The organism is Prochlorococcus sp. MIT 1303, assembly GCF_001631965.1.
Classification (GTDB): Bacteria; Cyanobacteriota; Cyanobacteriia; order PCC-6307; family Cyanobiaceae; genus Prochlorococcus; species Prochlorococcus marinus_D.
This window is the reverse complement of record NZ_LVHK01000041.1, coordinates 1-113,464: the sequence shown is the minus strand read 5'-3', so window position 1 is coordinate 113,464 and position 113,464 is coordinate 1. Positions and strand designations below refer to the sequence as shown.

The 113,464-nt window shown below is 52.1% G+C and carries 108 protein-coding genes, 2 tRNA genes and 1 pseudogene (1 of these 111 cut by a window edge); 52 read left to right on the top strand and 59 right to left on the bottom strand.

The genetic code is table 11. The features are described from left to right. On the top strand, positions 1–1,186 hold the 3' portion of the coding sequence (locus tag PMIT1303_RS06350) for an alpha/beta hydrolase (RefSeq protein WP_063398016.1). Its footprint begins 407 nt before the window's first position; the window shows 1,186 of its 1,593 coding nt (coding positions 408–1,593); its start codon lies beyond the left edge, outside the window; it ends in the stop codon at positions 1,184–1,186. Here PMIT1303_RS06350 and PMIT1303_RS06345 read toward each other — a convergent pair. The 15 genes from PMIT1303_RS06345 to PMIT1303_RS06275 form a co-directional block, all read right to left on the bottom strand. Then, positions 1,180–2,199 (bottom strand): ABC transporter permease, encoded by a 1,020-nt coding sequence (locus PMIT1303_RS06345; RefSeq protein ID WP_063397981.1) that lies wholly within the window; start codon positions 2,197–2,199, stop codon positions 1,180–1,182. The two genes, PMIT1303_RS06350 and PMIT1303_RS06345, sit on opposite strands and share 7 nt — an antisense overlap. Continuing rightward, the gene (locus PMIT1303_RS06340; protein WP_063397980.1) at positions 2,199–3,788 is read right to left on the bottom strand and encodes an ABC transporter substrate-binding protein; all 1,590 of its coding nucleotides are present in this window, start codon (positions 3,786–3,788) and stop codon (positions 2,199–2,201) included. The genes PMIT1303_RS06345 and PMIT1303_RS06340 overlap by 1 nt, the downstream gene beginning before the upstream one ends. 27 nt (positions 3,789–3,815) lie before the next feature. Next, positions 3,816–4,022, bottom strand: a complete 207-nt coding sequence (locus tag PMIT1303_RS06335; protein WP_369818711.1) for a hypothetical protein — start codon at positions 4,020–4,022, stop codon at positions 3,816–3,818. A gap of 163 nt (positions 4,023–4,185) precedes the next feature. Further along, positions 4,186–5,502: a homoserine dehydrogenase gene (locus tag PMIT1303_RS06330; RefSeq protein WP_063397978.1), complete on the bottom strand. Its 1,317-nt coding sequence runs from the start codon at positions 5,500–5,502 to the stop codon at positions 4,186–4,188. Between the two features lie 37 nt (positions 5,503–5,539). Beyond that, a complete protein-coding gene (locus PMIT1303_RS06325) occupies positions 5,540–6,001 on the bottom strand; it encodes a SufE family protein (RefSeq protein ID WP_011825547.1) in 462 nt (153 codons plus the stop codon). 9 nt (positions 6,002–6,010) lie between these two features. After that, positions 6,011–6,487 (bottom strand): hypothetical protein, encoded by a 477-nt coding sequence (locus PMIT1303_RS06320; RefSeq protein WP_063397977.1) that lies wholly within the window; start codon positions 6,485–6,487, stop codon positions 6,011–6,013. Positions 6,488–6,715: 228 nt separating this feature from the next. Next, positions 6,716–7,429, bottom strand: coding sequence for a hypothetical protein (locus PMIT1303_RS06315; protein WP_063397976.1), 714 nt, complete (start codon positions 7,427–7,429; stop codon positions 6,716–6,718). 448 nt (positions 7,430–7,877) lie between these two features. After that, on the bottom strand, positions 7,878–8,447 hold the full coding sequence (locus PMIT1303_RS06310; RefSeq protein ID WP_063397975.1) for a 5-formyltetrahydrofolate cyclo-ligase: 570 nt from the start codon (positions 8,445–8,447) through the stop codon (positions 7,878–7,880). Beyond that, positions 8,444–9,211 (bottom strand): methyltransferase domain-containing protein, encoded by a 768-nt coding sequence (locus PMIT1303_RS06305; protein ID WP_063398015.1) that lies wholly within the window; start codon positions 9,209–9,211, stop codon positions 8,444–8,446. The genes PMIT1303_RS06310 and PMIT1303_RS06305 overlap by 4 nt, the downstream gene beginning before the upstream one ends. An 8-nt stretch (positions 9,212–9,219) precedes the next feature. Next, a complete protein-coding gene (gene ruvC / locus PMIT1303_RS06300; protein WP_011825552.1) occupies positions 9,220–9,684 on the bottom strand; it encodes a crossover junction endodeoxyribonuclease RuvC in 465 nt (154 codons plus the stop codon). A gap of 4 nt (positions 9,685–9,688) precedes the next feature. Beyond that, complete coding sequence (bchI, locus tag PMIT1303_RS06295) at positions 9,689–10,780, bottom strand: magnesium chelatase ATPase subunit I (RefSeq protein ID WP_063397974.1); 1,092 nt, start codon at positions 10,778–10,780, stop codon at positions 9,689–9,691. Continuing rightward, a complete protein-coding gene (locus PMIT1303_RS06290; RefSeq protein WP_063397973.1) occupies positions 10,777–12,195 on the bottom strand; it encodes a DUF3370 domain-containing protein in 1,419 nt (472 codons plus the stop codon). Before PMIT1303_RS06290 ends, bchI begins: the two co-directional genes overlap by 4 nt. Continuing rightward, on the bottom strand, positions 12,192–13,352 hold the full coding sequence (locus PMIT1303_RS06285; RefSeq protein ID WP_063397972.1) for a serine hydrolase: 1,161 nt from the start codon (positions 13,350–13,352) through the stop codon (positions 12,192–12,194). The genes PMIT1303_RS06290 and PMIT1303_RS06285 overlap by 4 nt, the downstream gene beginning before the upstream one ends. Positions 13,353–13,382: 30 nt before the next feature. Beyond that, the gene (locus PMIT1303_RS06280; RefSeq protein WP_063397971.1) at positions 13,383–14,132 is read right to left on the bottom strand and encodes an RNA methyltransferase; all 750 of its coding nucleotides are present in this window, start codon (positions 14,130–14,132) and stop codon (positions 13,383–13,385) included. Beyond that, the gene (locus tag PMIT1303_RS06275) at positions 14,129–14,506 is read right to left on the bottom strand and encodes a c-type cytochrome (protein ID WP_063398014.1); all 378 of its coding nucleotides are present in this window, start codon (positions 14,504–14,506) and stop codon (positions 14,129–14,131) included. Before PMIT1303_RS06275 ends, PMIT1303_RS06280 begins: the two co-directional genes overlap by 4 nt. Before the next feature lie 56 nt (positions 14,507–14,562). On the opposite strand from PMIT1303_RS06275, the gene petG reads away from it, so the two are divergent. Continuing rightward, complete coding sequence (gene petG, locus PMIT1303_RS13985) at positions 14,563–14,679, top strand: cytochrome b6-f complex subunit V (RefSeq protein ID WP_011130502.1); 117 nt, start codon at positions 14,563–14,565, stop codon at positions 14,677–14,679. Positions 14,680–14,689: 10 nt separating this feature from the next. On the opposite strand, the pseudogene rsmD reads toward petG, so the two are convergent. From rsmD to PMIT1303_RS06250, 5 genes and pseudogenes are all read right to left on the bottom strand, one after another. Beyond that, positions 14,690–15,253 (bottom strand): annotated as a pseudogene (rsmD, locus tag PMIT1303_RS06270) (16S rRNA (guanine(966)-N(2))-methyltransferase RsmD); the annotation flags it as partial. Further along, on the bottom strand, positions 15,250–15,891 hold the full coding sequence (gene hisH / locus PMIT1303_RS06265; RefSeq protein WP_074159211.1) for an imidazole glycerol phosphate synthase subunit HisH: 642 nt from the start codon (positions 15,889–15,891) through the stop codon (positions 15,250–15,252). The gene hisH and the pseudogene rsmD, both read right to left, overlap by 4 nt. A 94-nt stretch (positions 15,892–15,985) precedes the next feature. Then, positions 15,986–16,309 carry a thioredoxin gene (gene trxA, locus PMIT1303_RS06260; protein WP_063397968.1) on the bottom strand — a complete coding sequence of 108 codons (324 nt, stop codon included), beginning with the start codon at positions 16,307–16,309 and terminating at the stop codon, positions 15,986–15,988. A gap of 224 nt (positions 16,310–16,533) precedes the next feature. Further along, positions 16,534–17,697 (bottom strand): GuaB3 family IMP dehydrogenase-related protein, encoded by a 1,164-nt coding sequence (locus tag PMIT1303_RS06255; protein WP_063398013.1) that lies wholly within the window; start codon positions 17,695–17,697, stop codon positions 16,534–16,536. A gap of 75 nt (positions 17,698–17,772) precedes the next feature. Beyond that, positions 17,773–18,570 carry a CAAD domain-containing protein gene (locus PMIT1303_RS06250; protein ID WP_063397967.1) on the bottom strand — a complete coding sequence of 266 codons (798 nt, stop codon included), beginning with the start codon at positions 18,568–18,570 and terminating at the stop codon, positions 17,773–17,775. 158 nt (positions 18,571–18,728) lie between these two features. Between PMIT1303_RS06250 and gyrA the strand changes: the two genes are divergently transcribed. Then, positions 18,729–21,356: a DNA gyrase subunit A gene (gene gyrA / locus PMIT1303_RS06245; RefSeq protein WP_063398012.1), complete on the top strand. Its 2,628-nt coding sequence runs from the start codon at positions 18,729–18,731 to the stop codon at positions 21,354–21,356. 2 nt (positions 21,357–21,358) lie between these two features. Further along, the gene (gene crtL / locus PMIT1303_RS06240; RefSeq protein ID WP_063397966.1) at positions 21,359–22,585 is read left to right on the top strand and encodes a lycopene beta cyclase; all 1,227 of its coding nucleotides are present in this window, start codon (positions 21,359–21,361) and stop codon (positions 22,583–22,585) included. Here crtL and PMIT1303_RS06235 read toward each other — a convergent pair. Then, complete coding sequence (locus PMIT1303_RS06235) at positions 22,582–24,150, bottom strand: glycoside hydrolase family 57 protein (RefSeq protein WP_063397965.1); 1,569 nt, start codon at positions 24,148–24,150, stop codon at positions 22,582–22,584. The genes crtL and PMIT1303_RS06235 overlap by 4 nt on opposite strands. Positions 24,151–24,297: 147 nt before the next feature. Between PMIT1303_RS06235 and PMIT1303_RS06230 the strand changes: the two genes are divergently transcribed. Both PMIT1303_RS06230 and PMIT1303_RS06225 read left to right on the top strand, forming a co-directional pair. Beyond that, complete coding sequence (locus tag PMIT1303_RS06230; protein ID WP_063397964.1) at positions 24,298–25,920, top strand: 2-isopropylmalate synthase; 1,623 nt, start codon at positions 24,298–24,300, stop codon at positions 25,918–25,920. A gap of 27 nt (positions 25,921–25,947) precedes the next feature. Further along, positions 25,948–26,787: a carbohydrate ABC transporter permease gene (locus PMIT1303_RS06225; protein ID WP_197459783.1), complete on the top strand. Its 840-nt coding sequence runs from the start codon at positions 25,948–25,950 to the stop codon at positions 26,785–26,787. A 67-nt stretch (positions 26,788–26,854) separates the two neighbouring features. On the opposite strand, the gene PMIT1303_RS06220 is transcribed toward PMIT1303_RS06225, so the two are convergent. After that, positions 26,855–27,211 carry a hypothetical protein gene (locus PMIT1303_RS06220; protein WP_063397962.1) on the bottom strand — a complete coding sequence of 119 codons (357 nt, stop codon included), beginning with the start codon at positions 27,209–27,211 and terminating at the stop codon, positions 26,855–26,857. A gap of 142 nt (positions 27,212–27,353) precedes the next feature. On the opposite strand from PMIT1303_RS06220, the gene PMIT1303_RS06215 reads away from it, so the two are divergent. Together PMIT1303_RS06215 and PMIT1303_RS06210 are read left to right on the top strand one after the other, a co-directional pair. Next, positions 27,354–27,599 (top strand): Nif11-like leader peptide family natural product precursor, encoded by a 246-nt coding sequence (locus tag PMIT1303_RS06215; protein WP_011825578.1) that lies wholly within the window; start codon positions 27,354–27,356, stop codon positions 27,597–27,599. Positions 27,600–28,120: 521 nt separating this feature from the next. Then, complete coding sequence (locus PMIT1303_RS06210) at positions 28,121–28,339, top strand: hypothetical protein (RefSeq protein ID WP_011825580.1); 219 nt, start codon at positions 28,121–28,123, stop codon at positions 28,337–28,339. Positions 28,340–28,594: 255 nt separating this feature from the next. Here PMIT1303_RS06210 and PMIT1303_RS06205 read toward each other — a convergent pair whose 3' ends face one another. Then, positions 28,595–28,900, bottom strand: coding sequence for a hypothetical protein (locus PMIT1303_RS06205; RefSeq protein ID WP_063397961.1), 306 nt, complete (start codon positions 28,898–28,900; stop codon positions 28,595–28,597). A gap of 835 nt (positions 28,901–29,735) precedes the next feature. On the opposite strand from PMIT1303_RS06205, the gene PMIT1303_RS06195 reads away from it, so the two are divergent. The 5 genes from PMIT1303_RS06195 to PMIT1303_RS06180 all read left to right on the top strand — a co-directional run bounded on the left by PMIT1303_RS06195 (position 29,736) and on the right by PMIT1303_RS06180 (position 31,832). Next, positions 29,736–30,233 carry a hypothetical protein gene (locus tag PMIT1303_RS06195; protein WP_063397959.1) on the top strand — a complete coding sequence of 166 codons (498 nt, stop codon included), beginning with the start codon at positions 29,736–29,738 and terminating at the stop codon, positions 30,231–30,233. Positions 30,234–30,268: 35 nt separating this feature from the next. Next, a complete protein-coding gene (locus tag PMIT1303_RS13785; RefSeq protein WP_197459779.1) occupies positions 30,269–30,430 on the top strand; it encodes a hypothetical protein in 162 nt (53 codons plus the stop codon). 57 nt (positions 30,431–30,487) lie between these two features. Next, positions 30,488–30,664 carry a hypothetical protein gene (locus tag PMIT1303_RS13780; RefSeq protein WP_197459778.1) on the top strand — a complete coding sequence of 59 codons (177 nt, stop codon included), beginning with the start codon at positions 30,488–30,490 and terminating at the stop codon, positions 30,662–30,664. Between the two features lie 68 nt (positions 30,665–30,732). Next, positions 30,733–31,140, top strand: coding sequence for a hypothetical protein (locus PMIT1303_RS06185; RefSeq protein ID WP_063397957.1), 408 nt, complete (start codon positions 30,733–30,735; stop codon positions 31,138–31,140). Positions 31,141–31,208: 68 nt separating this feature from the next. After that, a complete protein-coding gene (locus PMIT1303_RS06180; protein WP_063397956.1) occupies positions 31,209–31,832 on the top strand; it encodes an RluA family pseudouridine synthase in 624 nt (207 codons plus the stop codon). A gap of 230 nt (positions 31,833–32,062) precedes the next feature. Here PMIT1303_RS06180 and PMIT1303_RS06175 read toward each other — a convergent pair whose 3' ends face one another. After that, positions 32,063–34,165, bottom strand: a complete 2,103-nt coding sequence (locus PMIT1303_RS06175) for an HDIG domain-containing metalloprotein (protein ID WP_156486926.1) — start codon at positions 34,163–34,165, stop codon at positions 32,063–32,065. A gap of 58 nt (positions 34,166–34,223) precedes the next feature. On the opposite strand from PMIT1303_RS06175, the gene folD reads away from it, so the two are divergent. From folD to PMIT1303_RS06155, 4 genes are read left to right on the top strand one after another with little or no spacing between them, the layout of a single operon-like run. Continuing rightward, positions 34,224–35,132, top strand: coding sequence for a bifunctional methylenetetrahydrofolate dehydrogenase/methenyltetrahydrofolate cyclohydrolase FolD (gene folD, locus PMIT1303_RS06170; protein WP_063397955.1), 909 nt, complete (start codon positions 34,224–34,226; stop codon positions 35,130–35,132). A gap of 42 nt (positions 35,133–35,174) precedes the next feature. Beyond that, a complete protein-coding gene (crtE, locus tag PMIT1303_RS06165) occupies positions 35,175–36,077 on the top strand; it encodes a geranylgeranyl diphosphate synthase CrtE (RefSeq protein WP_197459782.1) in 903 nt (300 codons plus the stop codon). Continuing rightward, a complete protein-coding gene (locus PMIT1303_RS06160) occupies positions 36,074–36,586 on the top strand; it encodes a divergent PAP2 family protein (protein ID WP_063397953.1) in 513 nt (170 codons plus the stop codon). The genes crtE and PMIT1303_RS06160 overlap by 4 nt, the downstream gene beginning before the upstream one ends. Further along, positions 36,583–38,058, top strand: coding sequence for an ATP-dependent RecD-like DNA helicase (locus PMIT1303_RS06155; RefSeq protein ID WP_063397952.1), 1,476 nt, complete (start codon positions 36,583–36,585; stop codon positions 38,056–38,058). The genes PMIT1303_RS06160 and PMIT1303_RS06155 overlap by 4 nt, the downstream gene beginning before the upstream one ends. Here PMIT1303_RS06155 and PMIT1303_RS06150 read toward each other — a convergent pair. From PMIT1303_RS06150 to PMIT1303_RS06125, 6 genes are all read right to left on the bottom strand, one after another. After that, positions 38,033–38,722: a GAP family protein gene (locus PMIT1303_RS06150; RefSeq protein ID WP_011130478.1), complete on the bottom strand. Its 690-nt coding sequence runs from the start codon at positions 38,720–38,722 to the stop codon at positions 38,033–38,035. The two genes, PMIT1303_RS06155 and PMIT1303_RS06150, sit on opposite strands and share 26 nt — an antisense overlap. Positions 38,723–38,801: 79 nt before the next feature. Beyond that, positions 38,802–39,392, bottom strand: coding sequence for a histidine phosphatase family protein (locus PMIT1303_RS06145; RefSeq protein ID WP_063397951.1), 591 nt, complete (start codon positions 39,390–39,392; stop codon positions 38,802–38,804). Between the two features lie 69 nt (positions 39,393–39,461). Next, the gene (locus tag PMIT1303_RS06140) at positions 39,462–40,889 is read right to left on the bottom strand and encodes a cobyrinate a,c-diamide synthase (protein ID WP_063397950.1); all 1,428 of its coding nucleotides are present in this window, start codon (positions 40,887–40,889) and stop codon (positions 39,462–39,464) included. 41 nt (positions 40,890–40,930) lie between these two features. Continuing rightward, complete coding sequence (locus tag PMIT1303_RS06135; protein ID WP_063397949.1) at positions 40,931–42,220, bottom strand: glucose-6-phosphate dehydrogenase assembly protein OpcA; 1,290 nt, start codon at positions 42,218–42,220, stop codon at positions 40,931–40,933. A 41-nt stretch (positions 42,221–42,261) separates the two neighbouring features. Then, on the bottom strand, positions 42,262–43,785 hold the full coding sequence (gene zwf, locus PMIT1303_RS06130) for a glucose-6-phosphate dehydrogenase (RefSeq protein ID WP_011130474.1): 1,524 nt from the start codon (positions 43,783–43,785) through the stop codon (positions 42,262–42,264). A gap of 169 nt (positions 43,786–43,954) precedes the next feature. After that, positions 43,955–45,055 carry an FAD-binding oxidoreductase gene (locus PMIT1303_RS06125; RefSeq protein WP_063398010.1) on the bottom strand — a complete coding sequence of 367 codons (1,101 nt, stop codon included), beginning with the start codon at positions 45,053–45,055 and terminating at the stop codon, positions 43,955–43,957. 155 nt (positions 45,056–45,210) lie between these two features. Between PMIT1303_RS06125 and PMIT1303_RS06120 the strand changes: the two genes are divergently transcribed. Further along, positions 45,211–45,798 carry an SRPBCC family protein gene (locus PMIT1303_RS06120; protein WP_011825599.1) on the top strand — a complete coding sequence of 196 codons (588 nt, stop codon included), beginning with the start codon at positions 45,211–45,213 and terminating at the stop codon, positions 45,796–45,798. A 130-nt stretch (positions 45,799–45,928) separates the two neighbouring features. Here PMIT1303_RS06120 and PMIT1303_RS06115 read toward each other — a convergent pair. The 3 genes from PMIT1303_RS06115 to PMIT1303_RS13330 all read right to left on the bottom strand — a co-directional run bounded on the left by PMIT1303_RS06115 (position 45,929) and on the right by PMIT1303_RS13330 (position 47,525). Then, positions 45,929–46,001 (bottom strand) — tRNA-Glu (locus PMIT1303_RS06115). Positions 46,002–46,085: 84 nt separating this feature from the next. Continuing rightward, positions 46,086–47,198 (bottom strand): histidine kinase, encoded by a 1,113-nt coding sequence (locus tag PMIT1303_RS06110; RefSeq protein WP_063397948.1) that lies wholly within the window; start codon positions 47,196–47,198, stop codon positions 46,086–46,088. Between the two features lie 183 nt (positions 47,199–47,381). Next, positions 47,382–47,525 (bottom strand): hypothetical protein, encoded by a 144-nt coding sequence (locus PMIT1303_RS13330; protein WP_156486925.1) that lies wholly within the window; start codon positions 47,523–47,525, stop codon positions 47,382–47,384. A 132-nt stretch (positions 47,526–47,657) separates the two neighbouring features. Here PMIT1303_RS13330 and PMIT1303_RS06105 point away from each other — a divergent pair, with 132 nt between their 5' ends. Beyond that, positions 47,658–48,083, top strand: a complete 426-nt coding sequence (locus tag PMIT1303_RS06105; protein WP_063397947.1) for a hypothetical protein — start codon at positions 47,658–47,660, stop codon at positions 48,081–48,083. Positions 48,084–48,678: 595 nt separating this feature from the next. Here the strand turns inward: PMIT1303_RS06105 and PMIT1303_RS06100 are convergent. Beyond that, positions 48,679–49,383 (bottom strand): response regulator transcription factor, encoded by a 705-nt coding sequence (locus PMIT1303_RS06100; RefSeq protein ID WP_011825606.1) that lies wholly within the window; start codon positions 49,381–49,383, stop codon positions 48,679–48,681. A 146-nt stretch (positions 49,384–49,529) separates the two neighbouring features. On the opposite strand from PMIT1303_RS06100, the gene PMIT1303_RS06095 reads away from it, so the two are divergent. Together PMIT1303_RS06095 and PMIT1303_RS06090 are read left to right on the top strand one after the other, a co-directional pair. Further along, positions 49,530–49,802, top strand: a complete 273-nt coding sequence (locus PMIT1303_RS06095) for a DUF6761 family protein (RefSeq protein ID WP_011825607.1) — start codon at positions 49,530–49,532, stop codon at positions 49,800–49,802. A 359-nt stretch (positions 49,803–50,161) separates the two neighbouring features. Beyond that, positions 50,162–50,362, top strand: coding sequence for a Signal peptidase I (locus tag PMIT1303_RS06090; protein WP_231901358.1), 201 nt, complete (start codon positions 50,162–50,164; stop codon positions 50,360–50,362). 162 nt (positions 50,363–50,524) lie between these two features. Here PMIT1303_RS06090 and PMIT1303_RS13325 read toward each other — a convergent pair whose 3' ends face one another. The 5 genes from PMIT1303_RS13325 to PMIT1303_RS06070 are packed head-to-tail and all read right to left on the bottom strand — an operon-like array spanning position 50,525 to position 52,672. Next, positions 50,525–50,698: a hypothetical protein gene (locus PMIT1303_RS13325; RefSeq protein WP_011825608.1), complete on the bottom strand. Its 174-nt coding sequence runs from the start codon at positions 50,696–50,698 to the stop codon at positions 50,525–50,527. Positions 50,699–50,735: 37 nt separating this feature from the next. Then, complete coding sequence (gene grxD / locus PMIT1303_RS06085) at positions 50,736–51,059, bottom strand: Grx4 family monothiol glutaredoxin (RefSeq protein WP_011130467.1); 324 nt, start codon at positions 51,057–51,059, stop codon at positions 50,736–50,738. 22 nt (positions 51,060–51,081) lie between these two features. Beyond that, a complete protein-coding gene (locus tag PMIT1303_RS06080; protein WP_011130466.1) occupies positions 51,082–51,315 on the bottom strand; it encodes a BolA family protein in 234 nt (77 codons plus the stop codon). Positions 51,316–51,371: 56 nt separating this feature from the next. Beyond that, positions 51,372–51,908 carry a hypothetical protein gene (locus PMIT1303_RS06075; RefSeq protein WP_063397946.1) on the bottom strand — a complete coding sequence of 179 codons (537 nt, stop codon included), beginning with the start codon at positions 51,906–51,908 and terminating at the stop codon, positions 51,372–51,374. 26 nt (positions 51,909–51,934) lie between these two features. Continuing rightward, entirely contained in the window at positions 51,935–52,672 is a 738-nt protein-coding gene (locus PMIT1303_RS06070; protein WP_063397945.1) for a 1-acyl-sn-glycerol-3-phosphate acyltransferase, read from the bottom strand. Positions 52,673–52,782: 110 nt separating this feature from the next. Between PMIT1303_RS06070 and PMIT1303_RS06065 the strand changes: the two genes are divergently transcribed. Next, positions 52,783–53,520: a pyridoxine 5'-phosphate synthase gene (locus tag PMIT1303_RS06065; RefSeq protein WP_063397944.1), complete on the top strand. Its 738-nt coding sequence runs from the start codon at positions 52,783–52,785 to the stop codon at positions 53,518–53,520. A gap of 175 nt (positions 53,521–53,695) precedes the next feature. On the opposite strand, the gene PMIT1303_RS06060 is transcribed toward PMIT1303_RS06065, so the two are convergent. Then, positions 53,696–53,914, bottom strand: coding sequence for a hypothetical protein (locus PMIT1303_RS06060; RefSeq protein WP_231901357.1), 219 nt, complete (start codon positions 53,912–53,914; stop codon positions 53,696–53,698). On the opposite strand from PMIT1303_RS06060, the gene PMIT1303_RS06055 reads away from it, so the two are divergent. The 10 genes from PMIT1303_RS06055 (at position 53,913) to PMIT1303_RS06010 (ending at position 69,714) form a co-directional block, all read left to right on the top strand. Then, positions 53,913–54,818, top strand: a complete 906-nt coding sequence (locus tag PMIT1303_RS06055; RefSeq protein WP_074159209.1) for a metallophosphoesterase — start codon at positions 53,913–53,915, stop codon at positions 54,816–54,818. The genes PMIT1303_RS06060 and PMIT1303_RS06055 overlap by 2 nt on opposite strands. After that, positions 54,812–58,123, top strand: coding sequence for an exodeoxyribonuclease V subunit gamma (locus PMIT1303_RS06050; protein ID WP_063397942.1), 3,312 nt, complete (start codon positions 54,812–54,814; stop codon positions 58,121–58,123). Before PMIT1303_RS06055 ends, PMIT1303_RS06050 begins: the two co-directional genes overlap by 7 nt. A gap of 87 nt (positions 58,124–58,210) precedes the next feature. Further along, complete coding sequence (locus PMIT1303_RS06045; protein WP_063397941.1) at positions 58,211–58,783, top strand: isoprenylcysteine carboxylmethyltransferase family protein; 573 nt, start codon at positions 58,211–58,213, stop codon at positions 58,781–58,783. A 337-nt stretch (positions 58,784–59,120) separates the two neighbouring features. Next, a complete protein-coding gene (locus tag PMIT1303_RS06040; protein ID WP_231901356.1) occupies positions 59,121–60,299 on the top strand; it encodes a YbfB/YjiJ family MFS transporter in 1,179 nt (392 codons plus the stop codon). A 429-nt stretch (positions 60,300–60,728) separates the two neighbouring features. Continuing rightward, positions 60,729–64,553, top strand: a complete 3,825-nt coding sequence (locus PMIT1303_RS06035) for a UvrD-helicase domain-containing protein (protein WP_063397940.1) — start codon at positions 60,729–60,731, stop codon at positions 64,551–64,553. Continuing rightward, the gene (locus PMIT1303_RS06030; protein ID WP_063397939.1) at positions 64,550–66,280 is read left to right on the top strand and encodes an ATP-dependent RecD-like DNA helicase; all 1,731 of its coding nucleotides are present in this window, start codon (positions 64,550–64,552) and stop codon (positions 66,278–66,280) included. Before PMIT1303_RS06035 ends, PMIT1303_RS06030 begins: the two co-directional genes overlap by 4 nt. A gap of 13 nt (positions 66,281–66,293) precedes the next feature. Further along, a complete protein-coding gene (locus PMIT1303_RS06025; RefSeq protein WP_011825621.1) occupies positions 66,294–66,677 on the top strand; it encodes a phosphomannose isomerase type II C-terminal cupin domain in 384 nt (127 codons plus the stop codon). A 51-nt stretch (positions 66,678–66,728) separates the two neighbouring features. Then, on the top strand, positions 66,729–68,639 hold the full coding sequence (locus tag PMIT1303_RS06020; protein WP_082824450.1) for a DEAD/DEAH box helicase: 1,911 nt from the start codon (positions 66,729–66,731) through the stop codon (positions 68,637–68,639). A gap of 10 nt (positions 68,640–68,649) precedes the next feature. Next, complete coding sequence (locus PMIT1303_RS06015) at positions 68,650–68,934, top strand: hypothetical protein (RefSeq protein ID WP_063397938.1); 285 nt, start codon at positions 68,650–68,652, stop codon at positions 68,932–68,934. 447 nt (positions 68,935–69,381) lie between these two features. Further along, positions 69,382–69,714: an RNA-binding protein gene (locus PMIT1303_RS06010; protein WP_063398006.1), complete on the top strand. Its 333-nt coding sequence runs from the start codon at positions 69,382–69,384 to the stop codon at positions 69,712–69,714. A 54-nt stretch (positions 69,715–69,768) separates the two neighbouring features. Here PMIT1303_RS06010 and PMIT1303_RS06005 read toward each other — a convergent pair whose 3' ends face one another. Next, on the bottom strand, positions 69,769–69,969 hold the full coding sequence (locus PMIT1303_RS06005) for a hypothetical protein (RefSeq protein ID WP_063397937.1): 201 nt from the start codon (positions 69,967–69,969) through the stop codon (positions 69,769–69,771). Positions 69,970–70,108: 139 nt separating this feature from the next. Between PMIT1303_RS06005 and PMIT1303_RS06000 the strand changes: the two genes are divergently transcribed. Both PMIT1303_RS06000 and PMIT1303_RS05995 read left to right on the top strand, forming a co-directional pair. Further along, positions 70,109–71,911, top strand: a complete 1,803-nt coding sequence (locus PMIT1303_RS06000) for an ABC transporter ATP-binding protein (protein WP_063397936.1) — start codon at positions 70,109–70,111, stop codon at positions 71,909–71,911. Positions 71,912–72,279: 368 nt separating this feature from the next. Continuing rightward, a complete protein-coding gene (locus tag PMIT1303_RS05995) occupies positions 72,280–73,176 on the top strand; it encodes an LCP family protein (RefSeq protein WP_063397935.1) in 897 nt (298 codons plus the stop codon). A 201-nt stretch (positions 73,177–73,377) separates the two neighbouring features. Here PMIT1303_RS05995 and psbP read toward each other — a convergent pair whose 3' ends face one another. Further along, positions 73,378–73,932 (bottom strand): photosystem II reaction center PsbP, encoded by a 555-nt coding sequence (gene psbP, locus PMIT1303_RS05990; protein WP_063398005.1) that lies wholly within the window; start codon positions 73,930–73,932, stop codon positions 73,378–73,380. Positions 73,933–74,069: 137 nt separating this feature from the next. Between psbP and recR the strand changes: the two genes are divergently transcribed. Continuing rightward, complete coding sequence (gene recR / locus PMIT1303_RS05985) at positions 74,070–74,639, top strand: recombination mediator RecR (RefSeq protein WP_063397934.1); 570 nt, start codon at positions 74,070–74,072, stop codon at positions 74,637–74,639. 4 nt (positions 74,640–74,643) lie between these two features. Continuing rightward, positions 74,644–75,564 carry a lipoyl synthase gene (gene lipA, locus PMIT1303_RS05980; protein WP_063397933.1) on the top strand — a complete coding sequence of 307 codons (921 nt, stop codon included), beginning with the start codon at positions 74,644–74,646 and terminating at the stop codon, positions 75,562–75,564. Here lipA and PMIT1303_RS05975 read toward each other — a convergent pair. Both PMIT1303_RS05975 and PMIT1303_RS05970 read right to left on the bottom strand, forming a co-directional pair. Then, complete coding sequence (locus tag PMIT1303_RS05975) at positions 75,529–76,086, bottom strand: hypothetical protein (RefSeq protein WP_063397932.1); 558 nt, start codon at positions 76,084–76,086, stop codon at positions 75,529–75,531. The genes lipA and PMIT1303_RS05975 overlap by 36 nt on opposite strands. 861 nt (positions 76,087–76,947) lie before the next feature. Then, a complete protein-coding gene (locus PMIT1303_RS05970) occupies positions 76,948–77,946 on the bottom strand; it encodes a ribose-phosphate pyrophosphokinase (RefSeq protein ID WP_063398004.1) in 999 nt (332 codons plus the stop codon). An 86-nt stretch (positions 77,947–78,032) separates the two neighbouring features. On the opposite strand from PMIT1303_RS05970, the gene PMIT1303_RS05965 reads away from it, so the two are divergent. Next, positions 78,033–78,569 carry a hypothetical protein gene (locus tag PMIT1303_RS05965; protein WP_063397931.1) on the top strand — a complete coding sequence of 179 codons (537 nt, stop codon included), beginning with the start codon at positions 78,033–78,035 and terminating at the stop codon, positions 78,567–78,569. A gap of 10 nt (positions 78,570–78,579) precedes the next feature. On the opposite strand, the gene PMIT1303_RS05960 is transcribed toward PMIT1303_RS05965, so the two are convergent. Continuing rightward, positions 78,580–79,596: an LCP family protein gene (locus tag PMIT1303_RS05960; RefSeq protein ID WP_231901355.1), complete on the bottom strand. Its 1,017-nt coding sequence runs from the start codon at positions 79,594–79,596 to the stop codon at positions 78,580–78,582. A 182-nt stretch (positions 79,597–79,778) separates the two neighbouring features. Here PMIT1303_RS05960 and malQ point away from each other — a divergent pair, with 182 nt between their 5' ends. Next, positions 79,779–81,344, top strand: a complete 1,566-nt coding sequence (malQ, locus tag PMIT1303_RS05955; RefSeq protein WP_063397929.1) for a 4-alpha-glucanotransferase — start codon at positions 79,779–79,781, stop codon at positions 81,342–81,344. On the opposite strand, the gene PMIT1303_RS05950 is transcribed toward malQ, so the two are convergent. Further along, entirely contained in the window at positions 81,266–82,195 is a 930-nt protein-coding gene (locus PMIT1303_RS05950; RefSeq protein WP_063397928.1) for a RodZ family helix-turn-helix domain-containing protein, read from the bottom strand. The two genes, malQ and PMIT1303_RS05950, sit on opposite strands and share 79 nt — an antisense overlap. Before the next feature lie 33 nt (positions 82,196–82,228). Next, entirely contained in the window at positions 82,229–82,963 is a 735-nt protein-coding gene (locus PMIT1303_RS05945; protein WP_063397927.1) for a pseudouridine synthase, read from the bottom strand. Positions 82,964–83,278: 315 nt separating this feature from the next. Between PMIT1303_RS05945 and PMIT1303_RS05940 the strand changes: the two genes are divergently transcribed. Further along, the gene (locus PMIT1303_RS05940; RefSeq protein ID WP_063398003.1) at positions 83,279–84,241 is read left to right on the top strand and encodes an RpoD/SigA family RNA polymerase sigma factor; all 963 of its coding nucleotides are present in this window, start codon (positions 83,279–83,281) and stop codon (positions 84,239–84,241) included. Between the two features lie 283 nt (positions 84,242–84,524). Here PMIT1303_RS05940 and PMIT1303_RS05935 read toward each other — a convergent pair whose 3' ends face one another. Then, a complete protein-coding gene (locus tag PMIT1303_RS05935) occupies positions 84,525–86,171 on the bottom strand; it encodes an AarF/ABC1/UbiB kinase family protein (RefSeq protein ID WP_063397926.1) in 1,647 nt (548 codons plus the stop codon). Positions 86,172–86,272: 101 nt separating this feature from the next. Between PMIT1303_RS05935 and PMIT1303_RS05930 the strand changes: the two genes are divergently transcribed. After that, complete coding sequence (locus PMIT1303_RS05930) at positions 86,273–87,673, top strand: lysine decarboxylase (RefSeq protein WP_063397925.1); 1,401 nt, start codon at positions 86,273–86,275, stop codon at positions 87,671–87,673. Positions 87,674–87,692: 19 nt separating this feature from the next. Further along, positions 87,693–88,607: a phosphatidate cytidylyltransferase gene (locus PMIT1303_RS05925; RefSeq protein ID WP_063398002.1), complete on the top strand. Its 915-nt coding sequence runs from the start codon at positions 87,693–87,695 to the stop codon at positions 88,605–88,607. Positions 88,608–88,612: 5 nt separating this feature from the next. Here the strand turns inward: PMIT1303_RS05925 and PMIT1303_RS05920 are convergent, their stop codons facing one another. The 5 genes from PMIT1303_RS05920 to PMIT1303_RS05900 all read right to left on the bottom strand — a co-directional run bounded on the left by PMIT1303_RS05920 (position 88,613) and on the right by PMIT1303_RS05900 (position 94,588). Beyond that, entirely contained in the window at positions 88,613–89,254 is a 642-nt protein-coding gene (locus tag PMIT1303_RS05920; RefSeq protein ID WP_063397924.1) for a DUF2993 domain-containing protein, read from the bottom strand. Positions 89,255–89,256: 2 nt separating this feature from the next. Then, positions 89,257–90,156, bottom strand: a complete 900-nt coding sequence (locus tag PMIT1303_RS05915; protein ID WP_063398001.1) for an alpha/beta fold hydrolase — start codon at positions 90,154–90,156, stop codon at positions 89,257–89,259. A gap of 14 nt (positions 90,157–90,170) precedes the next feature. Continuing rightward, positions 90,171–91,331 carry an iron-containing alcohol dehydrogenase family protein gene (locus PMIT1303_RS05910; RefSeq protein WP_063397923.1) on the bottom strand — a complete coding sequence of 387 codons (1,161 nt, stop codon included), beginning with the start codon at positions 91,329–91,331 and terminating at the stop codon, positions 90,171–90,173. 16 nt (positions 91,332–91,347) lie between these two features. Continuing rightward, positions 91,348–93,927: an ATP-dependent Clp protease ATP-binding subunit gene (locus PMIT1303_RS05905; RefSeq protein ID WP_011825646.1), complete on the bottom strand. Its 2,580-nt coding sequence runs from the start codon at positions 93,925–93,927 to the stop codon at positions 91,348–91,350. A 175-nt stretch (positions 93,928–94,102) separates the two neighbouring features. Continuing rightward, positions 94,103–94,588, bottom strand: a complete 486-nt coding sequence (locus PMIT1303_RS05900; RefSeq protein ID WP_063397922.1) for a GNAT family N-acetyltransferase — start codon at positions 94,586–94,588, stop codon at positions 94,103–94,105. Between the two features lie 69 nt (positions 94,589–94,657). Between PMIT1303_RS05900 and lysA the strand changes: the two genes are divergently transcribed. Genes lysA through PMIT1303_RS05875 form a run of 5 tightly spaced genes read left to right on the top strand, consistent with a single transcriptional unit; the run spans position 94,658 to position 99,681 of the window. Next, positions 94,658–96,025 carry a diaminopimelate decarboxylase gene (lysA, locus tag PMIT1303_RS05895; protein WP_063397921.1) on the top strand — a complete coding sequence of 456 codons (1,368 nt, stop codon included), beginning with the start codon at positions 94,658–94,660 and terminating at the stop codon, positions 96,023–96,025. A 23-nt stretch (positions 96,026–96,048) separates the two neighbouring features. Next, on the top strand, positions 96,049–96,930 hold the full coding sequence (cdaA, locus tag PMIT1303_RS05890; RefSeq protein ID WP_011825649.1) for a diadenylate cyclase CdaA: 882 nt from the start codon (positions 96,049–96,051) through the stop codon (positions 96,928–96,930). Continuing rightward, entirely contained in the window at positions 96,927–97,724 is a 798-nt protein-coding gene (gene uppS, locus PMIT1303_RS05885) for a polyprenyl diphosphate synthase (RefSeq protein WP_063397920.1), read from the top strand. Before cdaA ends, uppS begins: the two co-directional genes overlap by 4 nt. 20 nt (positions 97,725–97,744) lie before the next feature. Further along, complete coding sequence (gene bioB / locus PMIT1303_RS05880; RefSeq protein ID WP_063398000.1) at positions 97,745–98,752, top strand: biotin synthase BioB; 1,008 nt, start codon at positions 97,745–97,747, stop codon at positions 98,750–98,752. Beyond that, the gene (locus tag PMIT1303_RS05875; RefSeq protein ID WP_063397919.1) at positions 98,749–99,681 is read left to right on the top strand and encodes a rhodanese-related sulfurtransferase; all 933 of its coding nucleotides are present in this window, start codon (positions 98,749–98,751) and stop codon (positions 99,679–99,681) included. The genes bioB and PMIT1303_RS05875 overlap by 4 nt, the downstream gene beginning before the upstream one ends. Before the next feature lie 394 nt (positions 99,682–100,075). Here the strand turns inward: PMIT1303_RS05875 and PMIT1303_RS05870 are convergent, their stop codons facing one another. After that, positions 100,076–100,513: a hypothetical protein gene (locus PMIT1303_RS05870; RefSeq protein ID WP_063397918.1), complete on the bottom strand. Its 438-nt coding sequence runs from the start codon at positions 100,511–100,513 to the stop codon at positions 100,076–100,078. Between the two features lie 362 nt (positions 100,514–100,875). On the opposite strand from PMIT1303_RS05870, the gene PMIT1303_RS05865 reads away from it, so the two are divergent. Then, positions 100,876–102,108: a glycoside hydrolase family 10 protein gene (locus tag PMIT1303_RS05865; RefSeq protein WP_063397999.1), complete on the top strand. Its 1,233-nt coding sequence runs from the start codon at positions 100,876–100,878 to the stop codon at positions 102,106–102,108. Positions 102,109–102,116: 8 nt separating this feature from the next. Here PMIT1303_RS05865 and pepN read toward each other — a convergent pair whose 3' ends face one another. The 4 genes from pepN to PMIT1303_RS05845 all read right to left on the bottom strand — a co-directional run bounded on the left by pepN (position 102,117) and on the right by PMIT1303_RS05845 (position 108,194). After that, the gene (gene pepN, locus PMIT1303_RS05860) at positions 102,117–104,735 is read right to left on the bottom strand and encodes an aminopeptidase N (RefSeq protein WP_063397917.1); all 2,619 of its coding nucleotides are present in this window, start codon (positions 104,733–104,735) and stop codon (positions 102,117–102,119) included. A 169-nt stretch (positions 104,736–104,904) separates the two neighbouring features. Then, positions 104,905–106,467 carry a carotenoid isomerase gene (gene crtH / locus PMIT1303_RS05855; protein WP_011130423.1) on the bottom strand — a complete coding sequence of 521 codons (1,563 nt, stop codon included), beginning with the start codon at positions 106,465–106,467 and terminating at the stop codon, positions 104,905–104,907. Positions 106,468–106,569: 102 nt separating this feature from the next. After that, complete coding sequence (gene trmFO, locus PMIT1303_RS05850; RefSeq protein ID WP_063397916.1) at positions 106,570–108,003, bottom strand: FADH(2)-oxidizing methylenetetrahydrofolate--tRNA-(uracil(54)-C(5))-methyltransferase TrmFO; 1,434 nt, start codon at positions 108,001–108,003, stop codon at positions 106,570–106,572. A 74-nt stretch (positions 108,004–108,077) separates the two neighbouring features. After that, positions 108,078–108,194 carry a photosystem II protein Y gene (locus tag PMIT1303_RS05845; RefSeq protein ID WP_011130420.1) on the bottom strand — a complete coding sequence of 39 codons (117 nt, stop codon included), beginning with the start codon at positions 108,192–108,194 and terminating at the stop codon, positions 108,078–108,080. 225 nt (positions 108,195–108,419) lie between these two features. On the opposite strand from PMIT1303_RS05845, the gene PMIT1303_RS05840 reads away from it, so the two are divergent. Beyond that, positions 108,420–108,491 (top strand) — tRNA-Lys (locus tag PMIT1303_RS05840). 192 nt (positions 108,492–108,683) lie between these two features. Further along, positions 108,684–108,881 carry a hypothetical protein gene (locus tag PMIT1303_RS05835; protein WP_063397915.1) on the top strand — a complete coding sequence of 66 codons (198 nt, stop codon included), beginning with the start codon at positions 108,684–108,686 and terminating at the stop codon, positions 108,879–108,881. Between the two features lie 671 nt (positions 108,882–109,552). Here the strand turns inward: PMIT1303_RS05835 and PMIT1303_RS05830 are convergent. Next, positions 109,553–109,813, bottom strand: coding sequence for a hypothetical protein (locus PMIT1303_RS05830; protein ID WP_011825659.1), 261 nt, complete (start codon positions 109,811–109,813; stop codon positions 109,553–109,555). Positions 109,814–109,927: 114 nt separating this feature from the next. On the opposite strand from PMIT1303_RS05830, the gene PMIT1303_RS05825 reads away from it, so the two are divergent. The 3 genes from PMIT1303_RS05825 to PMIT1303_RS05815 all read left to right on the top strand — a co-directional run bounded on the left by PMIT1303_RS05825 (position 109,928) and on the right by PMIT1303_RS05815 (position 113,417). After that, on the top strand, positions 109,928–110,140 hold the full coding sequence (locus tag PMIT1303_RS05825) for a hypothetical protein (protein ID WP_041374750.1): 213 nt from the start codon (positions 109,928–109,930) through the stop codon (positions 110,138–110,140). A gap of 986 nt (positions 110,141–111,126) precedes the next feature. Continuing rightward, on the top strand, positions 111,127–111,309 hold the full coding sequence (locus PMIT1303_RS13980) for a hypothetical protein (RefSeq protein ID WP_063397998.1): 183 nt from the start codon (positions 111,127–111,129) through the stop codon (positions 111,307–111,309). Positions 111,310–112,364: 1,055 nt separating this feature from the next. Continuing rightward, positions 112,365–113,417, top strand: coding sequence for a chlorophyll a/b binding light-harvesting protein (locus PMIT1303_RS05815; RefSeq protein WP_011130418.1), 1,053 nt, complete (start codon positions 112,365–112,367; stop codon positions 113,415–113,417). The last annotated feature ends 47 nt before the right edge of the window (positions 113,418–113,464 follow it).

Genomic DNA, 113,464 nt, shown 5'->3' with positions numbered 1-113,464 from the left:
TCAGTCAGAGGTGACCGCTCTGGACTTGCTTGAGGAGCTCCCTGCTGAAAATGTACGCCTCGATCTTGATGCTCTACTTCAGGTTGCAAGTCGCTGGCGGCGTCAGTTGCAACAGCAGCAGCAGTTGGTGTTAGCGCTCGGGAGGTTTCCCGCAACACAAGTTCCAGTTTTGCAAGAGCTGGCAGGTCAGGAAGTTTTTGCCGCAGGACCTGAGTTCAAACCTTTGCCAGTGGCTCATCGCACCAAGCCCCTTCAGTTAGAGGTGTGGCGCCCACCTGATGGCACTCCGTTGCGGTCGAGCTGGGTGGTGCTCATGCCAGGCTTGGGTGGAAGTCAGGATCATTTTCGTTGGTTGGCTCTCAGCCTTCAACGTAAGGGCTGGCCGGTTGTGGTGCTTGAGCATCCAGGTAGTGATGCCAGAGCGGTACATGCCCTGCTGAAGGGGCAACGACTTGCACCTGGAGCAGAGGTGTTGCCTGACCGCTTGGCGGATTTGCAGGCTGTCCTGCAGGCACGAGAGCACGGCACGTTGGAATTGCCTGGTCAGAAGTTGGTGCTGATGGGTCACTCCCTTGGGGCACTGACGGCTCTATTTGCTGCTGGTATTACCCCGGAGCCTGGTTTGTATACCCGCTGTCGTAAGGCTCTAGACGATCTTCCTCTCACCAATCTCTCGCGCTTATTGCAATGTCAGTTGGTTGATGTGCAAATGCCAAAACTGCAGTCAATCCCCCAGCTAGAGGCAATCGTTGCTCTCAACAGTTTTGGTAGCTTGCTGTGGCCTCGTCATGGGGCTGTGCCTTTGTCGGTTCCAGTGTTGCTGACTGGCGGCACCCTTGATTTGATTACTCCTCCGCTGAGTGAGCAGCTCGATTTGCTTTTAGCAATCTCAGCCCATCCCGCTAGTCGAGTCGTGCTTGTGGAGGGCGCCAGCCATTTTTCACCTGTGCGGGTTGAAGGTCAGATGGGTGAGGGTCGTGGCGATGATCTCTTTCAACTAGGCGAAGAGCTGGTAGGGCGTCAGCCGCTAGCTGTGCAGCGATTGTTGGCAGTTGAGATTCAAATCTTTTTGGAGCAGGTTGAGGCTGGCGAAGCCCTTGAGGGCTCCACACATCAGCAGGTCGGGGATTTGCGGCTTCATCGTTTGGATCGCAATGCAGCAGAGAGACTTCGCGAATCTCAGTAGCGGACGCGGGGATCAATCAGAGCAACGAGCAGATCCACGCTCACGCTTACCAGCACCATCAGGGCAGCCACGACAACCACAATTCCTTGAACCACTGGGTAGTCGCGTTGGTTGATTGCTTCTTGGAGCCGTAGGGCGATACCTGGCCAGGAGAAGGTTACTTCAATTAACAGTGCGCCGCCAATCAGCGATGCCACTGTGATCCCAGCAATGGTGAGTACTGGCAGAAGGGCATTAGGGAGGGCATGGTTTAGCACCACCTGTTGCTCATTCAGCCCCCGGCTACGGGCAGCTTCAACGTAATCGGATTGCAGTGTGCGGCCAAGATTGAGTCGCAGGGTACGGGTGAAAATCCCGCTGAGGAGAAGGCCTAGGGTCCCTGCCGGTAACACCAGGTGTCTCAATGCTCCTTGAAGAGATATCCAGTCGCTGCTCCGCAGACTGTCGAGGATCAGGAAGCCGCTCCCCTCTGGTGGGAGCAAGCTCGGGGGAAAACGTCCGCCAATTGGCAGCCAACCGAGAACGACTGCAAACAGCAGTTGAACGATCATCGCGGCCCAGAACGGTGGCAGGGCATAGGTGCCAATGCCGTAGAGGCGCCCTGCGAGATCTAGCTTGCCTTCCGGGCGGGCAATACCACTGAAACCAACGACCAGACCAACCACTGCAGCAATCAATAGTGCCGTCAGGCTTAGTTCCAAGCTGGCTGGTAGGGCTCTGGCAATGATCTTGCTCACTGGTTCCTGGTTGAGAAGAGCTTGGCCTAGATCGCCATGAATTAAGTCTTTGATGAAGTGCAGGTATTGATGCAAAAGCGGTTGATCCAGTCCAAGCCTGGTGCGCAGAGCAGCACGGGCTGCTGCTGGCGCACGATTGCCTAACACGGCATCGACTGGGTCTCCTGGTGCCACCCGTAGGAGTAGAAACACCATGCTGGCAATGAGCCAGAGCATCACCGGTGCCAGGGCCAAGCGGGTCGAGCTATAGCGCAGTAGTTCTCTCCCTCTGCCCATCAGTGCAGCTCCCGTAGACGGGGGAGCATTAACTGGCCGCTACCGTCAAATTCTGGCTTGGATAAGCGCAGCTGGGCCCAAGCTCGTGGTGCTACCAGCCAGATTGGTAGATAGGCCGCTCCGGCGGCGGCGCTGCGCTCGATCTCTCCGAGCTGGTGGAGACGATTGGGTCCGCGAAGTTCATCGCTGTGGCGAAGGCTCGCTTCCAGCCCATCTGCGGTCCAGAAGCTGCCGCTAATTGCCGCTTCCCCCTCTTCGCATACAGATCGATTGGTTTTGCTGCAGCTTAATAATGGAGCTAAATAGGCTTCCGGGTCGGGATAGGCGCCTCGCCACTCAAGGATGACGGCCTGGAATGCGCCTTCCCCCAGTTGGCGGTAAACGGTTGTCGATTCGACGCTATTGAGCTTCAGTGTCAGGCAATCCGAGAGGTCACGTTCCACCTGTGCCTGCCACGTCAGTGCCAATAGCTTGTCTGCTGGCACGTTGGAACGGAACGTGAAAGGGAGTGTCAGCTTTTGAGTTGTGCAATAACCTGCCTTTTGCAGCAGCTGCTTGGCTCGTTGAGGGTTGTAGCTGGGCCAAGGTGTGATTGGTTCAGCCTGCAAGTTTGGCGGCACTAAAGACCGCAGAGGGCGTCTGAGTCCATAGCTCACGCGCTCAACCATCAGCTGACGGTCGAGGCTGTAAGCGAGGGCCTGTCGCAGGAGTGGTTGATTGAGTGGAGCGGTATTACTGAGTAGAGTGATGTAACCAATTTCAAGTGCTGGCCCCGTTCCTTCGCGGAGCTTCCCTTGCTTGGCAAGGCGATGGAGGGCAAGGCGTTGGTCTTCATCCAGTGAATTGGAAAGCAGTACATCCACTTCACCGCTTCGCAGGGCACCGAATAGTGCCGTGGAGTTGCTCAGATTGATGAAATCGATTCCAGCATTACTGGCCTCGGTACTCCAGTACTGCTGAAAAGGCTCAAGGCGTTGTTGCTGGGTCTGGAAGCTAGTGAGTCGGTAAGGGCCGGTTCCAATGAATTGCTTGTTGAGGAACTGATTTCTGTGCTTGGCGTAGGCCGTTGGTGATACCGGCGTCAGATTGATTGAGGTGAGTAGTCCCTCTAGAGAAGTGGAGGGTCGTGTTAGTCGAAGGCGTAGCAGGTAGGGACCGGCTGCCTCCACGGCGGCAATCCGTCCCCCTACCACGTAGTTGAGGGTGCCGATACGCAGAAATCGCCGCAGGCTGAAGGCCATCGCGGCGGCGTTGAATTGGGTGCCGTCGTGAAACAGCACATCCTTGCGCAGAGGGATCGAGATGGTGAAGCCGCCATCACTGATCTGAGGTGGGGCGGATGCCAGTCGTGGCTCTAGGTCCCCTTTGTGATCAAGTCGGTAGAGGGGGTCCCCGAGGGCGCTCAGCAGTTGCAGAGCATCAAAAGTACTGGCCTGGGCAGGATCGAGAGAGGTGATCTTGCCGGCACTGGCCACGACAAGTCGCTCACTACGGCGAGCAGGCTGACAGGCAACCTGGCTCAGCGCTAGGGAGAAAGCCAATAGAGGTGCGGCCCAGCGCAGAGAATCACGACGGCCAGAGCTGGACACAACGCGGGCGGATCGGATGGCCTTGATTCAAAGACTTGCTAGTGAGTGTCGTTCTGTTCTATTGGAGGAGCAGGTGATTTGTTGCATCGACACTTCAAACACCGGTGATCCATTTGGAAGCAGTGGCCAACGTCTCACCCAACAACGGTTGTGGTCATCGTCGATTCCGATCACCTGGAATTGCTCCTTATTACCACTGAGGAGTTGAACACAGTCACCTTGATGGAGATCCATGATGGGTCGGAAGTCCGGCTTTGAAAAGATTTGGACTTTTGACAACATCGAAGCGTTAGACATGAACCTTTGGGGGCACAGGTCAGCGTCTGCAGACTTGTTTCTCAACTTGTTTTGCAACTCTTGCTTAAGCCGGGGTCTCTTCGTCAGGGGTGGCTGGCTGTTAAAGGCAGCTGAGATGGGCGGCAAGTCCTTTGACCTCAGCCATAGAGGTGATTGCAGTAAGGGCATCTTGCATCTGGCCTTGATTGATTTCATGGGTAATCACAACGATTTCTGCGCCGGCATCGGAGGCATCGAATTGAACGATTGATTGAATCGAAATTGCACGATCACCGAAGCAACTACCGATCCGGCCGATCACGCCTGGTGTGTCCTCTGCGTTGAAGCGCACATAGTTGCGCTGACGGATGGCACTTGGATCAACGAGGTGACAGGAACGCCAACTGCATGCGGCGAGAAGGGGATCGAGGCTGCCGTGGACTTCACCTAGTTGGCGTATGCCAGCGATGTTGAGGATGTCAGCTACCACAGCAGAGGCGGTGGGTCCAGAGCCTGCTCCTGGGCCATAAAACATCACGCGGCCGATCGGATCGCCCTCAACCAGGATGGCGTTGTTCACGCCATTTACTCCTGCAAGCGGGTGGTCTAGAGGCACCATTGTTGGTTGCACACTTACAGCTAAGGGCAAGGACTGACTGGTCTGAGCGTCTGAGTTGAGACGTTCGGCGACAGCCAATAGTTTCACCCTGTAGCCAAGCTGTTTGGCGTAGTCCACATCGCGGCTTTGAAGCTTGTTGATGCCTTGGGTGGGAATTGAGTCACGGTCGACAGGTCCACCGAAGGCCAGTCCAGTGAGGATGGCAATCTTGTCTGCTGCATCGAACCCCTCAACGTCGGCCGCTGGATCTGCCTCTGCATAGCCAAGATCCTGGGCGGTCTTGAGCACTTCGTCATAGGCCACCCCTTCCTGTGCCATGCGGCTGAGGATGTAGTTGGTGGTGCCGTTGATGATGCCGCTCACGCGTTCGATCCGGTTGCCACCTAGTGATTGCTTAAGTGGCTCGATGATCGGGATGCCCCCGCCGACGGCAGCTTCGATCAGTACGTATACCCCTGCAGCAGCTGCAGCAGCTGCAATCTCTTCGCCATGTCTTGCAATCACCGCTTTGTTAGCTGTAACAACTGCTTTGCCGGCGGCAATGGCTCGCATGATCAGGGTTCGGGCTGGTTCGATCCCTCCCATGACTTCAACAACCACTTGCACAGAGGGATCATCAACAACAGCCTGTGGGTTGTTGGTCAGTAAGGATGCGGGAAGTTCAATCGAGCGAGGTCGTTGCAGATCTCGAACCGCTACTCGCACCAGTTCAAGCTCTGCCACCAGAGGATGTCGCCCTTCGGGGGCTTGGAGGATGCCTGCAACACCCGCGCCTACCGTTCCAAGCCCCAGGAGACCAACTCCTATCTTCTTGCCCATGGCAGCTGTGTCCAGTCTTGTACTAGCTGGTAGGACTCTAGGAAGTTGTGGAAGACGAAACCCTGGCAAGCTGCTGGGCCTGGGCCTTCATATTGAGGAGGATATTTAGGAATCCGTTGGCTCTTGATGGGGTGAGGCTGCCTTGAAGGCCTGTGGCTTCAATGAAGCTTGGGTTCACTGCCATGACTTGCTCAGGTGTGAGATTGCTGAGGCCCTGAATCAGCATTGCCAGCAAGCCTCTTGTAATCAGTGCGTCGGAGTCTCCTTGCCAGTGAAGTCGTCCTTCCACGAGTTCACCAAGGACATGGACCTGAGAAACGCATCCCTTGACCTTGACGGCGTCGGTTTGTAAGTCAGGGGACATTGGTGGCAGCTTTTTGGCCAGCCATAGAACATATTCGTAGCGGCGGCGCGGGTCAGAGGTGCCGTTAAGTCTCTCGACCATGCTGTCTAGGGCTTGACTGCCAAAGCTTGAGGATGCGGCGGTGGGCTCAGCCATGGCGAAAGATCAGAATTTGAGGCGCTGCTGACGCACGCTAAACAAAACACCTGCAAGACCCAGCAGGAGAGGTGATTCAGTGCTGATCAGGAACGATGGTGTTTGTGGAGTCTTGGGTTGGCTGACCACCTCATCCAGCTGCACCTTGCCTGAGCGGATTGGCAGCATCAGATAGTCACGGTGACCTGGGCCAGCATCCACCTGCAGGTCGAGGGTGCCTTCCTGCATGACTGGCAGGGTCAAGCTCAGCTTTCCTTGTTGATCCATTCGACCCAGCTCTCGGCCTGGTGTTCCGTTGGCTTCTAAGACGCGTACCACTGCTCCCTCAACAGGTGTTCCTGTTGAGAATTGGCTGTGAAGTTCCAGGCTGCCATCGAGGTAGTTGAGAGTGCTTTCAATGGCATGGGCTTTCGCTGGCTGACCTTGCCCGAGACCAAGAGATGCTGTTGCGATCAATAGAAACAAAGGCTGGATCAGGGTCCGCATTGAATGATCTCTGAAAACTCTGATACTCATTTTGAGAGATTCTTGCAGTATTGACTAGTACCTGCGTGGCAGCCTTTGAGACGGTTGAGATTATTGTCGTACGAAATATTTACCAGAGGTGAATATCTGGCTGCTAAAAAATGGCAGTAATGGCGTGTTGAAAACTTTTTGAGACCAGTTCTTGGAATTAGATTTGATTCGGATTCAATTCATTTGGCTTTCAATTGATCAATGACCCATATGCAATGAATGACCAATGTCTTCGTAATCACTGCCTGAAATAGGAGTTGGATGTTGTAAATCGATATTCCATTGAAGTGCAGTGCCTTCAGTTGCAAGACCTGGATGAAGTAGATTAATTCCTTGAAGCATGAGGTCTTTCAAAAAACTATCTTGAGTCGCAGAGCCTTGCAGTCCGCTGACAAAATAAGAGCTGAAAACATTTTCTATATTCCCGCTGCCATGGGCAGATCTTTCGATGCTTGAAAGTGTTAGTAAACCACTGTTATTATCTGTATCCCTGATGGGGATGAATGCAGCTTCGTCTTTGGTGAATCCATATGAACCACCATTTGGAGTGGTGATGTTTCCCCAAAATAGCCATTTGAGTTCATCACCATAGATATTTCCCTCTCCTGTAACAGTGTCGATCGCTCCTCCAACTTGGCCGACTTCTACTTCTCCTTTAAGGGTGAGTTTGTAGCCTGCAAATTCTGTTTCAAATGACCTTTGAGGGCAAATAAACGAAAGGATATTGCCTTGCTTGTCCGCACCAACGGAAACAATTGATTGCCCAAATAACAGTTGTCCAGAATTGCCGTCTATAGGATCGTATTGAAAAACAACATCCTCTGCTTCTAGTATTAATTTCACTTCTGAGTCTAAGGAATGATTTTCGTGAAGCCTAATATCTTCTTCATATGACACCACGGCATTCTCCATGCCTTGCTCGAATTCCTAATCGCTAATCTTATTGTCATTGTTTTGGTCGAGAATTTCAATGATTGCAGCTGCATCATCATTTTCTAGCTCCAGGGTTATGCTTGGCCCTTGATCATTAACAACAGCCTCAAAGGTGAAGGATTTCCCGTTAATAGTAGTCTGGAATGTATAATCATTCGCCTACGTCCAATAAATTGAATAAGTTAGATTCAACAACTGGTCTAAGGGTGATGATGTCTTCTTTCCCGTCTATTTCTATGGACTGAACTTTTGCGTAAGAATAAAGTGCTAGTGCTGTCATTGTGCTCGATCATTTAAGCCTTAAGATAGGCTAATTCAATGATGGCCAAGTGTCAAGAAAGTATTGAATTTAAGCCTTGCCTCTTTGTAATAGCAGGATTGACTTGGTCTAGTCGTTATTCGTGATTTGGGGGCTGACTCTAAGTTTCTATTTTACTCTGCAAACTCCTCTTTCACTAATCCAGCCATCAAGGGGTACATCCCAACTGTCGCGAGGCAGTAACTCTGTTGATATGCAGGCTTTTGGCAAGACTGCAAGCGATGGAACTTTACGCCAAGTTAAATTGCTTCTGAAGCGGTCGAAGAAACCACCTCCATAGCCGAGTCTGATCCCTCGTTGATCCATCGCCAGAGCAGGTATCAGCAAGAGGCCTATTGCATCAGCGTCAAGGATGTCTTCATCTAGCGGGGCGGGGATCATGCAGGCATCTTTTCGCAGTGGAGTGAGAGTCCAAGGGTGGTAACTGAGACTTCCGTCCTCCCCACTGACTGGTAGTGCCAAGGGCAACTTCAAGTTGAGTTTCAGTTCGCGGAGGTCTACTTCTCCGCTAAGCGGCCAATAAATGCCAATGTGGCCTCGTAGGTTTCCAGCTTTTAAGTAACCCTGAATAGTGTTAACAACCTGCTGAATGATTGTGTCTTGAACCGCGGGTAATTGTTGAGCGCGCAGGGCCTTGAATTGACGACGAAGCTTGGCTTTGGCGATGGCTTGATTCATCGTGTTAGATAACCCCAGCGGCCCATGAGTGGAAAGATTAGGGGGATTGTTGTTTGATCTGATGGCCAGAGTCTTTGCAGTTCCATGCTGAGTTGTGGCAGCAAGTCATGGCCCTCCTGCTTTGCTTTCCTCAAAGCCGACCAGGTTCCTATGTAACCGATCAGCTGATCACAGCTCCATTGGAGGGAGATGCAGAGTTCTTGGGGCAACGATGTGCTGATGGCGGGGAATGGCAGGTTCTGATAGTGGGTGTCGACATGCTGACGCTGGGGTGGCCACCAGTTCCGTAGCCTTTCGCCGTAAAGCTGGTCTAGCCACAACTGCAGTGCAGGGGGAGCCCCTTGCGGGGGGTCATAGCCCACCCAGACCATCAGTCCACCTGGGCGTGCCACCTTGAATGCTTCCTCGTTGAATCGGGGTACATCTAGCCAGTGAATGGCGGCAGCCACCACAATTGAGTCCATGCATGCGTTGGGGAGTCCGGAGTCTTCAGCTGCTGCTACTTGGTAATGAATGTTTGAGTGAGCTGGTGCGGCAGCAACCTGAGCTGGACTGAGATCGGTTGCATCGACGCGATCAAAGTGCCTTGCAAGCCCTAGAGAGGCCTGGCCGCTACCACAGGCAACGTCCCAGCAACGTTGGTGGCCGGCGGCTTTGCTGCTGATCCATGCGAACAGGGATTCCGGGTAATGGGGGCGTTGTTGGGCGTAAGACTCAGCCACGCTGTCAAACCAGCCGTGTTTTGGTGAGCAGGAGGAGTCCATGAGTGGTTTTAGCGCTGGAACCAACCCGTGAGTGCTATGGCCAGGGCGTCGGCGGCATCATCGGGTCGGGGCGGCTGATCAAGATTCAATTCGCGCATCACCGCATCGAGCACTTCATCTTTTTCAGCATGGCCTGAGCCCGCCAGAGCAAGCTTGATTTGCATCGGTGGGAATTCCACCATTGGCACTCGAAAGCGTGCCAGGGTCATGATGATGACTCCACGTGCCTGAACCACGCTGATCGTCGTGCTGGAGCGGTAGAAGAAGAATTTCTCCACAGCGGCCAGTTGGGGCTTCCAACGACGAATGAGCTGGCGTAGATCGCTGGCGATTTCCACCATCCGTACACCATCGTCAATGCCGGGATTGGTGCGGATGATGCCGCAATCGAGCATCTGCTGTTGTCCGTTGCTGGTGTCAATGACCCCATAGCCCACCCTGGCGAGGCCAGGGTCGATGCCAAGGATGCGCAAGCGCTCAGCCTGCCTGAGTTGTTAGCTCGAAGTCAGCCTGATCGCTGTTTTCGCTGCGTTCGAACACTTTGCAGAAAATTTTGACGACGCGATCCCCAGAATCAATCTGCTCGAGGGGGTCTTTACGCAATCGATGGCGTAGAGAACAAGAGATCACGCGTGCCACATCTTCTTCCGTAACTTCTGTTCGTCCTGCAAAGGCTGCTAGAGCCCTGGCGGCACGGTTGGTGACGATGTCGCCACGCAGTCCATCCACATCTAGTTCGCCACAGACAGCCGAGATTCGTAGGCGCAAATCGTTGTCGATGCTCACCTGTTCAAGACGTTGCTGGGCCTCAATAACGCGTTTTTGTAAGGCATCTTGGTTGGCCTGAACCGATGTGGCAAAGGTGTCGGGATCGCTATCAAAGGCGGTGCGCTGATCAACCACCTGCACACGTAGGTCTGGATCGCGGACAGTGCGCACCTCAACACTCATGCCAAAGCGATCAAGGAGTTGGGGTCGTAGCTCGCCCTCCTCGGGGTTGCCGGAGCCGATCAGTACGAATCGGGCAGGGTGTCGCACTGATACCCCTTCACGTTCCACCGTGTTCCATCCTGATGCCGCTGAATCCAGCAGCACATCGACAAGATGGTCGTCAAGCAGATTGACCTCATCGACGTAGAGCAAGCCGCGGTTGGCCTTGGCCAGCAGGCCTGGCTCGAATGCACGAACTCCTTCGCTGAGGGCCTTCTCGATGTCGATGGTGCCGCAGAGACGATCTTCAGTGGCACCGAGAGGTAAATCCACCATCGGGACCTGTCGCGCCTCAGTGGCCAGGCTTTCACCATGTTCAATGCGTTGGCGCACGTCACTGCTCTGTAGATCAGGATCAGTGGGTGAGCTGTTGTAAGGGTCGCCAGCGACTACATCAATCCCTGGCAGGAGATCTGCTAGGGCTCGGATCGCGGTGGACTTGCCCGTGCCTCGATCTCCCATGATCATGACTCCGCCGATTCGCGGGTCGATCACGTTGAGCAGCAGAGCCAGTTTCATCTCTTCCTGGCCAATCACGGCGGTAAAGGGAAAGACCCTGCGCTTGCGGGTTGAACTCACGGGTTGATGTCTGGAGTTGTTTTGGATTGTTTCACAGGCAGGAGTGTGAGCACTTGCGGTGGGGTGGCATCAGCGGGGTAGATCAGTCGAATTCGGACATCTCTAGTCTCTCCTGGTTTCAGGCTGATGCGACCAATGTCTGGCCCCATCTGCCCCTGTCGCAGAACTAGGTGGAAGCGGCGACGGCCCATGGGTCGACTGGACTCGCTATCGAGTCCACTGACCTCGATCAGCCCTCGATACATCACAGGTCCGCTGGCTGAAACGCGAAAGTCCAGGCTTGTGTTGTTGTTGTCCTTCTTTAAGGGGGACTCAAGGGTCAGCAAGAAGGATTTTCCCTGCTGTGATCCGTTGTGTAGCGGCAGGGTGAGGTCATATTCAACTCCGTAGTTGCCATGGGCAGCCCATGCAGTGTTGTCGTAGTGGGCTTGTAATTCAGCAGTTTGGACTTGATCTGTGCCGAGGCTGCCCCTCTCGAGGCTGCTGATAGGCCAGGAGATGGGAGTGTTGATTGCGCTTAGCACGGTGCTACCAGGATCAGTCAGGGTTGTCTTCCATGTGCTGCCCAACTGGATTCCGCTGACGCGCGAATACACGATCTTGCCGCTGCTACCTCGAGGCGTGGGGTGATGTTCCTTGGGGTTGAGTTCGCCGCTTTCAAGCAGCTCAATCCAGCGAGACAGTGGAGGGGCCGCTTTGGGATTGCCGTATGCAGCCACGGTTGCCAGTGAGATGGGGCCGGAGCTATGCAGCCGCATCTGAAGGTTGCGACCGTTGAGCAGTGGATCGAGACCTGCTACGGGAATGGGGAGTACCAATAGGGCACTCGGGCTGCCTGGTAGGAGTTCCCATCGCTCTGGTAGCTCTTGAGCTCGCTCCCCCCGCAGGAGATCGCCAGCTACCCGGCTGCCTGGGCCAGCGGCAATTGGGGTCGTGGTTTCGGCAATCATTTTCGGCAGAGGCAGAAATGGTGCAGCTGTCTGTCCTGCTTCGGTGGCTTGCGATAGGGAGGTACTGCCTTTCAGTAGGGTCAGTTGCACTGGCTCCTCACCCAGTGGCTGTGCCAGCACTGCTAGCCAGAGGGTGGATTCGAGATGATCGGGAAGGCCGGCATACACGTGGTGACTGAATAGATCGAAACGACCATCGAGTGGCACGGCCAGGTTGTTTTTGTGAGCTTTGGCGCTTGAGCTTTGTGTGTTTTTGGTAGGGAAGGTGGAGATCAGGATCCCTTCCCCTGTAATCAGTTCGGGATTGTTGTCATTAACCATCAGCACCTTGTCAAGCTCGCCTGGCAGGGGCCTGACCTGTTGCTGTCTTTGCTTTACGGTTGGTGCGGCAATGAGAGCAGGGGTGTAAAGAACTGCTCCGAATACGGTGAAAAGCGCAACTGACAAAAGGGCGCGGATCTTCATGGCTGATTGCTTTTTGTTGATTCCGTTCGAGGTGTCGATGGTTTTGGCTTGAGTACTGGAGCCATAGCGGCGGCCATGTCGCGGATCAGTTCTGTGGAGCGGGGGTCGTTGAAGGGGCCTTTCACCATGAACCCTGCCACTGCACGACTGCCATCAGGTAGTTCGATCAGGCCGGCATCCGCATAAGCGATGCCAATGTCGCCGGTTTTGTTGTAGATGCGGTAGCCCTTTGCCAGGAGGCTGTTGTCAGGCTCTCCTTGCTTACCGCCCAGTCCCTTGAGAAATCCACCAGGTAATAGGCGGTTGCTGATGGAGGTGCTCATTGCCTCCCTGAATAGATCCCGTGTGCGTGGGCTAAGAGCTTTGCCAGTATCGACCAGTGCGATGGCCCGTGCCAGATCGTGGCTGCTGGTGGTATTGGTGCCTTGGAGATCCGGTAACCAGTTATTCACCACCGTGGAGCTCAGGCCTAGAGCATTGAAGCGTGCATTGAGGACGTCCTTGCCACCAATGCGTTGAATCAGCAGATTGGTGGCGGTGTTATCGCTCACCCGAATCATCTCGGTGGCAACTTCGTGGGCAGGGAATTGGCTGCCAAGCGGTTTGCTGGCCATCCATCCAGCACCACCACCAATAATCTCTTTGGTGAGCTTCAGGGGTTCATTCCAGCTGAGCTGACCGGAATCGATGAGTTCGAGAGCTACCAGCAGGATTGCTGTTTTGATCGAGCTAGCTGCAGGCAGTGCTGTCTCTGGGGAGAGCTCGGCATAGCGTCCGTCATCAAGCACTAGCAAGAATGCGCTTGCTTGTAAGTCTTTCTGTTGCTTGGCCAGATCTTTCCAGCGGTTGCTCAACGTTGTGAGTTCTTGCTTCGTCTGGAAGTTGCCCAGTTGCAAACTATTCCCATTGCTGAGCATGGGGTTTGTGGCTTCCTCAACCATGTTGAAGCGACTGGGGAGGACCTTCAGGGAAATCCAATTTCGCCCAGGAAACCACTCCGGCAAGTCCAGCTTGCCCTGCTTCACCTGTGGGCCGAGCATCTTGAGCGCTGAACCTGTAATCACTCCGAGGCCGATGCCCATCAAGATCAGACGCAACAAAAGCCGTAGGGGACCAGCCCCGTTTGAGCGGTTGCGGTAAGGGCGGTTGCTTGACAAGGAAGTGAAGAACAGTGAGTTCGGCTGAGGTTAAGAGTGACGAGAATGGATAGCCCAGCGCAGTTGCCTCACCATCCCTCTCAGCAGGGCTACTTCCTCGGGACGGACGGCAGCGCGTTGGAGTAAACCACGGACTTTGGCCATGCGGGCTTGGGCCGTATGGCTCAAAAGAAATCCCACCTCTAACAGGAGATCCTGTGCGTCTGTTAAGCATGCGTCGAGTTGACGAGGTGATGCTGGGTCGGGCCATGCCGATTGCCCTTCCCTGAGCGTCCCTTGCCCTTGGCAACGTTGTACCTCATGCAGCACGATCGCTACTGCATGCGAGAGGTTGAGGGATGGATATCCATAAGAGCTGTGCAGAGTGATTACACGTTGGGCGAGTTGAAGTTCCTCGTTGGTTAGGCCCCTGTCTTCACGACCAAATACCAGTGCCACAGGTGCTGCACCCATGCTCTCTAGTAACCATGGCACTGCTTGTTCGGGGGGTTGCAGGGGGATGTTGCCATGATCCAATCGGCCGCAGCTGGCTACAACTCTGTGACAGTCAGCTACGGCATCGAGCAAGCATGAGAATTGTTTTGCCTGCTCAAGCATTCCTGCGCCATGGACAGCCATGCGTCGTGCCTCGGCATCAGCAGGGTTGCAGCGGGGCGAGACCAGACGTAGTTCTTGTACTCCGAAGTTGGCGCAGAGTCTGGCCACACTGCCCAGATTCAGTGGACCAATTGGCTCAACCAGAACAACAGTCGTTTGGATTGAGCGGATGTCCTTGTTCAATTCAGGGAATTTAAATAAGCCAGTAGGTCGGCCATTTCTTGAGGCTCCAGCTGGAATCTGGGCATGGGCGGCGTATTGCCGCTTACCACTTGGCTGATCAGCTGGGCGTCGTTGCGGCGTTCGCTCACGTCAAGGAGATTCGGTCCTAAGTTTCCTTGGGCAGTAATGCCGTGGCAGCCAGCGCAGTTGATGCGGAACAGCCGACCTCCTTGCTCCAAAGATCCCTCCAAATCAAGGGTGGCGTTGACGTAGGGGTCTCGTTGTGAGTGTCCTAGTACCCATAACAAAATTGCAATGCAGACAGCTGCTACCAGTACCACTAGGGCTCCAATTAACCCGTTTTTGCTTTGATTGTTTGATGACGGGCCCGTCACGGTGAGTTCAGGAGCATGAAACAATTGTGCTTAATCTTTCAACTGGGCGCGAGGCCATGATCGAACCACTTCTCTGCGGCATCGTTCTGGGTTTGATTCCGGTCACTTTGCTTGGATTGTTTGTGGATGCTTGGAATCAGTATCGTCGCGATACTGTTCTGGGGGATTGGTGAACAGTAAGGCGCTGCTGCCATAGATACGGCGATCTTGTTCAAGCCACTGCATTGGGGTTTCCAAGCTGTTCTTCGTAGCATGCTCACAGATCACTAGAGCATCTCTCTGCAGCCAATGGCCTGAAAGCAGGGCTTTGAATACTTCTGAATAGAGTTTTGAAGAATAAGGTGGATCGAGGTAGACCAGGTTGAAACCAGGGTTTTCCCCTGCCCAAGGTTGATTGAACTTGGCGGCATGGCAACCTCTCTTCAGCCAGCTCAGTACGTCATGGCGGATCACTTCAATGTTGCTCTGCTGGGAGAGGCCAGAGGCGGTGGCAATTAGGTTGGCCTGACAGACTTTGGCTGTCTTCGCGTTTCGTTCAACAGCCACCACACGTCGTGCGCCGCTTTGCAACGCCTCACAGCCCATTACTCCACTGCCGCTAAATAGGTCAAGCCAGTGGCAGTCATGCAAGCGTGGGGCTAGCACGTTCATCACTGCTTCACGAACACGACTCGTCGTGGGTCTAGTGCCTTGGCCAGCGGGACTCTGCAGCTTGCGCCCTCCGGAGAGCCTTAGCTGGCTACTCATGGCAAAGGTTTTGCGCCGGTCTCCAGCCACTTCAGCCAGCGCCGCAGCATGTGCTCGCCGGCTGCGGCGGATTTCTCTGGGTGAAACTGACAGGCCCCTAGTCGGCCTTTCCAGACCATCGCTGTGATGTTGTCTCGGCCAAACGGCGCTATGGCCGCAAGATCACTGTTTTGGCTGGGCACTGCAGCATAGGAATGCACGAAATACATCCAGCTGTCTGGATCTTCTTTGTCAAGCAGCGGGCAGTCGTTTCGATGTTGTAGAGCAGCCCAGCCCATGTGGGGAATTCGTTCGCCTTGATTGGAGGGCAGTCGTTGAACGTGGCCCTTAAGCAACCCTAGGCCGGTGGCATTTCCTTCGTCACTCGATTCGAACAACAGCTGCAGGCCCAGACAAATGCCTAGAAGAGGTCGTCCTCCTTTTACCCAACTCTTGAGGTCTGGAACCAATCTGGTCTGCTCAAGGTGCACCATGGCGGGATCAAAGGCACCGACTCCAGGCAAGATCAATGCATCACAGCTGCTGAGGTCGGCGGGCTGCCTCACTATGTGAAGAGCCTTGTGGAGCCTTTCAAAGGCAATCTGCACAGAGTGCAGATTGCCCATGCCGTAATCAATTAAGCCTAGACGTGTAATCAAAGAAACCCTCCGCAATCTGGCCTTTTAGCCATGTGTGGCATTGAATCAGGCCAAGGGTGATCTAGGAGGGCTGGAATCGAAGTTGGATCAAGCTTCAGAGGTACTTTGAAATGGTTCCAGAAAGCGTGGCTTTGGGCACTGCACCAACAACTGTGTCGACTTTTTGACCTCCCTTGAACACCATCAGGGTGGGGATACTCCGAATACCGTATTGGCTGGCGACGTTGGGGTTTTCGTCAGTGTTGAGCTTGAAGACTTTGATCTTGCTCTCGAATTCCTTGGCAATCTCATCGACGATCGGAGAAACCATGCGACATGGGCCACACCAAGGCGCCCAGAAATCAACTAGCACAGGCACGTCGCTTTGAAGGACGTCCTGCTCGAAGGAGGCGTCGGTAACTGCGGCGGCATTGGACATTCCTTAGGTCGTTGATTTTGCGGAAATTTAGCAATCGTTTGTATTTTATTCAGGCTTAAGAGCCTGCACAGGTAGGAACTGTGACGGTCTCTTGCAGAGAAGACGAAAAGCCCGAGCTCGTCGGGCCAGTGTGTGTGAGGAGTGTGTGGGCCGTAGCCCTCACGACTACATACTAGCCATGGTCTCTCTCGGATCCAATCGGGTTTCGCCTGCGATCGGAATGTTTACTTGCCCATGCCTAGCTGCTGGGCTTTCTGATAAACCTTCCCTTCGGTCAGCAGAGATGGGGCGATGACGACTTCAACCTGTTGCATCTCTTTGATCGTACGGGCCCCAAGAGTGCCCATGGATGTTTTGAGAGCGCCTAGAAGGTTGTGGGTGCCATCGTCTAGCAGAGCAGGCCCTCTAAGGATGCGTTCCAGGCTGCCTGTGCTGCCCACCTTGATTCTTGTGCCCCTTGGCAGTACTGGACTGGGAGTGGCCATGCCCCAGTGGAAGCCACGACCAGGGGCCTCCACTGCTCGGGCGATCGGAGAGCCGATCATGACCGCATCGGCACCGCAGGCAATGCATTTACAGATGTCGCCTCCTGTGATGATGCCGCCATCTGCGACGATCGGAACGTAACGACCACTCTCTCGCTCGTATTCCTCTCGAGCGGCAGCGCAGTCCGCTACGGCGGTGGCTTGGGGGATGCCCACGCCAAGAACTCCACGGGAGGTGCAGGCAGCACCAGGGCCGATGCCAACCATCACCCCTGCGGCACCTGCACGCATGAGTTGCAGAGCGACCTCGTAGGTGACGCAATTACCCATCACCACAGGGACCCCCATGCCTTGACAAAGGGCTTCTAGGTCGAGAGTTTGTTGACCTTCAGGACCAATGTGTTCGGTTGAGACCACTGTCGCCTGCACAAAGAAGAGGTCAGCACCCGCTTCTGCAATGGTTTTGCTAAAGCGCATTGCTGCCACGGGTGTGCCACTCACAGCAGCAATGCCCCCCTGATTTTTGATCTCTTTAATGCGTTGATAGATCAGGGCTTCTTGCACAGGTTTGCTGTAGATCTCCTGCATCAGTGGCACGAAGGCGTCCTTTCCGATTGCGGAGATCCGATCCAGTACTGGGTTGGGGTCTTTGTAGCGGGTTTGGACTCCTTCCAGATTCATTACGCCGAGGGCTCCAAGGCGAGATAGGGCAACAGCCATATCGACATTGACAACGCTATCCATAGCGCTCGCAATGATCGGTATCTCACGTTCGATGCCTGCGAGGTTCCAGCAGGTGTCAGTGATCTCCGGGTCTACGGTTCGTCCACCCGGAACAAGGGCGGTTTCGTCGATGCCATAGGCCCGGCGAACGACCTTGGTACGTCCGAGCTGAATGTTCACCACAGACAAAATAAAGTCACGCCAAGTTACCAACTGGGGCGATTCAAATTGTGCCTTGAGGTCAAGGAGCTTTAGCTAGGGCTTGTTGTCAGTTGTTCCACGGAAGGCCTCCCATCGGGTGCGCACTCTGGAGATCACATCCTGTCGATCTTCGCTGCGGATCAGGCGGGTGATTGAAAACCATGACAGCCAGAGGATTCCGGCCAGTTCGAAGAGAGATGGAGCCAGAGGGACGCTCTCAATCGTGGACAAAATACCGCCGTAGATACGAACAAAAATCACAAGGGTGATCAGTGCAGCAATGAGAAGAACGGGTCGTCTCAGTTTTTGCCATTGGCTTGTCTGATCGTCTTGCTTAATCCAGTTGCTCAACTTGAAGAAGTTGCGCAGTCTCTCCAAAAGCAGCTTCAACTCCTCTCCTTGATCAAGGCCTTCGGGCCCGTCTGAGGATGTGGGAGTTGGTGTTGGGCTTGCGGGGATGGTGCTTGGCTTGGAGATAGCAGGGCTGTTTTGAGTTGGAGCAGGTTGTTGTTGAGCTGGTGTCTTAGGGACAGCAGGGTTGGCTTGTGAGGAGGCACCCTGTGCTGCACTCACTTTGAGGTCATCTGAAGCTTCTGAGGATGTGGGAGTTGGTGTTGGGCTTGCGGGGATGGTGCTTGGCTTGGAGATAGCAGGGCTGTCTTGAGTTGGAGCAGGTTGTTGTTGAGCTGGTGTCTTAGGGACAGCAGGGTTGGCTTGTGAGGATGCACCCTGAGCTGCACTCACTTTCAGGTCATTTGCAGAAGCTGAGGACTCAGCGGGTTCAGATGAGGACTCGGTTCCTTCCGTTGCTTCGGAGGTTCCTTCTGCTTTGGATTCCTCAGCCGAGCTCATGGTCCAAATATCACACTCTAAATAGTTTAAGAGGCCTGTTTAATACTGAGCCTTTAGCTGTATTAAGCCCTAACAGTGCACAGGCTGGTTTTTGTTGATGCTGGTGGCTCAATTCATCAGCTTCCGAGATAACCTGATTATTGACAACCAGCTCTTTTATGGCGGATCCATTGGGACCCAGTGACGGCGGTCCCGGCGAGTCCGACGATCGGATAATCCAGACGGACCTGCGCATTGAAATGTCGCGCTCCTATCTGGAGTACGCGATGAGTGTGATCGTTGGGCGTGCGTTGCCCGACGCTCGCGATGGTCTCAAGCCTGTGCATAGGCGCATCCTTTATGCGATGTATGAGTTGGGCCTGACCAGCGATCGGCCTTATCGAAAGTGTGCCCGAGTTGTTGGTGAGGTTCTGGGTAAATACCATCCCCATGGGGATACAGCCGTCTACGACGCGCTGGTTCGCATGGCTCAGGATTTTTCCATGCAAATGCCGTTGATTGATGGTCACGGCAATTTTGGTTCGGTCGATAACGATCCACCTGCGGCCATGCGATACACCGAATCGCGTCTTCAGTCGCTCACGACAGACAGTCTGCTTGAGGATATCGAAGCAGAGACAGTTGACTACGCGGACAACTTTGATGGCTCCCAACAGGAGCCAATGGTATTGCCAGCACGTATTCCTCAGTTGCTGCTGAATGGCTCCTCAGGGATCGCCGTTGGAATGGCTACCAATATTCCACCGCACAATCTCAGTGAATTAATCGATGGCCTGCAGGCTCTGATCAGTAATCCCGAGCTAAGTGATTCTGAGTTGATGACGCTTATCCCTGGGCCGGACTTTCCAACTGGTGGTCAGATTCTTGGTCGTAATGGTATTCGTGAGACCTATCTCACCGGTCGTGGCTCGGTAACGATGCGCGGCGTGGCAAATATTGAGACGATTGAACATCCCGGTCGACCAGACCGGGATGCAGTGATCATTACTGAATTGCCCTATCAGACCAATAAAGCAGCGCTGATTGAGCGGATTGCAGAGATGGTTAATGATAAGAAGCTGGAGGGTATTTCTGATATTCGCGACGAAAGCGATCGCGATGGCATGCGTATTGTCGTGGAGCTGCGACGTGATGCCTACCCCCAGGTAGTGCTCAATAATCTTTTTAAGCTCACTCCTCTTCAGAGCAACTTTAGTGCCCATATGTTGGCGCTAGTCAATGGTGAGCCGGTGCTGCTCACCCTGCGCAAGATGCTGCAGGTATTCCTCGATTTTCGCGTTGATACTGTTGAACGTCGAACACGTTATTTCCTTCGTAAAGCTGAGGAACGCGACCACATCCTGTTGGGTCTTTTGCTTGCTCTCGATCAGCTTGATCCAATCATCGCTTTGATTCGTGCTGCCTCTGATACGGCTACAGCCCGTCAACAGTTGCAGGAGCACCATGGGCTCACGGAGATTCAGGCGGATGCCATCCTGCAGATGCAGTTGCGGCGTTTGACCGCTTTAGAAGCTGACAAGATTCGTTTAGAACACGAGGATCTTGTCACCAAGATCGCCAACTACAAGGACATCCTTGGCCGACGAGAGCGTGTTTTCGGTCTAATTGAGGACGAATTGGCCAAGCTGCGCGAGAAGCATTGCTTGCCTCGGCGCACCGAGATCCTCGATCTAGGAGGGGGGCTCGAAGACATCGACTTGATTGCCAACGAGCGATCTGTGGTGTTGCTCACTGAGACTGGTTATCTCAAGCGCATGCCGGTAAGCGAGTTTGAGGCCACGAGTCGGGGGACACGAGGCAAGGCAGGCACTCGCAGTCAAGGTGAGGAGGCGGTGAAGCTGTTTATTAGCTGCAATGACCATGACACGTTGCTGTTGTTCAGTGACCGCGGTGTCTCCTATGCCCTTCCTGCTTATCGTGTGCCTCAGTGCAGCCGCACAGCGAAGGGAACACCTGTCGTACAGCTCTTGCCCATTCCCCGTGAAGAGGCAATTACCTCTCTTCTGTCAGTTATATCCTTCGATGACGACACCCACTTGCTGATGTTGACGAAGGGTGGCTTTATCAAGCGCACCTCTCTATCAGCTTTCAGCAAGATTCGTTCCAATGGTTTGATTGCTATTGGTCTGGAGGAGGGTGATGCTCTTACTTGGGTGAGGTTGGCAGTTCCTGGTGACAGTGTTTTGATTGCTTCTAGGGCTGGAATGACCATTCATTTCCGACTCTGTGATGAGGAGTTACGCCCCTTAGGACGAACTGCTCGTGGCGTGCGTGCCATGAATTTGCGAGGCGGCGATTCCTTGGTGAGTATGGATGTATTGCCTGTCGAGCTTGCCGATCAGGTCGCCAAGAGTCTTGAGGATGATCAGGATGACAGCGTCGAGACCGTTGTCGTTAGTGATGGACCCTGGGTGCTTGTTGCTTCCGCTAGTGGACTGGGTAAGCGGGTGCCGGTCAATCAGTTCCGTTTGCAGAAACGTGCAGGCATGGGTCTGCGTGCCATCAAGTTCAGGCGCGAAGGAGACGAGTTGGTGGGTTTAAGGGTGCTTGGCTACGGAGAAGAGCTTTTGTTGGTAAGCGAGCGTGGAGTGATTGTGCGTACCAGTGCCGACAAAATTCCTCAGCAGTCAAGGGCTGCTACTGGTGTTCGGCTTCAGCGCTTGGATGCAGGTGATCGCCTCTCTGAGGTGGTGCTTGTGCCGCCTGATTCTGAGGATCAGGACCAGCCAGATGATCGATCTGATCCCAGTGAAGTGGCTGGGGTTGACGACGCTCCTTCCAGCTGACATTGGCCAGCCGTACGGATGTTTTAGTGATGGGAGCCGGTCCGGCGGCCCTCTGTATCGTTGCTGAGCTGGTCGAGCAAGGCTTGGCAGTGAGTGCCCTCGCCTCGCATACACCTGAGCAGCCATGGCCCAATACTTATGGGATCTGGGCTGAGGAGCTTGAGTCTCTTGGGATGGCTTCTTTACTGGGCCAGCGTTGGACCAACACAGTTAGCTATTTCGGTGATGGTGATGACGAGGAGGGTCTTGCTCCAATTCAACATCATTTCGACTACGGCCTTTTTGATCCAGTCGCTTTACAAGATTCATTGCTGAGCCGTTGTGGTGAATTGAGTTGGAATGTTGAAACCGCTGTGAGCATTAAGGTGTTGGGGATAGATACGGAAGTTCTCTGTCACTCTGGCAACGCTTATCGAGCACGGGTTGTCATTGATGCCAGTGGTCATCGCAGTCGATTTATCAGTCGACCTGATCATGGGCCCGTAGCGGAGCAGGCGGCCTATGGCGTCGTGGGACGCTTCAGTTCATCACCAGTGGAGTCTGGTCAGTTCGTATTAATGGATTTTCGTCCCGACCATCTCAGTGATGAACAACGAGAGAAACCCCCCAGCTTTCTCTATGCCATGGATTTTGGTGAGGGAATCTTTTTTGTGGAGGAGACTTCGCTTGCCTGCGCGCCTCCATTGTCATGGAGTGAATTAAGGGAAAGGCTGCATGCACGCTTGTCTCACCGCGGGGTGGAGATTAAAGAAGTGATCCATGAGGAATATTGCCTGTTCCCGATGAACTTGCCTTTGCCTGATCGTCGTCAGCCTTTGCTCGCGTTTGGTGGTGCAGCAAGCATGGTCCATCCTGCTTCGGGCTACATGGTTGGAGCTCTTTTGCGTCGAGCTCCGGCATTGGCAAAGCATTTGGCAATGGCTATGGCTGTGGAGCCTCCTCTGGATTCTTCCGCTCTTGCTCGGGAAGGGTGGCAGGTGCTTTGGTCGCCGGAGCTTGTGCAGCGTCATCGCCTTTATCAGTTTGGTTTGCGGCGACTGATGAGCTTTGACGAAGCTCGCTTGCGCAGCTTCTTTGCCACTTTCTTTCGGTTGCCACGTGAGGATTGGGCAGGTTTTCTGGCCAACACGCTGCCACTACCTCGTCTTCTGATGGTGATGCTGCGGTTGTTCTTGCTTTCCTCCTGGGAGATTCGGTTGGGGATGCTTTTTGGGGCCTCTGCGACCTAGTCACGAATGCGAGCCCAGTCCGTTGCTTGAATGAATGGGAAGAGGCCATCTTCCGATTCGAGTGTGATCAGCCAGTCTTCGGGCAGATGTTGCTTGTCATTGATGGCCTGCATTAATTGCCAGAAACGGTTGAGGTGGCGATGGATACGTTCCTTCGCAAGCTCCGTGGTTGTGCCTGCTCGCAGAATGAAACTCCAGTCGGAGGACTGGGCCAGGAGAAGTTCTCGAGCAGCCTGTTGCAGCAGCCGTAGGTCCGATTCTCGAGCCACTCCTAGGCTGCATCTCTCCACCATTGCTTTTCCGGCTCGGCTCCACTCAGGAACCACCCATGCATTGCTGTCATTGAGCCAATAGTCGTGGTAGCCACCTTGCCCCCAGCTTGAGGGACATGGTTCACAAAGTTGGAGTTGGGGGTTTGATGTGAGCACGTCTCGAAGCCTGGTGAAATTCACTTGCTCCTTGCTGGCCTGGCGGAAGATTTCGGCAAGGAAAGTTGGCCCCTCAAACCACCAGTGTCCAAAGAGCTCTGCGTCAAAGGGAGCCACTAGCAATGGCTCGATGGCCATGGTATTAGCTAATTGATCGAGTTGGATACGGCGACCCTTTAGGTAGAGCTGAGCGTGTTCTTTGGTAAGTGCGCAAGCTATGGCGGGTTCATAAACTGCTTTGGCGTCAAGGGGTGACGTTTGGTCTGTCACTCGATGCAGTTTCAGCCCTAAGGGTCTGGGCTCCTTTAGCCCGATGTCATGGAGTTGTTCGATTGGTAGGTCCCAACCAAGATCCCTATGAAATTCACGGTAAAAAGGGTCTCCTGGATACCCTTGCTGGGCTGACCAGACAGGAAGCGTGGCATCACTGTCTCTGCCGAAGAAGGCCACGCCATTTCGGCTACAGATTGGGGCATACACGCCATAACGTGGACGAGGAGTGGCATGAAGGAGGCCATGCCCGTCGAGCACGGTGTAGCGCAGTCCAGCATCGAGTATCCAACGGTCCAGCCCTTCGTAGTAGGCACATTCCGGCAGCCAGATTCCCAGGGGCTGCTCTCCTAGTAGGCGATGGTGCTCGCGTACGGCAGTGCGCAACTGACCACGCACTGCCTCAGGGTGCTCCCTCAGTAATGGCATGTAGCCATGGGTGGCTCCGCAGGTGAGCAGGTCGACAACCTTTGACCTTTGAAGTTGGGCAAAGCGACCAATGAGATCGCCTTCGCATGCCAACCATTGATGCAGATTTCGTTGGATGATCTCAGCGAGGTGGTCCGCTGCAGGTTGTAGGTCTGAGGACGTTTGGGTTAGGAGGTCCAGACGAACAGCGAGCCAGGCGGGGAATCGGTGTTTTAGATCGTCGTCACTGAGTAGGGAGAGCAGGGTCGGAGAAAGGCTGATCGTGAGCCTGGGGTGTTGGTTGGGGGCTGCGGCAGCTTCTTCAAGAACCTGGAGAAGAGGTAAATAGCACTCAATCAGGGCTTGAAAAAACCAGTCTTCTTCCAATGAACCGGGCTCTGCCGATCGCACATATGGGAGATGGGCATGGAGAACCAGGGCCAGAGCACCTTTGGCCACGTTCTGATTTCAGTGGAGTTGAATGTAGAACGACTTTGTTGATAAAGCGGACCTTGGCTTGCTGAGTTGTCGCTTCGCAGTAGGCAGTCCCCCCTTAGACTCGCTTAACTCATAGTCATTTCGACTAACTCCCTTAAGGGTGCTGTCATGGCCAAGGATCCAGGCCGCGTTTTGATTTTTGACACGACCCTCAGGGATGGGGAGCAGTCCCCTGGGGCAAGTCTCAATCTTGAGGAAAAGCTGGCTATTGCCCAGCAACTCGCTCGTTTGGGTGTGGATGTGATTGAAGCTGGCTTTCCTTTTGCCAGCCAAGGCGATTTTGCTGCCGTGCAACGTATTGCCCAGCAGGTTGGTGGGGATGAAGGCCCAATCATTTGTGGCTTGGCTAGGGCTTCGCGTGCTGATATCAAGGCTTGTGCTGATGCCGTTGCCCCAGCTCCTCGACGACGAATTCACACATTCATTGCCACGAGTGATATTCACTTGGAGCACAAGCTGCGTAAATCTCGGGCGGAGGTTCTGGCGATTGTTCCAGAGATGGTCGCCTATGCCCGCTCACTCGTTGATGATGTTGAGTTCTCTTGTGAGGACGCAGCTCGAAGCGATCCTGAGTTTCTTTATGAGGTGATTGAGGCTGCGATTGCTGCGGGGGCGGGCACCATCAATATCCCCGACACAGTTGGTTTTACAACTCCCTCGGAGTTCGGGGCGTTGATTGCTGGTATCGATTGCCATGTTCCAAACATGAATGAGGCGATTATTTCTGTTCATGGTCACAACGACCTCGGACTGGCTGTAGCCAATTTTTTAGAAGCTGTGAAGAGTGGAGCCCGGCAGTTTGAATGCACGATCAACGGCATTGGAGAGCGGGCAGGAAATGCTGCGCTTGAGGAGCTGGTGATGGCTTTGTATGTGAGGCGGCGTTATTTCAATCCCTTCTTTGGGCGTGAATCTGATAGCCCTACTCCTCTAACGGCCGTTCGCACGGAGGAGATCACCAAGACCTCTCGATTGGTCTCAAATCTCACCGGCATGGTGGTGCAGCCCAATAAGGCGATTGTAGGCAGCAATGCTTTCGCCCATGAGTCAGGTATTCATCAAGATGGTGTGCTTAAAAATCGTCTTACTTATGAAATTGTTGATGCCCGTACGGTTGGGCTGACCGACAATCGGATCTCGCTGGGCAAGCTAAGTGGTCGTAGTGCCGTCCGAGCTCGCCTTGAGGAGCTCGGTTACGACTTGACTCGGGAGGATCTTGACGAGGCCTTTGCACGATTTAAGGATCTGGCCGATCGCAAGCGCGATATAACCGATCGAGATCTTGAGGCCATTGTCAGCGAACAGGTCCAGCAGCCTGAAGCTCGTTTTCAGTTACGACTGGTGCAAGTCAGTTGCGGTAGCAGTCTTAGGCCTACGGCAACTGTCATTCTTGCGCAAGAGGATGGACAGGAGCAGACTGCCGCTGCAGTGGGCACCGGTCCAGTAGATGCTGTCTGTCGTGCATTGAATGCTCTAGCTGGCGAACCTAATGAGCTAATCGAGTTCTCGGTGAAGTCGGTAACGGAAGGGATTGATGCGATGGGTGAAGTCACGATTCGGCTACGTCGGGATGGGCAGCTTTTCTCAGGTCATTCCGCTGACACTGATGTGGTGGTTGCTGCAGCTCAAGCATTTGTGAATGCGCTTAATCGGCTGGTGGCAGGTTGCGGTCGCCAGTCTCTTCATCCCCAACATGATTCTGTGCTAGCTGATCTACGGCCAGGCCTCTGAACAATGGGGCATTTTCCCTATGTGGAGATGAGGCGTAAGAGCTTGGCTTCGCCACTGCTGAAAGGTCTTCAGTTAGGGGTCCTTATCGTGTTGGCGCTTGTCATTCTCCTTCCATTGCTTTGGCTGGTAAGCACGTCCTTGAAAGGGCCCGCTGAAGAGATTTTTACTAGTCCTCCAGCCTTACTACCTGCCGAACCGAGCCTGATGGCGTATTGGCGACTATTCGCCGACAATCCGCTAGGGATTTATTTGCTCAACAGCACAGTAGTGAGCTGTTTGGCGGTGGTAGCCAATCTGCTTTTCTGCTCCCTGGCGGCCTATCCACTCGCTCGGATGCGCTTTGCCGGAAGAGGTCTGGTCTTGGCCCTTGTGGTGGCAACCATCCTCATTCCTTTTCAGGTGGTGATGATCCCTTTGTATCTTTTGATGGTGCAGTTGGGATTGCGTAACTCTCTGATGGCCTTGGTGATTCCACAGGCCGCAACAGCCTTTGGGCTCTATCTCTTGCGACAGAGTTTTTTGACGGTGCCCGTGGAACTTGAAGAGGCTGCGCGAATCGATGGTTGTAGTCGATTGGGTGAATGGTGGAACGTGATGATTCCGGCTGCTCGTGCTGATCTAATCACCCTGGCCATGTTTGTGTTTATCGGCACTTGGAGCGATTTCCTTTGGCCTTTGGTGATCTTGGATGACCACAGCCTTTACACCCTTCCACTCGGCCTACAGCAGCTTGCCAGCAGCTTCTCCCTTGACTGGAGAATTGTGGCGGCTGGGTCGGTGGTATCGATTTTGCCGGTGCTGGCACTCTTCATCCTTTTGCAGCGCTTTATCCTCCCTAGTTCAAGTGGTGATGCGGTGAAGGGATAGGTTTTTGATCGCCAAGATTCCAGCCCAGGCTCTTATCAAGACTTTGAGGGTTCTATGAATCTCAAGGTTATGGTGACAACCCTGGAGCTGATGGTGTGGCTGGAGGTTCAGGTTGCATTCGCCATGGGTCAGATTGACTGTGGATGTACTCTTTTTGCGGCTTGGTGATTTGTCGTTGTTGTTCGATGAGTTCGTTAAGCCTTTCACCTTGATTATTGAGCCGGATCTGAAGGCTGTGTAGTTGCTCGCCCAGCAAACGGCTGCTGCTTGTTTGTGGTTTTTGTTCAAGCTCACTCAGCCGTTCCATAACCTGGTTAAGGGTGTTGGTCTGCTTGGCAACCGCTTGCCAAATCACGATAAAAAGCACTGTGAGCATGCTCATCCCTCCGGCACCAATCAGCCGCCAGCCTTTCCAGTTCTTCATGCCGTCGTTAAGGAGACTTTATGGGTGTAGCGGTTCTGTGTTGACTTTGCATCTATGGAGCTACAAATTCAGGCATGCTCGAACGCATCATCTGCCAATTTGCTGCTGGCTGATGTAGACCGATCACTCTCGCATTGGGGTCGTGTCGATTAAGGACCTGGACCGTCTGTTGGCTTTGAGGAAGGAGGATCCATTGCTCGATAAGCAACTTGAGGACGCTATCGAGGTTGAGCAGTTCCTGGAGTTGGCGCAGGAGCATGGGCTTGATGTGACGGAAGCTGATCTTTTTGCTGCTCAACAACGCGATGAGGGTTCTCTTCCTGCTGAGGAATTGCAACGCCGCATGGCTGAAGAGTCTCGTCGTTTGCGTCACTTCATCCAAGGCTGACAAGATTGATGAGGATGGCGTCTAAGCAAGACGACTCCATAGGAGTTTGTGTGCTGGTTGCCAAAAGTTAATGTGGCGCCATAAATTCGACGTTGACCTTTTCGATTGACTGGCTATTGATTCAGCATGACTTTGAATGATTGATGATTGAATACATACTTTTAGAGATAAATATAGTAGTTATGTTATGGCAATAACAGGATTTATCCCATAAATTTCTTGTGGCAAATCCTAAATTTCGACCTGCGATTTTTACTGCAAGAAACAATCGCTCAAAGGCTGCAGGTTAAAATATGAACAGCTTGTAGTTGCTTGATCTTCACTAGCTTTCTGGATCTATAGAAGTGTATTTCTTGCATTGAAAAAGAGTTTGTGCGGCAGTCTTGTTGATCAAGTCATGGCAGCCTCATTAGAGAGATGGGTTTTTGGCAGGGAAGAACACTGCTAGAGAGATCGTTTTCTGGTTGTGCAAGTTTTTTCACAGTCGTGAGATTATGGGTGTGTTGAGCAAATGAAGAAATATGGCGCCCCAACGACTGCTTTACAGGTTGGTTGCTCTTGATGGAACTCCCCACCCTGTGCTGGATGCTCCATATGAGTCAGAGGAAGCAGCTCTTGCCGCTGCAAAGAATTGGTGTGATGGACAGGGGCTAAAATGCTCAATCAGTCAAAGGGCTATTGGTGTTGAAGTGATGACGCGTAGTGGGTCTTGGCGAACTGTGGGCTATCCCAGAAATTGACGCTGACCCATTGTGCCAACTTCATACTCGAGTGGCTAAATATACAGTTAGGCCTTTGGCGATTATGTACAAATACACGTTTAAATATAAGAGAGGTTACTACTATTGCTGGTGAGGATGTCGTGGACCTGGTTAATTGTTGATTGCCTGATCTTGAGTCCGGTTGTCAGCCCAGCGGCTACTCATTGGCTGGATTGACTAGACGCTATTTGATTAGCCAGCTTTACAACATTTGGATGAGTAAAATGCTCATCCTTAAGGGATCAGAGGTGTAGAGGCGTCACGACGCCGGAGCCCAGATTCCTCCCTGAGCGCTTGGCGGCGTTGTGCGAAAGGAAGGTCGTCGAACATTGCCGAATCGAAGGTTTCCTCTGGCATGTTGGTGTCGCTAAGGATGTCATCCTGCTTGGCATAGTCCAAGGCAGCCCAGCTTGGTTGCATTGGTAGCAGAATTAAAAGAGCTGCTGTCACTGCGGTGAAAGCCCTAATAATCAGGCTGAGCTGATTGCGCAGCTGCGCGCTATGGTTTTGTGGTTGGTTCTTTTGTGACACCTTGGCCACAGTGCTGAAATGTCTTTTTAACAAATGGCCAGCCTTTCTGGTTGGAAAACTATAGGGTCTATTGGGCACTTGGGCTGGCAGTGCATTGACTTGTAAAAGTGAGCGAGTGTTAAGAGGATCTATTTTAATTTTAATTGATTTTCTATTTTAGGTAAGAAGAATGCATGAGAAGCTTGGCAATGGTCTAGTCTTAAATTTTCTGTACCGATGCCTTTGAAAGCAGGGTTTGAAGCTTGATGCGAATAAAAGTTGGCTTTATTTTTAAATAGTCAAGAATACTTGCCTTGGTATTTTGGTGATTCTTTGTAGCTTTTCTCAAGGAGCTTGTCGATATGTACTGCAAGGATAGGATGAAAAGAAGGATGTAAATTGGCGATAGGCTCTTTTGGCTTCAAGATTTAGTCTGCGGAGACTTGAGCTTAATCTGACTTGTATCAGCAAGGCTTTATTCTTTGATTTCTGCAGAAGTTTTAGGCGGATCGTATTTAGGGATTTGCAGGGTTTTTCTTGAAGAGATTCCTGGAGGGATTGGTCTAAGAAATGATTTCATCGTTGGGATCCTTGTGAGCCTGATCGGCAAAGCTTTCCGATCAGTCCTTAAACGACTAACTCGTGACTCGTCTTGGTTGAATGTGGGGAGCCTCCAGCCCCTTCCTCTGGCTGATGAGGGCCCTGCTCAGCGCATTTGGTCAACCTCATGCTGAATCGCTCATTGCTTTGAGGATCCCTGGGGGACGTTTGCTCTGAGGAGCTTGAATGAAAACCGGAGAAGTTCGGTGCATTGAAGCAACCAACGCGGCCGATCTGTGTCCAATAAGAACAGAGGATTGCCCGATTGGCTGTGGTGTTATTGCGATGGTTGGGATGCTTGGTGGTTTCCTTGTCTGGTTTGGCTTGGCTTGATGTTTGCAATGCCAGTAGCTGGGAGCAGATTGGTCGTTATCAAAACCTTTTGCAGCAGGCTGGTACGAATACTCTGGTAGCAGATGACTGTCCATCAGGATTGATGGGTGCTTTTCATGTTGGCAGAAATGCAGTGCTGCTTTGTGCCAACAACCTTGAGGATGATCCGACAGAGGTTTGGCCAGTGCTTGCCCATGAGTCGGCCCATGTGATGCAAGCTTGTAAGGACGGTCCCTTGTTGGCAGATCATCAGCTAGGCAAAGCACTTTTAACTGTGCAACGGAGCTCTCCGGAGGTGGTGAGGGAGCTTCGCCTCTATCACCAGAGTCAACAACGTGAGGAGGTTGAGGCACGCCTTGTGCAGGCCCTTCCTTTTGAGGAAGTGAAAAGTCTTTTTTTGCAGTACTGTGCCGATCGCTTAGAGCCTTAGCTCATTCAGAGTGGTCCACCGCGCCATAGGTGGTCATGGCAGATGATTTGACCACGTCTCTAACAGGGCCCACGATTGATAGCGAAAGTCATCTCACTTCCCTGGGCGAAGATTGGTGCCGTTATGTGGTTTTGGCGTTTGATGGCGGTGATCTTGGTCTGCAAAGTTCTGCCCAAGTGACGAAAGCTCTTTGCTAACTAAGCCCCCTGATCCAGGAGATTGAAAGCCTTTGCTTGGGCTGGATTGAGTGGGTCATGGCCTCTCCTCTAGGCTGTAAAGAAGCAGTAGCTCTGCTGTTTTCCACTCTTGAGACTGAGCTTGAGAGTGCAGGAGAAGTCTCTAGCGATGAGACCGCAAACAATGGCGCCGCCGCCGAAAAGTCTTATCAAGGTGACGTTCTTGTCGATCCGCGAGCTCAGTCCAATTCCTGAATCAACCTGATTTCTTTTAGAAGCGTCTAGTAGGCCTGCTTACGTTGGCACTAGTCAGAGTCTTTGTGATGAGTGCTGTGGTTCGTGGTTATTGGTTGATGGCCTGGATCGGCTTGCTAGCCAACGTGGCGGCCCTCCCCATTATTGGAGTGGTTGCATTTACTAATCAGGCTCTGCAAATAACCAATATCAGCCTCGCCTTTAGCCTCGCCTGGCCGGCTGCCATCGTTGGCATCGTGGCATCTGCTGGCCTTTTGGCTGAGCGGCGATGGGGCGTCATCGTTGCCATTGTTGCTTTATCGATGGCCTTAGCAGGGTCGTTGCCTTACGGAATTGTCCGCCTGGTTTTGGATAAGGCATTGGTGGTGCCTGACTCTCAGGCTCTTGGTGGCTTGTCGCTGCTGATGTTCGTTGTGAATCTGCTGGCGCTGCTTTATTGGTGTCGTCCGATTCATCGTCAAGGAGGTCGACTTTGATCTCAGTTGATGATGATTGTCTGATCAGTTTTCATTGCCTGTTCATTGAGCTCGCGTGGGCTTAATGAATGAGGATTTTATTTCAGGATTCCTGGCTAATGGCTGTGGAGAAGCCACCAGGCTTATTGAGTCAGCCTGGTCTTGGTGTTGATCAGCAGGATTCTCTGATTGGTTGCCTGCAGGTTGTTGACCCAGAGCTGCGATTGGTGCATCGCCTTGATCGAGACACTTCAGGGTTGTTGTTGTTGGCGCGAGGGGCTGAGAGCTTGCGGCGTTGCAGCATGCTTTTCTCAGCACGTCGAGTGCGCAAGCTTTATGTGGCAGTGGTGGTTGGCCGGATGAAGAGCAATGCTGGAACGATCAGCTTCCCGATGGCGCGGCTGCAGAAGAATCCGCCGTTATATGGCAAGCATCCGCAAGGAAAAGACAGTCGATCACAATGGAGGCTTAGAAGCTGCAACGCAAAAGGCTCAACGTTATGGCTTTGGCCCTTGACAGGTCGATCCCATCAATTGCGCGCACATTTAGCAAGTGTTGGACATCCGATTTTGGGTGATCCGATTTATGGCAAAGAAGCTGTCTTTGAAAGGATGTATTTACATGCGACAGCCTTGAGCTTTCGTCATCCTTTTACGGGTCAGAGGCTTCGCCTACGAAGTAGGGCTCCATTCCTTGCAGCTCAGGAAAGTTAAGCAAGAGAAAAGTACGAGCTCAGAAATGTAGCTAGGGATTGCTTGGTGGTTGCTGAAATAGAAGAATTTCGAGCAACTTAGCAAGTGCTTTCTTGTAGAGCTTTTGCGTTGCCAAGTTGCGATTGTTGATGTTGCTTGAACCTTTCACCGAGACTTAGATTTATTTGATAGTGATTAGATGCCGATATAAATCTGTAAGGCATTGATTTGATCCTTTCAGTTTCTTGCTGCTAATCGGGGAACCCCTTGCGAGCAGGTATTGGATAAGGGATACGGCGATGGCGCATGCGTCTCCAAACGCGTACGAAAGCACGCCTCACGAGCTCTACTTCGGCTCGGCTGAGGCTGCTTTTTCTCAGTTGGCCATCCCGTTGCCGCTCCTCAATAATTCTCTTCACGGTGTAGTGTGCCTCCCTATCAGAGGTGTTCGGTGGTAGGGAGCGAAGGCATGCTTCACAACCGTCGGCCAGCATCAAGACTCCGGTCTCGCGGGAACGAGGTATTGGTCCCCGGTAGCGGAAGTTTTTTTCTGCAGCGGAGGGGTCTAGTTCTCTTGCGCGATGAAGGAAATACCCCATCTTCAAAGTGCCTTGATGTTCAGGGATGAAGTCCGCCACTCGGCGCGGTAAGCGGTAGCGACGGGCCAGTTTTAAACCCTCATCAACATGGGCTTGAAGCACTTCCGCGCTGCCGTGGGGATTATTAAGTTGTTCGTGAGGATTTTCCTCTCCTTCGATCTGATTCTCGATAAACCACTTTGGTGCGTGGAGCTTGCCAACATCGTGGTACAAGGCACCCGTACGGATCAGGTCTACATCGGCACCGATGGCTCTGGCCCCTTCCTCTGCAAGCCCACAGATCATCAATGTGTGTTCGAAAGTCCCTGGAGCTTCTGAGGAGAGACGGCGTAGCAGAGGGCGCTCTTGATCGGCCAATTCCAACAAGCGGGCTCTGGTGAGCAGGCCAAAAGAGGTCTCCAAAATTGGGGTCAGCAGGATCGCCAGCATCAGCAAGATGCCCATCAGGAGTGCTTCTGAGAGAAGTTCGCTGAAGTTGGGTGTAAATCGTCCCCAGGTGCCGCCGCCTGCACTCAGGAGCAGCCACTCAGCCAGCAGGGCTGCTAACGGCAACAAAAAGGCCATTTGCAACAGCTGGGCCCTGCTACGCAGACGGCCGGCATAAAAAGCTGCCACAGCAGCAACGATACAGGCAATCATCATTCGACCTTCGCCAAGGCCGTTGACTGGCATAGGCCATAGCAGGCTCTCTACAGCCATCCATGCCAGGCCACAGCTCGTGCCAAGACCTTGGGCGAGTATTAGTGTTGGCGGCACGATTAGGGCTAGTGGGCTCACCGCAGGAACCAACCAGAGCTTGCTGACCTGAGTGATCAGCAGCAATCCAACGGCCAGTAGGCCATGACGTGCTTCTAGGCAGGGACGCTCCCGTCGCATGATCAGCAGCATCACGCCACAGCCGGCGAGGGCTGTACTGAATCGGCTGAGCCAAGGTCCCCAATCTGGGCCTCGACTGACAAGGCCGAAGTGATTTAAAACGGCATAGCCCCTTGGGCTGATGGGCTCTCCTTTGCTCGTGATCAGATCGCCGCGGCGGACTTCAATGATTGGGAGGTCTTGTTTGGTGATCAGCTCTTCAATGAGGCGTTGGCTGAGGGCTGGATCTGTGCGCAGATTGCTACTGCCTTGATAGGAGGTAGCTAGCAGCTTGCTGCTAAGGCTTCTGGCAGGGCCTTTCCGCTCACCTAGATCGGCTAATTGAATTGAGGCCGCCTCTTGTAGCTGCTCAAGGGCGAGATTGTTTAGTCCTTGACTAAGCATGCGTTCTGAGGCACGGCGGATGGCCATATCCCAGCGTTTTCGTTCTAGTTGGGAGCGCGTCTTGAGCCAGATTTGTTCTTCAGCGCTGAGATTGACAGGCCCTATCCGTCCGGTATCAATATTGCGTGCAACACGTTCCAGCTCAGCGAGATTGCGCTCTAGCTGTTTTTTGAGCCGGGTTGTTTCTTGTTGATCGATCACTTGTACAAAGGTGCTCTGTACGAGCTGAGAGCGCCTTTGTTCGTGAGCTTCAGTGTCAACGACGCGAGCATCCCTGGGCGCTCGCGCCTCAAATGGAGCTGGAAGTCCTGGGCTCAAATTCGGTTGAAACAACCAGGGCCAGCTAGAGATGATTGCTACAGCAAAGCAACTCAGCAGGAGTGCAGCCTTGTAGGGCATTGACCAGCGGAGCACCGGACGCCGCGGCGACTCGCTGCTTAACCAGCTCTGCCAGAGCCTGTTTAAGGTTGGAAGACGGACCACAGAAGCTGGCACTTGTCCTAAACGCTAGCTCTCTTCTGCGTGCATGCTTGGGGAAGCATCGGATCGGTGAATGGCCTTTAGGCTTGATGGCAAACAACTGGCCGCAGAATTGGAGCAGCGTCTCCAAGCTGAAATTGCGGCTGGCTTGCTGCCAGCCGGAAGGCCGCCAGGGTTAGCTGTGTTGCGTATCGGGGACGACCCCGCCAGTGGGTTGTATGTGGCCCACAAGCAGAAAGCTTGTGGGCGTATTGGCGTGGCCAGCTATCTAACCCATTTGCCGGAAACGGTTTCAGCTGCAAAGGTTTTGGCCACGATCCAGGCCTTAAACATCGATGAGCGAGTGGACGGAATTCTTTTGCAATTGCCTTTGCCAAATGGCCTTGATGAAGGGCCTTTGCTTGCTGGGATTGATCCAGAGAAGGATGCCGATGGTCTGCATACCCTCAACCTTGGCCGATTGTTGAAAGGTGAACCTGGGCCGCGCAGTTGTACCCCTGCCGGTGTGATGGCCTTGTTGGCACGCCATCAGATTTCTTTGGAGCGGAAAAGGGCTGTTGTGATTGGGCGCAGCATCCTGGTAGGCCAACCAATGGCATTGATGCTTCAGGCTGCAAATGCCACCGTGAGCGTGGCCCATTCTCATACAGGTGATCTGGCCTCGTTAACTCAGCAGGCCGATGTGTTGGTGGTAGCGGCCGGGCGGCCACAAATGATTGGCTCAGAGCATGTCAAGCCAGGAGCAGTGGTTGTCGATGTTGGCATTCATCGCCTTCCCGCAGATCCTGAGCTAGGGACGCAAGCCAAGGCCAGGTTGTGTGGAGATGTACGAGCTCAAGAAGTTGAACCCTTGGCAAGTGCATTGACCCCTGTTCCTGGTGGTGTAGGTCCGATGACCGTGACCATGCTCTTGGTGAATACCGTGGCTAGATGGCAGCAGCATTGCGGTTTGCCCTTCGGCCTGAGAGATTTGCTGCTTTGAGAGTGGTTGGCCTGAGAGAATCCCATGAACGAGACAAGGTTCATGGCGGCGGCGGTCAGCACCTTCTTCGATTTCCCCGCCTATTTGGCTGCGGCCAAAGCCAGCGTTGAAGAGGCTTTGGATGATTCGCTTGGCCCTGAGCGCCCTGAGCAACTCAGGGAGGCCATGCGCTACTCCCTTTTGGCGGGCGGTAAGCGATTGCGACCGATCCTTTGCTTGGCAGCTTGCGAACTTGCCGGAGGTGAGTCAGAGCAGGCGTTATCCACGGCCGTTGCTCTTGAGATGATTCATACGATGTCGTTGATCCATGACGACCTACCCGCCATGGATAACGATGATTTGCGTCGTGGCCGCCCCACGAACCACAAGGTTTACGGCGACGCCGTTGCCATTCTCGCGGGCGATGCGCTGCTCACGCGTTCTTTCGAGATGGTTGCTTTGCGCAGTCCGGGAGTACCCCCGGAGCGGTTGCTGAAGGTCGTTGGCGAGCTTTCTCTCGTTGCCGGTGCTCCTGGTTTGGTGGGGGGGCAGGTTGTGGATCTGGAGTGTGAGGGCAAAGAGGTGGATTTGGATACCTTGGAGTTCATTCATCTCCATAAGACCGGGGCCTTGTTGAGTGCTTGTGTGATCTGCGGAGCATTGATTGGTGGTGCAGAAGACGATTTGATCGCTGCACTACGCATCTATGCGAGAGGCATTGGTTTGGCGTTTCAGATCATTGATGACATCCTTGATTTGACTGCGAGTAGTGATGTTCTTGGCAAAACTGCTGGCAAGGATCTGCTTGCTGATAAGACCACCTATCCCAAATTGTTGGGTTTAGAGGAATCCCGTCGGCGTGCAGAACTCCTTGTGAGCGAAGCCAAGGCAGCACTAGAGCCTTGGCAAGCTTCTGCTGCACCTTTGCTGGCACTAGCCGATTACATCACCAGCCGCGATCGATGATTGTCAGCGACTCTTCCCCATCAGCGTGGCTTGGACTTTTAGATAATGCTGTCTTGGCTTGGGGGCTTGCCGCGTGTGGCTTGGCTCAGCTTTCCAAGCTGATTGTGGAGTTAATTTTTTATCGTCGCTGGCGACCTGCAGTGCTTCTTGAAACGGGTGGCATGCCTTCGAGCCATTCGGCCCTTGTGACTGCTACAGCAGCAGGTGTGGGATGGGAGATGGGCTTTGATCATTCAGGATTTGCTCTTGCAGCCACTGTGGCTTTTGTGGTCATGTATGACGCCAGTGGGATAAGACGTGCTGCGGGATTTACCGCAGCACGGGTGAATCTTTTGCCTGTGGAGACCTGGCCCACTCCACCAGAAAAACAGCTCAAAGAAAGCCTTGGTCACACTCGTTTTGAAGTATTAGTGGGCAGTTTGATCGGCCCTGCAGTGGCGTTGCCGGGATTGGTTTTTGTTGGTTCTCCACTCCATCTCAGCCAGTTATTGGGTATGACATTGGGGTGACGCAGTCTTCTTTAGATCCTGCGACTGTTGAGCTCACCGCAGATCAGCAGCAGGCTGCCGAAGCGTTCAGTTCTTGGTTGGATGATGCGAATCATGGCAATCCCTTTGTTCTGAGTGGTTTCGCTGGCAGTGGTAAGACGTTCCTTTCGATGCGATTGTTGCGTCAGGTGGAGGACGCTGGACTGTGTTGGACAGTTGTTGCGCCAACTCACAAGGCTGTTGGTGTGCTTCGTCAGGCTTTGGACCTTGAAGGCCTCAGGCCCACCTGGTATCCCTCCACGATTCATCGGCTGCTTCGCCTGAAATTGAAGCGGCAGGGTGATCTTGAGTTGTGTGAGTCAACAGAGCAAACGGCCCAGTCTCTAGAGCAATTGGGCCTGGTTCTGATCGATGAATCTTCGATGATCGACAGCACCCTGCTGGGTCTTGCTCTGCAGTGTGCCCACCCCTTTCGGACACGTCTCGTTTTTGTAGGCGATCCTGCTCAACTGCCTCCTATCGGTGAGGCCCAAAGTCCTGTGTTCTCGATGCATAGAGCCTGTACAGCAACATTGCAGCAGGTGGTGCGTCATCAGGGCCCTGTGTTGCGATTGGCGAGTCGTCTTCGCGATGGCAGCTTGCCCTGTCAGTCCCCGCCATGCTTTCCCTTGATTGAGGATGAGCTGGGCCGGGTTGGATGCATGGATCAAAACAACTGGCTGAAGCGAGCTCAGGCTGCCTTGCAATCCGCGGCCATTCAGGATAACCCTGATGCAGCAAGGATTCTTTGCTACACGAATCGCAGCTTGGAGCAATTGGTTCCCCATGCAAGGCGGGCGATTCATGGTGATATGGCCGATCAGTTGCCGGTACTCCCCGGAGAGGTCTTGATTGCACGCAAAGCAGTCATGGCACCGGCTTCTCGTAGTGGTGCCGAGACTGGCGAGGAACCCGACATGGTGCTCGGATCAAACCGAGAGGTGGTTGTCCGTGACGTCACTCCGGAACGCTGTGACCTTGCAGAGTTTGGTTTAGAAGGACAAAGCGATTGGTCTGTGCCGGTGGTTGACACCCTGACGGCCAAAGTTCGAGCAGGCGAGCTTGATTTGGAGTTGCGTTTGCAGCCGCCAGTTGGTTCTGAGGGCAGACGTTTGCTCGATACCACGTTGCAAAGGCTCAGGGTTGAGGCAAAAGCGGCGGGCAAAAGGGATGGTCGCTCTTTGTGGCGGCGTTTTTTTCTGCTTCGAGATGCCTTCGCATCATTGGGGCCTGCGGCGGTTCTTACCGTCCATCGCAGCCAGGGGAGCAGCTTCGGGGAGGTGTTTGTTGCTGGTGATGTTTTCTGGCCTCAAGATCTCACCTTGAGACGACAACTGGTTTATGTGGCTGTTAGTCGCGCCCGTACAGGTGTGTGGCTTGTTGGGAAAACAGGTGCCGCCGCCTCACCAGGTCGCTGGTTGGATCAACTCAGATCACAATCGTCAGACCGCTGATTCCTTGCCAACCAAGGTAGGCACCTAGAGCAAAACTCACCCCACCAACGATTAAGTCACCTTTGGCAAATAAAAGTTGTTTGCCAGATTGCAGCAAGGGAATCACGCGTTCTCTGCCAATGATCACGGCGACTAGGGGGATCAGTAACAGCAGGCTCGATCCAAATGTGAAAAACACCAAGCCAACGATTTCTTGCCAGCTGGGGAGGCTTGCGGCTAGTACCACGGCTGAAGTCTTGGCAAATAGGAAGAGGTCATCTGGGCTGATGAGTTCTGTTAGCGCACCAACGGCGATCAAAAGCGGCAGCGGCAAATTGATAAATCGTTCGATCGTATGGGTCCAGGCTGGTTGTTCTTCTCCTGCAGCAAACGAACGCAAGAGCTCCTTTAATCCCAACGAGATCAAAGCTCCTCCGCCAAGAAGGTCGAGAGCTGTTCGATGATGAGAGCCTTGGGTCATGTCCAATACCAAGCTGTGGCCCACAGTCAGTAGCAGGATGACGGTGACCAGAGTGGTTACGATCCAGCCAGTAACGAACCAACTTCCCCGCTGAATCGGTTTAGGACCTAGCAGTAGGAGAAGCAGGACCCCTAAATGGATCGGCGAGAGAGCTAAGCCGGTGCCAAAGGCCAACAGTTCGGCCCATAGGGTGGTGTCAGCCATTGAGGCGATCAGGTGAGCTTGTCAATATTCGCTCATGATCAATGGTCAATCTTGGCGCAAGAACCTTTCGTTGTTCGATTTAGAACTTGCCACTGCAAAGGGCATTCCAGCGTGTGATCACGCGCTGTTCTCTTTCGAAACCAAGAATGCAAATGCTGCCGGTATCGAGTCTGAACAGTCGGCCGGCTGCGGCTCCAAGGCCTAGCCAGGTGCCAGTTAGGGCTCGCAAGATATGTCCATGGGCGAAGAGAACGATGTCACCCTTGTTTGAGATGCCGAGGGCATGTTCAATGATTCGTTCACAACGCTCTTGCACGGCAGTAGCGTGCTCGCCACCAGGACAACCCTGATCCCAAACAGTCCACTCAGGAACGGTTTGACGGATCTCTGCTGTGGTGATGCCTTCATAGTTTCCGTAGTTCCACTCGATCAGCTCCGGCAGGATTTCAGCGTGCATGTCAAGCTCAGCCAGCGCACAGGTGCGCATGGCTCGTTGCAGGGGAGATGAAAGCACAGCAGCAAATCTCACGCCTTTGAGCACAGGAGCAAGAGCCTTCGCCTCTTCTTCCCCTTGGGGTAGCAAGGGGAGGTCGGTGCTACCGGTATGGCGGCCTTGGAGTGCCCATTCGGTAGCACCATGGCGGATGATCCAAAGTTGACGAGATGTCATGCAGGACGGTTGCTGCTGGCTGAATTTTGACGAGCATCTTCAAATGATGTCTTCCTGGGTTTGTGCTGTTCAGAAATCACTTTTTGCTGGGATTGATTGCGGTTCGAGTGCGGCTCGCCATCGACGGGAGATCATTGAGCAGCTCGCCCAGTGGAGGTGCACCCAGCTGGCATGCAATGTCTGATGGCTCCATCCTTCTTTGTGTTGAGGAACCCGCCACCCTTGAACTTGCCATAGAGAGCTTGGTTTGTTGATCTTGTGTGGTCGATCAAGAAGGTTGTTTAAGCCATCGTTAGGGCTCGTGGGGTGGAGTTCCCAGCGGTGGAATTCATGGCCCATCAGTCGATCACCTTTGCGTACAACAAGACTGTCTTCTGTGCCATCAAGGCTGCGATAACCCACTTGAAGGGAGCCTTTTTTGGCATGAAAAGGAAGTAGGCCTGTCATCGGATGGGCTTGTCCTTCCAGATCAGTGAGGGTCTGTCCAAGCAGAAGCATCCCGCCACATTCGGCATAAATCGGGCGCCGTCCATACCAGGCCCGTAGGTCTGCCATGCTGCGATCACATTGACTAAGACTCGCCGCATATTGTTCGGGGAAGCCGCCTGGAAGGATCACACCTTTCGCTTGTGCAGGTAGGGGTTCATCCTCCAGTGGTTTCCAGGGCAGGACTGGCATCCCAAGAGCTTCAAGGCAATCTTTGGTTTCTGGATAGCGAAAGTGAAAGGCATCGTCTTGAGCGACTGCTACAGGCCGTAGTGGTTGTGGTGATTGGATGCTCTTTTCTCCAAGCAGGGCATGAATTGGATCTATTGCCGGGGTAGGCGCGCGGAGCAACGTTTTGAAGCTCGTTAGATCGAGATGAGTTTCTGCGAGGGCACTCCAGGCTTGTAGTCGAGCTTCCAATCGCTCAAGCTCATGGGCTGGAGCAAGGCCGAGATGTCTGCTGGGAAGATTGAGTTCAGGATCTCGGGGCAAGCAACCGAGCACTTTTACATCAATACTGTTGAGGACTTCTTTCAGTAATTCTTTGTGGCGATTGCTATTGACCCGGTTCAACACCACCCCGGCCAGAGTCAGTTGTGGATCGTGGTCTCGAAAGCCTTTAACAAGGGCCGCTAGGGAGCCTGCTTGGCCGCTTGCATCCACGACAAGCACGACTGGTAGTTGCAGGTGACGAGCTACGGCAGCAGTACTGCCTTGCTGCGATGTGCCGACACCATCGAATAGGCCCATGACGCCTTCCACCAGCGCAAGGTCGGCAGCTGCACCAAAGCCATGAAAGCTGTTTTGCACCCAGTCGGGGCCACAGAGCAGTAGGTCAAGGTTTCGACAGGGTCTACCGGAAGCAACTGTTAGTTGTTGCGGGTCGAGATAGTCGGGTCCCACCTTGAATGGTTGGAGGCTTAGATCACGGCTGCGTGCCCAGGCTGTGAGGGTGAGGCTTAGTAAGGTTTTTCCAGTGCCACTGGCTGGGGCAGCAATCACACAGGCCATGACGGGTGGCGGCTGAAAAAGGGCTTCGCCAAAGGGGGGTCTTAGCTAAGCAGCTTGGCAGCAAGGGGGGCTGCAGCGGCAAGCAGGGGGGTGGTGGTGTTATGGCCACCAGCGAGGAGTCTGGCTACATCCATCTCTACAGAGGCGACCTGCATGGGGACGACTTCTTCAATCAGCTCCATGCTGGCCATGCCACCTGCTTCGAGTCTCATGCAGCCGCCAGATTCGGCACAGAGAATCACGCAAACGGCATGTTCGAGTTGTGCATCTGGCTTGCAGATCAACCTGACCCCCACGATCTGGCCAGGATGAATGCTCGGTTGCCCCATGGGTACAGGCATAAGGCGAAAGTGAACAGTGGTGCCATCGGTTCGGCGGAATTCGGCAGCAATCCCTTCCCCTTTTATTGTCTGGGCGGCTTGTAATTGCCATCCCAGTCGATCGGCGATCCAGGCGGCTAACAACAGACCCTGGACGGGGTGATGACCCTCAACGTCGATTTCGAGCTGATCAACATGACTAAGGGCATTGCGGCGGTGTGGTGGGTCAAACACCATTGCGAGGTGTTCTCGCCAAGTGCGCAGTCTTAACCAATTCAGATCATTCACCGCTCGGCCTGCTTCCACATGGGCATTGAGCAGCTCAATGCAGCGATGGGGATCTCCTAGTGCTGTATCGATCACCAGGCGCCGTGGGGTCACAGCCAGCCGCTCGAGCAATTCGGGGGCTTCGTCCAGGCTGCCGTTCCACCAGACCCAGGAGGGCAGTTCTGCAGGTAGTAGAGGTTGAAGGATTCCCAGCCCAGCTGTTAGGGCGTGATGGTCACCGCGAAGCACCACCACATCTCCGCAGGCGCTGTTTCCTCCTCCTTCTTCTGGTAATGGGCAATAGGCAGCCACGAGTGTCTCGAGGTCATGCCCCTTCTCGAGGGTTGGTGCCAGTGTGATCAGGCGTCGGGGTTCTAAGGCACTGATGGCAGCATCAATGTGTTGCCCACGTAAATCTTCGCCATGTTGATTGCCTTTGCGATTGGCAAGGACTGCGGCAACACTTGAATCCAGAGGAGGTGTGCTGTGGGGAAGATCACCTTCGGTAACGGCTTTGCGGGCAGCTTGGATGAGCTCTTGGCTCTGCGATCCAATGATCGGGCCATCAATCTGGCCGGTTCTAACCAGCTGCTGTTCGACCCAGGCCGGCTGCCAAACCAGCAGGGAGAATGTTTTGGCGCCTGTGTTGCCAGGTTGATCGTTTAACCAGAGCTGCTCGAGATAGCTAGGGACCTCACTAGGAGGGAGTTGCAGAGGGCTCTGAAGCGTGAGCTGGGGGGACATGGATAGAGCTGAGTAATCAAGATGAGATGAGCCAGGCGGAATCAGGGTCGGCGCCAGAGCAATCCGTCATTGGCAAGCAGGGTATCGGCAGCAGCGGGCCCCCAGGTACGTGATTCATAGGGATGAATGGGCAATTGCCATGGGCTGTCTTCAATCAGTTCCAGGAGAGGGGTGTAAAGGCGCCACGCTGCTTCAACCTCATCACTGCGGGTGAATAAAGTTGGGTCACTGAGCATGGCATCAGCTAAAAGTCGGACGTATCCCTCATCGGATGGCTCACCGAAGGATTCGTCATAGGAGAATTCCATCTCTACTGGTCGGCTGCGCATTCCTGAACCAGGTGACTTCACCTCAAAGCGCCACTCGGCTCCTTCATCCGGTTGGATTCGCAGGATGAGTTGGTTCGCTGTAGGGCTGCCCCCAGCGGCATCGAAAAGGTGCACGGGTGCTTCTCGAAAGGTGAGAACCACTTCACTAAGACGCTTTGCTAGTCGTTTGCCAGTGCGAACGTAAAAGGGCACTCCCTGCCAGCGCCAGTTGTCGATGAAAAGTTTCATCGCTACATAGGTCTCGGTGGTGCTGCTGGGATCGACACCCGGCTCCTGTCGGTAGCCTGCTATCGGAGCTTCCTTGGTGCCGCCAGGTGCGTACTGGCCACGGATGCAGCAGTTCCAAGGTTCCAACTCATCCGCTAGGCGAGCCGCTAGCAAAACCTTGGCTTTTTCATTGCGGATTGCCTCAGGGTCAAAGCGCCCTGGCGGTTCCATCGTGGTGATGGCCAGCATCTGGGTGAGATGGTTTTGCACCATGTCGCGCAGGGCCCCTGACGATTCGTAGTAGTTGGCTCGTTCTTCAACCCCTACGGTTTCAGCGGCTGTGATTTGAACGCTGGAGATGTAATTCCGGTTCCAGATTGGTTCAAAGATGGTATTTGCGAATCGCAGCACAAGGATGTTCTGGACTGTTTCTTTGCCGAGGTAGTGGTCGATGCGGAAGATTTGATTCTCTTGGCCACAGCTTTGGACGATTTGATTTAAAGACTGAGCACTGGCGTAATCACGCCCGAATGGTTTTTCGATGACCACTCGACTGCGTTTGGGATCACTTAGAAGACCGGCATTAGCAAGAGCTTTGCAGCCACTGCCGTAGAACTTTGGTGACACCGAAAGATAGAAGGTGCGATTGCTGCGGGTGGCGCGGAGTCGATCAATCTCTTCCAGCCGATGGCTGAGTTTGATGAGGTCTTCTGGCTTCTGTAGATCGACAGGTTCGTAAAAAAGACCAGCGGCGAATTGATCCCAAGCAAGATGGTTTTCGTTGATAGTCTCGCCGAGGGCTTCAGCCATTTTTTGGCGAAATATTTCGTTGCTCCAAGGACGTCGCGCGCAGCCAAGTAGGGCGAATTCACTCGGCAGCCGCCGTTGTTTGTATAGCTCGAAAAGGGCTGGCACCAATTTGCGGTGGGTGAGATCGCCACTTGCACCAAAGATGACTAGGCACTGCGGTGCGATAACCCGCTCTTGACGCAGTCCAACCCGCAAAGGGTTTGTGATCGTGGTGCTCATGGAACACAGACCTCTTCTGACGGGAAACCAAGGATCTGTGAATTCAAAGTGCTCCAGACCATCTCGGCATGCTTTGTCCTCGTATGCCCAAAAAAATTTGAGGAGGCATAAAAAAACCGCCTGAATTGGCGGGTCTTTTTATCAGGCTAAAAACCTGGGGATTGCAGGATTAATAGGTCTCAACGTGCCAGCGATGAGCTTTTTTCAGCTGGGGTCGTAACTCTGACCAATCGATCCCTTTAGCGGTTGCAGCTGCGGTCATCGCTTCGTCGATACCAGGCTCCATGCCCTTAAGGCCGCACATATAAACATGGGTTTTGGGGTTCTCAATCATTTTGAAGATCTGATCGGAATATTCCATCACCCTGTCTTGGATATACATCCGGCCGCCTTTGGAATTCTGCTGTTCGCGGCTGATGGCCTTGGTATAGATGAAGTTGTCGGGAAATTCTCTGAGATAACGCTCAAAGTCATCGTCATAAAGAAGGTTGGCCGTGTAGGGAGCTCCCATGAATAGCCAGGCTTTGCCACGGAATTTCCAGCCATTCTTGGAGCGCTCTGTAGGCTCAAACATGCGGCGAAGATAGGCACGCATTGGAGCGATGCCGGTTCCGGTGGCCAACATGATGACGTTGGCCTCTTCATCATCTGGTAGAAGCATTTCTTTGCCTACCGGTCCGGTGATCTTCGTTTTGGCTCCAGGCTTGATGTCGCAGAGATAGGTGGAGCAGACACCGTTAATCGTTTTGCCGTCTAGCTCGTATTGGAGCTGACGAACACATAACGAGACTGTTTTGCCCTCTAGGTTGTCGCCATGGCGGGTGCTGGCAATTGAATACAGACGAAGCTTATGGGGCTTGCCATTGGCATCCGTACCAGCAGGAATGATGCCAATGCTCTGTCCTTCTACATAACTGAGATGGGGGTCACTCCCGGCCAGGTTGAAAGTGATGTGATTGACCCTGCCAACAGCACCTTCTTTGACAAGGCTGTAGTTCTCTAGAACCGTCCCTTCAAAGGGTGCCTTGGGCTTGTAAAGGTTAATAGGTATTGCTTTTTGAGCGGGTGGGCTTTTGGTATCAGGCTTTTCGGTTGAGGTGGTTGTCGAGGATGATTTTATTTGAGCCGCTTGGCGGTAAGAAAAGCTAAAAGGAACTAACTTCCCGTCTTGGCCACGGTAAAAGAGTGCTTTGACAACGTAGAAAGCGCCAATAACAAGAGGGATATGGGCGATTCCACCGAGAACTACTTCAGTTTGGTTGAAAGCCATCAAGAGCAAGAGCGTGACGGCGAGAATACCTTAGAAGGTGTGGTGGTATGCATACTCATCGGCGTTTTCGGGTTACGTTTGGCGATTGGCACAGCTCAGTCTCTGGGCATTGGCTCAACGTTCATTGAATTCTTTCGGTATCCTTTCCATCTTGAGTGCAGCCTCTTCTTGTGGTAGCTCTCCAGGATCTTCAACCACGTTCGGGTTCCGTGCTCATAGCCTCGCCAGAGTCGGTCTCAGTGAAGCGACAGGCCATCGAGCAGACGATGGAACGCTTGCCTCATGGGGCGCGTCGACTTGCTGTACAGCTGAGAACGCCGATCAAAGAGTCTTTGCTATGGGACGTTCTGACCGATTACGACAAACTTAGTGAATTCATCCCAAACCTTGCCAGCAGCACAGTGTTGGAACGCACCGGCAATCGAGTGCGGCTGAATCAGGTGGGTTCTCAACAGTTGCTGGGGCTTAGGTTTTCAGCTCAGGTTCAGTTGGAGTTGGTGGAACATCGAGCTGAGGGCCAGTTGCAGTTCCATTTGCTTAAAGGGGACTTCAGACGTTTTGAGGGAAATTGGATCATGCGCGAGCTGGCTGAGGGAACGTCAACGTCCCTTCTCTACGAGCTCACTGTTCAGGGCTGTATTGGTATGCCAGTTGCCTTGATAGAACAGCGATTGAGAGATGATCTCACTGCAAATCTACTTGCAGTGGAGATGGAGGGCTTGCGTCGCCAGTCCTTGGTTTGAACATCTCAAGATAGGCAGATGATCTTGAGCAGCCTTTGTTTAAATTGTTCGAGCTAAGGGCCTACGACAAAGGTCATTGCTTTTGCGAATAGAAGCCAACCTTTAGCAAGGTCAATCCGTTATCAACTGATACCCCCAAGGGGATTCGAACCCCTGTCGCCTCCGTGAAAGGGAGGTGTCCTAGGCCTCTAGACGATGGGGGCGAGGCCGTAATCACAGCTGTCTGTGCTTGTGATCACTCGGGAAAACTACGTTTAAGCCTGACCCTCCGTCAAGGCAAGCGGAGTTCATTCTTGTCCATTTCGTTGCCAGACTGGAACTGTTAAGTAAAAGCACGCGCCCTTGTCGGGTTCTGAGACAACCCAGATTTTGCCCCCATGGACCTCCACGATGCGGCGGCATACCGATAGGCCGACTCCGAATCCAGAGGTTTTCACTGAAGTTTGTGGCAAGCGCACTCGGTCAAGAAAAATTCGCTCTTGCTCATCTTCTGGAATCCCTGGCCCGTTGTCACAGATGCTCACCTGCACCCATTGACTTGTGCGGTGGAGCATGGACAGTGAAACTTGTCCGCCATCCTCAGTGAACTTCAGGGCATTTTCCAGCAGGTTGAGCAGCACCTGTCGCAGGCGCCTCTGATCAGCAAATACCTTGGGTAGGTCGGAGGGAATGTCTGTATGGATCTCGATGTTTCGATCAAGCCATAGCTTTTCGAGCTCTAGGATCGCTTCTGCGGCGATATTTCCTAGATCAAGATTTTGTGGATTGAAAAGGTCTTCCCATCTCGTGCTTTTTACTTCCAGCAGGTCTTTTGATAGCAATTCGATTTCATCAAGACGCCGTTTGACGACATCCTGAAAGTGTTCAATATTGATTTGACCCAGCTGTTGACTCTGCAACGCTAGTACTGCTGCGGTTAGAGGAGTTCTTAACTCATGAGCCACCATTCTCAGTGTTCGTTCCTGTGCATTGAGGCGGTCGATCAGGGTTTCGTTCTCCTGTCGCAATACCAGCAGCTGATCTTCCAGTTGCAATTCCCTTTGAGTGCGGCTGCCATCGAGTTCTGTTGGCCTCAAGCTCAGGCCCAGGCCAGTGACGACGATGTCTTGCTGCCAGCGAGTGATCCAGTTTTGTAGTTGCTGGAAAATACTGCTGCCTGCGAACACTTGCTTTGGCGTTGGCGATAGCTTGATCAGTGCAGGAGTTGCCACTAGTCGATGCAGTTCAAGCAACTCCGGCTGCTCACTTGGATCAGCCATCTGCAGCGTGACATCGAAGCCGCAGTCTTCATTCTCCAGAAACTGGATCATTGACCGCAGATCGCTTCTGGAGAGCTGATGGCGAGCTGCTACAAGCAGGAGCTGAAGCTGTTGTCGCTGATTGGCTTTGACCCCATCCACTGTGGCGGGTGCCTGGCAAGGTTGAGGTTCACATTATGGGTTTTTACTTGAACTGGTAGAGCCGCTAAGACCTTGATGAACAGTCTGTTGCTCAGTGGGCGTTGCTGATGGCTCTCTTCCTATTGCAAGATTGGTTGCTCCCACATGTGGATCAGTTGATCCGAGTGGAGGTATTTGCATAAGTCAAAGAGGGTGATAGCCGTTATCGCTGTAGCTGTTGGCCATACAAGGAAGCGCGACTCCTTTACGAAGATAACTGGCGATGAGTGGGACGGGCTGATTGAAGACGAGGGTCCATCCACCATCAGAATCTGCTTGAGAGGGCATCAGCCTCGAATCAGAAGGGATAGGCGTTGATTCGACTCTCTAAAGCGTTGATATGTCATGACTGACCAGGAGGGGGGTGGTTAAACCCTTGTCGGATAGGGCACCATGGCGAAGTCTTGAAGACCAGATCCATTGCAGACCCTCTCCCGTCGACTTCGTCCAGTTTTGGCGGCTTCGTTGTTGATGCCCCTCAGTTTGATTAGTCCTGCTGCGTTTGCTCAGCAAGCTGGTGAGTCCAAAGCAACACCGGCTAGCAACGAAGACATCTTTCTCTATCGAGGCATTGGCTCTTCGTACGTTTGTAATGCACGTGCCGCTGGCGTGGAATTCCCCAAGGCCGTTGGCATCGCTGCCGCTACTTACGCGCAGATCCTTACGGGCCGCCATGGTGGATTAGTGGCTTCGGCAGGAACTACCAAACTCACCACCAAACAGCTTTTCGCTGGTGCTGAGTTTCAGATCATCACTGGGGCTCTTCAGTACTGCCCTAAGGAGGTGCCAGAAGATGTGAAGGCCAAGATTGAGGAGGCTGTCAAGAAACAACAGGACAGTAAGTAGGCATGGTGAGGTTTCAGGTGCTGTTTAAAGCTGCATTTAGATGCAGCTTTAAACAGCTTTGCATGCAAATTGCGCTTAAAGCTGGAGAAAGCATCTTTCATGAGTAGCTAATGCATGAGAGCATCAACTTCTTCGTGTTGGCTGATAAAGATGCTGTCAATTTGTTGAGTCATGAATGCTGATGATGTTCGATGCAGAATTCATGACTGTGACCAATCTCACTACAGTATTTGAGCAAGGTTAGAACAGATGTGGTTGATCTGATGGATGGTGTGTGCAGCCATCAGTCCTAGATCATGACTGCAAAACACTTCGCTGTTATCGGTGCTCAATTGCTGACTGCAACTGCTATTGGTACCGCTCCGCTGATCTGGGCAATTGCTGCTCACCCAAGCTTGTCTGCTTTTTAGGGGTTGTTTTGATAACAGACTTCCTTAAGGCTTGCTTGCTTTAGGTCACTGAGCATCAATCTATTTCGCTCATCTTTTGGATTAAATCATAAATCATGAACTTGTAGTAATGCTTAGAATCTGTTTAGGCCACTTCAACCAGGGTCTTTAATCATTGGCTAATCGATAGTTTTGAGGTCCAATATTTATGATTCAGAATCAGGAAGAGTATCCAGGCTGAATCGATAGCCCTGCTGGCGCATGGTGGTGATGCCACCTCCTTCACCAAGCCCAGCTTGCTCAAGTTTGCGTCGCAAGGTAAGGATCTGGGTGTCTACAGAACGAGGCCCACCGCTGAAGGGAGGCCAAGCCATTCGCAATAATTCCTGGCGGCTTCGTACGATACCTGGAGGCATTAAAAGTGCACAGAGAAGTGCAAATTCTCTGGGGCTTAATTCCACAGGTTTATCGCGCAGAGTCACTTGTCTGAGCAACAAGTGGACTTCAAGGGGGCCCACTGTGACGCGCTCCTGCAATCCGCTATGTCCCCGTTTCAGCAAGGTGCGACAGCGTGCGGCAAGTTCTTCAAGTCCAAATGGTTTGCGCAACACATCGTCGGCGCCTTCATTCAGGAGGCCCACCATGGGCTCGGTGCCTGTTCGAGCTGTTAGCACGATCACAGGACAACGGAGCTGATGAGAGAGTCGCATTGCAGAACTCCTCTCAAGTAACTCAGCACTAACGAGAAGATCCGGTGACTGATCTCGACATACGTCAAGGGCTTCCACGGCGGATGCCACTGCAGCGGTGAGATGGCCGTCCTGACGGAGGCGATGGACCAGCACCGTGCGAAGAGTTTGGTGAGGTTCCACCACAAGGACCCGTGAGGGCTGCTTTGGCGTGGTCTGCATCTGCAAAGACCCCGATGAAGACACTTGGGCGTCCTCAGTGGAATGAAGGTTGCGGGGAATGGAGGTCACATGTGATCACAGATCGCGCTTACGCTAAACCCAATCCAATGGCAAGCTGGCAAAAGAGGCTGCCGTGATCTCCGACCATGACATCTCTTGATCACCCTGAGGCGATTAGACACTTCCAGTCGCTTTGTGATGCCTGTCAGGAACTTACCAGTCGTTACCACAGTCAGTCGGAGCTGCGGCTTTATGCAGACGGCTACATTCATGCTCTAAGGCGTAGTGGTCAACTGGAGATAAGGGATCAGGCCAGGTTGGAAGATCTTGTCGATCGATGGATTTTGGATCCCTCCAGCTTTATTGGCCCAGATGGCGATATGGGAACTCTTTATCGCAAAAAAGAAGCGGGTTGGTAATTCCTTTTGGAATTCCAGCAGCCTTTGCAGACCAGCAGGTCAGGGCAAGCTCACGTTTTGTTTTTAACTCGATGCAGCAGCGCTAATGAGCAGTGATATCAAGGCTTTTTAGAGCGCGCATCAATGATTCTGTTCATTGGCATAATGATTTTTTTGTTCACTTTTCATGGTGGCCTGCGCCTTTAAAAGAGAATAGAAATGCCTCGCTGCTTAAGGGAGGCTTATTGCCTTGCAAAAGACTGACTGATCCCCATCAGCAAGGCCCGTCGTGTCACGCGAGGGTCTTTTTTTGTTGATCAGTCTCCCTATTGGCAGCAATGAGACTTCTTTTTTGTCGAGGGCATAATGCAGAAAGCTTGATGAGCGGTGATTCGATGGACGAACCGCAGCAGCAAGAGAGTTTGCTCAAGAAGAGTGGACGAATCGGCGCAATCCTTGGTTTTGCCTGGATTGCTCTGAATATTGTTGTGCCTTTGGCTTTGTTGCGTGTGCCTGCGGTGCAGCGCTGGCTCGTGGCATTTGACAACAAGCTCCCTTTTCACATTCCAGGAATTGGCTAGCTGCCTTTTGTTTTCGCTTGCTGTGTTGGCCATGATTGGCTCGGTGACCACCAACATGGGCCTGGTTCTCTAAGTTTTGGAGAGGTATCTCGTTTAAGCCCATCACCCCAAGCCTCTCTAGGGCTGATGGGGATGCCCTAGGGGGCAATGCTGCTGAGTCGTTCAGTCCTTTTTGAGGCCAAACAATTTCTTCCAGCCTCGCCAAACCAGCGGGTTATTGCCTTTGGTGATCACTGTGATCGCTCGACCCAAAAACCAGGAACCAGCAAAAAATCCGATCACAGCCACTCCATAGAGGAGATTTGCTTGCAAGGTTGTGGCGAGTAGTAACGGCATTTAATTGCTAAGACTTAACGAATTAAAACTTGAGCTCCTAGCTGTTAAGAGCGATCTCAAGCTTCTCGGCCAATTCTCCCGCGTTGTACATCTCAATCAAGATGTCTGATCCGCCGATGAATTCTCCTTTTACATAAACTTGGGGAATTGTCGGCCAATTGGAGTAGTCCTTGATCCCTTGGCGAATTTCCATGTCGGAGAGCACATCAAAGGTTTCGAAGCTCATGCCGAGGGAGTTGAGGATCTGCACACAATTGTTGGAGAAGCCGCACTGAGGCATCAGTTTTGTGCCTTTCATGAACACCATGATCGGGCTTGATTGGATCAGGGCTTCAATACGTGTTTTGGTAGTGGGATCCATCGAAAACGAGGGGGGATAGGGTTTAGTTAGGAGTAGAGGTGCTTAAGGCCAGGGCATGGATAACTTCACTGGCGAGCTGATCTTTGAGGGCCCCATAGACCAACTGATGCTGACGGATTCTGGAAAGGCCAGCGAAGGCGTTTGAGATGACGCTCACCTGTAGATGGTCGCCGCCGCCAGTGAGGTCTTCAACGGTGACTTGGGCATCAGGTAGGGCTAGCCGGATCGCTGCACCCACCTCGTCGGATTGAACCATGGAGACCAATGTTGACTTCAAAGCTTGATGCTGGCAGATCCAAGTCGAAAGTTGACTCAGTTGGGAGCTGTCAGCTTGGCGCCGGCATAGGGGGTTTCTACGAACCCCAGCTCCAGAAGGCTCTGATAGGCCTTTTGGCCTTCGGGGCGGGAGGGCGACATCACTCTCACCACTTCTACCAACACCGGTACAGCGACCTCAGGTTGGTTTTGTTGGCGGAAAAGTGCTGCAAGGCGAAGGTTGGCCTGGGCAAGGAGCCCCATGGCTTTACGCCCTTTGGCATCCATTTCGCGAGGGATACGAGCATCCAGTCCGCGGAAGGCTCCACTGAGGTCTCGATAAAAGGCAAGCAGCTGCTTTGCAGCATCGCGAGCGTTGTCGTAGTCATTTCGGGCTTCAGTGAGATTTCCAGCGGATACAGCAGCATCTCCTTGATTCAGGAGGGCTTGAACTGCTGCCACATTGAATCCACCGCCCGCTTGGGCCAGCACCTTGTCATTGGATGAAGCTGCTGTTTGAGCTAGTGCTGAACCAGATGAGAGAAGTAGGCCAGCAGAAAGAGCAAGGGCCGTCAGCGGAAGGCGACAACGCATGAACTGAAGAACAGATGGGCGAAACTTTAAGGTGCTTTCTTGAGACGGCCTACTGCATGAAGGGCAGCTTGTTCAGCTGCATGCATCTTTTCTGACAGCTCTGCATTGAAGCTTTTCACCGCCTCACGACCAGTCTGCAAGACCTTCATCGGTTCTGCGAAGCAAATTGATGCCCGTCCACAGGCTTTGGGAATGGCTTCGCTATAGCCAAGACCAACTGGTACGACTTGGACATCAATATTTTGGCTTTTTGCAAGTTGAGCCAGACGTGCCAAACCTTGATAGAGCTTGATGGGTTTTTCTGTGCGATTGATTGTTCCTTCTGGAAAAACCACGACCTGTTGACCATCAGCCATCAGATCAATCGCATAGCGCAGGCTGGTGAGCGAAGGTTTGCTCTGATTCACCGGGAAACATCCCAAGCGATGGAGAAACCATCCCTGTAGGCCCTTCATTTCATCAACAGTGACCATAAATCGACAATCACGACCCGTAACCCGACGGCCAGCGGCCATGGGCAACATCAATGCATCCCAGCGTGAACGATGGGTGGGAGCCAGCAACACTGGCCCTTGCATGGGCAGATTCTCTTGACCCAGAACGATGCGCTCTCGAAAGTATTGGCGCAGGACGATGTCTTGCGTCGTCACCATGGCAACGGGGGCCAAAAAAGGGTCTATTGCGAGACCCAGGGAATTTTCACGAGTCGCTAGGGCCGAGGACACCGTCTCTGGCGAGTTCAAACATCCGAAGTTAAAGGCCAAGAACCTCTGAACCCAATGTTGATTGGGCAGTTGAACCGGCGGTCAAATCCCTTAGAGAATAGAAGGCGGTCAATTATCCCCAATAGGATCAGGCCTGTTTCCCTTTCTTTATGGCCAGCCTCGGGGTCAACATCGACCACATTGCCAATGTGCGCCAGGCTCGCCAAACCGTGGAACCCGATCCAGTGCCGATGGCTCTATTGGCGGAACTTGGTGGAGCCGATGGCATCACAGTTCACTTAAGAGAAGATCGCCGTCATATTCAGGATCGAGACTTGGACCTGCTTCGGGCAACAGTGCGCAGTCGTCTCAATTTGGAGATGGCAGCCACTGCTGAAATGGTGGGGATTGCTTTAAAAATTCAACCTGACATGGTGACACTCGTACCAGAGCGACGGCAGGAGGTGACCACAGAAGGAGGTTTGGATGTTGCTGCCCAGCAGGGATCCTTGAAAGGCATGGTTGATCAGCTGCAGGTTGCAGGGATTCCCGTCAGCTTGTTTGTAGATCCTGTTTCTCAACAACTGGAGGCAGCTTGTAAGAGTGGTGCTCGTTGGGTGGAGCTGCACACTGGCGCTTACGCCGAAGCCTGTTGGGCTGATCAATCCTTTGAACTTGCACGCTTGACTGAAGCGACAGCAAGAGCGCGCAGCGTTGGCTTACGCGTGAATGCTGGGCATGGCCTCACTTATCAGAATGTAGAAGCCGTGGCTGCGATTGAAGGGATTGAAGAATTGAATATTGGTCATACGATTGTGGCCCGTTCGATTGCTGTAGGCCTTAAAGAAGCTGTAAGAGAGATGAAGCATCTTGTCCAGAATCCCCGACGAGAGCCTCTTTTTGGGTAGTTAGTAAGGATGGGCAGGCATTATTTATCTCTGCAAATTAACGCTTAATCAGTAAATCTTTGATGCCGGACATCTTGACTGAGTAAAAAAGATGAATCTGCCTGCAGTGAAGGTGATCTCGATCGTTACTGATCCTTCTGCTGAAGCCTAAAACAGGCCCTCCAACATTGAGCAATCAGAATCTGAATAACCCTAGGAATGTGCGACGTCCAGTCGAATTCTCTGTGGAGGCTCGATCGTCCTGTTTGTAACGGGGCTTGGTTTCACCGATGGTAATCAGGGCCTCTTTCTCCTTCCACCAGATCCAGTCACGGATTGGTGGTGTGGTCATCAAATCTTCCCGGGTGAGACCAAGCTCAAGCTGGGCTGCCGCACCTAGAAGGACGTCAATCATGGAGTCTGCATCCTCGCAACGCGCCAAAGCTTCATTGGTGCGCTCAGCACCATTGAGGGATTTGACGAGTAAGTCGACTCGTTTGATGACCGGCAACGTGCGTGGATCCAAATCAACCACTTCAAGACTGTTCACCGTACGCAGTAGCGCTGACATATGGCTACTGCCCAGTCAGAATCTTGAAGAGAATGCTGCTGCGATGGTGAAGTCACCCCGCGAATGTCACTGGGTGATTGGGGATGTCCATGGCTGTTATCAATCCTTGATAGAGCTCATCGCCTTGCTCCCCAGCTCAGACCAGCTCGTGTTTTGTGGAGATGTGATCAATCGAGGGCCGGCCATTGAGGCCACCATGTTGCTTGCCTGGGAAATGGTCTGTGGCGGTCGTGCTCATTGGTTGCGTGGAAACCATGAACAACACCTGATCGATTGTCTGGAGGTCGACCCTCAAGATGGCCAGGCTGCTTTGTTGGCGATTGACACGTACCTGCAATTGGGTGATCGCCAGGCTCGAGAGTGGTTAAGCCGCTTGAAAGGGCTTCCTCTTGTTTACAAAGCCAAGGGATGGATTGCGACTCACGCTGGCTTTGACCTCGATGGCAATCCTGATTTGAGCATTCGTCAGCGATTCTGGGAGGATTACGACGGTCGCTATGGACGCGTGATCGTGGCTCATACCCCTCGTCCGCAGGTGGAGCGCCATCGCCATATTGTGATGATTGATACGGGAGCTTGCTACGGGGGCTTGCTGAGCGCCTATTGCCCTGAACGCGATGCTGTTGTTCAGGTCTGCGGTGACCGCAAGTTGAATCAGCATCTTGCATGCGATGTCGACAAGCTCAAAGAGGCGTTCACTCGAGAGATGACTACATCATCATCCCTGGTTTCTACTAAGCCTTGCTGACGATCTACCGCAGCAACAGAGCGGAGTGGTTAGCTCGAGTGTTGGCGGAGCAGCTGCGTCTGGCACCACCAGGTCTATTTGACTCAGTGGATGTCGTGGTGAACACCTGGCCCACAAGCCGCTGGCTGGGGGAACAGTTGGCAAGCGTGAATGGCATCAGTGCTTTGGTGCGATTCCCTTTCCCGGGATCACGTTTAAGGCAATTGGTTCGGATGATATTGGGGATCGATAGTGATGCTGAAGATCCCTGGCGGGCTAGTCGACTCGTTTGGCCTTTGCTTGATTTGTTGCCACAGCTTTTGGAGACTGAAGAAGCTGTGCCATTGAGAGAATGGGTCAATCGGCAGCCATCTCGGCCAGGCCACCTCAACCGAGTGCAATGGCAGTTAGCCAGAAGCATTGCCGATGCCTTTGACGACTATGCGCTTTACCGCCCCAAGTTGATCCATCAATGGCTGGAGGGCAGTGATCGGCTTTTGAACTCATCGCAGGAGATGCCTTTAACCCTGCGCTGGCAACCCCAGCTGCTGCGTTTATTGGCTGAACGTTTGCAGGTTGAACCGTTCGGGATTCAGGTGCATAGGGCTGTTTCAAAGCTGCGCAGCGGAGACAACCCCGCCATGGCATTGCCAAGTCAACTGCGGCTTTTTGGTCTGAGCAGTCTTGCTCCGGTGCAAGTGGAGTTGATTCAGGCCCTCTCGGGTTTTGTGGACGTACAGATGTTTCTGCTGACCCCCTGCCCGGATCTTTGGCAGCGATGTCGTAGCAGAAGGGAGACGTTGGGGAATCAGTGGACCGAGCCGGCTGATGGTTTGTGGATGCTCGAAGCGCCGCGCTTAGAAGCCATCCTTGGACGCATGGGCGCGGAATTTCAGCAGTTGCTCGAAGGTGGCGGTGAGAGTCAGCTTGGCCAGTGGCAGGAGGGTGATCTATTCGCCGCGCCGGCCACCATGGCTTGTGAATCCGGGCAAGAACCTACGTTGCTTGAGCAGCTTCAGCAGCAGCTTGTCTCGCCGGAGGATCATCAACCTCTGCGGCGCAGGCAAGAGGACAGTTCTTTGCAGTTTTTGGCTTGCCCTGGGCAATGGCGCCAGGTGCAGTTGGTCCGCGATCAGATCTTGCAATGGTTTGCTGCCGACCCCAGCCTCGAACCCCGTGATGTGTTGGTGATGACCCCACAGGTCAATCGTTTTGCTCCTCTGCTCGCCTCGGTGTTCAACGATGCTGCAGCCACTGGCGTGGAGCTTCCCTGGCGGCTCACAGATCGCAGCCAGCAGGACAGCCCTGGGCTGACGCAGGGGATGTTGCAACTGCTTCAGATCGCAGGTGAGCGATTGACTGCCACCGCCCTTGAAGGCTTGCTCGCTAATCCCGCAATACAGCAGCAGCAAGGTTTCAACCAGGACGATGCCAGTAGCCTTAGTCGCTGTTTGCAGCGCACAGGATTTCGCTGGGGACTTGATGCCGAGGAGCGTGGTGGTGATGAGACCCATAGCCTCAGCTGGTGCTTGGATCGCTGGCTGCTTGGCTTGGTGTTGCCCAGCACACCAGGTCTGGCCCCTGGAGGAGCAGCACCCTTCGCAGAGGGGCTGGAACCAGCACAGCTTGCGAAGTGGTGGCAGCTTTTGGCTCAGTTCTGCCGGCAGCTGAAAGAGTTTCGTCGTGCTCGAACTTGTGGAGCTTGGGTAGAGCTTCTACAGGGTTTTGTCGAGGAGTTGTTTGGTGATGGTGGCTCTTGGGCCTGGGAGCGGCAGTGCCTGCTGATTGCTTTGGAGGATTGGCGTCAGATTGGTGCTGACTGCACGTTGTTGCTGGAAGCGGCTGTTGTAGCAGATGTGTTGAATGAAGCTCTCTCTGCAGATAGCGGGCGGTTTGGACATCGCACTGGTGCCCTCACAGTGAGTGCTCTGGAGCCGATGCGTGCCATCCCTCATCGTGTGATCGTGCTGATGGGATTGGACGCTGATGTTTTCCCTCGCCATCGCGAGCGAGCTGGCTTTCATCTATTGGAGCAGCAGCGTCAGTTAGGTGATCCACGCAGTAGTGATCAAGATCGTTATGTGCTTTTGGAAGCATTGATGTCGACTCGACAGCATCTGCTGATCACCTGGAACAGCCGCGATGAGCACACGGGCGAATGTCGCCCAGCTGCTAGCCCTGTGCAGCAATGGCTTGGACGGCTGCAGCATGAGCTCAGCGATGAGACATTTGAGGGCCTATGTCGAGAACCAGCCGCCAATCCCCTTGAGCGCAGTAATTTTCTATCTCAGGGGAGCCAACCGCCTCCTAGCTGTGACCGTCGCCATTTCGAGGCGCGCCGCTGGTTGGATAAAACTCTAGCGCCACCACCCCTTGCCCTTGCGTTGCCTTTGCATTGGAGTTCGGTGTCATTGGAGGCTTCTGCGGTTATCTCATCTGAATTGTTGTTGCGCTGGTTAATCGCTCCCCAACTGATTTGGCTGGAGCAATTTCAGGTAACACCACGTGAATGGCTTGATCCTGTTGAAGACCTTGAGGCCCTCGATCTAGATGAATGGCATCGGCATGGTTTGCTCAGGCAACGCTTGTCAGAGCTGCTTGGCCATCTCCCTACGGATGAGAAGGCATTGCTGCAGGAATCAGAAGCCGGTGATTGGAAGCATCGCTATGCCGGCCAAGGCACCCTTCCCCCAGGAGCAGCTTCGACGTTGGAGTGCGAACGACTCGAGAAGCGTTGGCAACATTTACAGGCAACGCTACTGAGCATGGGACCATGCTCGACACGACGTCTTGAATTGGCGGATGGCTCCAGGCAAATGCTTTGGGCTGGGGACACGGTCGTGGTGGTGCAACCAGGTCAGTTGAAGTCAAGGGGGGTGATGGAGGGATGGCTAAGCCATTTGCAGGTTTGCGCAAATCACACACTTACCTCGGCAACTGTCGTCGTAGCCCGTTGTGGATCAGCAGCCAAGAAGGATCAATTTGAGATAGCTCTGCGTTGGCAGCCACTTCCAGCCGAGCAAGCACGAGAACAACTCATTGCTTTGCAGGCTTTGGCCTGTCAGGGTTTGAGTCAGTGTTGGCCGGTGCCACCGATGAGTGGTTGGGCCTACGCCAACGCCAACAACAAATTGGCTGGTAGGGGTGAACAAGCCTTCCGTCACTCGTGGAGTGGCGGATTTAATGTTCAGGGTGAGCGTGAACGGGCTGAGATGCAGCTCTGTTTTGGTCTGAACTGCGAAGCTTCAGAGCTTCTCAACAGCGCTGGTTTTGAGCAGGCATACACAAGCCTCTATGGCCCTTTGGTTGAGGCATTGGCGATCTAGAAGTCATTGCGGCTGATCATTGATTTGAAGGTCATGCAAGCTTTTTGCTATTCAGTCTGCGCAGACTTGTGTGAATAGATCCATGTCATGGCTTCGATGTCAAATTCTACAAAGCAAAGCCCAGCAGAGTCTCTGGGTATGGCTTTTTCTGGTTGGGGCCTGAGTTGGGGAGGCTGGCTGGATAATCGCCAGGGTGAGTGGTGGCTGTTGGCACAGATCATCCTGATTGCAGCCCATCTTTTGCCCCCTTGGCCTTCTTTAGAGCGTTGGGGATATCGCTGGCCATTGCCAATTACCATTTTTGGCGCCTGCCTATTTGGAGTGGGGGTGTTGTTAGTGGTTCAAGCGTTTTGGCGTCTTGGCGCAAGCCTTTCACCACTGCCTGATCCAAAGCCCGCTGCTGCCCTGGTAACGATGGGTGCCTATCGACGCTGCCGCCATCCGCTTTATCAAGCGCTGTTGCTGTGTTCCGCTGGAGTTGCCATTGCCCTTGGCAGCCTGTTGCATGTGGCGTTGTTCCTTGCGCTGTGCCTTTTGCTGAGGGGTAAGGCTCGGCGGGAGGAGCGAAAGTTAATGATCTTGCATCCTGAATACAGTGCCTATCGCACTAGTACTGCAGCGATTATTCCAGGGTTTCCTCTGCTGGACTGGAGAAGCTGATTGGGATTAAAAGTTACTTTTTTGGGTTGGGTGTGTATTGGATAGAGGCGCACAATTGGGGCTGAGTTGTTTAAAAAACCAGCTTCATTCTGTATGATACTTAAGGTCTGAAATTTTAAGACACACCAGCTTCTTAAAAGTGAGATCAGCAATGATGACTTGAGAAGTTACGCCAAAATCTATCCTGCCCATTATTGTTAAGCTTTTTTGCCCTTGGTGTTCTTGGCTGCAAAAGTAACTTGAATGGGGAGTGGGCAATGCTCACGAGATTCGCGCCAACTTTTACGGAGTTATCTTGATACAAAAAGCTGAAAATAATCTCAGCCCCTTCAACCTTATGGTCATTGCAGGTAGCTGTGCTACTGCAATCGGGCTTGGCATATCCCGCTTTGATTTTGGGGCAGTTGGACGCTTCATGATCGATGAAGCTTGGATCAGTACCACTGGAATGGGAGATCTTGCAGGCTTAAATCTTGGTGCTTATTTATTGGGCTCTTTGCACCATTCGCAGATACGCAATCGAAAAGTTGTTCTGCGTATGATGATGCTTGCATTATTGCTGCTGCCGCTGTCTTTCTGGCTGGAGGCATTTGAATCGAGTTTTTTGTGGCAAGCAGTAGCTCGAATTTGTGCAGGCTTTGCAGCAGGCCATTTGATTAGTGGAATTCCAGCGATTGCTCTTGCTGGCTTGCATTCGCGTCATCGACGCCGAGGTTCAGGTTTGGTTCTTGCGGGAGGAGGGATTGGAGCATTGCTTGGTGCATTTGCAATTGGCCTCTTTGCCCATCATTCGGCGATGATCGCCTGGGTCGTTTTGGCCTTGTTGTCGATGGCATTGGCATTGCCTGTGCTTTGGTTGCTTAGCAAGTCAATACAGTCTCAATCTGCTTCTGGACAATCTCAATCTGCTGAGAGCTCAACTGACTTAAGTGCAATAAAACCAGGCAATCGTTGGCGAGTTGTGGTTCTGGTCGTAGGTGGAGGGCTGTTAGTAGGAGCGGGGCAAGTGCCGATTTCCCTTTATGCACCGATCGTTGTTGCTCAGAAATTTGGTGAAGCCTCTTCTTTAAGCAGTGACTCTTTAGCTTTACTTGGATTGGGCTCTACGGTTGGGGCACTCACAGCAGCCTTTTTACCGCGCCGATGGCCGACATCCTTGATGCTCCCATTGGTTTCTTGTATTGGACTTCTGGCCAGTTTGCTGTTTTTCTTTAGCGATGAAGTTTCAATCATCCTTTTAGCAACGTTTCTGATTGGTGTATGGATGTGGATGACGGCCACTCTTACTTATGACAGGCTTGGAGAGTTTTTGCCATCTGCTGAGGCTCATCGACGCGTGTGGGCCGTTATGGTTTCTTTGGCAGGTTGCGGTTATGCATGCTTTTCTTTCTCATTCGCTCATCTTGCAAGTACCAACCTCAATTTAGTTCTTTTAATAGGAATTGGAGTTCTGGTAGTTCAGTTGAGCATGGAACTCTTGCAAAGATTAGCTTCTTCAAAAGGTCCTAGTTATTGAGAGTTGTGTTACGGCTTGGCCAGATTCGATGAGATTATATGCCTGAGATGCAAGTGGAGAGATCAATTCTATTGATTCTTCATTGAAATGCTTAGACAGTGGAACAAGAGAATTGTTGAGGTATGTTATATATGTTATCGCTTTTATATAAGCCCAGTACGGAATCAGTAGATAACAGGATTAATAATTAATATCCTTCAGTAATCGATTGCGCAACCTATGACTATCTGAGCTTGTTTGGGATGGAGCGATCTTTGGCAGATTAGACTAGGCAATGAACAATAATTATATTTGAAGCTACTAGTCAAAAATTGTTTTAAAGTGGTTAGTAAGTTGAGTTTTTCAACGCCTTTAGGCACTTTTGGTAAATGCGATGTCAAAGGCAGAGAATGATCGGTGAGATTTACCAATTAGCTCTGCTGCACTGCAATGGCTAATGTCAGCCGTGAACCTGAATATTGCTTCCAGTCCAATGATTACCCCCTCGGACCTGGCCTGCGCTTACTAGAAGCCAGTGCAGGAACAGGCAAGACTTTTGCTCTTGCTCACCTGGTTTTACGACTGCTCACTGAAGGCGGCCACCAAATTAGTGAACTATTGGTGGTGACCTTCACTGAATCTGCAGCAGCAGAGCTGCGCTCTCGCATTAGCCAACGCCTTGAGGATGCTCTTGAAGGTCTTGAAGCCCTCGATCATGGCGCCACTGATAAGCCGCCTGATCTTGTTCTGGAGCAATGGCTTCAGTGCAAAGGCCACGATGCTTCTCATCGGCATCAATGGATCTCCTCTCTCTTGGTAGCAATGGAGAGCCTTGATCTGGCTGATATCACCACCATCCATGGGTTCTGCAGGCGCACCTTGCGGCGTCAGGCTCTTGAGAGTGGTGCTGTCATGGACCCACGCCTCGATGACTCAGAACAAGAAATTATTCAAGAAGTTGTTCATGATTATTGGCAGCAACAAGTCTTAGCTCTCGATGCCCAGCATGTACGCGGTCTTCTGCACGCTGGCTTGAGCGTTGAGAACTTGGCACAGGGTTTGCTCAAACTCGATAGCGATCCCAGCTTGGCTCTTGAAACTCACCCCAGCAATCTGCTGTCTTCACAACCGCTATCAAGCCAGTTCGATGCCTACCTTCAGCAGTGCTGGCAACAGTTTGTTGATCACTGGCAACGACACGGCTCTGAATTGGATATCGCTTTATCGAGCCGCGCTGCTGATTGGCGATCTCTGGGCGCTAAAGATACAAAACCCTTTAGCCCTAAACCCAAAAAAGATCGTTTCGCCATCCTCAATCACTGGCTTGAAGCTTTCTCCCAACCACCACAACATTCTGATCAGTCTTTTACTCCTGGCTACGCAGCGATCCGTGATCAATCCTTGCTCATGGATTACTTTCATCCAGCTGTTGTTTGCACAGTTGCTCGGCGTTGCGGCGAGGAGAACTCCACTCCTCTGATGCCTGCATTGCAGAGATCAATTGCCGATCTTTGTGATGGCCCTGCTGAACAGGTGTGGAATCATGCCTTGCATTGGGGGCTGTCTGCGTTGGCTGAGCGCCGCAGACAGCGGGGTGTGATGAGCTACGCAGAGCTTCTCTCTGCACTGGATCCCAAGCCTCAATCCGAGACCATCGCTCAACCCCATGCTGATCAACAAGCACCATGGCTTGAGGCGTTAAGACAGCGTTATCGCGTCGCGTTGATTGATGAGTTTCAAGACACCGATCCTGTGCAATGGCGTCTGCTTGAAGGGGCCTTTGCACATAGCCCTGACCATCTTCTGTTGATGGTGGGTGACCCTAAGCAGGCGATTTATCGATTTCGTGGTGGTGATCTCAACACCTACTTGCATGCACGTTCAAAGGTTGATCGCATCGACGCCTTGCTTGATAACTTCCGTACAACGACTTCATTGCTTGATGGCTTGAACCACTTGATGGCTCCAGGTTTGAGGCGTTCAAAACTAAATGCTCCATCTTTGACTGCTTGTAGTGGAGCAACACCAAGGCCTTTGCCCCTTGGTGTGCATCCACTTCAACTGCTCAATCTTGATGAAGCTACTCATCCAACAGGCTCAATACCTTCTCCACTGACCTCTAAAACCAACCTGGAAGAACAGATCCCAACGGCCGTTGCCCATGCTGTTTTGGATCTGCTTCAGAGTGATTCATACAACTTCAGCCCTTCTGATATCTGCATACTTGTTGGTCGCCATCGACAGGCAGCCAGCATTCGCCAGGGCCTTGCTGTCGCTGCAGTGCCCACTCGGCTTGTTAGCCAGGGGGATGTTCTCAGCAGTGAAGCGGCCCAGGTCTTACAACGTTTTCTGGATTGTTTGGCCAGACCCTCCCACAGCAGCAGTTTGAAGCTTGTGGCCTGTTCAGCTCTGATGCAATGGAATACAGAGCAGCTCGCTCATGCTGAATGCAATGGTGAGCTCGATCAATTAGCCCTTCGCTTCCGTAATTGGGCCATGAATCTTCCCCGCCTTGGTCTTATGGGCTGCCTAGCGGAGTTACTTGAAGGCCGCACAATGGCTGATCTCTCAGAACGCGGACGTCTTTTAGGCGACTTATATCAATGTGCGCAGCTTGTACAGGAGGTGATTCATCGCCAAGGCTTGGATGCGTCTACTGCAGCCGATTGGTTGCGTCGCCAACGACTACAACCTGTTGATCCGGTTCCAGAGGCTCGACAACCTCACAGTGATGTGGCCGAGAGTGCGGTTGCTGTGGTCACAGTGCATCGCAGCAAGGGGATGGAATATCCCGTTGTGATTTGTCCCTACCTCTGGCAAGCCCCCTCCCTCCCCCGCGGCCCCCTGTGGAGATCCGGCTCGGAGTCGCGTTGGTGTGTAGCACTCAGCACCGGCTGGGGGAAAGGATGGCAGCTTTCACAGCAGGCTCATCAAGCTTCCCTGCAGGAAGCCGAACGTCTTGCCTATGTGGCGATCACAAGAGCCTGCTCTCTGTTGATGTTGATTTGGGCTCGGGGCGCCAAACAGGAAGGCAATCCCCTCAGCGCTTGGCTGTTTGGTGTGGATGCCATCGATGCAGCGATTCAGGATCTCACGCCAGAACGAATGAGTGCTTGGCTTGATCGCCAGCAGTTGCCGATCACTGTTGTTCCGGCTCAGCTGAAATCGATGCAACAGCGCTGGCAACCGCCGCCGCTTCAAGGTGAGTTAACTCTTGGCCCAACACCGCAACGGCGCCTTGATCTGTCTTGGGGTCGCAGTAGTTATTCCGCTTGGGTGTCTGCTACACACACTTATGACGGCAGTGCTCCGGCTGATCCTTTGGAGTTGGAAGAAGGTCGAGATAGCGATCAGCAGAAGCTTGAACCCATGCTCAAACTTCAAGATCAGAGTGCGATTGCTGATGCCTCTCGCTCAACTCCAACGTTGAACTGGTCTGACCAGAGCCCTCTGGGGCAATTCCCTCGTGGTGCAGCAGCAGGGGATTGCTTACACCGGATTCTTGAACGACTGGATTTTTGCAAGCCATTGCAAGATCCGAATGTCGTCATCGTGATTGAAGAAGAGCTACGACGCGCAGGCCTTGACATCACTCTGCTCGCCTCAGTGCAGGATGGTCTTGACAGGGTGTTGAGTACTCCAATTGGTGGTTCTCTTGGAGGCTTGCGACTGAATCAACTGCATGGTCAACGTCGCATTCATGAACTCAGCTTCGATTTGCCAATTGCTCATCAAGGCAAGGTGTTGCGTTCGTTTGATCTAGCCAGTGTTTTTCATCTGAATCCATTGGCTCGCTTTGGCTTGCCCTATGCCGAAATGATTAAAGGTCTCAATGTTTGCAGTCGTGGTTTTCTTACCGGTTCGATTGATCTTGTGTTCACCGATTCAGAAGAATCTTTAGAAGCTCGTTGGTGGGTTGCTGATTGGAAAAGCAACTGGATCGGTCGGCGTGATCCAGAGGGGCAGGCTGTCGCTTGTGGTCCGCTCCATTACGACGACTCCGCAATGGAGCAGCAGATGCTCCTTCATCATTACCCTCTTCAAGCCCATCTTTATTTGGTCGCACTCCATCGTTTTCTGCGTTGGCGGTTGCCAAGTTACGAACCACAGCGCCATCTAGGCGGATACGTCTACGTTTTTCTTAGGGGCGTCCCAGGCGCTAAGGCTATGAATGGTCGCTCCTTTACTAAACCAGTGCCTGGCTTGATTGTGGAGCCCGCACCATTGGAGCGGGTTTTGCTTTTGGATCGCTTGCTCAAGAACGGAGGACAATGACTCGCAGCGATTCATCCACTTGGCCATCAGGTTTTCACAGAGCACTGCATCAAACGTTGTTGAGGCGTCTCCCGCCCAAGGCTTCATCAATTCATCTCGAGGACTTGGTCAATGCCTTGATGGATGCATTAGCCCGCGGTGAGCTGCAGCTGAATCTCACTGCGATGTCTCCCCCTCAAGAACTCAAAGCGATGGGATGGCCTCAGGCTCATTGTCAGGCCCTGCTGGCTAGTGGCTGGCTGGAAGGCGCGGCTTCTCCGATGGTTTTAAACGGCAATCAATTGAGTTGGCGTCGTTGGCATGGTGACATGGACGCGGTGATCAAGGAGTTGATCAACAGGTCAAATGTTGTTCAACCGACTTCAGCCTGCACCACACCATCCCATCATCCTGCTTTGTTGGATGGGCTTAACCCTGAACAGCAGGCTGCCGTAGAAGCCATCGATAACCATGGCGTGGTGTTGTTGAGTGGTGGTCCAGGCACGGGCAAAACCAGCACCATCGTGCAAATGTTGGCGCGGGCAGTCACGTTGAGACCAGGCCTGAGGATTGGTCTTGCTGCTCCCACAGGCAAAGCGGCAAGACGCCTAGAGGATGCTGTTCGCAAGGGGCTTGAGACAATCCCCCCCCCCCAGCGGCAGGCATTGACCTGCCTGCCTTCTAGCACCCTTCACCGCTGGCTTCAGGCCAGGCCTGGTGGGTTTGGTAGGCATCAACAACACCCCCTAATGCTTGATCTCCTCGTTATTGATGAGATGTCGATGGTGGAGCTTGCCCTGATGCAGGCGTTATTAAACGCCCTTCCTGTTGATAGTCAGCTTGTAATGATTGGTGATCCCGATCAGTTGCCTCCAGTTGGTAGTGGAGCGGTTTGGCATCAACTCCAACAGGCTGATATTCGCCAACAGTTCAATCATGGTGCCATTCACCTGCATCAGCTCTATCGCAACCGCGGTTCACTAGCGACGTTGAGCAGAGTTCTGTGTGATCAGGGCCTTTCTGCTTTTTGGCAACAACTTTCTCTTCTGCCGAAATCAGCGAACGTTGAGCAGCATCAATACAACCTCAGCAGCATGCCAAGGTTTTTAGTTCAGCACTTGCAAGAGCACAGCAGAACACTGCAACGACTCACTGCCGAACTGATGCTCGAGCTGCCAGATGATGCTTATACCTCAACCATGCTCAACACCAATCTTGCCGTTGCAGCTGAGTCTCTGCTGGATTCTCTCGAGCGGTTGATGGTGCTTTGTCCGAAACGTCGTGGTTTTTGGGGAGTCGATCATGTGCATCGCGCATTGTTGGGTCAAAGCCTTGAGGCTGGAGTGATGCGCTGGCCGTTGGGAACGCCGGTGATGTGTTGCGAGAACCAAGCGGAACTGGGGCTAGCAAACGGTGACGTTGGCTTGGTGGTTGGTCAAGGAGACAATCTGCGCATCCTGTTTCGCGTGATCTCTGAGCAGGGAGGACTGACCACACGCTTCATCCACCCGGCCCGATTGAGCGTGGTGGAGCCAGCTTTGGCTCTTACGGTTCATAAGTCTCAGGGGAGTGAGGCTGATCATGTCATTCTTCTCTGGCCGGAAATCACGGCTGTGTCGGCTACCAGCGCTGATGGTTGTGAGAGCGCTTCTAGCTTCGAGAGGAAACTTCTCTACACTGCTATCACGCGCGCGCGACAGCGAGTGGATCTCGTTACTGCAATGCCATCTGGTCGTAGTGACGGCTGAGGCTGACGCCGCCATGCTGAACGCAACTGCTAGCAGAGGCATGAGCAAGGCCCCCCAGAGAGTTGAGCGTCCTTGGGGTTGGTATGAAGATCTGCTCGAAGGAGAGGGCTATAAGGTCAAGCGTTTTTTGGTCTTTGCCGGTCAACAGCTCAGCCTTCAGCGCCATCAACATCGCAGTGAAAATTGGACTGTGGTCTCAGGCCAGGGGCAGCTTTTCTGTAAAAACACTTGGCACGATGCTCAAGCTGGCACCACGTTGTATATCCCTCTGGGAGTGCTTCACCGAGCTCGTGGAGGCCAAAGCGATTTGGTGGTCGTTGAGGTTCAGCATGGTCAGCTATTGCAGGAATCAGATATTGAACGCCTCGAGGATGACTACGGACGGGTGATAAGTTAGGCAATCAACCTTTGAAGAAAAGGCGAGGCAGCACAACGTGGGTATCCGCGTATGGGGCGTTGTCTGCCTGATTTAAAGGATCAATCAGGCAGACAACGCCTTCTCTCGATGACCCATACAAAATCGCACGAGGACGTCTCGTGTTCCCCTGAAAAGAGTGCGTCTGAGATCTCTTCAACGAGCTCGGAGGATGGTTTAATCACTGTGGCTGAGGCCACCAATCAAAACAATTCAGGCGATGGCTCGGTCGCTGTAGCCGCTGAGGCCTGTGAAGAGACTGAAGCGACAGAGTTAGTTTCCGAATTCGATTGTTTTGGCTTTAGCGAGCCGTTGCTCAAGACCCTTGCAGAAAAGGGTTATAAGCAACCCTCTCCAATTCAGAAAGCTGCTATTCCAGAATTGATGCTGGGTCGTGATCTAGTTGGTCAGGCTCAGACTGGAACAGGCAAAACAGCAGCTTTTGCGTTGCCCCTGATCGAGCGGCTTCAGGATCATGGCAGTCGTCCCCAAGTGTTGGTGCTGGCCCCGACCCGGGAGTTGGCGATGCAGGTCGCGGATTCGTTCCGTGCTTATGCCGTTGGCCATCCGCATCTCAAAGTTTTGGCGGTTTATGGCGGAGCCGATTTCCGCTCTCAGATCAATACGCTCAAGCGTGGCGTGGATGTCGTGGTAGGCACCCCGGGCCGCTTGATGGATCACATGAGGCAGGGCACTCTCGACACCTCTGGTTTGAGGTGTTTGGTGCTTGACGAAGCCGATGAAATGCTGCGTATGGGCTTCATCGATGATGTCGAATGGATCCTGGAGCAGTTGCCTAAAGAACGTCAGATGGTGCTGTTTTCGGCAACGATGCCATCAGAGATCCGTCGACTTTCGAAGCGTTACCTACACGAACCAGCAGAGATCACGATCAAGAGCCGTGACCAGGAGGCTCGTCTCATCCGTCAGCGATGTATCACTCTCCAGAACAGCCACAAACTTGAAGCCCTTAGAAGGGTTCTTGAGGCTTTCACTGGTGAGGGAGTGATTATTTTTGCCCGCACCAAGGTGATCACTCTCACAGTTGCTGAGGCACTGGAAGCCGCTGGACACGATGTTGCCGTACTGAACGGGGATGTACCTCAGAACCAACGGGAACGAACGGTTGAACGTTTGCGCAAAGGCAGCGTGAATATCTTGGTTGCTACTGATGTTGCCGCTCGAGGCCTAGATGTCGATCGCATCAGCCTGGTGATCAACTACGACATCCCCTTTGATAGCGAAGCCTATGTGCATCGCATCGGGCGTACCGGCCGGGCTGGCCGCAGTGGAGAGGCCATTTTGTTCGTGAATCCTAGGGAGCGTCGCTTTGTGGGCGGCTTTGAACGTGCTGTAGGTCAACCCATCGAACCGATGGATATCCCCAATAATGCAGCGATTAACCAGAGTCGTCTTGATCGCCTTCGTCAACGCCTCACCACTGCCGCTAAGACGGAGAGAGATAACTCCGAGGAGACAGCCCTTCTCCAGGAGCTAATCCAGCGTGTTGTTGAGGAGCTCAGCCTCAGTCCAGAGCAATTGGCTCTAGCAGCATTAGAGCTTGCTGTTGGCCCAGGCCCAATTTTGGTGCAGGCTGATGAGGGCTGGTTGCAGCAATCAACTCAGCGAAGCCGCCGCAACGATCGTCACGAAAGTAGTCGTGGAGGCTCTGGCCGAAGACCTGAGCGTTCATCGAGGCCGCCGGAAGATCACATGGAGCGCTTTCGTGTGGAAGTCGGTCACCGCGATCGTGTCAAGCCTGGCAATCTGGTTGGTGCCATCGCCAATGAATCCGGGCTGGAAGGACGGATGATTGGTCGCATCCAGATTTTTGAGTCGCACAGTCTTGTGGATCTTCCCAAAGGAATGCCTGAGGATGTTTTTAAAGATCTAAAACGTCTCAAGGTGATGAATCGAGAGTTGCATATCCAGCGCGCTTCTTAATTCAGCGTCGATGGCTCTTTTGCAGCGAATCTGCCTATCCATCAGTCTGAGCAGTTTCCTTTTTGCTATGTCTATGGTTGATGGTCTAGCTCAAAGCAGCGAGCACGAGAATGCCATTACCACAATGTGTTTGTTGGGTTTTAACGCAGCCATGGCCAATGCAGGGAAGACGCCTCCTGCAGGGATGGGCCAGTTCACCTGTCAATGCTTCTTAGATCAGGTGAATGCTGGGGAAGTCATCAGTTCAGCTCAGTCCAAATGCCAAGCCAAGGCAGGTGCCCACTACGACATTTAAACGTTCTTTTGAATGTGTTGATCTGAACATTGGCCTGAAAGCGATTTAGATCAAGAATCTCAGTCCTTCTGATCAATTCGAACGGTACTTCCTCAATAGTTCTGTTCTGCTCGTAAGAACGTTAGGCCGATTCTGATGATTCCCTTGGTTCACCACACCATCTCAGCTACAACCAAGATTGAGAAGAAGGACAATCCACTCTAGAGCTCGTGATTGGCCACTCTTGACCATCGCCTGATTTTGTCGCCAGACAACAGTTTGTTTGTATGTCTTGTGGCTTTTTGAGAGCTTCTGACTCGCTCCCCTGTAACTTAGGTGAGCATCAGCATCAGCTCACCGGCCCCAAACGGCTCGCTCCCTAGGCTTCGGCTTTTCAGCTCCAGCATTCAAGGACTTTCCTTTTTGGACCAAGGCTTCACTGATCAAATCCCATCGGTCCTTTTAGGAATGACCATTTACATAGGCAACCTCTCTTTCCAGGCGGAACAGGAGGACTTGCTCGACCTGTTCAGCCAATACGGCGAAGTCAAGACATGCAGCCTCCCTCTCGATCGAGAGACGGGGCGCAAGCGTGGTTTTGCTTTCGTTGAGATGGCAAACGATGCAGACGAACAAAAAGCGATTGACGATCTTCAGGACGTTGAATGGATGGGGCGAATGATTCGCGTGAATAAAGCAACACCACGTGAACGTACAGGTGGCGGTGGTGGTGGCCGTGGTGGATACGGCGGTGGCGGTGGCGGTGGCTACGGCGGTGGCGGTGGCGGCAACCGCTGGTAAATCAGTAGCCTTAGCCCTTTCAATAAGGCCACCCTGTGGGTGGCCTTATTCGTATTAATAAGTTTCTTCTGGATCGATTAATTCGAGCATTAGATCCTTTTGCCAAGCCCGTTGGTGGAGCTCTTCGCGGTGGTTAACCGCTTCATTGCCAGAACGAATGCCGTCTTGAAGATTTGGAACCGCTGCTCGAAGGCTCAGCCTGTGTTGCTTTGCGGTGAAGCGATGGAATCGATTGAACGCTCTCGAACGGGTCATTGAACCTCCTTCAAGTCTTTAAGTTCTACCCCCTTTCAGGCCAAATGAACAGTTCAGACGGGATTGCTCAGCAAGCTTTCAGCTCAATGCTTTGATCCGAAACCTTGTAGCGCTTGAATGAAGGCAGTGCCCAAGTTTTATGGATTCTCGCGTTCGGCGCACTGCAAGTCCCCTGAGAAGGCTGCTCAGCAGCCTTAAGCCTCATCGGCGCCTGATTCTTGCGGCAACCACTTGCTCCATTCTCAACAAACTGTTTGATCTCGCCCCGCCGGTACTCATCGGTTTGGCCATTGACGTCGTCGTACACGAACAGACTTCCTGGTTAGCGAATCTTGGCTTTAGCACTGTCCCTAGCCAATTGGGATTTCTTGCGTTGCTCTCCTTTCTGATCTGGAGTGCTGAATCCTTCTTTGAATATCTTTATGGCGTGTTGTGGCGCAATCTCGCCCAGACAACTCAACACAATCTTCGCCTGAAGGCCTATAACCACCTCCAGCATTTGGAGATGGCGTTTTTCGAGGCAGATAGCAGTGGGCGGCTGATGGCTGTTCTTAATGACGACATCAACCAATTAGAACGATTTCTCGACTACGGGGCCAATCAGATCTTGCAGTTGATTACAACTGTGCTGTTGGTAGGTGGGGCGATGGTCTTCGTCGCTCCAGGTGTTGCCTTGTTCGCCTTTTTGCCTATCCCAGTGATCTTATGGGGATCAATTCAATTTCAGCGGCGGTTGGCTCCGCGCTACCGCGAGGTCAGAGATAAAGCTGGTGAGCTGGCTGCTCATCTCAGCAACAACCTCGGCGGGATGTTCACAATCAAGAGTTTCGCTACAGAAGCCTGGGAACTAGAGCAAATTCGCTATCGCAGTGAGGCCTATCGCTGCAGCAATAAGCAGGCAATCAAACTTTCAGCAGCCTTCATTCCTCTGATTCGCTTTGCCATTTTGTTTGCTTTTCTGGCCATCTTGGTGATCGGAGGCCTTCAGGCATGGAAGGGGCAAATGGCTGTTGGGCTTTACAGCGTGCTCGTTTTTATTACACAACGCTTGCTGTGGCCTCTTACAACCCTTGGTCGCACACTTGATGAATATCAGCGTTCAATGGCCTCCACCAATCGTGTGCTGGATTTGATCGATACTCCGATTACCATCGTTGAAGGATCACAGCCGTTGATAACAGCACGAGTGCGGGGCGCTTTGTGCTTTGAGGATGTGGGCTTCCATTACCAAGGCCGCGCTCCTCTTCTAACTCACTTCAATCTTGATATTCCCGCTGGCTGCACCATCGGAATTGTGGGAGCTACAGGGTCAGGAAAAAGCACCCTGGTGAAACTTTTGCTGAGGCTTTATCCACTCAGCTCTGGACGGATTCTTCTGGATGGACAGCCGATTGACATGCTCAAGTTAAGGGATCTACGTCGTTCAATCGCACTGGTCAGTCAAGAAGTCTATTTATTTCATGGAACAGTTTCTGAAAACATTGCATATGGTAGTCCTGAGACAACTCAGGAAACAATTGATGATGCGGCAGATTTGGCTGAAGCCTCAGAGTTTATTAAAGCCCTCCCGCATGGTTTCAATACGTTGGTGGGTGAACGTGGGCAACGTCTTTCTGGTGGTCAGCGTCAACGAATTGCTCTGGCTAGGGCAATTCTCAAGCAGGCACCGATTCTGATCTTGGATGAGGCCACCGCTGCCGTTGATAATGAGACAGAAGCAGCGATTCAACGTTCTTTGATGCATATCACCCAAAACCGAACCACTGTTGTGATTGCACATCGCCTCAGTACTGTGAGGCATGCGGATCAGATTATTGTTATGGATCAAGGTAATATTGTCGAGCAAGGTACTCACGATTCACTTTTGAAGCAATCAGGTATCTATAGGGATCTCTGGCGAGTTCAGGCTGGGTTGCGTACTGACGAATTGCTGTTGGTCTGAATCAACTTTTGTCGAGCCTTTTGTCTATCATATTTGTGAGATATCTTCTGATTAGCGCAATATCCATATGGCACAATTATTTCGTTGTCGATCAACTACAGCATGGCTCATTTGGTTACCTTATCGACACAGGCTGCCAAGCAGAGGCTTGATTTTCTTGTAAGTCTTGGCTTCTTCTGCTGAGAAATAAAAGCAGCATCTTCTTTGTACTGATTAAAGATCTTGAAGCAAGCAACAGTTAACAATTCAAATTGAGCTGATGATTAACTCTCTAGCCGTTCAACACAATTGAGCATTGGCTAGAGTGCTGCTTAAAGCCGCAGGCTACTTTTATTAGAGAAAAATCTAAAGGGCTCTAAGATGGTGATATGACTCCCAAGCATCAAGGCAGTTCTGGTTGGCGTTCAATGACCACTGCCATTGGCGTGGGGCTGATCGCAGGCCTGTTCCTTTCAATTCCACTCAGTCGATCACTCACACAAAAGACTGCAGGCACAACCACTCCCCTTTTCCCGATTAGCAATCCATTCAATGCATGGAAGGGATTTGGTGATCGTGATGTGGTGGTGCTCGGCATGGATGCAGGTCGTGGTAACACTGATGTGATCTTCACAATTCGAGTTGCGGGGGGCGAAACAAGAATTACCCAGATTCCACGTGATAGTTATATCAATTCGCGTAATTTTGGGCCAATGAAAGTTAATGCTTTGTATGCATATGGTGGTATCGAGGCAGTAAAAAGTGAGTTGACTCGGCTGATGCATCGTCCCATTAGCCATCACATTCTTGTTAACCTTGAAGGGATCAGAACTATTGCAGACTTATTGGGAGGCATTGAGGTTGATGTGCCTAAGCGTCTTTATTACCAAGATCAATCCCAAGGTCTTTATATTGATCTTCAAGCTGGCCCTCAGGTCTTAAAAGGTAAAGATCTCGAGGGTTTTTTGCGTTGGCGCCATGATGGTGAAGGCGACTTTGGTCGCCTGGGTCGTCAACAACTAGTCCTCAAGAGTCTCTTTAGTAAGCTCACTCGAGCTGAGAATCTTGTTCGACTGCCAGCATTGATAAGTGCTGCTGGCCGTAACATCAAGACAGATATGGGGCCTTTGGAGCTTGGAGGTTTAATGACAGCAATGGGTACCACTGAACTTGAAGCAACACGACTAGCAGCTAAGCCATTCTTTAGTAATGGCATTAGCTACCTAGAAACTGAATGGCCAGATGCTGCGGAAGCCAATGGCTCGCTTTATCGATTCCTATTTTAAATCGATCGCTGGCTAGATCAAAGCTGAATAATTTTCCTTGGGCTCTTAATGGGAAATTTGATGTGAGGTGTTTGTTCAGCTTCAACTCCATGATATGCAAGCAATAGCAATACAGGCTAGAAGTTGGATTTTGCATCCAACTTATTGGCATTGAACAATAAACTATTGCTATTATGTGTTTTCTTTTACGGCCTTTAATGGTCAGATTAAGAATGTGAATGATGTGATTACCTCTTCGAATAAGCCCTTAACTTTATTCCATCTAGACTCGTTAGTACTTGCTGCTAATGTATATAAACGCCCCCGATCAACGACCACTGTTGCTAGCTCATGGCGTTCTCGATCTTCAAGATGAACGGTATATTCCAAATCGTAAAAGATGTGTCCTCCTGCCTCACGCTGATTGGCGTCTACTAACTCAGCCTCTCGCCCACTGCCTTGAGGTGCAATCACTTCACGGCTTAAACGCTCCCCAATTGTGATTGGACTCCCTAGGGTTTGCAGATCTCCCTTTTCGTCAACTTTCGAAACAGCCAAACTTAGTGTTTCGTCGCTGTTGATTAAGTCGTGAAATACCACCTGAGGCCCTCCATTCATACTCACACGGCTCCATCCATTGGGATAAAGGAATGCATAACGACCATCCGGGCTCTGGAAGGAGTTCATGCCTGCATATGAACCACTGCAGGCAGCGAGCAGCATCACAAGAGCACAAGCGAAACCCACACGTGAAATGGTTCGCACAAGTTCAAGCATTGGAACAGAACCGGACTTGCTGACCATTCTGCCGGCGTACGGTCTTGGCTTGATCAACAATTGCCACCTGGTGAACTGCCAAGATTCTCAGTATCTGCGGCGGACCCCTGAGCGGCTTTACTCGACCCCTGGCTCGCTTGATCGACCAGTTCGAGCGTCTGCCTGGGATTGGGCCACGAACGGCCCAGAGACTTGCCCTGCATTTGTTGAGACAACCGGAAGACCAAATCCGCGCTTTTGCTGAGGCACTCCTAGCGGCCCGTTCTCAAGTGGGTCAATGTCAGACCTGTTTTCATCTCAGCGCGGAGCCTTTATGCGACATTTGCCGTGATGCAATGCGATGCGATCAATTGCTTTGTGTGGTGGCTGATTCCCGAGATCTGCTAGCTCTCGAAAGAACTAGGGAATATAAGGGTCGCTATCACGTCCTAGGTGGACTGATTTCACCAATGGATGGTATCGGGCCGGACATGCTGCAGATCCCCAGTTTGATTCAACGCGTTGATCGAGATGGCATCAGCGAGGTCATTCTCGCTCTCACTCCCAGTGTTGAAGGTGACACCACTAGCCTTTACCTGGCACGCTTGTTAAAGCCGTTCACCCAAGTGAGTCGAATCGCCTACGGCCTTCCTGTTGGTAGTGAGTTGGAGTATGCCGACGAAGTCACTCTGACTCGTGCGCTTGAAGGCCGTCGAGCTATGCAATAAAGCAATGTCTTCCACCCATCGCCCGACCCAATACAGCACCATTTTGCCTGCGGAGCGCCTTCCGGAATGGTTGCGTCGCCCCATCGGCAGCGTCTCCCAGTTGGAGCAGATGCAGCAGCTGGTTAAGGGGAATCAGCTACACACCATTTGTGAGGAAGGGCGTTGTCCCAATCGCGGCGAGTGTTACGCAGCCGGCACAGCAACTTTTCTCCTAGGAGGATCGATCTGTACTCGTAGTTGTGCTTTCTGCCAGGTCATGAAAGGCCAATCTCCTCAGGCAATCGATCCGCTCGAAGCAGAGCGAGTTGCAGATGCGGTGCAGCAGATGGGTCTTCGTTATGTGGTTCTTACTTCAGTAGCAAGGGATGATTTGCCCGATCATGGTGTGAGTATTTTTACTGACACCATGGCGGCCATTCGCCAGCGCAATCCTCTTATTGAGATAGAAGTGCTTACGCCGGATTTTTGGGGCGGAGTCGCTGATCTGGCCAAGGCATTAGAAGCTCAGAGAGAACGGCTCACGCAGTTGCTCATGGCTGCACCAGTTTGTTTCAACCACAACCTCGAAACCGTTGAAAGGCTTCAGAACAAGGTTCGACGGGGAGCTACGTATCACCATTCTCTCAATCTGCTGGCTGCAGCGCGGGAACTTGCTCCCAACATTCCTACCAAATCAGGCTTGATGTTGGGACTAGGAGAAGAGCAAGAAGAGGTGGTTCAGACTCTTGAGGATCTCCGTTCTGTTGACTGTCAACGGGTCACATTGGGTCAGTATCTGCGCCCTTCATTGGCACATATTCCGGTGCATCGTTATTGGCATCCTGAGGATTTCAAGAAGTTGGCTGAAGTTGCTCGCAAGCTTGGATTTGCTCAGGTGCGTAGTGGGCCTCTAGTGCGTAGTAGTTATCACGCTGGTGAAGAATGATCTCTGCGATCCAATCCCCCGCAGCTTTTGCCAACGACGCTGATTACGCTCCAGCACCTCACTGCAGCTTCCAACCATCAACGCTCCGGCTCCACCCCAGATCATCCTGAGTGGGAAATCCATTGGTGCTGCTCCTAGCTCTCGGACAGTAAAAAATCCACGTTGCCGGAAATAACGAATTAAGCGATCGTGTTGGTGCCCTTCATCACAAATTGCCAGCAGGCGTGCTTGCCGACATGGGGTGGCTTCAAGTGCCCAGGCCATGGTGCCAACCCAGATGAGATCCCCTACTCCGGCGGGTGCTTCAGGATGAACACGCATTGTGTCGAGCTGTAATCCCTTCTCGCCTGCATAGGCCCAAGCCTTCATCTCACCCCAAAGTTGTATACGTTCCTCATCGAGAGCTTGTGCGACGACTAACTTTAAGGACCAGAGATTGAGTGGTCTTCTCACCTGCAGTCTCAAGAGCAGGCCGGCATCAGAGGCCTGCTTTTCCAACTCAATTAGACTTAGTTGAGTCATGGCAAGGGAATGAGAGTGACAAATTTTTGACGAGTCAATGCAATACAGCCTAGTTACGAATGGCAAGCTGATCACGGTAATCGTAGAATTCAAGATGAAATTCAGTTTCTACTCTCTGCTGCCTGTCTGTGTTAATTGGCGGACTTTTTCCAGCAGAAGTTGATTTAGTGGTTGTCGATAACATCATTGCTAATTCCAGAACAATAGAGCAGCATTTAACTGCAATATATGCTCAGAGTCATCATCTTTAAAAGCAAGCTAGCGCTCTATGCATATTAGATCAGCGTAAGGTTTTGCCAAGTAACAGATTGGTAGGCATGGAGTTTTGTTTTTGCTAATCTCATTTTAGGCTTATTAGTTGTCCATTGAAACTCTAAATATAAACGATCTTTTGCGAAAGGAGTCAGATTTATTTAGGTAAGTGATGGAAATTATCAAGGCTGCTTGAGTAATGAGCGTGAAACGGCAATACTTAACATTTTATTGCGTAGCTTATCCCTAGTCAAGTCAAGCTAGTTTCTTTTGATGGCTTTGAATTGTAGCCTGTGTAAACGAATAATTAGGCTTTTCTACAGTATTTATAGAAGGTTTCTCAAGAGTCTGTTTGAGTTTCTTCTTCCGCCACACTTTTATCGGCAATGAAGGGCCTTGCGAATAGGTCTTAGGGTCTTGTCTAATTGAAATGCCTTTGCCCTAATAATGAAGCATTTAAAGAGCAAGTAAGTTGGGATTAACTGAGAAGGTCTGGAGGGTTAAGGCTTATTGATTTTGCTTTGGTTTTAGTGCCTAAAACATTGATGAGATGCTCTAAGAAGAGTCACCTCTATCGCTTAGCAGCTAATTTTAGATTTGATCTCAGGGTTATCCTCTAAACATTGAGCTCACAGAGCTTTCCTCATGGATGCGCCAAATCGCTTCGCCAAGCATATTGGCCACTGAAAGTACCTGCAATTGAGGGAAGCGTCGTTCCGCTGCGATGGGAATGCTGTTGGTAACCAAGACTTGTTCGAATAATCCTTCTTCGGATAATCGTTCGCAGGCGGGGGGCGAAAACACGGCATGGGAGGCACAGGCAATCACCCGTTTAGCCCCTTCTTGTCGAAGTAGACGAGCTCCTGAGCAAATGGTTCCCCCAGTGTCGATCATGTCGTCGATCAGGATGGCTGTTTTTCCAGCTACATCGCCGATCACTGTGAGACTTTCGGCAACGTTGTGACCTGATCGGCGCTTATCAATAATTGCCAGTGGCGCATCCCTCATTTGTTTCGCAAAGGCTCGGGCTCGTGCGACTCCTCCCACATCTGGAGACACCACCACTACTTCGTTAAGTTCTTGTGCTGCGAGGTGATCAACCAGGACTGGTGAGCCGTAGATGTGATCGCAAGGGATGTCAAAGTAGCCCTGGATTTGGGCGGAATGCAGATCCATGGCGAGGACTCTGTTCACGCCAGATTTCACCAGCAGGTTTGCGGTGAGCTTGGCAGTGATTGACTCGCGGCCAGCCGTTTTGCGGTCGGCTCTTGCATAGCCGTAGTAGGGAACTACAGCCGTGATTTGCCTGGCAGAGGCGCGCTGACAGGCATCAACCATGATCAGCAGCTCCATCAAATTGTCGTTCACTGGCGCGCAGGTGGGCTGAATCAGGAAGACGTCACAACCTCGGATCGATTCCTGGATTTGTACATAGAGCTCACCATCTGCGAACCGTTTGCAGATCCTTGGACCATCGGGAACACCTAGGTAGGCCGCAATCTCTCTTGCAAGAGCTGGATTTGAGGTGCCGCTGAACAAGCGCAGACGCTGCATGTCATAGCTGATGCTCTCTTGTTCGGTACGGGCTGCGGTCAGAAAACTCGTCACGTCGACAGCGAGCAATATCAGCTGTACTCCGATGCTAGTGCTGCAAAGGCTCTCATCTCAACTTCTTCTCTATGTAGGGTCGCCTGATGATTGCTCCCATCCCTTTTCTGGTTGGTGCAGGCCCCCTCCCTGATGGTCGGATGCGGTCTGGTTGCTTGCTTTTGGCTAGCGCTTGGGGAGGGGAGTTGAGCCATCATCGCTGCTCTGAAAATCCCCATCAGGTTCTTGGTTTGTTGCCTCCGGAGGGTGGAATGGTGCGGCTGAGTGGTGATCCAGCCATGCTTCATCCAGATGGTGGTAGCTGGCTGGAGGCTCTGGGAGCATGGCGCCAGCCCACCATTTTGATGGTCTCGCCATTGCCATCCGGGGAGATTCCTGGTGTGGCACCTGCTTATGTAGCGCTCTGTGCGGCCCTCGATGTTCCTCTGATTGGGGTTCTGCAATTGGGTGGCCCATGGGACCTCAGCCTTCGCCGCTCTGATGGTTTGCCGTGGTTCGGTTTGCTTCCAGATGATTCCTCAGCTTTGTCAGCAGTCCCTAATGGGGGCTGCTTGCAGCAGGGGCCCTCTTTGGAGGAGGTCGTGGTGCAATTGCGTCGACGGCTGCTGCTGTCGTCCGATTGATGAGGCCCTGTTAGTTGCCCTGCGGCCAGAGCGGCATGGGGTGGCTTGCCTTGAGTTGCCGCAGGGTTTGTTCCCCGGCTCTTGGGGCTAGAGGTAACTCGCTGAGGATTGGGAATTGATTGTTGCTAAGAGCCGCTGCCGTGAGGCTTAACAACTCACGAGGGGTTAAATCGGTTTGTACTTCTTTTGAAAACTCTTTCAGAAGTTTGGGGAGTTTTGCGAGGGTGTTCGGCTGTCGCAATTGTCTAGACAGACCGTTCAGGATCCATTGTTGTCTTTGACGCCGACCGCTTTCTTCTTCAGGACCAGCGCGGTAGCGAACCAGTTGTTCTACCTCGCTTCCATTGAGTCTCTGCCGCCCTGCTTGCAAGTCCACCGAATAGTTCTGGGCATTGTCTTTGTGTTTAAAAGGCGTGTTGAGGTTGACCTCCACATCTCCGAGTCCATCTACAAGGACTCTTAGAGCTTTGCGGGGGATCACCACAAAGCGGTGGGGTTGTCCTTTTGTAAGGCCGAGGATTTCTGCAATCACATCGGCGGTAAGGGCAATACCCCCCCGCCCGTAACTTGACGCTAGTGGTTGCATCCCATTGCTTCCAGGCAGGGTCACAGCGAGTTCAATCGGCAGCTGAAGAACTTCAACAGGTTGCTTGGCCGCAACCTTCACGAGCATCAGGCTGTCTGCATTGGCTGAACCCATCGGTGCAGCTTGGTTTGTGAGATCGTTCAGTTGGTCTGAATCAATGCCCACTAACAAGATGATGATTGGTTGTTTGGGAAGCGGCGCTAGGGAGGTTGCTTTGTCCACTGATGGATCGCCTTTGGCGACTTGATCTGGCTCCGGCCAGAGCAGCCCCAGGGCCGTGCTTGCCAGCCAAAGACCACCCAGGGTCGCAGCCAGGCGTAGCAAGGTACGGCCTGGATATTTCCCCATCCAGTGACCCACGCTCGATGGCGTTGGCGTTCTGCCTGAATCTTGTGTAGGCATCAACCGTCTTGAGGACAGCGGCATCACAGTCTTGCTCAACTACAGCTCCTTAGGGTTAAAAGTCCAATGGCTTTTGGACTAACCGAGACTTCTGACAAGGCATCTTGCGAGGATGTAACGACCCTGCCTAAGTCCTTCCAAGATTGATTGGGGCTAATGGCTGATCTAGATGCTGACTTCGATCAGATCCCAATGTTGTTTTTATTTTCTGGTGTTTTTTGATGGTTGAGGGCAGCTCAGCGTTAGTTCGCACGACCGGGGTGTTACTTCATCCCACAGCACTGCCTGCAAGTCCAGTTTGCGGCAGTTTCGGTGCTCCTTCAAGGGCTTGGTTGCAATCACTTGCTCGCCATGACATCGGCGTATGGCAGTTGTTGCCTTTGGCTCCTCCTGATGCGACAGGGTCTCCCTACAGCTCCCCTTCAAGCTTTGCTCTTAACCCTTGGTTGCTTGATGCCGATGATCTTGTTGATGAGGATTTCCTGTCCGCATCCGTTCTTCGTGAGTTGCCAGGAACAGTTCCTATCCAGGAGCCTTGCGCATCGGTTGATTTTGCTCTGGCTGACCTTCGCAGTCAGCGACTTGGCATAGCCTTAAGGGAGGCTTGGTCAGAGCAGGCTAGAGACCATCATCTTGCCTTTGAGAGTTGGTGTGGCAAGCAGTTCTGGCTTGAGGACCATGTTTTATTTATGGAACTCCGTCGTCAGCATCAAGGCCTCCCTTGGTGGGAATGGCCGGAAGGCTTGGCAGCTCATCAACGTAGGGCTCTCAATGCCTGGAAAGGTCATCATCAGGAGGCTCTGCTTGAACATCGTTTGCTGCAATGGCAGCTTGATCGGCAGTGGCAAGCACTGAGACATCTAGCAGGCGAGCTTGGCGTTTTGTTGTTTGGTGATCTGCCTTTTTATGTTGCGCGCGATAGCGCTGACGTTTGGAGTCATCAGGGCCTGTTTTCGATCCTTCAAGGAGGGGAGCTTGAGATCCAAAGTGGTGTTCCCCCTGATTATTTCTCCAGTACAGGACAACTCTGGGGCACGCCTGTTTATCGCTGGTGGCGGCATCGCTGCAGTGGATTCCATTGGTGGCGTAGCCGCTTTGTGCGTCAATGGCAACAGGTGGATCTTTTACGCCTCGACCATTTCAGGGCGCTTGCGTCTTATTGGGCAGTTCCTGGATCCGATACGACAGCGGAGCACGGGGAGTGGCGGTCTTCTCCAGGTGCAGCTCTATTGAAGCGGCTAAGGCGTGATGCTGGTGGCATCTTGCCACTGGTTGCAGAAGATCTGGGAGTGATTACCCCTGATGTGGAAGAGCTACGAGACCAATTTGGTCTGCCTGGAATGAAAATTATCCAGTTTGCTTTTGATGGCAATCCCAGTAATCCCTATCTACCTGAAAATATTAAGGGTCATAACTGGGTGGTTTATACAGGCACTCACGACAATCCAACGACGCTGGGTTGGTGGCAGCAGCTTGATCTCGACATCCGTGAGCGGGTCGCAGATCGATTGAAGGGTGTAGTTCATGCCCCTGGTTGGCAGTTGCTGGAGCTGGGCCTAGCGACAGAGGCGTGTTTAGTGATGACCCCTGTGCAGGATTTGCTTCATTTAGATGATGTAGCTCGTTTCAACACCCCTGGCACTGTCGAGGGAAATTGGTGTTGGCGGTTGTCTTGCTTTGATTCAGCTCTTGATGGAGCCCTCAGAGGCTATGGCGAGAGAGGCGCTGTCTGGGGACGTTCGCTTGAATCGGCGGCCGGTTTGCTGACGGCATCTGCGAGTCGGTAAATCCCAGGATTATTGGGTTCGTGAGTATGCGCCTGGCCCTTCCAAATGACTCTGTCCTCAGGAGCAGCTGGAGGCTTGATCTCTAGTAGGAGGGGTGGCCGCAATTGAAGAGTGAGTGTCCCCTGAGCTTCTCTGAGATTTGTGAGATCTTTCCCAGCGCTGTTGATTTTGAGCATACGTGGCTGACTGAGATTGATCTCCAGTAGACCTATCTCACCCTGAGCTTGGTGCTGGATAAGGGTTGCGTTGAGCCATTGTTCTGGAGATCGTTTTTGTGCTTCTTCCAGGGGTCTTAGGCCATCAAGGGCGGGGTTGGCTGTCTCGCTTGCGTGCTGATCAGCAAGGGATTCAAGGCTGACTGTGATTGGCGAGAGGGTTTGACTGTTGAGTGCAGCAAGATGCTTTTGCTGGTGATTGAGGGCCAAGAGGCTGCTGAGCATGACCACGGCATAAATCACACTCCCTTGCCAGGTGGTGAAGACATCGATGCTGCCGGGGGTGAATCGCGTCAGGCCCCTGTTGGAATGAGTTTGGTTCCTAGCATTGCGTTCTGGCATAGCCCCGTTGAGGCTGCCTGGGGCTAGTTCAAGATGCTGCTCCAGCAGCGGAAGCATTGAGCACAGATAGGCTGGCTCTGGTAGTCGTTTGATCCACCCCCGTTCAATTGCTTCTAGAACGGGGGTAGTGATTCGTGTTTCTTCAGCTAAATCACGCAGGCTCATTCCACACTGTTCGCGACGCTCTCTGAGTTGACGACCAGCTTCCAGTAATGAGCTCTGGAATATCTGTTGTGGATCTTGTCTGGTTTCGACTTCAGATCTTGATTTTTGCCATGGAAGGTTTAGTCGCATCGGCGTTTCAATTGGATGGCTTTGTCAAGCGCATCAACACATTGAGGGCTTGGTGATTTTCAGTAGGGGAGCCCATTCTCTCTCGTTAAGAGCGCGCCAGCACCCTTCTGGTAATGCGTCTAGGGCAACATTTGCAATCGCAGTGCGTTGAAGGTCTAATACGGGGTGACCTAGTTGTTCGGCTACGCGACGGATTTGCCGGTTGCGGCCTTCCCTGAGAACCACCTTCAAAAGGCTTTGACTTGGGTGTGATTGCAAAAGCTCTAGCTCAGCGGGCAAGGTTGTTTTCCCATCAAGCATGACGCCATGCCGCCAGCTTGAGAGCACTAGGGCTGAGGGTTTACCTTCCACCAAGACTTGGTAAGTCTTGTCATGTGCATAGCGTGGATGGGTCAATCGCAGCGTGAGCTCTCCTTGGTTGGTGATTAGCAGAGCTCCTCGGCTATCGGCATCAAGTCTGCCTACAGGGTGAAGGCCCTTGCATAGTTTGTCGGGCAGCAGGCTGAAGACAGTCACTCGCCCGTGGGGATCATGACAACTAGTGATCACCCCCGCAGGTTTGTTGAACAGCAACACTCTTGTTTCGGTGTTGGAATTGAGCACACGCCCATCTACAGAGATCTTGTCAAGCTCTGGATCGGCCTTGTCGCCAAGCTTGGCAAGATGGCCATTCAACGTTACCCGCTCTTGCAGGAGGAGTTGCTCTGCATGGCGTCGGGAGCATAGTCCTGACGCTGCAATCAGCTTCTGCAGTCTTTGTTGCTTCATGCCAATGTTTTCAGCATGGCTTTCAGCGGGCGCCGAGACCCAGATGCACCATATCCATCTCCAAACATTTAATAGTTGGAAGAGTGTTTGGGAAGATGTGGTGAGGTTTTCGAGGAGATCATTATAGATAAGTATTTGCAAGTGCTTGGCGCATCAACAGACTGTCTCTATTGATGGCGCTTGAAGAAAAAACGTTAATTCTCGGTTTTAAAGCCTTCTTCATTTTGGCAATGGAGTGGAATTCGTCCGCAAGGCATTGATTTGCTCTTGGCAAACGATGGTAAATTAGGAAACTTGGTTGTTTCGTTATTCAGTATGGCTCCCTTGGCGGTGCTTTCAGATGTCGACCTGGTGCGTTCATACCTGCGCGATATCGGTCGAGTGCCGCTACTGAGCCATGAGCAGGAGATCACGCTGGGTCGTCAGGTGCAGGAGTTGATGTCTTTAGAGCAGCTTGAGTCTGAACTGGAAGGTCAAACAGGTGAGCCAGCGAGTCGTAAAGAGCTAGCGAAGGCAGCTGGCTTGAGTGCGTTGCAGCTCAAGAAGAAGTTGCAGAGCGGACGACGTGCGAAGGAGCGGATGGTGTCTGCGAACCTGCGCTTAGTGGTGAGTGTTGCCAAGAAGTACACCAAACGGAATATGGAGCTGCTTGATTTGATCCAAGAGGGAACGATCGGCTTGGTGAGGGGAGTGGAGAAGTTCGACCCAACCCGTGGCTACAAGTTTTCGACCTATGCGTATTGGTGGATTCGTCAGGGGATCACGCGTGCGATTGCGGAGAAGAGCCGGACGATCCGTCTGCCGATCCATATCACGGAGATGCTGAACAAGCTCAAGAAAGGTCAGCGAGAGTTAAGTCAGGAGATGGGGCGCACGCCAACAGTGAGCGAACTTGCAGAGTTTGTGGAGTTGCCTGAGGAGGAGGTGAAGGATCTGATGTGCCGTGCCCGTCAGCCGATGAGTTTGGAGATGAAGGTGGGAGATGGGGATGAAACGGAGTTGCTTGAGTTGCTTGCGGGGGAAGAGGAGTTGCCGAGCGAGAAGGTGGAAGTGGATTGCATGAAAGGCGATTTACGTACCTTGCTGGAAAAGTTGCCCGAGCTGCAGGGTCGTGTGCTGCGGATGCGTTATGGAATCGACGGAGGGGAGCCGATGAACCTCACCGGGATTGCTAAGACTTTAGGAATGAGTCGCGATCGAACACGCCGTCTGGAGAGGGAAGGCTTGGCGTTGATGCGAACCTCCTCGTTTGAACTTGAGGCTTATATGGTGGTTTGAAACTTGTTTTTTAGTTTTCTGAGAGTCGACAACCAAAGCTAACCTTGAGGGATTATTCCTAGATTAATTTATCCTAACTCTCATCCGCATCAGTTGCATATTCTCTTTCCTTTTTTATTGCCTGTTCAGCATGAGATGAATATAACTTAGTTGGAATATGGCTAAATCTCCGTGCCAATCGATAGATGACTCTCGTGATAATCAGACCATTGATGAATGGCAGAGACTTGTATCTTGGAGTAGCTTCTTTCCCTCTGGCGATTGTTATCCTTTGTGCCCATGTTTAGGTGGTCCGTGGAGTAAGATTTTGCAACATGCCATTTGCGACCTTGCGAGGACTGAAGGTTCGCCGTAGCAGGCTCATTAAGGCCTTGATATCAGATGCGCTTAAGCGCTCATCTTTGATCAATGTCATCAGTAGACGACTACGCAAAGTGGATCCATCTGGGCCAAGTAGCAGTTTTAGACCTGCTCCTGCTACAGGGATTAGTTCTGCATCTGGTGCTACAGCGTCTTGGTTTATCACTTTCAGCAAACTTTCAATTCGCTCCAGACGCAGGTGCCCATTATTATCGAAAATCACCTCCATCAGTTTCTCTCGCATCTCCATTGAGTCTCCTGCCAGTAGACGTTTGGCTACATATGGGTAGGCAATTCCAATAATCTTGAACTCTGGATCTAGCCTTAATGCAAGACCTTCTTGACTAACAACAGCTCGGATGATCAAGGCAAATCTCGCCGGGACTCTGAAGGGGTAATCGAACATCAGTTCTGAGAAACGATCGGTGATTGCCTTGAAGTTGAAGGACTCCACCGATTCACCAAGAGAGCCACCAAGTACTTCTTCTAGTGCCGGTATGATTGACGTTAGATCACTTGTTAGACTAAGGAATCCCAGCTTTTGAAAGTCTTTAGCTAGAGCCTTGAAATCGTTGTTGATTAGGTGAACTACTGCTCCAGTAAGAGTGAGACGATCGTCATCACTAATTGAATCCATCATGCCGAAATCGCAGTAGGCAAGATGACCCATCCTTTTACTTTGACCACTGAGGGCAAAAATGTTGCCTGGGTGAGGATCAGCATGGAAATAGCCGAACTCAAAAAGTTGCTGAAGACCGCTGATGACGGCCGTCCTGATAAGTGCTGTTGGATTAAGAAGTTGGGCTTTTAACTCCTTGCGGTCTCGTAGCTTCGTGCCCTCGATCCAGCTTGTGGTTAGTACACGGCGGGATGACAGCAATCGCTCCACCCTCGGGACCGTCACCGTTGGGTCTTTGGCGAAAAGAGCCGCAAATCGTTCAGCATTGTTAGCTTCTTGTTCGTAATCAATTTCCTCAAATAGGCTGCGACCAAATTCATCAATGATGTTGCCTAGTCCAAAGCCCAAGTTGAGTGGGAGCACTGGTGCTGACAGCACGCCGAGAAGGCGGATGATGACGAGATCGCGGCGCAAGATGAACGCCAGTTGAGGACGTTGTACTTTCACGGCTACCCATTGATTACCGTGTAGGCGAGCTTTGTAGACTTGGCCAAGGCTGGCTGCAGCAATTGGTTGGTTAGGAAACTCTTCAAAGAGTTGACTAGCTGGAGCCCCAAGATCTTCTGCCAACGTGGCGAGGGCCGTGGCATGGTTGAAGGAGGGCAGATTGTCTTGAAGGCTGGTGAGTTCCTCGAGCCATTCACGCTTGATTAGATCTGGTCGGGTGGAAAGCGCTTGGCCCACCTTGATAAAGCAAGGCCCGAGGTTGGTGAGGGTGATGAGCAGTTTTTTTGCGAGCCTTTTTTGTGCCTCTTCGTCGTTGTTAGAGCCCTGAGCCAGCACTCTCACCGCCAGTGTGAGCAGTGAGGTGAGCACATGAATGAATCGAGGTATCCACACCCAGGGCCTGGCTAGCAACCAGAGCAGATCCTGATACGCGTCGTAACGCATCGGGGCTTTGCGGAATGCTGAAGCGGACGATGGATTGGAGCTGTTCAACAGACCGCCTGGGCACGTTGATCATCAGACTTTAGAAACGGCGATTCACCTTCATGGGCTTTCTTCCCCTGTTGACTCGCGACCGTGGTCGCAGCTTGCATCTCCCCGCTCATGGTCGTGGGGCTGGCTTGCCTGATGATCTGCGTGCAATGTTGCGCCATCGAGCTGGCATCTGGGATCTGCCGGAACTTCCTGAGTTGGGTGGGCCATTGATGCAGGAGGGGGCGGTGGCAGAGAGTCAAAGGCAGGCAGCGATTGCTATCGGGGCTGAGCGGGGTTGGTATGGCGTCAATGGCGCGACAGGCCTCTTGCAGGCTGCTCTCTTGGCAATAGCAAGGCCTGGTCAGGCTGTGTTGATGCCTCGCAATGTCCATCGCAGCCTCATTCAGGCTTGTGTTTTGGGCGATCTCACGCCTGTCTTGTTTGACCTGCCTTTCATGGTTGATCGGGGTCATGTGTTTCCCCCTGATGGACCTTGGTTGAAGGACGTTTTGAATGAACTTCCCATCGCTGGTGTTGAGATCGCTGCAGCTGTGTTGGTGCATCCCACTTATCAGGGCTATGCGACGGATCTCAAGCCCATGGTTGTTGAGCTTCATTCTCGGGGTTGGCCGGTATTAGTGGATGAGGCTCATGGTGCTCATTTCGCTAGTCGGGTGGATGCATCTTTGCCTGATTCTGCGATCACAGCAGGTGCTGACTTAATAGTCCACTCATTGCACAAATCTGCTGCCGGTTTGACTCAGACCGCAGTGCTTTGGAGCCAAGGGGATCGCGTTGATCCCAAAGCTGTCGAGCGCAGTCTCGGCTGGTTGCAAACCACCAGTCCAAGCGCACTCTTGCTGGCTTCTTGTGAAGCGTCGCTGAATGACTTGTGCAAGCCTGCGGGCTTGCACAAGCTGGGAACGCGCCTCAAGGATGCTCGTGAATTGGCGGTTCAACTTCGTCAGTTGGGATTGCCTTTGCTTGAAAACCAGGATCCCTTGCGGCTGATTTTGCACACCGCTGCAGATGGTATCAGCGGACTTGAAGCAGATGCTTGGCTGATGGATAGGGGGCTGGTGGGCGAACTTCCAGAACCAGGCTGCCTAACGTTTTGTCTTGGCTTGGCGCCCCAGCGTGGATTGGTCAGGCTGATGCATCGTCGCTGGCGGGGACTCCTTGCAGCCAAAGGTCAGGGCCTACCTTTGCCAGTCTTTACGCCCCCGCCACTGCCGCGCATTACAGCACCAGCAATGGCTTGCGGCTTGGCTTGGCGCGCTCAAAGTCAGAGAGTGTCGATTGCTGATGCGGTAGGGAGAGTCGCGGCGGAGTTAATCTGTCCCTATCCTCCAGGGATTCCCTTGCTAGTGCCAGGTGAGAAGCTGGATCACAGACGTGTGGACTGGCTTTTAGAGCAGCAGAACCTTTGGCCCGAGCAGATCGCTGGTACGGTAAAAGTTCTGGCCTTGTAAGACCATCAATGGTGTGGGCGTGATAGCAGAGGCCTTTCGATCGAGATTGGTAGCAGCCGGATCTTCCAGCCAGCGGATTAGCAGTGGTCTGGCTGCCGGAGCGTTCGGTTTGGTGGTGGTTGCTTTAGGGGGTTGGTGGTTCACGGTTGGTTTGGGTGTGATCGTGCACCTTGCTTTGCTTGAGTTTTTCCGCATGGCGAAGTTCACCGGAATTAGGCCGGCGACGAAAACGACTCTTGTGGCCTGTCAGTTGTTGCTGATCAGTACACAGTGGGGAGTGGTTGGCGGCTTGCCATCTGATCTTGCTGCAGCAGTGCTGCCTCTCTCTGGAGCAGCCATTTGCGGTTGGTTGTTGCTTCAGCCGATCACCGGCTCCATTGCCGATATCGCCGCCTCGATCTTTGGGTTGTTTTACTTGGGGTTTTTACCCAGCCATTGGTTGCGATTGCGCAATTTGAGTGCTCTCGATCTTGCTCCTGGGCTGGGTCAGCTTCCTGGCTGGTGTGCAGGCTGGTTGACTTCTGGGATGGCGATCACTTTGGTGGCTTGCTTGATGATCGTCGCTAGTGATATTGGCTCTTATGAATTGGGACGTCGTTTTGGACGCCTACCTTTATCTTCTATTTCGCCTGGGAAGACTGTGGAAGGTGCTGTCGGAGGCCTGTTTTGCGCAATGACTATAGGGGCAGTCGCCGGTGAGCTTTTGGCTTGGCCATTGGGTTTTTTGCTGGGCGTGCTGCTTGGAGTTTTGGTTGCATTATTTGCGCTGGTTGGAGACCTGATCGAGTCGATGATGAAACGAGATGCTGGTCTTAAGGATTCTGGTGATGCGCTGCCTGGTCATGGCGGCATCCTTGATCGCATTGATAGCTATCTCTTCACTCCTGCAGTGGTGTATTACGCAGTAACGCTGATCCTGCCTGTCATGAGTTAATGCGATCAGGGTGTTACTGATGCGCGACCTTTGAGGTGAAGTTGTCCACCGTTCAGAACGGCTTCTTCAATGTGAATAGCAGGGTCCATGGGTAGTGAAGCTTCTAAATCCACATCCTCGTGTCTAATCAGCACGGTTCCTTGATCCGCTCTGATTAGAAAACGTCGTCTTGCCGGTTCTTGTTGACCAATCACTGGAGCCTGTAATTCCAAGGTGTCGTTGTTGATTTGAAGTCCGCCAAGAGGCGTTATGCCAATGAGCTCTTCTGCTAGCCAATCGCCAAGCCATCTCCATGGATCTGATAGCAGGACCTGATTGAGGTCTTTGTCCGTGATTGATACAGTTCCCTGCAGATCAAAGCTTTGCTCCAGAGTCACAACCTGGGCTGATTTACCGAGGTTCATGTTCAGCCTGAGGGGGCCGCTTTTTAATTCGGCGTAATGCAATGGCAGGCCTTGAAAGATCACCTCCTTGGCCATGAGACTGACTCCTGAAAGACGACCTCTCAATAGCTCCAGAGCAGATCCGTGCAGTTCCAGCTTCAGTTCACCAACGGCATCGCATTGTCGGCGGACCCAAATCTTTAGACCATTGGCGAGGAGTTGCAGTAAAGGGCCGGTACTGGTGGTGGATGAAGGATCTCCCATGGCTAGGACAAAGCTTGAAGCCAGCGTTGGGCGACAATCTTGGGATGGTCTAGGTGTGGTAAATGGCCGCAGTTGTCAAGTTCTTCCACGTGAGACCCCAGCAGGGTGAGGGCTTCCCGTCTCTGAGGTCCATTTAGGATACGGTCGTTGGCACCCCAGATCACATGAAGTGGTTGTTGGGGTAGCGGTGTTCCGCAATTGGCGATACCTCCACTGCGGGCAAAGGCAGCTAGTGATCTCCTCCAGCCTGATACCTGTAGATGAAGGGAAGCGATTTGTTCCTCAGCATCTCCGACAGAGTTTTTGGGATCAGCGAAGGCTTGTCGGCAGATGCTGCGTCGCACGGCCGGTTGACTAAGGATCCATGCTCCCAGTTGATCTAGGCCTGGAGGGATAGGTTTTGGCCGTCCTGTTAATCCTGCAGGCGAAAGTAAGAGCAAGCGGTTGATTTGTTTTGGATGACGTCGAGCAAGCTCCATGGCAATAGCACCTCCCATTGATGCTCCGATGACTCCCACTGGAGAATTAGAGGGCAGATGGGCTAGCAGTTCATCGAGGTGACGGATGAGCGCTTCTTGTCCATAGTCAGCTTCAGGGGGACGGGGAGAGAAGCCAAAACCATACAAATCCGGAATCACAAGCTGATGGTGAGGGCTTAATAACGGCGCTAGGCGTCGGAATTCAAGGAAGCTGCTATCAAACCCATGCAGCAGCAGCACTGGAGCCCCCTCGCCAGTAATGGCTACTGGGTAGGACTCAGGCTCTGAAGTCGAGCTTGGGACAAGCCCCGGTAAAGACCACCACTGAACTTGATTGGCCAGGTCACGGGCTAATGGATCCAGAAGTTGTGGTGTGAGTTGACGTAAAAGGGTTTCTGACGAGGCGATTGTTTGGGCTGCCATTCCAGTTTTGAGGTTCAAGAGGCTGCCATTCGCTTGGTGACTGTGGATTCGACGGGGACCGGGCCATTGTCGCTAGCGCCGAGGAGTGCTTCGAGTAGGGCGCTGGAATTGACGGTAAACGGCAGTTGATGAAGGTCAGAGCCTTGTTGACAGGCAAATTGGCAGACCTCATGCAGCTCGTGAAGACTCAAATTCGATAGGCCCAGATCCTCAAGATTTACAGGCAGATCAAGTTCTTTGAGGAATGGAATCAGTTGTCGCCTTGCTTGTCCGGCCAGTTGATGGCCTCCAATAATCTCCTCAAGACGCAACTGTACGAGAATCCCGTAACCCACCTTTTCTCCATGAAGGACCTCATGGCAATCTTTTAATTGCGTGAGTGCGTTGTGTACCGCGTGGGCAGCGGCAGTACGGCAGCGAGAACCGCCAATCCCTCCGATCAGCCCTGCAGTTAGTGCGCAGGCTTCGGCAACCCTGATCCAGGCCAGGCTGTTTTGATCTTTCAGCGCTTCAGGCCCATCAAGCAGCAGCTGATCGCGCAAGACCCTTGCCATCTGCACAGCTTGTTGAATCAAGCCATCGTTGCTGGAGCCATTGCTGACAGACGCTTCGTACCACTTGGCGATTGCATCTGCGATGCCGCTTGCGAGAGTCCGGGGAGGAGCCTGACGCACGAGACCATGATCAAAGATCATCAGATGTGGACATCGAGCCAGAACTTGATCGCGTTGAAAAGCACCTGTTGGTGAATAGATATTGGCGAGGGCGGTCCAACCGGCACAGGTGGCTGCACTAAGTGGAACTGTGATGCATGGGATGCCTAGCCGATGGGCCAAAAGCTTCCCGGCATCTAGCACCTTGCCCCCACCGGCGGCAATCACACCGTCGCAGGAGTTGTACAAGGCAAGAGCATTGATCCGCTTGAGATCCATCTCGCAACAATCGTGCTTGAGCTCAGCAGACACTGTGTTGAGTCCAAGGTTCCTGAGGTTGTTGAGTAATCCCTGGCGTAACTCAGCCGTGGCGATGCTGCGTCCAAGAAGTAAAGGTGAGCGGCAAATCGAGGCAATGAGTTGATGGCTTTCTTCCCAAGCCCTTTCTCCCCTAACAACCTTTGCGGGGGCGATGGAGTGAGCGCAGTGAGAGACCTCCTCAGGCAAATTGTTTTTGTTCATTGATGTTGGAGAGGTGTCAGACGCCTGCTCCAGCGAGTTCCGGTGTGGCAGTAGTTTTGCTGACATGGCGGACAACGATTTGCTTGTTGTCATCCACGTCCATTTCCGCAGCATCACCGTCCTTGATGCGGCCAGTAAGCACTTCCTCGGCAAGACTGTCTTCCATGAGCCGCATGACAGCCCTTCGCAGCGGCCTCGCTCCATAAGAGGGGTTGTATCCCTCTTCCACTAGTCGCTCTTTGAATGCATCTGAAACAGTGAGAGTGATCCCTTTGTCTTGCATGCGAGAGAACACTTCTTTAAGCATGATCTCAGCGATTTCTTTCACCTCATCTCTGCTGAGTTGGCGGAAGACGATAATTTCATCGAGACGGTTGAGAAATTCAGGACGGAAGTATTGTTTTAGTTCTTCGTTGACCAGGGATTTGATCCGGTTGTATTGACTTTCTTCTGCATTTTCACCTGAGAATTCGAAGCCAAGTCCTCCGCCTCCTTTCTCAATCACTTTTGAACCGATATTCGAAGTCATAATGATCAAGGTGTTCTTGAAGTCAACTGTTCTTCCTTTGGAGTCAGTTAGTCGACCATCTTCCAATAATTGAAGCAGCAGGTTAAAAACATCTGGGTGTGCCTTCTCGATTTCGTCGAAGAGCACAACGGTATAAGGTCTACGACGAACAGCTTCGGTGAGTTGTCCCCCTTCGTTGAACCCCACATAGCCAGGAGGTGATCCGATCAGCTTGCTGACCGTATGTCGCTCCATGAATTCCGACATGTCTAGTCGGATCATGGCTTCTTCGCTACCAAAGAAGTAGGTGGCGAGAGCTTTGGTTAGTTCCGTTTTGCCGACGCCCGTAGGGCCTGAAAAGATGAAACTGGCAATGGGGCGATTGGGGTTTTTGAGGCCCACCCTGGCTCGACGGATGGCTTTCGAGACTGCTTTGACGGCTTCATCTTGGCCAATCAGCCTCTGGTGGAGGGTTTCCTCCATGTTTAGGAGCTTCACTGATTCGCTTTCGGTGAGCTTTTGTACAGGTACTCCGGTCCAAGCCGCCACGATGTTGGCAATATCTTCTTCTGTAACCAGTGGTGTGGTGAGAGGAGGAATTGATGGAGCTGTTGTGTCTTTTTCAGGTTGAGGCGTTGGAGTCTCATCGCTGGAACGAACAGCATTTTCTGCCTCGGCGGGGGGCGATTCCTCGCTGTCTTGGCGACTGCTTTGAAGCAGAGTGCGGATCTTTTCTCTTAGCTCAACTTCTTTTTCACGTAATTCGCCGGCTTTGGCGAAGTCCTGATCACGAACGGCATCTTCTTTTTCCTTTTGAACCTTGCGCAATTCTTTGTCAACCTCTTTTGCCGCAGGGGGAAGTTTGGAGTTAAGCAAACGCACACGGCTGCCAGCTTCATCGATTAAGTCGATGGCCTTATCCGGCAGGAAGCGGTCAGAGATATAGCGATCGCCTAGATTTGCGGCGGCATCTAGGGCTTCGTCTGTGATTTTTAGGCGGTGATGCTGTTCGTAGCGCTCCCTTAATCCTTGCAGGATCTCAATGGTTTCAGCGATCGATGGCTCGCCAACCATGACCGGCTGAAATCGGCGTTCTAGGGCAGCATCCCGTTCGATGTGTTTTCGATATTCGTCAAGAGTGGTGGCACCAATGCACTGCAGTTCTCCTCTGGCTAGCGCTGGTTTGAGAATGTTGGCGGCATCGATTGCACCTTCTGCAGCGCCTGCTCCAATCAGTGTGTGCACTTCATCGATGACCAGGATCACGTTGCCTGCGGATTTGATCTCTTCCATGATCTTTTTGAGCCGTTCTTCGAACTCTCCCCGGTATTTGGTTCCAGCAACTAGCAGGCCGATGTCGAGGGTTAGAACCCTCTTCTCTTCAAGGATGTCGGGAATATCTCCCTGTTGGATGCGTTGAGCGAGGCCTTCAGCAATTGCTGTTTTTCCAACTCCAGGCTCTCCAATCAGTACAGGGTTGTTCTTTGTGCGTCTTCCGAGGATCTGAATAACACGATCGATTTCATTTTGTCGCCCGACAACAGGATCAAGCTTGGACTCATTGGCTAGCTGGGTCAGGTTGCTGCCGAATTCATCAAGTGTGGCTGTCTTCGTTGAGCCTTTGCCTCCACCTCCGCCTGCAGTGACCTCGGCGGTTTCTCCGAGCATGCGGATTACTTGGGTGCGCACCTTTGCTAGGTCTACACCAAGGTTTTCGAGTACTCGGGCTGCTACACCCTCACCTTCTCGGATGAGACCAAGCAGTAAATGTTCTGTACCGATGTAATTGTGGCCAAGTTGTCGGGCTTCTTCTAGAGAGAGTTCCAGTACGCGCTTTGCTCTTGGTGTGAAGGGGATTTCTACGGCGACGAAGCCTGAACCACGGCCAATGATCTTTTCAACTTCAACGCGGGCGTCTTTAAGGTTCACGCTCATTGACTTGAGAACCTTCGCTGCCACACCTGTGCCCTCACCGATCAATCCCAAAAGAATCTGCTCGGTGCCCACGAAATTATGACCAAGGCGCCGGGCCTCTTCCTGGGCCAGCATGATCACCTTGATGGCCTTCTCGGTAAACCGCTCGAACATGGTCCGGGGCACGTGAATCTATCTCTAACTTATCAGGGTTGGTGTTGGAATGTGAGGTGTTGGATTATTTGACCTAGTCCCTGTACTGCAAGGGAGTTAGTGGTTTCAATAGTAACAACAAAGTAGCTAAGATGTTTGTCTTCGTTGTATTTTCCGGACGGTAATCCGTACTTATTCAAATCTTTTGTCTTGGCTCAGCCTTCTTCTCTAAGCTTCGCCACTGAATCAGAGCATCTTGGCCGTTGCTGTAATAGTGATGACGACATCCTGCTGTCTTGAATCCGCAGCTTTCGTAAAGCCCTCTGGCCGCCGAATTGTTTCTGGCAACTTCGAGTGTGGCGTGGATGGCTCCAGTTAGTTGCCCTTGCTCGAGCAACTTTGATAGCAGCAGACGGGCTAGGCCCTTTCTGCGATGTTGAGGATGAACGCCTATTGCGGTGAGATGAAGTTCGTCTACCACTAGCCAGCCACAGGCCAAAGCAAGCAGTGTTGAAGACTTGAGCACTCCCATGCAGAGACTGCGGGAATCGATCAATTCCTGAATCCATTGCTGTTTGCTCCAGAGTCCATTGAGTGCGAGTTGATTCAGCTCCATGCACCCATTGATCTGTTCCGGCCCTAGATGGATGACTTCCATTGCTGGGATGTCTTGCTTCAACATGCCTAACCCCCTCCTTGGGGGGATTGATCTCTACATTGATCCCTCTAACTAATTTCCTCGTCCATTGCCATGATTTCATCCAGCCCCTATGAGCCTGGGCGGGATCTCCTTAGCCCCAATTGCAACCTTGCTCCGATTACAACCGAACTTGATGCGCAATCACGCTTGATCGTAGGAGGCTGTCAACTGAGCGAATTGGCTGAGTGCTATGGCACCCCTCTCTATGTGCTTGATGAAGCCACTTTGAGGGCAGCTTGTCAGTCTTACCGTGGGGCATTGCAGCGTCACTATCCAGGTCCATCTCTTCCTATCTATGCCTCTAAGGCCAATAGCTCATTGATGATGAGCAGCCTGGTGGCTTCAGAAGGTTTTGGGCTGGATGTGGTCTCAGCAGGTGAGTTGCTTACCGCTTTGAAGGGAGGTGTGCCAGGCGATTGCATTGTGCTTCATGGCAACAACAAATCTGATCAGGAGCTGCTGCTTGCCTATCGCAATGGCGTCACAATCGTTGCTGATAATCAGCATGATTTAGATCGCCTCTCACAACTGGTGCCGGTTGGGGCAGATCCTGCAAACTTGATGTTGCGTTTCACTCCGGGCATCGAATGCCATACCCATGAGTACATCCGCACCGGCCATCTTGATAGCAAGTTTGGTTTTGATCCAGATCAGCTTGAATCGGTTCTGAATCATTTACTCGGCTGTCCCTGGGCACGGTTAACGGGACTCCACGCTCATATTGGATCGCAGATCTTTGAATTGGAACCTCATCAGGATCTGGCAGATGTGATGGCTGGTGCTCTGCAACTTGCTAGGCGCCTGGGTCATCCAGTCATGGATCTCAACGTTGGAGGAGGCCTAGGTGTCAGATATGTCAGCTCTGATGATCCACCTTCAATTGACAACTGGGTCAAGGTGGTTGCCGAGGCAGTGAATCAAGCCTGTCGTTCTCGCAACCTGGATTTGCCCCGGTTGATGTGTGAGCCGGGTCGATCTCTGGTCGCTGCTGCCGGAGTCACCCTTTATCGGGTTGGATCACGCAAGACCATCCCAGGGCTGCGCACCTATCTTTCTGTCGATGGAGGCATGAGTGACAACCCCCGCCCAATCACGTATCAATCTCTCTATACGGCTTGCCTTGCTGACCGCCCTTTGGCCTCGCCAGACGAGACGATCACTCTGGTTGGCAAGCATTGTGAATCTGGGGACGTTCTGCTTAAGGACCTTGCCTTGCCATATGCCAGCAGTGGAGAAGTCTTGGTCGTGTTTGCGACAGGGGCTTACAACGTCTCAATGAGTTCTAACTACAACCGCATCCCACGACCTGCAGCGGTCCTTGTTCATTCAGGCCACTCGGAGTTGGTGCAGAGGCGGGAGCAGCCAGAAGATCTTCTGCGATATGACGTTATGCCGGAACGATTTGTAGCGTTAGGCTGAGGGGGCAAGGATGGGGAGTGGGAGTGAACTTGTGGGGGGTGGTAGATCCGCGCCTGCTTGATGTTTTGTTTGCTTCGGCCCTTGGCGTCTTGCTTTTTTCTAGGGTCAATGAGCGGCGCACCCTTTGGTTGTTGAGGGGTTACCTCTTTTTGGTTGCCTTGGCCTGGTTTGTGCAGCGCTTTGAAAATCTTCCGCTCACTTCAAAGTTGGTGGATGCGCTGGTTTTGGCTTGTTCTTTGTCATTAGCGATCCTTTGGCAGGGGGAACTGAGACGTTTGATGGAATTACTGGGAACAGGTCGCCTGGCCGTTCTCCTTGGCAATCCTCAGAACGAGCTACGGGCCACCGCGAGCACCGTTGCCCAGCTTACTGAGGCGGCTGGACGCTTATCTCAGAGCCGCCGTGGAGCATTGGTTGTTGTTGATATGGGTAGTGATCTTCGTCCAGAAGACTTCCTTAACCCTGGTGTGCTGATTGATGCCCAGCTAAGTAGTGAGTTGCTGCTGAATCTTTTTGCATCTGATACGCCCCTCCATGACGGGGCAGTACTTGTGAAGGGGAATCGGATCGTTTCTGCTGGTGTCATTCTGCCTCTCTCGCGGCAGGGCATCAGCCGTTATGGCACGAGACATTTAGCAGCCTTGGGGATAACAGAACGTTTTGACCGCTGTATTTGTGTGGTGGTTTCCGAAGAGACTGGAACATTGTCCCTTGCAAGTCAGGGCCGGCTTGAACGGCCCATCACCAGTAGTCGTCTGCAGGATTTGCTTAAGGAGTTGATCGCTTCTTCATCAGGAGCAGCGGCTACAAAGGGTGCCTCTAGTCCAGTCAAAGCTTCGGCTGTTGCTACACAAGCTTCATCCAGGCTTAGCGTGAGCAGCTCTAGCGAGGAACCACTCCCGTGAGCCGCCGTTCGGCCACTAGTTCAGGCCATCCAAAGGTCTGTGCATGTCCCTCGGGGCTTGATCCCTATCGGCTGCCTAACCATGTGGCTGTGATTATGGATGGGAATGGACGCTGGGCCAAGGCCAGGGGCCTGCCTAGGATGGTTGGCCATCGAGCTGGCGTAGAAGCTCTCAAGAGAACCCTTCGTCTTTGCAGTGACTGGGGCATTGGTGCCCTTACGGCTTATGCCTTTTCTACGGAGAATTGGTCTCGTCCTGGAGATGAGGTGAATTTCTTGATGACTCTGTTTGAGCGTGTGCTTCAGAGAGAGTTGGAGTCACTTGAGCGTGAAAAGGTACGGATTCGTTTCCTGGGAGACCTTGAGGGTCTCCCATCAGGTCTGCAGGCATTGATCAGTGAGGCCACCGAGCTCACTGTTCGGAACAATGGCATTCACTTCAATGTTTGTACCAATTACGGTGGCCGACGTGAACTGGTGCTGGCGGCACAGAAACTTGCACAACGCGCTGCAAGAGGGGATCTTGATCCCACTTTGATTGATGAGAACAGTTTCGAGGCTGAGTTGCTCACGGCTGGTGAGGTTGATCCAGACCTTCTGATCCGCACCAGTGGTGAGCGACGGATCAGTAATTTTCTGCTCTGGCAACTCGCCTATGCAGAAATTCACGTCACCGATGTGTGCTGGCCTGATTTTGATGAAGTAGCTTTGACAAAGGCTCTTTTTGATTACCAGTCACGCTGTCGTCGTTTCGGCGGTTTGGATCCAATCGCAGCGAATCATCTGGGATCTTGACCGTTGGCTTCAGTCGTTCCATGACCGTGCTTATTGCCAAGGATCACACCTTTGAACCCGATGTTCATCGTTATGACTGGACAGTGGATGAGGTGCAGGAACTCTTGGAGCGACCACTTATGGACTTGCTCTGGCAGGCCCAGCTTGTGCATCGGACGGCAAATCCTGGCTACCGGGTTCAGCTGGCTTCTTTGCTCAGCGTGAAGACGGGAGGATGCCAGGAGGACTGCGCTTATTGCCCCCAGTCCATGCACAACAGTAGTGATGTTGAAGGGCAGCCCGATCTAGTGGTTCAGATCCAAACAGTGCTTGAGCGCGCACGGGCCGCCAAAGATGCTGGTGCGGATCGCTTCTGCATGGGATGGGCTTGGCGGGAGATCAGAGATGGTGCCCAGTTTGAAGCCATGCTTGCGATGGTGAGTGGTGTACGGGAGTTGGGACTAGAGGCCTGTGTTACTGCCGGCATGCTGACTGAAAAGCAGGCTTCTCGGTTGGCAGATGCGGGATTGACTGCCTACAACCACAATCTCGATACCAGCCCTGAGTACTACGACCAGATCATCACAACGCGCACATACCAGGAGCGAATCGAAACCCTTCAGAAGGTTCGTTCAGCTGGCATCACGCTTTGCTGTGGGGGCATCATTGGGATGGGGGAATCAACGCTGGATCGAGCCTCTCTTCTTTGTGTACTAGCCAATATCAACCCTCATCCTGAGAGTGTTCCTATTAATGGTCTGGTGGCAGTGGAGGGCACGCCATTGCAGGACCTCCCTGCGGTGGATCCTTTAGAGATGGTGCGCATGGTTGCGACGGCTCGAATTCTGATGCCTCGCAGTCGTGTGCGTCTAAGCGCAGGGCGTGAGCAGCTTGGCCGAGAGGCTCAGATCCTTTGTCTCCAAGCGGGAGCTGATTCGATCTTTTACGGCGATAGTTTGCTAACTACCAGCAATCCTGATGTAAAAACTGATCGCGAACTTCTCTCTCAGGCAGGAGTTCATGCGAATTGGGAGGAGAGTGACGAATGAATCTGCAAGATGATCAGACCTCTGCAGATCTATTTCAGGTAGCGACTTTCTATTCCTTTACTGCTTGGCCTGAGGTCACTATTGCCTGCTTATTGCAGGATCTGCTGAGCCTTGGGGATGAACATCAACTGATGGGAACTGTTCTGTTAGCAGAGGAAGGGGTGAATGGAACGATATGTGGATCGGTTGATGGTGTTAGAGCTTTGCTTGAGAGGTTAGAACGCGATTTGATCGATGGTTTGTTTGAGCTGAAAATTAGCTGGACGCCTGAGCAGGCTTTTCGTCGCTTCAAGGTTCGCCGTAAGGCAGAGATTGTGACCATGGGTCTTGCCGGGCTGAATCCATCAAAGACGGTGGGGACTTATGTGGACGCTCATGAATGGAATGATCTAATTGATGATCCAGATACTCTCTTGATCGATACGCGAAATGACTATGAGATTGCGATTGGGGAATTTAAAGGAGCAATAAACCCCCAAACGAACTGCTTCCGCGACTTTCCTGCTTGGGTTGAACAGCAGTTGCGTTCAATGGTTAAAGCACAACCTTCAGCACGAATAGCCATGTATTGCACAGGTGGCATTCGCTGTGAGAAGGCTACGTCTTATCTGATTGAGAAGGGCTTTACTAACGTCCATCATCTTCGTGGTGGCATTCTTCGTTATTTTGAGCAGGTATCCCAAGCTGAAAGTCGCTGGCAAGGAGAGTGTTTTGTTTTTGATCAACGTGTGGCTTTGAATCATCAGCTTTCACCTGGTGTTCATCGTCTTTGTCATGCCTGTGGAATGCCCCTCACCCCTGAGGATCAGGCGATGAATAGTTATCGACCTGGTGTTCAGTGTCGCCACTGCGTGGATCAATTTAGTGATACGGACCGTATTCGTTTTGCTGAAAGACAACGGCAGATGGAACACAGTTCTAGGAAGTAAACAACACAGCCATGAAGAAAGCGTGTCTGTATGTTTTTTTAGTTAGAGATTGGCTAAGTTTAGGCCAAGAACAGTTGAACATCTCCAAGCAGGCCTTCCAGTAATGTGACTCTTGTTGAAGTGAAGTTTTTTGGGTACACTCACGAAGGAATGCTAGTTAAATGGATGCATGAACAGTTGGTTTTGTTCGAGCAATGAATCTTGCAAGGTTGAATGAATCGCTTGCTTGCTTTGATTAGAGAAGTCTGATCAGAGACTCAGTATTTTCCTGCCGGAACATCTGCGTGGAAAGGGAAGTGGCTTGTATGGCTCCAACTCTCATGGATTTCAGAGAGCTGGAGCCATACAAGCTTAACTGATCTAAAGGAGTAAACAAGAAGCAAATTTTGAGGCTTTAAACTTGATTTGATCTCAGCTTAGATCCAATTCTTTGATTGTTTTCTCTGCCTTTGCGATGGCCATGCTTAAGGTGTGATTGCATAGGCTCTAAGCCCATGCTCTTTAGGGTGGCATTGATCTTTTTGCGGCGTTGCTCTTTTAAGGCTCTATGAGATTGCCGTCCTTTCTGCTTACAGTTTCGAAAAGCTTCTGGTGTTTGGGCAGCATCAATACAGTTCTGGGAAGCGTTGATGATGGCAATCCGATTGTCGGCACTACTTAGTTCCCATTCTTTGCGGGTCTCAAAAAGCTTCTGTTGCTGAGCTTCGCTAAGTTTGGCTCCAAAACTTTGACCACCTTTGTTGGCGTCAGCATCGCGGACGACAAAGGCCGAACCAGCAAGGGCAAAACAAGCAATCAGCCAAAGGGCTTTGGAACGTATGGAAAAGTTCATCGAGAACTCCAAAAGTTGACCTTTTTATCTTGCGCGTATGCACATGGAAAAATCTGACCAGAAGCACTGCAAAGCATGACTAAGTTTGACCGTGGTCTTCAGGTAGACCTTTGCCCATAGGCCAGACAAAAACACGTGTTGCGATCAATGCCTTTTGGATTGCGTTGTGGTCTGAGTGTTAGCAAGGATATGTAGGGGCTCAATAACGATGAAGTGCGATTGGTTTTGTTCTTTCATCTCTTTTGCTTCTTTGCTAGCAAGCAGGCTATTTATGCTCATTTTTCAGTACTAGATAGCTTCGCTACAACTTCAACCCTTCTCCACGCTTTGCTTAAATCCTGTTTTTGGTTGAAACTCTCGTCATGCCAAGAAATATGCCATGCCCTGATAACACTATGCCAGCACTCAGCTTTTGCTGGCGCTATCCCTACTTGAGAGTGTTAGTGGTTGTGTTGTTGATGATTTCTCAACCATGGGCAATTTCAGCGCAGGCATCAACTCCCCCATCAGTGGCCCAATCAAGCTTGCGTCATTTAAGTGACCACTTGCCGATTGTTGGTGTTTGGATGACCAATAGTCCGAGCCCTCTTTATTACAGCCGTAACTTGATGCATAAGGCGGTGAAAGATCTCTATCGCGCAGGCTTTACGGCGCTCTATCTCAATGTTTGGAGTCGGGGGTCCACCTTCCATCGCAGCAACTATGCCCCTGTAGAAGGGCCCCTTCAGAAAGCAGGTTTGGCTCTCGACCCTATTTGCACCCTGAGTAGAGAAGGTCATGCCCGCGGCATGAAGGTGGTGCCATGGTTTGAATACGGGCTGATGGAGCCAGATGATGCAGAGGTGGTTAAGCTTCATCCCGACTGGGTTCTTGCCAGAGCTGATGGCAACCCAGTTGTGAAGATGCATGGGAATCACCAGCGGGTTTGGCTTAATCCAGCCCATCCAGAGGTTCGTGCGCGATTCATTGGCGTAGTGATTGAGGTCATGAAGCGCTGCAAGATGGATGGCGTTCAGCTTGATGATCATTTTGCTTGGCCGGTGCAGCTTGGTTATGACCCTTACACCGTGGCTCTTTATCAACAAGAAACCGGCTCCTCTCCGCCCCGGGACTACAGCGACCGCTTTTGGATGCAATGGAGAAGGCGGAAACTGACCGGTTTGCTTAGAGAACTGAGGCAAGCATTGGGGAAGGAAAAGCTACCTGTCAACATCAGCCTTGCCCCTGGGCCTTTCAGATTTGCTTACAACAACTGGCTTCAAGACTGGGAGCTTTGGACTGTAGGCAAATTGATAGACGAGTTGGTTGTGCAGAACTATGCCTACTCACTGAAGGGATTTGCGAAGGATCTCGACCAGCCGGCCTTACGCAAAGCACCTCAATTGGGTGTCCCTGTGCATATTGGCGTGTTAGCAGGATTCGGCAAACGCACCACGCCCATGCCGGTTTTGGCTGAAAAGGTTCGAATGGCAGCTGAGCGCGGCCATGGAGTGATTTATTTTTATTGGGAGGGGCTCTGGGGACAGCACGCTGGCATCGAGGGTGGAATTCAGCGCCTCAGGCAGTTCAAGCAATTGCATGAGAAGAAAAACTAGGCTTGTTTCTAGTGTTCTGGCTGCATGAGCGTGACCACTTCTCTGGTGTTTGCAGACAGCTCTGCACTGGCCAGTTGATCGATGGCCCGGTGCATCGCCTCTTTCCTTGATGGAGCATAAGTTTGCCAACGACTGAACACTTTCACCATGCGTGAAGCAGTGATTGGGTTGCGTTGATCAATGGCGATGAGCTGATCAGCCATGAAGTTGTAACCACTTCCATCAATAGCGTGAAATACAGGAGGATTTGAAGCGAGACCACCAAGGACAGCCCTGATCGCGTTGGGTGCCATTGGGTCAAAGCGGGGATGATCTAGTAACTGTTTGATTCTTTCAAGCCCATCTGACCGTGGAGTGGATGCCTCCAGAGCAAACCAGGTATCTAGGATCACTGGTCGATCTTGCCAGCGCTCGTAAAAGCTTTTGAGAGCTTCGTCTCGCTCAGTACATTCAACGGGTTGTAGTGCCCGAAGGGCCGCTCGAGCCAAAGACATCGAGGGTCCGTTGACTGCTTCAACTGCTTCCTTGCGAACTTCGCGATCACCAGCAGCAGCTAACCAGCTCCAGGTCAGTCCTGTGAGCATGCGTTCACCTTGTCCAGCTGGCCATTGAGCCTTCCAATTCAATCGACTACGTTCAAGCAGATTCTGGAGCGGATCTGAGAGCTTGACTCCCAACCATGACTTGAGTGATTGATAGACCTGATAGAGCATCAATGGATCGGCGACATCCTGGGCGGCCTCCAGTTCAGCGAGTCCTGGCATGCCAAATAACATCGCCAGAAAAGAGGGATCACTCTCCCCTCCACTGGTGATCAGTTGATTTAGCGCTAGAGCTAAACGTTCTTCAAGTGGATTGTCAGCTTGCTTGTGAGCCCTTGCTAAAAGGATCTTTCTCCATAATCTCTGGCCTGCTTCCCATCGAGCAACGGGATCGTCATCAAGAGCAAGTAGCTGCAACGATTCGTCGACTGAGACGTCCATCTGCAACGTGATCGGAGCTGAAAAACGACGAAATATCGATAGAGCTGGAGGCTTTGCTTGCCTTGGTAGATCCCTTAGTGAGACGTTCTGCGTGTCTTGGTCCAAAACAACCAGTTTCTCTTCGCCGACTCGTCCATTTGGGCCGATCACGGCGAGGGCCATAGGAATGACTAGAGGTTCTTTTGAGGGTTGACCAGGAGTTGGTGGTGTGAACTGGCTGACCTCAAGTGTGAGTGTTCCGACTTGAGAATCCCAGTGGCGTTTGACGCAGACTTGAGGAGTTCCGCTTTGGTGATACCAACGCTGAAATTGATCAAGATCAAAACCAAGTTGTTCCCCATTTGCGCAGGCTCCTTCAGCAATGGAGTGGATAAAATCTTCTGTGGTGGCAGCAGTGCCATCAAAACGCTGCACATATAACGCCATTCCTGCCATGAAGCGTTGCTGCCCAAGCAGGGTGTGAAGCATGCGGATTAACTCTGCACCTTTTTCATAAATAGTTGTGGTGTAGAAGTTATCAATTGCCTTGTACTCACTAGGTTTAACTGGATGAGATGTAGGGCCTGAATCTTCACGAAATTGGGTGTTTCGCAGCATTGATACATCCTCGATGCGCTTCACTGCTTTTGAATGCAGATCCGCTGTGAAGCTTTGATCCCGAAATACAGTGAGACCTTCTTTTAGGGAGAGCTGAAACCAGTCCCTGCAGGTGATACGGTTGCCAGTCCAGTTGTGAAAATATTCATGAGCAACAACACTTTCGATTCGTTCAAGTTCACCATCGGTGGCACATTCGGAATCAGCCAATACAAGTTTTGAGTTGAATATATTTAAGCTCTTATTTTCCATTGCACCCATGTTGAAGTGACGCACTGCCACAATGTTGTATTCATCCAGGTCGTACTCCAGCCCATAGACCTTTTCATCCCAGGCCATAGCTTTTTTCAGAGAATCCAAGGCGTGACAGGTGTAGGATTCGTCTCCATTTTCAACATGCAAACGCAATAGAACTGAGCGTCCAGATGTGGTTTTGAAATGAGCTTGAACTTCTTGAAGTGCCCCTGCAACCAAAGCAAAGAGATAGGCAGGCTTAGGATAGGGATCGTCCCAAATTGCCTCATGTCGCATTGGATCTTTGGCTAAAGTCCCTTTGCTCACAAGATTTCCGTTAGAGAGCAACACTGGATAGCGCGTCAGATCCGCCTCAATTCGTACTCGATAGCGACTGAGCACATCAGGTCGATCAGGGTGGAAGCAGATGCGACGGAAGCCTTCTGCCTCACATTGGCTTGTGAGCATGCTCTCGCTGGCATAAAGCCCTTCTAGTGAGGTGTTGCTGAAGGGATCAATTCGGCAGATGATCTTCAACTCAAAAGGATGAATTGGTGGCTGATGGAGAACTAACTCACGGCTCGATAGGCTGTAGGCATCCGTTGGTACAGAACTGCCGTTTATAACAATGGAGTCCAACTCCAGGTCTAACCCCTGAAGGACTAAAGGAACTTTGCTTGTTAAGGCAGGCTCGATCTGCATGGAGCTGGAGATCACGATGTGCTGTTCTTCGACAACAACATCCAGTTCAATGTTAGGAATCTGGAAGGGATATGGCCTGTAATCCGCTAATCGGGTGGTTGCTGTTGTCATGGGGGAGTGATTGTTTGTAGAGATTTTTGAGTTTGAGCTTCCGCGCTAATTTCCTGATGACATCAATTGAGATTTGCTAGCCATACCGTGGAATAATTTCTGCTGCTGTCTTGTACTTCAAGTTCGTTCTGGCAACGACTGTCTTCTATGAAGATCTCTAGAAGATGGCTCAATTGGGCAGGGCCCAGGGGTTGATCCCTAAATCGGCACCGATGAGATGGGAGCAGGCAAAGCCACTAAAAGCAACTGCATTTAGGCCTTGGCCAGGGAAACAAGAGTCGCCGACGCAATAAAGCCCTTTGAGTCCAGTGCGGTTAAAGGGCATGGTGAGAAGGCCTGGTAAACGACTTGAGGGGATTGGCCCATAGCTACCCTGAAATCGTCCTAGGAAACGTCGATGGCTACGAGGAGTGCCCACCTCTCGGTGAACGATGGCTTGACTTAGGCCAGGCAGGATTTTTTCGAGTTTCCTGATTAGACGATCAGCATCAGCTTGCTTTTTGCTGTTGTAGGTCGCAGGGCTTAGGTCTTGCCATGCCTGCATTGAGGATGGTGTGAAGGCGTGGACGATGTGATGCCCCTCTGGCGCCAGGGATGGATCCAGGAGAGTCGGCATCGAGACGAATGCGACACCCTGTTCACTCTCCATTTCATCCCAGCTTTCTAGGAGCAGATGGTGGCAGTGGCTGTTGGCTGGAATGGCCTCGTTACGGACTCCAAGGTGAAGAGAGAGGAAGGATGGCGATGGCACATAGCGGCGTCGCCAGGTCTGCTCCGCTGCGGGTGTGTGTTCTGCATCCACCAGGGCCTGTTTGGACCCCTCACCGCTGAATGTGTCCCAGCGAGTGGCGTTGGATATCACCCTGCGGGCGTGGATGATTTCTCCATTTGCTAGCTGTACACCAACAGCACGGTTATCTTTCAGCACCACTCGTGTGACCCTTGCCTTGTAGCGGATCTCACCACCATGACGTTGCATGCCTTTGACGAGCTTTTGGGCTATCACACCAACGCCTCCTCTGGGGTAGTTGATGCCACCGGCATGGCGATCTGAAAACACCATGCCAGCATTGATCATCGGTGTGAGGTCGGCAGGCATCACTGACCAGCAGAAGCATTCAATGTCGATGAACCGCAACAGTTCTGGGTCTTTGATGTGACGCCTGGCTACATCACCCACGTTGACGGGCAACCAGCGCGCAAGACCGAGACAGGCCAGGGGGGACTTGAAAAAAACTTTGGCCAGATAAGTGGGATCCTCGATCGATAGCAGTGGCATTGCATCCAGGCAGTTGAACACTTGCCAACAGATGTCGTAAAAGTGACGGATCCCCTTCGCTTCGTGGGGGAAGCGTGCGGTGAGATCAGCAATGAACTGCTCGTATTTCCGATCAACTGCGAGCTCTAATCCTCCAGGAAGGTGGTAGGCGAGTTGGGCGGGGTCAGGCAGGGTGTCACAGTGCTCCCCCACATCGGCCAAGGCTCGGGTGAGCAGGTTGGTGTATCCCTTTTCTCCGAACCCGAAGATCATTGATGCACCTACATCAAAGGTGTAGCCCTCTCGCTGGAATGAGCCGCTACTACCACCTGGGATTGTGTAGCTCTCCAGAACAAGAACCTTGGCACCTTTGACAGCTAGCTGACTGGCGGTGACCAGGCCGCCGATGCCCGAACCGATAACCACAGCATCCCAAGGCTGTGTTGCGTCTTTTTCGATGCGGATAGGTTCCATGGCATGGTCTCAACAGCTTGACGCTAAGGGCTTGCATGCAACTCTGAACCCGTCAACTCTGACTGTGAAGTTTGCGGCAGCATTGCTGGAGAGATTAAAGAATCAGTTTGATGCTTGCCCTGCTCGAGACGATGATGAACTCCCTATCTGGACAGGGGCCTTTCTCGTGCCCCATTGTTGCTGGGCTTCCTCAAGCATCGTGAGCGCCCTATCTCGGTAGGCACCGTAGCGTGCGCGTTTAGCGTGGATTCGCTCGGCAAGTTCTGGCAGAAGGCCGAAATTTGCGGGCATCGGCTGGAACTCACCTTTGCGGCCCCTAAAGCAGTCGCTGTCACTCACAAAGTGTGTAAGGGCACCGATCATTGTTGTGGAAGGGAGCGTAATGGTGTTGAGACCCATTGCCAATCTCGCTGCATTGTTTCCAGCAAGCCAGCCTCCAGCTACTGCAGCGGTATAACCCTCTGTGCCGGTGATCTGTCCAGCAGCGAGGAGGTTGGATCGTTTGCTGAATTGCAGGGTTGGTTCAAGTAGCTGCGGGGCTTCGAGAAAGGTATTGCGGTGCATGACCCCAAAACGCACGAATTCAGCCTGGTGCAGGCCTGGAATCATTTTTAGGACTCGCTTTTGTTCGCTCCATTTGAGATTGGTCTGAAAGCCCACCAGATTCCAGAGACGACCCTCGTGATCTTCTTTGCGCAGTTGCACAACTGCATAAGCCCGCTTGGAGCGACGCACGTCTCGATCATTGAGATCGCCCCAACGGGGATCCCAGAGTCCGATTGGTTTGAGTGGGCCGTAGCGCATTGTGTCTTCGCCGCGACGAGCAAGCTCTTCGATTGGTAGGCAGCCCTCGAAAAACTTGGCAGATTCCTTATCGAACTCTTTGAGCTCGGCTTGCTCAGCATTGAGCAGTGCCTCCCGAAAGGCAAGGTATTGCCCTTTGTCCATCGGGCAATTCATGTAGTCAGCGTCACCTTTGTCGTAGCGGCTTGCCCGAAATGCCAGCGTGAGATCGATACTTTCGCCTTCGATAATTGGACTGGCGGCATCAAAGAAGTGGCATTCGCTACGGCCGGTGAAGGTGCGTAGGTTTTCTGCAAGCAATTCACTGGTCAGAGGACCCGTTGCCAGCACAGTGATTTGTCCTTCACCTGGAAGGTGTTCCTGCTCGTGGCGCTCGATCGTGATTAGTGGATGGGCAGAGAGTTCTTTGGTAAGGGATGCACTGAAGGAAGCCCTATTGACAGCTAGTGCACCACCAGCAGGTACGGCGTGGCTGTCGGCTGTGCGGATCACGATTGAGCCCAGCCGGCGCAGCTCTTCCTTGAGTAGGCCGGCAGCACGATCGCTACTCAGAGCGCCAAAGCTATTACTGCAGACCAGCTCTGCGAATTCACTGCTGTAGTGAGCTGGTGAGTGCTTGATCGGCCGCATCTCTATCAGCCTGACAGGCACGCCTGCTTGTGCTATTTGCCAAGCAGCTTCTGAGCCAGCCAGGCCGGCTCCTATGACAAGCACAGTAGGGAGGGAACTCAAGAGTTCAGGTCATTCGGCATTTGGCCTGAACTCGAGCTTAGGCAGTGGCCATTTGGGATGGCCATTGCGGATTTTTAGCCTTTGTTTTTGCTGACAAGCCCCAAGCCCTGTTGCTTTAAAGCAGCACCGCGGATGTTGATAAAGGCCCAGGTGGCGGCAAGTAAAATAGGGAGGAGAACGATGAGAATCATGAGGGGGCTGATCGCTTAGTGGATTTTGCAGAGAACCGATTCTACGGACTTACATGAGGCCAAGCATGCTTGGCCTCAGCAGCTGATCGAATTTTCATCAATCACTTTAGGTCCTTAATCTTCAGTTGATGCGGTGGCTGCATGGATACTTTGCCAAGGTGTCCTTTTTGCTCGATAGGCTGCATGATAATTTTCATGCGTGCCTGAATGGCATGCCCAAAGGGCGGGTCGCTAGCTCAGCGGTAGAGCATTCGGCTTTTAACCGACTGGTCCTGCGTTCGAATCGCAGGCGACCCACTTCAGTCAGGCCAGTTGATCTCAGGGAAAACCCTTGAAGTCACTGGCTTTTTTCTTGCCCTGAAGAGCCATCAAAGACTTCGGATGTCTTCGTTGGGAATCGGCTCATGTCGCGCATTGTGATAAGGACTTAGGCAGGGGATAGGAAGGATCAACCCTTAGCTTGAGGGCAAAGTTGTATTAAAAGGAACAATGGCGACAGCCGCTGAAAAACGTGAGGACATCAAAAGCAAGCTCCAAATTCTGCGCAAGGAATTGCGGGAGATCCATTCGAAAGTGATGGAGGAAAGCACGATGCCCGAACCCGGCGAGGTGCGTGCCTCGATGACCAAATTGGAAGAGCTGCTTGAAGTACTTGAACCCAAGTCAGCGAAGAAGTCGAAGAAGTAAAACTCATGACCTGACATTCCTGGGAGGATTTTTAAAGACCACTAGGAATTCGCCACTGTCTTCGTCATCTTCGATGACCTAGCTCCAGCTGTATGCGTCGAGAGCTACTCGTGGATTCTCGATGAGGACTGGCTTGAGTTGCGTCGCCTCTTCGAAGGTTCTTGCCACTTCTTCTTTGATTGGCTTGTCGGGGGCAATGGCTATTTCAACGTCATAGTCCTGGGAGTTGAGTCATTTGATTTTTTTCGATCATCCTTGACTCGTTTGTTGATCCAGTTCTCGGCTCTTGTTCAGATCCACTCTGGTCTTTAGCTCCCCCAGCTTGAGTGCCATATCCCAAGCCCAAACCTTTAATAGGTTTAAATACCTGGCTTAAGCGGCTTCGGAATACTAAGGCAACGGGATAAACCCCTTTGGCTGAGGGGGGAGGGGAGCGCATTCGTGGAAATGGACGTGTAATTTTTTTAATACTGTTTAGTTCTAGCAGCGCATCTCAGGGTTTTCATCCGGCTTTTTAAACCGGCTGGCCCTGCGTTCGAATCGCAGACGACCCATCTCAATCACAACAAGGGGCTAGGGCCAAAAAGCTTTGGCCCTTTTGAGTTTGAACACTGTGATGGTGGTTTTGTTGAGCTTGTTGTGGTCAGCTTGCAAAATTCGTGCGTGCCTTGTCACTCCTGAGCGACTTTCTTGAAGACAACTAGGAATTCGTCACTATCTTCGTCATCTTCGACGACCCAGCTCCAGCTTGATGCGTCGATTGCTACGAGTGGATTTTCGATGAGGACTGGCTTGAGTTGCGTCGCCTCTTCGAAGGTTCTTGCCACTTCTTCTTTGATTGGCTTGTCGGGGTCAATGGCTATTTCAACGTCATAGCCCAGGGAATAGCTTCTTTCCCCTTTTACCGACCCATGGTGTAGCTCGTTTTTCAATCCAGTTCTCGGTTCTGGTGGACAAATGCACTCTGTTGCGTATTTGTGCTCATGAGTGTGAGACGACACACTTTCCGACAAAGTGCTGGCTTGTTATCGAAAAAGAGTTTCTCGATGTCTACAGCGAGTGAGAAACGTGAAGAGGTCAAGGCCAAGCTTCAGGGCCTCCGCAAGGCCTTGCGGGTCATGCATGCAGGGGTGCTTGAAGAAACAGTGCTCCCTGAGCCTGGTGATGTTCGAGCTGCTATGGCCCAGTTGGAAGCTCTACTCGAACTGTTAGAAAGCAAGTCGGCTAGAAAATCGAAGTCGAAAGAGTCAGCCAAATGACTTAGAGCTGTTTTTTTGTCAATCCTCACTGTTGTAGGCATGAGCTATTCGGAACTGTGCTCAGCTGTGAGTCTGGATCCAATTCGATGCGGATTTTGCCAATCCATGCAAGATCAATTGCTGTGTATAGTTGAAAATAATTTTAAGGCGGAGTGGTAGAAGAATGATGCGCTTGATTTCTAGAGATCTGAAGTCTTCGTAGTAATGCCTCAAAGGTTTACGAATTCCCCTAACAGTAAATGACTTTCCCATGGGGTTTTTGGTGTTCTAATCAGGCTCAAAGAGCAAAGCTTCTGAAGCTAATAATTTGCCTTGAGATGGGGGCTTCAAAAGATCTATCAAAGGGGAGACCTTGCATTCTTCTTGTTCAACCGATCATGTGAGCAAGATCACTAAGATCAGTGAGAGGCCTCAAGGCTTCTTCTACTTAATGAAATCAGGCTGGTAGACAACGGGCATAGAGCCCTCACGCTATCCAAAAGATGAAATCACAGCTCGCCGTCACATGTCTTTTAGTTGCAATGGGAATATGCATTCAGGACCAATATCCCCAACAGATGAACGCTAAAGCAGAGTCGCGCAGAGTTCTTTGTTCAAAGCAAATTGGCATCCCATTTGGAACCGACAACATGACCGACCTTCAGTGGGAAAAATTCGGACAATGCATTCGTGAATCTTTGTCCTGAGAGTTGCATGAACTGTGCTCTTGTACCGCAAAGGAGTAGGGCTGATCCTTTGCCTAATTGCGGTTTGGTCTGTTGAGGAGGCTTCGCTTACGATGAGGGAAGTCTGAGGAGCCCGCTCAGATTGATCTCATCAGCATCGTGTTTGGGTAGTTTCAAGAGGGTGCGGATATAGTCCCGTGATCCATTGCTAGGCCGTAAGAGAGTCTCGGTGCTTACGAGCCCATCTTTTTGTTGAGACTTGGTTGCAACTTAGTGGATTTGTGGCGAGATTTGTGTAGTGGTGCACACCTGATTAAAGTAATGGCTGTTCGCTCGCTTACTACAGTTACCCTTAATCGAGTCAAGGAAATCATTGATCGCTTAGCCACTGGGGAAGCAGTAAGTCTGGAGGAGAGGATCAAATTGCAGAAGTATGCAATTCACATTCCGTTTATTGCTGTGATGTTGAGCAAAGCCATTCGAAATCGATCGGAGCTGAAATGAAATGCATTTATTGAACGAAGCGGGTGCTCCAAGCACCCTTACGATTGCCGCAGTGGTGCTTGCTATCCTTACTTCAAGTTGGTTGTTTGGCGCATTGATAACCCTCCTCACCAAAGGTAATAAATAACCTTACTTGGTAAAAAAAATTGAGTGTAGAGAATAAATGAGCCATACACTTTTTCTATTCCTTGCTTCGTGAAAGACCCTGATTGGAATAGTGACTAATATTGGTTTTCTAATCATGTTTATTGAATTGATTTTTTTTATAAGAAGCATCCAAGCAAAGGAACTGAATGAATCCCTTTGGCTTTTCCCTTGCTATCCAAGAGATTTACCCCTTCATAACTATGCAGACAACTTCGTAATTTGAGTCTCCTTACTAGTAAGTCATTTTGGCAGGGTTAATGTTAGATCGATCTTTGCTGATGAGCTGGAACTGTCCATTTCAGAATCTGAAGGGGTTTTCCTTGATGAGCTGAAACCTGATGAATTTTTTTACCCTTATTTAGCTAAAGATCCACCATGAACTAAGTGAGGCTTACTCATTAGCTTGGCTGTTTTCAACAGATTATTGAAGTGCCACAAGTGGATTTTCTCGGAATCAGATCAGATGCTTCTTTATAGCGTTGTTAAGACACGCATAGAAAGTGACTGATGACAAAAGCTGATTCTCAAACGGTTGGGGAATCGATTTCCAGCGAGTGTTTGGCACCTCTGGAAATGGTTGAACTGAATCTCGAGCAAAATACGCACTTTATTTTCTTGACCTGCAAGGCCTAATCCCACATGACTTGATCTTGCCTGAACCATGGCAGGCCTTCTGAGTGGATTGTGAGATGTGTGCCCCTTAGCAAGACCCTCCTCTAATTGTCAGCAGATTGTGCCAGTAAATTGATTGACAGTAAGTAATTATGCCTAAAAATCACTTTTTTTTAGCATAAACACCTAGGTAATTAGCACTATTTTCCTGCTCAAGTGGAGTGTTGTTACAGGTTCTAGGTGAATCCCTTAGTAAAGGTTCATAATGCTGCTGGCGTTTCTCTTGCTCCGTTCTCGTGCAAACTTATGGAAATCCTAACCCCACCTATGGGTGGTGGGCAGGAAATGCTGGAACTACAAATCGATCAGGAAAATTCCTGGCAGCGCATATTGCCCACACGGGTTTGATGGCCTTCTGGGCAGGATCGTTCACCTTATTTGAACTTTCCCGTTATGACCCCTCAGTCCCCATGGGGCATCAGCCTCTGGTTGCCCTCCCTCATCTGGCAACTCTCGGAATAGGCGTCGGTGATGGTGGTGTCATAACTGATACTTACCCAATTGTTGTGACGGCAGTCCTGCACCTGGTCCTATCCATGGTTTATGCAGCTGGCGGACTTATGCACTCCCTTCTATTCAATGGAGACATTGGCGAAATGGGAGTTAAGTGGGCTAGAAAGTTTGACTTTAAGTGGGATGATCCAGACAAGTTGACCTTTATTCTTGGTCATCACCTATTCCTATTAGGACTTGGCAACGTTCAATTTGTTGAATGGGCTAAGTATTACGGCTTGTATGACAATGCAGAAGGGGTAGTACGAACTGTAGTACCAAACCTGAACATTGGCATGGTATGGAATGCTCAGTTTAATTTCCTAGCTATTAATAGCCTGGAAGATGTAATGGGCGGCCATGCCTTCCTCGCATTGTTTATGATGTCTGGTGGCCTTTGGCACATTGTTACCAAGCAAGCTGGTGAATACACCACGTTTAAAGGCAAAGGAATCCTTAGTGCTGAAGCTCAGCTCTCATGGGCCCTTGCAGGTGTAGGTTGGATGGCTTTAGTTGCTGCCTTCTGGTGTGCTTCTAACACAACCATTTATCCAGATACATTCTTCGGTGAAGTTCTAGATCTCAAATTCAGTATCTCCCCTTATTGGGTTGACACTGCAAATCTTCCTGAAGGAACCTACACATCACGTGCTTGGTTGACCAACATCCACTACTACTTGGGCTTCTTCTATATCCAAGGTCATCTGTGGCATGCCCTCAGAGCTCTCGGATTTGATTTCAAGAGAGTTTCCAATGCTATCGGCAATGCCGACAGCGCAACAATTACTCTGAACTGATTGGTTCTCCAGTAATTAAATTAAGCCCTGCACTCATGTGCAGGGCT

Excerpts from the sequence above, each read along its gene's own strand:
- PMIT1303_RS06345 (WP_063397981.1), bottom strand. The coding sequence starts at position 2,199 with ATGGGCAGAGGGAGAGAACTACTGCGCTATAGCTCGACCCGCTTGGCC.
- PMIT1303_RS06335 (WP_369818711.1), bottom strand. The coding sequence starts at position 4,022 with ATGGATCTCCATCAAGGTGACTGTGTTCAACTCCTCAGTGGTAATAAG.
- PMIT1303_RS06330 (WP_063397978.1), bottom strand. The coding sequence starts at position 5,502 with ATGGGCAAGAAGATAGGAGTTGGTCTCCTGGGGCTTGGAACGGTAGGC.
- PMIT1303_RS06325 (WP_011825547.1), bottom strand. The coding sequence starts at position 6,001 with ATGGCTGAGCCCACCGCCGCATCCTCAAGCTTTGGCAGTCAAGCCCTA.
- PMIT1303_RS06320 (WP_063397977.1), bottom strand. The coding sequence starts at position 6,487 with ATGCGGACCCTGATCCAGCCTTTGTTTCTATTGATCGCAACAGCATCT.
- PMIT1303_RS06315 (WP_063397976.1), bottom strand. The coding sequence starts at position 7,429 with ATGGAGAATGCCGTGGTGTCATATGAAGAAGATATTAGGCTTCACGAA.
- PMIT1303_RS06310 (WP_063397975.1), bottom strand. The coding sequence starts at position 8,447 with ATGAATCAAGCCATCGCCAAAGCCAAGCTTCGTCGTCAATTCAAGGCC.
- PMIT1303_RS06305 (WP_063398015.1), bottom strand. The coding sequence starts at position 9,211 with ATGGACTCCTCCTGCTCACCAAAACACGGCTGGTTTGACAGCGTGGCT.
- PMIT1303_RS06290 (WP_063397973.1), bottom strand. The coding sequence starts at position 12,195 with ATGAAGATCCGCGCCCTTTTGTCAGTTGCGCTTTTCACCGTATTCGGA.
- petG (WP_011130502.1), top strand. The coding sequence starts at position 14,563 with ATGATCGAACCACTTCTCTGCGGCATCGTTCTGGGTTTGATTCCGGTC.
- trxA (WP_063397968.1), bottom strand. The coding sequence starts at position 16,309 with ATGTCCAATGCCGCCGCAGTTACCGACGCCTCCTTCGAGCAGGACGTC.
- PMIT1303_RS06250 (WP_063397967.1), bottom strand. The coding sequence starts at position 18,570 with ATGAGCTCGGCTGAGGAATCCAAAGCAGAAGGAACCTCCGAAGCAACG.
- gyrA (WP_063398012.1), top strand. The coding sequence starts at position 18,729 with ATGGCGGATCCATTGGGACCCAGTGACGGCGGTCCCGGCGAGTCCGAC.
- PMIT1303_RS06230 (WP_063397964.1), top strand. The coding sequence starts at position 24,298 with ATGGCCAAGGATCCAGGCCGCGTTTTGATTTTTGACACGACCCTCAGG.
- PMIT1303_RS06225 (WP_197459783.1), top strand. The coding sequence starts at position 25,948 with ATGAGGCGTAAGAGCTTGGCTTCGCCACTGCTGAAAGGTCTTCAGTTA.
- PMIT1303_RS06220 (WP_063397962.1), bottom strand. The coding sequence starts at position 27,211 with ATGAAGAACTGGAAAGGCTGGCGGCTGATTGGTGCCGGAGGGATGAGC.
- PMIT1303_RS06210 (WP_011825580.1), top strand. The coding sequence starts at position 28,121 with ATGGCGCCCCAACGACTGCTTTACAGGTTGGTTGCTCTTGATGGAACT.
- PMIT1303_RS13785 (WP_197459779.1), top strand. The coding sequence starts at position 30,269 with ATGGCAGATGATTTGACCACGTCTCTAACAGGGCCCACGATTGATAGC.
- PMIT1303_RS13780 (WP_197459778.1), top strand. The coding sequence starts at position 30,488 with ATGGCCTCTCCTCTAGGCTGTAAAGAAGCAGTAGCTCTGCTGTTTTCC.
- PMIT1303_RS06185 (WP_063397957.1), top strand. The coding sequence starts at position 30,733 with ATGAGTGCTGTGGTTCGTGGTTATTGGTTGATGGCCTGGATCGGCTTG.
- PMIT1303_RS06180 (WP_063397956.1), top strand. The coding sequence starts at position 31,209 with ATGAGGATTTTATTTCAGGATTCCTGGCTAATGGCTGTGGAGAAGCCA.
- folD (WP_063397955.1), top strand. The coding sequence starts at position 34,224 with ATGGCCTTTAGGCTTGATGGCAAACAACTGGCCGCAGAATTGGAGCAG.
- crtE (WP_197459782.1), top strand. The coding sequence starts at position 35,175 with ATGGCGGCGGCGGTCAGCACCTTCTTCGATTTCCCCGCCTATTTGGCT.
- PMIT1303_RS06160 (WP_063397953.1), top strand. The coding sequence starts at position 36,074 with ATGATTGTCAGCGACTCTTCCCCATCAGCGTGGCTTGGACTTTTAGAT.
- PMIT1303_RS06150 (WP_011130478.1), bottom strand. The coding sequence starts at position 38,722 with ATGGCTGACACCACCCTATGGGCCGAACTGTTGGCCTTTGGCACCGGC.
- PMIT1303_RS06145 (WP_063397951.1), bottom strand. The coding sequence starts at position 39,392 with ATGACATCTCGTCAACTTTGGATCATCCGCCATGGTGCTACCGAATGG.
- PMIT1303_RS06140 (WP_063397950.1), bottom strand. The coding sequence starts at position 40,889 with ATGGCCTGTGTGATTGCTGCCCCAGCCAGTGGCACTGGAAAAACCTTA.
- PMIT1303_RS06135 (WP_063397949.1), bottom strand. The coding sequence starts at position 42,220 with ATGTCCCCCCAGCTCACGCTTCAGAGCCCTCTGCAACTCCCTCCTAGT.
- zwf (WP_011130474.1), bottom strand. The coding sequence starts at position 43,785 with ATGAGCACCACGATCACAAACCCTTTGCGGGTTGGACTGCGTCAAGAG.
- PMIT1303_RS06125 (WP_063398010.1), bottom strand. The coding sequence starts at position 45,055 with ATGGCTTTCAACCAAACTGAAGTAGTTCTCGGTGGAATCGCCCATATC.
- PMIT1303_RS13330 (WP_156486925.1), bottom strand. The coding sequence starts at position 47,525 with ATGCCCTCTCAAGCAGATTCTGATGGTGGATGGACCCTCGTCTTCAAT.
- PMIT1303_RS06100 (WP_011825606.1), bottom strand. The coding sequence starts at position 49,383 with ATGCAGACCACGCCAAAGCAGCCCTCACGGGTCCTTGTGGTGGAACCT.
- PMIT1303_RS06095 (WP_011825607.1), top strand. The coding sequence starts at position 49,530 with ATGACATCTCTTGATCACCCTGAGGCGATTAGACACTTCCAGTCGCTT.
- PMIT1303_RS06090 (WP_231901358.1), top strand. The coding sequence starts at position 50,162 with ATGAGCGGTGATTCGATGGACGAACCGCAGCAGCAAGAGAGTTTGCTC.
- PMIT1303_RS13325 (WP_011825608.1), bottom strand. The coding sequence starts at position 50,698 with ATGCCGTTACTACTCGCCACAACCTTGCAAGCAAATCTCCTCTATGGA.
- grxD (WP_011130467.1), bottom strand. The coding sequence starts at position 51,059 with ATGGATCCCACTACCAAAACACGTATTGAAGCCCTGATCCAATCAAGC.
- PMIT1303_RS06080 (WP_011130466.1), bottom strand. The coding sequence starts at position 51,315 with ATGGTTCAATCCGACGAGGTGGGTGCAGCGATCCGGCTAGCCCTACCT.
- PMIT1303_RS06075 (WP_063397946.1), bottom strand. The coding sequence starts at position 51,908 with ATGCGTTGTCGCCTTCCGCTGACGGCCCTTGCTCTTTCTGCTGGCCTA.
- PMIT1303_RS06065 (WP_063397944.1), top strand. The coding sequence starts at position 52,783 with ATGGCCAGCCTCGGGGTCAACATCGACCACATTGCCAATGTGCGCCAG.
- PMIT1303_RS06055 (WP_074159209.1), top strand. The coding sequence starts at position 53,913 with ATGGAGTCTGCATCCTCGCAACGCGCCAAAGCTTCATTGGTGCGCTCA.
- PMIT1303_RS06060 (WP_231901357.1), bottom strand. The coding sequence starts at position 53,914 with ATGATTGACGTCCTTCTAGGTGCGGCAGCCCAGCTTGAGCTTGGTCTC.
- PMIT1303_RS06045 (WP_063397941.1), top strand. The coding sequence starts at position 58,211 with ATGGCTTCGATGTCAAATTCTACAAAGCAAAGCCCAGCAGAGTCTCTG.
- PMIT1303_RS06040 (WP_231901356.1), top strand. The coding sequence starts at position 59,121 with ATGGTCATTGCAGGTAGCTGTGCTACTGCAATCGGGCTTGGCATATCC.
- PMIT1303_RS06035 (WP_063397940.1), top strand. The coding sequence starts at position 60,729 with ATGGCTAATGTCAGCCGTGAACCTGAATATTGCTTCCAGTCCAATGAT.
- PMIT1303_RS06030 (WP_063397939.1), top strand. The coding sequence starts at position 64,550 with ATGACTCGCAGCGATTCATCCACTTGGCCATCAGGTTTTCACAGAGCA.
- PMIT1303_RS06025 (WP_011825621.1), top strand. The coding sequence starts at position 66,294 with ATGCTGAACGCAACTGCTAGCAGAGGCATGAGCAAGGCCCCCCAGAGA.
- PMIT1303_RS06020 (WP_082824450.1), top strand. The coding sequence starts at position 66,729 with ATGGGGCGTTGTCTGCCTGATTTAAAGGATCAATCAGGCAGACAACGC.
- PMIT1303_RS06015 (WP_063397938.1), top strand. The coding sequence starts at position 68,650 with ATGGCTCTTTTGCAGCGAATCTGCCTATCCATCAGTCTGAGCAGTTTC.
- PMIT1303_RS06010 (WP_063398006.1), top strand. The coding sequence starts at position 69,382 with ATGACCATTTACATAGGCAACCTCTCTTTCCAGGCGGAACAGGAGGAC.
- PMIT1303_RS06005 (WP_063397937.1), bottom strand. The coding sequence starts at position 69,969 with ATGACCCGTTCGAGAGCGTTCAATCGATTCCATCGCTTCACCGCAAAG.
- PMIT1303_RS06000 (WP_063397936.1), top strand. The coding sequence starts at position 70,109 with ATGGATTCTCGCGTTCGGCGCACTGCAAGTCCCCTGAGAAGGCTGCTC.
- PMIT1303_RS05995 (WP_063397935.1), top strand. The coding sequence starts at position 72,280 with ATGACTCCCAAGCATCAAGGCAGTTCTGGTTGGCGTTCAATGACCACT.
- psbP (WP_063398005.1), bottom strand. The coding sequence starts at position 73,932 with ATGCTTGAACTTGTGCGAACCATTTCACGTGTGGGTTTCGCTTGTGCT.
- lipA (WP_063397933.1), top strand. The coding sequence starts at position 74,644 with ATGTCTTCCACCCATCGCCCGACCCAATACAGCACCATTTTGCCTGCG.
- PMIT1303_RS05975 (WP_063397932.1), bottom strand. The coding sequence starts at position 76,086 with ATGACTCAACTAAGTCTAATTGAGTTGGAAAAGCAGGCCTCTGATGCC.
- PMIT1303_RS05965 (WP_063397931.1), top strand. The coding sequence starts at position 78,033 with ATGATTGCTCCCATCCCTTTTCTGGTTGGTGCAGGCCCCCTCCCTGAT.
- malQ (WP_063397929.1), top strand. The coding sequence starts at position 79,779 with ATGGTTGAGGGCAGCTCAGCGTTAGTTCGCACGACCGGGGTGTTACTT.
- PMIT1303_RS05950 (WP_063397928.1), bottom strand. The coding sequence starts at position 82,195 with ATGCGACTAAACCTTCCATGGCAAAAATCAAGATCTGAAGTCGAAACC.
- PMIT1303_RS05945 (WP_063397927.1), bottom strand. The coding sequence starts at position 82,963 with ATGAAGCAACAAAGACTGCAGAAGCTGATTGCAGCGTCAGGACTATGC.
- PMIT1303_RS05940 (WP_063398003.1), top strand. The coding sequence starts at position 83,279 with ATGGCTCCCTTGGCGGTGCTTTCAGATGTCGACCTGGTGCGTTCATAC.
- PMIT1303_RS05935 (WP_063397926.1), bottom strand. The coding sequence starts at position 86,171 with ATGCGTTACGACGCGTATCAGGATCTGCTCTGGTTGCTAGCCAGGCCC.
- PMIT1303_RS05930 (WP_063397925.1), top strand. The coding sequence starts at position 86,273 with ATGGGCTTTCTTCCCCTGTTGACTCGCGACCGTGGTCGCAGCTTGCAT.
- PMIT1303_RS05920 (WP_063397924.1), bottom strand. The coding sequence starts at position 89,254 with ATGGGAGATCCTTCATCCACCACCAGTACCGGCCCTTTACTGCAACTC.
- PMIT1303_RS05915 (WP_063398001.1), bottom strand. The coding sequence starts at position 90,156 with ATGGCAGCCCAAACAATCGCCTCGTCAGAAACCCTTTTACGTCAACTC.
- PMIT1303_RS05910 (WP_063397923.1), bottom strand. The coding sequence starts at position 91,331 with ATGAACAAAAACAATTTGCCTGAGGAGGTCTCTCACTGCGCTCACTCC.
- PMIT1303_RS05905 (WP_011825646.1), bottom strand. The coding sequence starts at position 93,927 with ATGTTCGAGCGGTTTACCGAGAAGGCCATCAAGGTGATCATGCTGGCC.
- PMIT1303_RS05900 (WP_063397922.1), bottom strand. The coding sequence starts at position 94,588 with ATGTTGAAGCAAGACATCCCAGCAATGGAAGTCATCCATCTAGGGCCG.
- lysA (WP_063397921.1), top strand. The coding sequence starts at position 94,658 with ATGATTTCATCCAGCCCCTATGAGCCTGGGCGGGATCTCCTTAGCCCC.
- bioB (WP_063398000.1), top strand. The coding sequence starts at position 97,745 with ATGACCGTGCTTATTGCCAAGGATCACACCTTTGAACCCGATGTTCAT.
- PMIT1303_RS05875 (WP_063397919.1), top strand. The coding sequence starts at position 98,749 with ATGAATCTGCAAGATGATCAGACCTCTGCAGATCTATTTCAGGTAGCG.
- PMIT1303_RS05870 (WP_063397918.1), bottom strand. The coding sequence starts at position 100,513 with ATGAACTTTTCCATACGTTCCAAAGCCCTTTGGCTGATTGCTTGTTTT.
- PMIT1303_RS05865 (WP_063397999.1), top strand. The coding sequence starts at position 100,876 with ATGCCAAGAAATATGCCATGCCCTGATAACACTATGCCAGCACTCAGC.
- pepN (WP_063397917.1), bottom strand. The coding sequence starts at position 104,735 with ATGACAACAGCAACCACCCGATTAGCGGATTACAGGCCATATCCCTTC.
- crtH (WP_011130423.1), bottom strand. The coding sequence starts at position 106,467 with ATGGAACCTATCCGCATCGAAAAAGACGCAACACAGCCTTGGGATGCT.
- PMIT1303_RS05845 (WP_011130420.1), bottom strand. The coding sequence starts at position 108,194 with ATGATTCTCATCGTTCTCCTCCCTATTTTACTTGCCGCCACCTGGGCC.
- PMIT1303_RS05835 (WP_063397915.1), top strand. The coding sequence starts at position 108,684 with ATGGCGACAGCCGCTGAAAAACGTGAGGACATCAAAAGCAAGCTCCAA.
- PMIT1303_RS05825 (WP_041374750.1), top strand. The coding sequence starts at position 109,928 with ATGTCTACAGCGAGTGAGAAACGTGAAGAGGTCAAGGCCAAGCTTCAG.
- PMIT1303_RS13980 (WP_063397998.1), top strand. The coding sequence starts at position 111,127 with ATGGCTGTTCGCTCGCTTACTACAGTTACCCTTAATCGAGTCAAGGAA.